General features: G+C 72.3%; 103 protein-coding genes, 3 tRNA genes and 1 riboswitch. Of the genes, 53 read left to right on the top strand and 53 right to left on the bottom strand.

What is annotated here, in order from left to right; translation table 11 throughout:
• Positions 1-81 precede the first annotated feature (81 nt).
• Entirely contained in the window at positions 82-828 is a 747-nt protein-coding gene (locus ACGGAQ_RS10975) for an SDR family NAD(P)-dependent oxidoreductase (RefSeq protein WP_393047101.1), read from the top strand.
• A 19-nt stretch (positions 829-847) separates the two neighbouring features.
• On the opposite strand, the gene ACGGAQ_RS10970 is transcribed toward ACGGAQ_RS10975, so the two are convergent.
• On the bottom strand, positions 848-1396 hold the full coding sequence (locus ACGGAQ_RS10970; protein WP_393047099.1) for a hypothetical protein: 549 nt from the start codon (positions 1394-1396) through the stop codon (positions 848-850).
• 103 nt (positions 1397-1499) lie between these two features.
• Between ACGGAQ_RS10970 and ACGGAQ_RS10965 the strand changes: the two genes are divergently transcribed.
• The 3 genes from ACGGAQ_RS10965 to ACGGAQ_RS10955 all read left to right on the top strand — a co-directional run bounded on the left by ACGGAQ_RS10965 (position 1500) and on the right by ACGGAQ_RS10955 (position 5053).
• Complete coding sequence (locus ACGGAQ_RS10965) at positions 1500-2258, top strand: hypothetical protein (RefSeq protein ID WP_393047097.1); 759 nt, start codon at positions 1500-1502, stop codon at positions 2256-2258.
• A 331-nt stretch (positions 2259-2589) separates the two neighbouring features.
• Positions 2590-3462 (top strand): class I SAM-dependent methyltransferase, encoded by an 873-nt coding sequence (locus tag ACGGAQ_RS10960; RefSeq protein WP_393047094.1) that lies wholly within the window; start codon positions 2590-2592, stop codon positions 3460-3462.
• A 172-nt stretch (positions 3463-3634) separates the two neighbouring features.
• Positions 3635-5053 carry an RICIN domain-containing protein gene (locus tag ACGGAQ_RS10955; protein WP_393047857.1) on the top strand — a complete coding sequence of 473 codons (1419 nt, stop codon included), beginning with the start codon at positions 3635-3637 and terminating at the stop codon, positions 5051-5053.
• A gap of 13 nt (positions 5054-5066) precedes the next feature.
• Here ACGGAQ_RS10955 and ACGGAQ_RS10950 read toward each other — a convergent pair.
• From ACGGAQ_RS10950 to ACGGAQ_RS10925, 6 genes are all read right to left on the bottom strand, one after another.
• Positions 5067-5138, bottom strand: a tRNA-Val gene (locus tag ACGGAQ_RS10950).
• Between the two features lie 75 nt (positions 5139-5213).
• Positions 5214-5681, bottom strand: a complete 468-nt coding sequence (locus ACGGAQ_RS10945) for a peroxiredoxin (protein ID WP_393047091.1) — start codon at positions 5679-5681, stop codon at positions 5214-5216.
• Between the two features lie 86 nt (positions 5682-5767).
• Positions 5768-6205: a DUF3052 domain-containing protein gene (locus ACGGAQ_RS10940; protein ID WP_030330240.1), complete on the bottom strand. Its 438-nt coding sequence runs from the start codon at positions 6203-6205 to the stop codon at positions 5768-5770.
• A gap of 111 nt (positions 6206-6316) precedes the next feature.
• Positions 6317-8815, bottom strand: coding sequence for a thiamine pyrophosphate-dependent enzyme (locus tag ACGGAQ_RS10935; protein WP_393047087.1), 2499 nt, complete (start codon positions 8813-8815; stop codon positions 6317-6319).
• A 51-nt stretch (positions 8816-8866) separates the two neighbouring features.
• Positions 8867-9322, bottom strand: coding sequence for a MarR family winged helix-turn-helix transcriptional regulator (locus ACGGAQ_RS10930; protein WP_393047854.1), 456 nt, complete (start codon positions 9320-9322; stop codon positions 8867-8869).
• Positions 9323-9399: 77 nt separating this feature from the next.
• The gene (locus ACGGAQ_RS10925) at positions 9400-10356 is read right to left on the bottom strand and encodes an EamA family transporter (protein ID WP_355064229.1); all 957 of its coding nucleotides are present in this window, start codon (positions 10354-10356) and stop codon (positions 9400-9402) included.
• 72 nt (positions 10357-10428) lie between these two features.
• Here ACGGAQ_RS10925 and ACGGAQ_RS10920 point away from each other — a divergent pair, with 72 nt between their 5' ends.
• The gene (locus tag ACGGAQ_RS10920; RefSeq protein ID WP_393047083.1) at positions 10429-11373 is read left to right on the top strand and encodes a LysR family transcriptional regulator; all 945 of its coding nucleotides are present in this window, start codon (positions 10429-10431) and stop codon (positions 11371-11373) included.
• A 23-nt stretch (positions 11374-11396) separates the two neighbouring features.
• On the opposite strand, the gene ACGGAQ_RS10915 is transcribed toward ACGGAQ_RS10920, so the two are convergent.
• Complete coding sequence (locus tag ACGGAQ_RS10915) at positions 11397-11801, bottom strand: YjbQ family protein (protein WP_393047081.1); 405 nt, start codon at positions 11799-11801, stop codon at positions 11397-11399.
• 185 nt (positions 11802-11986) lie between these two features.
• Between ACGGAQ_RS10915 and aceE the strand changes: the two genes are divergently transcribed.
• A complete protein-coding gene (gene aceE, locus ACGGAQ_RS10910) occupies positions 11987-14725 on the top strand; it encodes a pyruvate dehydrogenase (acetyl-transferring), homodimeric type (protein ID WP_393047078.1) in 2739 nt (912 codons plus the stop codon).
• Between the two features lie 188 nt (positions 14726-14913).
• Here the strand turns inward: aceE and ACGGAQ_RS10905 are convergent, their stop codons facing one another.
• Entirely contained in the window at positions 14914-15360 is a 447-nt protein-coding gene (locus ACGGAQ_RS10905; protein ID WP_234589259.1) for an SRPBCC domain-containing protein, read from the bottom strand.
• Positions 15361-15548: 188 nt separating this feature from the next.
• On the opposite strand from ACGGAQ_RS10905, the gene ACGGAQ_RS10900 reads away from it, so the two are divergent.
• Genes ACGGAQ_RS10900 through gltX form a run of 3 tightly spaced genes read left to right on the top strand, consistent with a single transcriptional unit; the run spans position 15549 to position 19633 of the window.
• Entirely contained in the window at positions 15549-16898 is a 1350-nt protein-coding gene (locus tag ACGGAQ_RS10900; RefSeq protein ID WP_393047073.1) for a GH1 family beta-glucosidase, read from the top strand.
• Entirely contained in the window at positions 16895-18172 is a 1278-nt protein-coding gene (locus ACGGAQ_RS10895; RefSeq protein WP_393047069.1) for an MFS transporter, read from the top strand. The genes ACGGAQ_RS10900 and ACGGAQ_RS10895 overlap by 4 nt, the downstream gene beginning before the upstream one ends.
• Positions 18173-18223: 51 nt before the next feature.
• Positions 18224-19633 carry a glutamate--tRNA ligase gene (gene gltX / locus ACGGAQ_RS10890; RefSeq protein WP_393047067.1) on the top strand — a complete coding sequence of 470 codons (1410 nt, stop codon included), beginning with the start codon at positions 18224-18226 and terminating at the stop codon, positions 19631-19633.
• 172 nt (positions 19634-19805) lie between these two features.
• Here the strand turns inward: gltX and ACGGAQ_RS10885 are convergent, their stop codons facing one another.
• Positions 19806-20444: a copper resistance CopC family protein gene (locus ACGGAQ_RS10885; protein WP_393047064.1), complete on the bottom strand. Its 639-nt coding sequence runs from the start codon at positions 20442-20444 to the stop codon at positions 19806-19808.
• A 242-nt stretch (positions 20445-20686) separates the two neighbouring features.
• Here ACGGAQ_RS10885 and ACGGAQ_RS10880 point away from each other — a divergent pair, with 242 nt between their 5' ends.
• Positions 20687-21337, top strand: coding sequence for a hypothetical protein (locus ACGGAQ_RS10880; protein WP_354859478.1), 651 nt, complete (start codon positions 20687-20689; stop codon positions 21335-21337).
• A gap of 34 nt (positions 21338-21371) precedes the next feature.
• On the opposite strand, the gene ACGGAQ_RS10875 is transcribed toward ACGGAQ_RS10880, so the two are convergent.
• A complete protein-coding gene (locus ACGGAQ_RS10875) occupies positions 21372-21695 on the bottom strand; it encodes a hypothetical protein (protein ID WP_393047060.1) in 324 nt (107 codons plus the stop codon).
• Between the two features lie 105 nt (positions 21696-21800).
• A complete protein-coding gene (locus ACGGAQ_RS10870; RefSeq protein WP_393047057.1) occupies positions 21801-22340 on the bottom strand; it encodes a hypothetical protein in 540 nt (179 codons plus the stop codon).
• A 203-nt stretch (positions 22341-22543) separates the two neighbouring features.
• Here ACGGAQ_RS10870 and ACGGAQ_RS10865 point away from each other — a divergent pair, with 203 nt between their 5' ends.
• The 7 genes from ACGGAQ_RS10865 to fabF all read left to right on the top strand — a co-directional run bounded on the left by ACGGAQ_RS10865 (position 22544) and on the right by fabF (position 29303).
• Positions 22544-23746 carry a sensor histidine kinase gene (locus ACGGAQ_RS10865; RefSeq protein ID WP_393047054.1) on the top strand — a complete coding sequence of 401 codons (1203 nt, stop codon included), beginning with the start codon at positions 22544-22546 and terminating at the stop codon, positions 23744-23746.
• Positions 23743-24426, top strand: coding sequence for a response regulator (locus tag ACGGAQ_RS10860; protein WP_393047051.1), 684 nt, complete (start codon positions 23743-23745; stop codon positions 24424-24426). Before ACGGAQ_RS10865 ends, ACGGAQ_RS10860 begins: the two co-directional genes overlap by 4 nt.
• A gap of 45 nt (positions 24427-24471) precedes the next feature.
• Positions 24472-25773 (top strand): PucR family transcriptional regulator, encoded by a 1302-nt coding sequence (locus ACGGAQ_RS10855; RefSeq protein WP_393047049.1) that lies wholly within the window; start codon positions 24472-24474, stop codon positions 25771-25773.
• A gap of 78 nt (positions 25774-25851) precedes the next feature.
• Entirely contained in the window at positions 25852-26808 is a 957-nt protein-coding gene (locus tag ACGGAQ_RS10850) for an ACP S-malonyltransferase (protein ID WP_393047046.1), read from the top strand.
• Positions 26805-27749 (top strand): beta-ketoacyl-ACP synthase III, encoded by a 945-nt coding sequence (locus ACGGAQ_RS10845; protein WP_393047043.1) that lies wholly within the window; start codon positions 26805-26807, stop codon positions 27747-27749. The genes ACGGAQ_RS10850 and ACGGAQ_RS10845 overlap by 4 nt, the downstream gene beginning before the upstream one ends.
• A gap of 85 nt (positions 27750-27834) precedes the next feature.
• A complete protein-coding gene (locus ACGGAQ_RS10840; protein WP_007463517.1) occupies positions 27835-28074 on the top strand; it encodes an acyl carrier protein in 240 nt (79 codons plus the stop codon).
• A 2-nt stretch (positions 28075-28076) separates the two neighbouring features.
• Positions 28077-29303 carry a beta-ketoacyl-ACP synthase II gene (gene fabF, locus ACGGAQ_RS10835; RefSeq protein WP_354859462.1) on the top strand — a complete coding sequence of 409 codons (1227 nt, stop codon included), beginning with the start codon at positions 28077-28079 and terminating at the stop codon, positions 29301-29303.
• Positions 29304-29377: 74 nt separating this feature from the next.
• On the opposite strand, the gene ACGGAQ_RS10830 is transcribed toward fabF, so the two are convergent.
• From ACGGAQ_RS10830 to ACGGAQ_RS10820, 3 genes are all read right to left on the bottom strand, one after another.
• Positions 29378-29596 (bottom strand): hypothetical protein, encoded by a 219-nt coding sequence (locus ACGGAQ_RS10830; RefSeq protein ID WP_393047038.1) that lies wholly within the window; start codon positions 29594-29596, stop codon positions 29378-29380.
• A gap of 67 nt (positions 29597-29663) precedes the next feature.
• Positions 29664-31388: a glycoside hydrolase family 3 protein gene (locus tag ACGGAQ_RS10825; protein ID WP_393047036.1), complete on the bottom strand. Its 1725-nt coding sequence runs from the start codon at positions 31386-31388 to the stop codon at positions 29664-29666.
• 94 nt (positions 31389-31482) lie between these two features.
• Positions 31483-31974, bottom strand: a complete 492-nt coding sequence (locus ACGGAQ_RS10820; RefSeq protein WP_393047033.1) for a DUF3145 domain-containing protein — start codon at positions 31972-31974, stop codon at positions 31483-31485.
• A 307-nt stretch (positions 31975-32281) separates the two neighbouring features.
• On the opposite strand from ACGGAQ_RS10820, the gene ACGGAQ_RS10815 reads away from it, so the two are divergent.
• Positions 32282-32611 (top strand): hypothetical protein, encoded by a 330-nt coding sequence (locus ACGGAQ_RS10815; RefSeq protein WP_007463527.1) that lies wholly within the window; start codon positions 32282-32284, stop codon positions 32609-32611.
• A gap of 70 nt (positions 32612-32681) precedes the next feature.
• Here ACGGAQ_RS10815 and ACGGAQ_RS10810 read toward each other — a convergent pair whose 3' ends face one another.
• The gene (locus tag ACGGAQ_RS10810; protein WP_393047030.1) at positions 32682-33305 is read right to left on the bottom strand and encodes a carbonic anhydrase; all 624 of its coding nucleotides are present in this window, start codon (positions 33303-33305) and stop codon (positions 32682-32684) included.
• A 148-nt stretch (positions 33306-33453) separates the two neighbouring features.
• Here ACGGAQ_RS10810 and ACGGAQ_RS10805 point away from each other — a divergent pair, with 148 nt between their 5' ends.
• From ACGGAQ_RS10805 to ACGGAQ_RS10785, 5 genes are all read left to right on the top strand, one after another.
• On the top strand, positions 33454-34398 hold the full coding sequence (locus ACGGAQ_RS10805) for an alpha/beta fold hydrolase (RefSeq protein WP_393047027.1): 945 nt from the start codon (positions 33454-33456) through the stop codon (positions 34396-34398).
• A gap of 107 nt (positions 34399-34505) precedes the next feature.
• Positions 34506-36623 (top strand): HelD family protein, encoded by a 2118-nt coding sequence (locus ACGGAQ_RS10800; protein WP_393047024.1) that lies wholly within the window; start codon positions 34506-34508, stop codon positions 36621-36623.
• A gap of 106 nt (positions 36624-36729) precedes the next feature.
• Positions 36730-37647 carry a cation diffusion facilitator family transporter gene (locus tag ACGGAQ_RS10795; RefSeq protein WP_393047021.1) on the top strand — a complete coding sequence of 306 codons (918 nt, stop codon included), beginning with the start codon at positions 36730-36732 and terminating at the stop codon, positions 37645-37647.
• A 141-nt stretch (positions 37648-37788) separates the two neighbouring features.
• A riboswitch (cyclic di-AMP (ydaO/yuaA leader) is annotated at positions 37789-37920 on the top strand.
• Positions 37921-37925: 5 nt separating this feature from the next.
• Positions 37926-38993: a coiled-coil domain-containing protein gene (locus tag ACGGAQ_RS10790; RefSeq protein ID WP_393047019.1), complete on the top strand. Its 1068-nt coding sequence runs from the start codon at positions 37926-37928 to the stop codon at positions 38991-38993.
• Positions 38994-39114: 121 nt separating this feature from the next.
• The gene (locus ACGGAQ_RS10785) at positions 39115-39630 is read left to right on the top strand and encodes a hypothetical protein (RefSeq protein WP_393047016.1); all 516 of its coding nucleotides are present in this window, start codon (positions 39115-39117) and stop codon (positions 39628-39630) included.
• A 47-nt stretch (positions 39631-39677) separates the two neighbouring features.
• Here ACGGAQ_RS10785 and ACGGAQ_RS10780 read toward each other — a convergent pair whose 3' ends face one another.
• Complete coding sequence (locus ACGGAQ_RS10780) at positions 39678-40145, bottom strand: SRPBCC family protein (protein WP_393047013.1); 468 nt, start codon at positions 40143-40145, stop codon at positions 39678-39680.
• Between the two features lie 173 nt (positions 40146-40318).
• On the opposite strand from ACGGAQ_RS10780, the gene ACGGAQ_RS10775 reads away from it, so the two are divergent.
• The gene (locus ACGGAQ_RS10775; RefSeq protein ID WP_393047010.1) at positions 40319-41296 is read left to right on the top strand and encodes a PfkB family carbohydrate kinase; all 978 of its coding nucleotides are present in this window, start codon (positions 40319-40321) and stop codon (positions 41294-41296) included.
• A complete protein-coding gene (surE, locus tag ACGGAQ_RS10770) occupies positions 41293-42120 on the top strand; it encodes a 5'/3'-nucleotidase SurE (RefSeq protein ID WP_393047007.1) in 828 nt (275 codons plus the stop codon). Before ACGGAQ_RS10775 ends, surE begins: the two co-directional genes overlap by 4 nt.
• A gap of 19 nt (positions 42121-42139) precedes the next feature.
• Here surE and ACGGAQ_RS10765 read toward each other — a convergent pair whose 3' ends face one another.
• Positions 42140-42502 carry an STAS domain-containing protein gene (locus ACGGAQ_RS10765; protein ID WP_007463546.1) on the bottom strand — a complete coding sequence of 121 codons (363 nt, stop codon included), beginning with the start codon at positions 42500-42502 and terminating at the stop codon, positions 42140-42142.
• 401 nt (positions 42503-42903) lie between these two features.
• Between ACGGAQ_RS10765 and ACGGAQ_RS10760 the strand changes: the two genes are divergently transcribed.
• Both ACGGAQ_RS10760 and ACGGAQ_RS10755 read left to right on the top strand, forming a co-directional pair.
• Positions 42904-43044 (top strand): hypothetical protein, encoded by a 141-nt coding sequence (locus ACGGAQ_RS10760; RefSeq protein ID WP_234589220.1) that lies wholly within the window; start codon positions 42904-42906, stop codon positions 43042-43044.
• Between the two features lie 140 nt (positions 43045-43184).
• Complete coding sequence (locus ACGGAQ_RS10755; RefSeq protein ID WP_234589221.1) at positions 43185-43592, top strand: hypothetical protein; 408 nt, start codon at positions 43185-43187, stop codon at positions 43590-43592.
• A 177-nt stretch (positions 43593-43769) separates the two neighbouring features.
• On the opposite strand, the gene ACGGAQ_RS10750 is transcribed toward ACGGAQ_RS10755, so the two are convergent.
• Complete coding sequence (locus ACGGAQ_RS10750) at positions 43770-46505, bottom strand: cellulose binding domain-containing protein (RefSeq protein WP_393047003.1); 2736 nt, start codon at positions 46503-46505, stop codon at positions 43770-43772.
• Between the two features lie 363 nt (positions 46506-46868).
• On the opposite strand from ACGGAQ_RS10750, the gene ACGGAQ_RS10745 reads away from it, so the two are divergent.
• Genes ACGGAQ_RS10745 through ACGGAQ_RS10735 form a run of 3 tightly spaced genes read left to right on the top strand, consistent with a single transcriptional unit; the run spans position 46869 to position 48658 of the window.
• A complete protein-coding gene (locus ACGGAQ_RS10745; protein ID WP_393047000.1) occupies positions 46869-47555 on the top strand; it encodes a BON domain-containing protein in 687 nt (228 codons plus the stop codon).
• A 60-nt stretch (positions 47556-47615) separates the two neighbouring features.
• Positions 47616-48113, top strand: coding sequence for a redoxin domain-containing protein (locus ACGGAQ_RS10740; RefSeq protein WP_393046997.1), 498 nt, complete (start codon positions 47616-47618; stop codon positions 48111-48113).
• Complete coding sequence (locus tag ACGGAQ_RS10735; RefSeq protein WP_393046994.1) at positions 48110-48658, top strand: DsbA family protein; 549 nt, start codon at positions 48110-48112, stop codon at positions 48656-48658. Before ACGGAQ_RS10740 ends, ACGGAQ_RS10735 begins: the two co-directional genes overlap by 4 nt.
• 13 nt (positions 48659-48671) lie before the next feature.
• On the opposite strand, the gene ACGGAQ_RS10730 is transcribed toward ACGGAQ_RS10735, so the two are convergent.
• The gene (locus ACGGAQ_RS10730) at positions 48672-51578 is read right to left on the bottom strand and encodes a LuxR C-terminal-related transcriptional regulator (protein ID WP_393046991.1); all 2907 of its coding nucleotides are present in this window, start codon (positions 51576-51578) and stop codon (positions 48672-48674) included.
• Between the two features lie 135 nt (positions 51579-51713).
• On the opposite strand from ACGGAQ_RS10730, the gene ACGGAQ_RS10725 reads away from it, so the two are divergent.
• The 5 genes from ACGGAQ_RS10725 (at position 51714) to serS (ending at position 57093) form a co-directional block, all read left to right on the top strand.
• On the top strand, positions 51714-52163 hold the full coding sequence (locus tag ACGGAQ_RS10725) for a hypothetical protein (RefSeq protein ID WP_393046989.1): 450 nt from the start codon (positions 51714-51716) through the stop codon (positions 52161-52163).
• Positions 52160-53308 carry an alcohol dehydrogenase catalytic domain-containing protein gene (locus tag ACGGAQ_RS10720; RefSeq protein WP_393046987.1) on the top strand — a complete coding sequence of 383 codons (1149 nt, stop codon included), beginning with the start codon at positions 52160-52162 and terminating at the stop codon, positions 53306-53308. The genes ACGGAQ_RS10725 and ACGGAQ_RS10720 overlap by 4 nt, the downstream gene beginning before the upstream one ends.
• Positions 53309-53357: 49 nt before the next feature.
• Entirely contained in the window at positions 53358-54578 is a 1221-nt protein-coding gene (locus tag ACGGAQ_RS10715) for a saccharopine dehydrogenase family protein (protein WP_393046984.1), read from the top strand.
• Positions 54579-54603: 25 nt separating this feature from the next.
• Positions 54604-55713, top strand: a complete 1110-nt coding sequence (locus ACGGAQ_RS10710) for a MerR family transcriptional regulator (RefSeq protein WP_393046981.1) — start codon at positions 54604-54606, stop codon at positions 55711-55713.
• Between the two features lie 96 nt (positions 55714-55809).
• Entirely contained in the window at positions 55810-57093 is a 1284-nt protein-coding gene (gene serS / locus ACGGAQ_RS10705; protein ID WP_393046978.1) for a serine--tRNA ligase, read from the top strand.
• Positions 57094-57120: 27 nt separating this feature from the next.
• On the opposite strand, the gene ACGGAQ_RS10700 is transcribed toward serS, so the two are convergent.
• Genes ACGGAQ_RS10700 through ACGGAQ_RS10685 form a run of 4 tightly spaced genes read right to left on the bottom strand, consistent with a single transcriptional unit; the run spans position 57121 to position 61818 of the window.
• The gene (locus ACGGAQ_RS10700; RefSeq protein ID WP_393046975.1) at positions 57121-58002 is read right to left on the bottom strand and encodes a cytochrome c biogenesis CcdA family protein; all 882 of its coding nucleotides are present in this window, start codon (positions 58000-58002) and stop codon (positions 57121-57123) included.
• Positions 57999-58628 (bottom strand): thioredoxin-like domain-containing protein, encoded by a 630-nt coding sequence (locus tag ACGGAQ_RS10695; RefSeq protein ID WP_393046973.1) that lies wholly within the window; start codon positions 58626-58628, stop codon positions 57999-58001. Before ACGGAQ_RS10695 ends, ACGGAQ_RS10700 begins: the two co-directional genes overlap by 4 nt.
• A gap of 41 nt (positions 58629-58669) precedes the next feature.
• Positions 58670-60136: an NADH-ubiquinone oxidoreductase-F iron-sulfur binding region domain-containing protein gene (locus ACGGAQ_RS10690; protein ID WP_393046971.1), complete on the bottom strand. Its 1467-nt coding sequence runs from the start codon at positions 60134-60136 to the stop codon at positions 58670-58672.
• The gene (locus ACGGAQ_RS10685) at positions 60133-61818 is read right to left on the bottom strand and encodes a hypothetical protein (RefSeq protein WP_393046968.1); all 1686 of its coding nucleotides are present in this window, start codon (positions 61816-61818) and stop codon (positions 60133-60135) included. The genes ACGGAQ_RS10690 and ACGGAQ_RS10685 overlap by 4 nt, the downstream gene beginning before the upstream one ends.
• A 268-nt stretch (positions 61819-62086) precedes the next feature.
• On the opposite strand from ACGGAQ_RS10685, the gene ACGGAQ_RS10680 reads away from it, so the two are divergent.
• Positions 62087-63532, top strand: a complete 1446-nt coding sequence (locus ACGGAQ_RS10680) for an alpha-amylase family protein (RefSeq protein ID WP_355064176.1) — start codon at positions 62087-62089, stop codon at positions 63530-63532.
• A gap of 76 nt (positions 63533-63608) precedes the next feature.
• Positions 63609-64520 (top strand): L,D-transpeptidase, encoded by a 912-nt coding sequence (locus ACGGAQ_RS10675; RefSeq protein ID WP_393046965.1) that lies wholly within the window; start codon positions 63609-63611, stop codon positions 64518-64520.
• Between the two features lie 10 nt (positions 64521-64530).
• Here ACGGAQ_RS10675 and ACGGAQ_RS10670 read toward each other — a convergent pair whose 3' ends face one another.
• The 4 genes from ACGGAQ_RS10670 to ACGGAQ_RS10655 are packed head-to-tail and all read right to left on the bottom strand — an operon-like array spanning position 64531 to position 68039.
• Entirely contained in the window at positions 64531-65163 is a 633-nt protein-coding gene (locus tag ACGGAQ_RS10670) for a response regulator transcription factor (RefSeq protein ID WP_354856249.1), read from the bottom strand.
• A complete protein-coding gene (locus ACGGAQ_RS10665) occupies positions 65160-66299 on the bottom strand; it encodes a sensor histidine kinase (RefSeq protein ID WP_393046962.1) in 1140 nt (379 codons plus the stop codon). Before ACGGAQ_RS10665 ends, ACGGAQ_RS10670 begins: the two co-directional genes overlap by 4 nt.
• A 26-nt stretch (positions 66300-66325) precedes the next feature.
• A complete protein-coding gene (locus ACGGAQ_RS10660; protein WP_393046959.1) occupies positions 66326-67138 on the bottom strand; it encodes an ABC transporter permease in 813 nt (270 codons plus the stop codon).
• Between the two features lies 1 nt (position 67139).
• Positions 67140-68039: an ABC transporter ATP-binding protein gene (locus tag ACGGAQ_RS10655; protein WP_393046956.1), complete on the bottom strand. Its 900-nt coding sequence runs from the start codon at positions 68037-68039 to the stop codon at positions 67140-67142.
• 169 nt (positions 68040-68208) lie between these two features.
• On the opposite strand from ACGGAQ_RS10655, the gene ACGGAQ_RS10650 reads away from it, so the two are divergent.
• Positions 68209-69063 carry an alpha/beta hydrolase gene (locus ACGGAQ_RS10650; protein ID WP_393046953.1) on the top strand — a complete coding sequence of 285 codons (855 nt, stop codon included), beginning with the start codon at positions 68209-68211 and terminating at the stop codon, positions 69061-69063.
• A 63-nt stretch (positions 69064-69126) separates the two neighbouring features.
• A complete protein-coding gene (locus ACGGAQ_RS10645) occupies positions 69127-70266 on the top strand; it encodes a site-2 protease family protein (RefSeq protein ID WP_393046950.1) in 1140 nt (379 codons plus the stop codon).
• A gap of 92 nt (positions 70267-70358) precedes the next feature.
• Here the strand turns inward: ACGGAQ_RS10645 and ACGGAQ_RS10640 are convergent, their stop codons facing one another.
• Both ACGGAQ_RS10640 and ACGGAQ_RS10635 read right to left on the bottom strand, forming a co-directional pair.
• A complete protein-coding gene (locus ACGGAQ_RS10640) occupies positions 70359-71636 on the bottom strand; it encodes an FAD-binding protein (protein WP_393046947.1) in 1278 nt (425 codons plus the stop codon).
• Positions 71633-72403: a hypothetical protein gene (locus ACGGAQ_RS10635; RefSeq protein WP_393046945.1), complete on the bottom strand. Its 771-nt coding sequence runs from the start codon at positions 72401-72403 to the stop codon at positions 71633-71635. Before ACGGAQ_RS10635 ends, ACGGAQ_RS10640 begins: the two co-directional genes overlap by 4 nt.
• A gap of 101 nt (positions 72404-72504) precedes the next feature.
• On the opposite strand from ACGGAQ_RS10635, the gene ACGGAQ_RS10630 reads away from it, so the two are divergent.
• Entirely contained in the window at positions 72505-72927 is a 423-nt protein-coding gene (locus ACGGAQ_RS10630; protein ID WP_393046942.1) for a hypothetical protein, read from the top strand.
• 15 nt (positions 72928-72942) lie between these two features.
• Here the strand turns inward: ACGGAQ_RS10630 and ACGGAQ_RS10625 are convergent, their stop codons facing one another.
• On the bottom strand, positions 72943-73872 hold the full coding sequence (locus ACGGAQ_RS10625; RefSeq protein WP_393046939.1) for an LLM class F420-dependent oxidoreductase: 930 nt from the start codon (positions 73870-73872) through the stop codon (positions 72943-72945).
• A gap of 87 nt (positions 73873-73959) precedes the next feature.
• Here ACGGAQ_RS10625 and ACGGAQ_RS10620 point away from each other — a divergent pair, with 87 nt between their 5' ends.
• Both ACGGAQ_RS10620 and ACGGAQ_RS10615 read left to right on the top strand, forming a co-directional pair.
• Positions 73960-74271 carry a helix-turn-helix transcriptional regulator gene (locus tag ACGGAQ_RS10620; RefSeq protein ID WP_007463609.1) on the top strand — a complete coding sequence of 104 codons (312 nt, stop codon included), beginning with the start codon at positions 73960-73962 and terminating at the stop codon, positions 74269-74271.
• The gene (locus ACGGAQ_RS10615) at positions 74272-74802 is read left to right on the top strand and encodes an SRPBCC family protein (protein WP_393046935.1); all 531 of its coding nucleotides are present in this window, start codon (positions 74272-74274) and stop codon (positions 74800-74802) included. It abuts the gene before it with no gap.
• A 13-nt stretch (positions 74803-74815) separates the two neighbouring features.
• Here ACGGAQ_RS10615 and ACGGAQ_RS10610 read toward each other — a convergent pair whose 3' ends face one another.
• The 3 genes from ACGGAQ_RS10610 to ACGGAQ_RS10600 all read right to left on the bottom strand — a co-directional run bounded on the left by ACGGAQ_RS10610 (position 74816) and on the right by ACGGAQ_RS10600 (position 77451).
• Entirely contained in the window at positions 74816-75853 is a 1038-nt protein-coding gene (locus ACGGAQ_RS10610) for a hypothetical protein (RefSeq protein ID WP_393046932.1), read from the bottom strand.
• Positions 75853-76122, bottom strand: a complete 270-nt coding sequence (locus ACGGAQ_RS10605; protein ID WP_393046929.1) for a hypothetical protein — start codon at positions 76120-76122, stop codon at positions 75853-75855. The genes ACGGAQ_RS10610 and ACGGAQ_RS10605 overlap by 1 nt, the downstream gene beginning before the upstream one ends.
• Before the next feature lie 537 nt (positions 76123-76659).
• Entirely contained in the window at positions 76660-77451 is a 792-nt protein-coding gene (locus ACGGAQ_RS10600; protein WP_393046926.1) for a class I SAM-dependent methyltransferase, read from the bottom strand.
• A gap of 49 nt (positions 77452-77500) precedes the next feature.
• Between ACGGAQ_RS10600 and ACGGAQ_RS10595 the strand changes: the two genes are divergently transcribed.
• The 3 genes from ACGGAQ_RS10595 (at position 77501) to ACGGAQ_RS10585 (ending at position 80273) form a co-directional block, all read left to right on the top strand.
• A complete protein-coding gene (locus ACGGAQ_RS10595; protein WP_393046923.1) occupies positions 77501-78448 on the top strand; it encodes an RNA polymerase sigma-70 factor in 948 nt (315 codons plus the stop codon).
• Between the two features lie 82 nt (positions 78449-78530).
• Positions 78531-79718 carry an NAD(P)/FAD-dependent oxidoreductase gene (locus ACGGAQ_RS10590; RefSeq protein ID WP_393046920.1) on the top strand — a complete coding sequence of 396 codons (1188 nt, stop codon included), beginning with the start codon at positions 78531-78533 and terminating at the stop codon, positions 79716-79718.
• Between the two features lie 102 nt (positions 79719-79820).
• Positions 79821-80273: a hypothetical protein gene (locus ACGGAQ_RS10585; RefSeq protein WP_393046917.1), complete on the top strand. Its 453-nt coding sequence runs from the start codon at positions 79821-79823 to the stop codon at positions 80271-80273.
• Positions 80274-80290: 17 nt separating this feature from the next.
• On the opposite strand, the gene ACGGAQ_RS10580 is transcribed toward ACGGAQ_RS10585, so the two are convergent.
• The 4 genes from ACGGAQ_RS10580 to ACGGAQ_RS10565 form a co-directional block, all read right to left on the bottom strand.
• A complete protein-coding gene (locus tag ACGGAQ_RS10580; RefSeq protein ID WP_393046914.1) occupies positions 80291-80785 on the bottom strand; it encodes a hypothetical protein in 495 nt (164 codons plus the stop codon).
• 161 nt (positions 80786-80946) lie between these two features.
• Positions 80947-82140 carry a serine hydrolase domain-containing protein gene (locus ACGGAQ_RS10575; protein WP_393046911.1) on the bottom strand — a complete coding sequence of 398 codons (1194 nt, stop codon included), beginning with the start codon at positions 82138-82140 and terminating at the stop codon, positions 80947-80949.
• Between the two features lie 126 nt (positions 82141-82266).
• Positions 82267-82791, bottom strand: a complete 525-nt coding sequence (pyrE, locus tag ACGGAQ_RS10570; RefSeq protein WP_393046909.1) for an orotate phosphoribosyltransferase — start codon at positions 82789-82791, stop codon at positions 82267-82269.
• 31 nt (positions 82792-82822) lie between these two features.
• Positions 82823-83830, bottom strand: coding sequence for an aldo/keto reductase (locus ACGGAQ_RS10565; RefSeq protein ID WP_393046906.1), 1008 nt, complete (start codon positions 83828-83830; stop codon positions 82823-82825).
• 159 nt (positions 83831-83989) lie between these two features.
• Here ACGGAQ_RS10565 and ACGGAQ_RS10560 point away from each other — a divergent pair, with 159 nt between their 5' ends.
• A complete protein-coding gene (locus ACGGAQ_RS10560; RefSeq protein WP_393046904.1) occupies positions 83990-84871 on the top strand; it encodes an AraC family transcriptional regulator N-terminal domain-containing protein in 882 nt (293 codons plus the stop codon).
• 102 nt (positions 84872-84973) lie between these two features.
• Here the strand turns inward: ACGGAQ_RS10560 and ACGGAQ_RS10555 are convergent, their stop codons facing one another.
• From ACGGAQ_RS10555 to ACGGAQ_RS10540, 4 genes are all read right to left on the bottom strand, one after another.
• Positions 84974-85855 carry a hypothetical protein gene (locus ACGGAQ_RS10555; RefSeq protein ID WP_393046901.1) on the bottom strand — a complete coding sequence of 294 codons (882 nt, stop codon included), beginning with the start codon at positions 85853-85855 and terminating at the stop codon, positions 84974-84976.
• Positions 85856-85898: 43 nt separating this feature from the next.
• Positions 85899-86621: a hypothetical protein gene (locus ACGGAQ_RS10550; protein WP_393046898.1), complete on the bottom strand. Its 723-nt coding sequence runs from the start codon at positions 86619-86621 to the stop codon at positions 85899-85901.
• A 92-nt stretch (positions 86622-86713) separates the two neighbouring features.
• Positions 86714-89494 (bottom strand): BTAD domain-containing putative transcriptional regulator, encoded by a 2781-nt coding sequence (locus ACGGAQ_RS10545; RefSeq protein WP_393047851.1) that lies wholly within the window; start codon positions 89492-89494, stop codon positions 86714-86716.
• Between the two features lie 82 nt (positions 89495-89576).
• Positions 89577-89954 (bottom strand): YciI family protein, encoded by a 378-nt coding sequence (locus ACGGAQ_RS10540; RefSeq protein ID WP_393046896.1) that lies wholly within the window; start codon positions 89952-89954, stop codon positions 89577-89579.
• Positions 89955-90205: 251 nt separating this feature from the next.
• Between ACGGAQ_RS10540 and ACGGAQ_RS10535 the strand changes: the two genes are divergently transcribed.
• From ACGGAQ_RS10535 to ACGGAQ_RS10520, 4 genes are all read left to right on the top strand, one after another.
• On the top strand, positions 90206-91081 hold the full coding sequence (locus ACGGAQ_RS10535; protein WP_393046894.1) for a PhzF family phenazine biosynthesis protein: 876 nt from the start codon (positions 90206-90208) through the stop codon (positions 91079-91081).
• Complete coding sequence (locus tag ACGGAQ_RS10530; RefSeq protein WP_393046891.1) at positions 91081-91413, top strand: SUKH-3 domain-containing protein; 333 nt, start codon at positions 91081-91083, stop codon at positions 91411-91413. The genes ACGGAQ_RS10535 and ACGGAQ_RS10530 overlap by 1 nt, the downstream gene beginning before the upstream one ends.
• 32 nt (positions 91414-91445) lie before the next feature.
• A complete protein-coding gene (locus ACGGAQ_RS10525) occupies positions 91446-91757 on the top strand; it encodes a hypothetical protein (RefSeq protein WP_393046888.1) in 312 nt (103 codons plus the stop codon).
• Between the two features lie 477 nt (positions 91758-92234).
• Entirely contained in the window at positions 92235-93074 is an 840-nt protein-coding gene (locus ACGGAQ_RS10520) for a hypothetical protein (protein ID WP_393046886.1), read from the top strand.
• On the opposite strand, the gene ACGGAQ_RS10515 is transcribed toward ACGGAQ_RS10520, so the two are convergent.
• From ACGGAQ_RS10515 to ACGGAQ_RS10485, 7 genes are all read right to left on the bottom strand, one after another.
• A complete protein-coding gene (locus ACGGAQ_RS10515) occupies positions 93040-93519 on the bottom strand; it encodes a DUF488 family protein (protein ID WP_393046883.1) in 480 nt (159 codons plus the stop codon). The two genes, ACGGAQ_RS10520 and ACGGAQ_RS10515, sit on opposite strands and share 35 nt — an antisense overlap.
• Positions 93520-93625: 106 nt before the next feature.
• Positions 93626-93702, bottom strand: a tRNA-Ile gene (locus ACGGAQ_RS10510).
• A 61-nt stretch (positions 93703-93763) separates the two neighbouring features.
• Positions 93764-95452 (bottom strand): insulinase family protein, encoded by a 1689-nt coding sequence (locus ACGGAQ_RS10505; RefSeq protein ID WP_393046881.1) that lies wholly within the window; start codon positions 95450-95452, stop codon positions 93764-93766.
• Positions 95449-96396, bottom strand: a complete 948-nt coding sequence (locus tag ACGGAQ_RS10500; protein ID WP_393046878.1) for a hypothetical protein — start codon at positions 96394-96396, stop codon at positions 95449-95451. Before ACGGAQ_RS10500 ends, ACGGAQ_RS10505 begins: the two co-directional genes overlap by 4 nt.
• Before the next feature lie 53 nt (positions 96397-96449).
• A complete protein-coding gene (locus ACGGAQ_RS10495; RefSeq protein ID WP_393046875.1) occupies positions 96450-97688 on the bottom strand; it encodes an FAD-dependent oxidoreductase in 1239 nt (412 codons plus the stop codon).
• A complete protein-coding gene (locus tag ACGGAQ_RS10490) occupies positions 97678-99801 on the bottom strand; it encodes an MMPL family transporter (protein WP_393046872.1) in 2124 nt (707 codons plus the stop codon). The genes ACGGAQ_RS10495 and ACGGAQ_RS10490 overlap by 11 nt, the downstream gene beginning before the upstream one ends.
• Positions 99802-100098: 297 nt before the next feature.
• A tRNA-Asn gene (locus tag ACGGAQ_RS10485) sits at positions 100099-100171 on the bottom strand.
• Between the two features lie 292 nt (positions 100172-100463).
• Between ACGGAQ_RS10485 and ACGGAQ_RS10480 the strand changes: the two genes are divergently transcribed.
• Complete coding sequence (locus tag ACGGAQ_RS10480) at positions 100464-100877, top strand: hypothetical protein (protein ID WP_393046869.1); 414 nt, start codon at positions 100464-100466, stop codon at positions 100875-100877.
• Positions 100878-100956: 79 nt separating this feature from the next.
• On the opposite strand, the gene ACGGAQ_RS10475 is transcribed toward ACGGAQ_RS10480, so the two are convergent.
• The 4 genes from ACGGAQ_RS10475 to ACGGAQ_RS10460 form a co-directional block, all read right to left on the bottom strand.
• Complete coding sequence (locus ACGGAQ_RS10475; protein ID WP_354854580.1) at positions 100957-101964, bottom strand: sugar phosphate isomerase/epimerase family protein; 1008 nt, start codon at positions 101962-101964, stop codon at positions 100957-100959.
• A 213-nt stretch (positions 101965-102177) separates the two neighbouring features.
• Positions 102178-102681, bottom strand: coding sequence for a sensor histidine kinase (locus ACGGAQ_RS10470; RefSeq protein ID WP_393046866.1), 504 nt, complete (start codon positions 102679-102681; stop codon positions 102178-102180).
• A 340-nt stretch (positions 102682-103021) separates the two neighbouring features.
• On the bottom strand, positions 103022-105130 hold the full coding sequence (locus ACGGAQ_RS10465) for a ThuA domain-containing protein (RefSeq protein WP_393046863.1): 2109 nt from the start codon (positions 105128-105130) through the stop codon (positions 103022-103024).
• Positions 105131-105192: 62 nt separating this feature from the next.
• A complete protein-coding gene (locus tag ACGGAQ_RS10460; protein ID WP_393046861.1) occupies positions 105193-108048 on the bottom strand; it encodes a PQQ-dependent sugar dehydrogenase in 2856 nt (951 codons plus the stop codon).
• A 332-nt stretch (positions 108049-108380) separates the two neighbouring features.
• Here ACGGAQ_RS10460 and ACGGAQ_RS10455 point away from each other — a divergent pair, with 332 nt between their 5' ends.
• On the top strand, positions 108381-108920 hold the full coding sequence (locus ACGGAQ_RS10455) for a hypothetical protein (protein ID WP_393046858.1): 540 nt from the start codon (positions 108381-108383) through the stop codon (positions 108918-108920).
• A gap of 177 nt (positions 108921-109097) precedes the next feature.
• Positions 109098-113147, top strand: a complete 4050-nt coding sequence (locus tag ACGGAQ_RS10450) for a hypothetical protein (RefSeq protein WP_393046855.1) — start codon at positions 109098-109100, stop codon at positions 113145-113147.
• Positions 113148-113280 lie beyond the last annotated feature (133 nt).

The raw sequence follows: 113280 nt of genomic DNA, 5'->3' as shown, positions 1-113280 counted from the left end.
GCGGAAAACGGACCCGGCGCTGGGAACGAGTGGTCCGATGGCCGCCAGACTCGACGACGCGCCGTCGACATGATCGTTTGTATGACGACGACGACACTTGGTGGCAAGGCCGCCCTGGTGACCGGGGGCTCCCGCGGCATCGGGGCCGGTATCGCACTGCGCCTGGCACAGGATGGGGCCGACGTGGCGCTGACCTACCGGCAGGACGCCGGGCAGGCGGCAACAGTGGTGAAGCAGATCGAGGCGCTGGGCCGGCGGGCCCTGATGATCCAGGCCGACAGCGCCGACCCGACGGCCGTCCGGGACGCCGTCGACCGGACGGCCGCCGAGCTGGGCCGGCTGGACATCCTGGTCAACAACGCGGCGGTGTTCCTGGTCGGCGCCGCGCAGGATCTCGGCACAGCGGAGCTGGAGCAGACGATCGCCGTGAACGTGCGGGCGCCGTACCTCGCCGTGCGGGCGGCGCTGCGGTACCTGGGCGACGGTGGACGGATCATCAGCATCGGTAGCAACGTCGGGGAACGGGCCGTCTTCCCCGGCTTGGCTCTCTACTCGATGAGCAAGACCGCTCTGGTCGGGTTGACCCGGGGTCTGGCCCGCGAGCTGGGCCCCCGGGGCATCACCGTCAACCTGGTCAACCCGGGGCCCACGGACACCGACGCGAACCCGGCGGACGGGCCGAACGCGGCGACCATCGCCGGATTCACCGCCGTCGGCCGCTACGCGCGCCCCGCCGACATCGCGGCGACCGTCGCGCACCTGGCCAGCCCCGAGGCGGGCTACGTGACCGGGGCGGTGGTCAACGTGGACGGGGGTTTCACCAGCTGAGATAGCCCCCTCAGCTGCGTCACTCCTCCCGGCCCGACACGGAACGCACGACGTCGACGAAGGCGACGCGCCGGTTGGTCCGTACCTCGATGGCCGCGAGCCAGCGCTCCCGGTGCCGGTCGCGAAGCGGCACCGCCGCGTCGCCCGGCTCGTCGGCGAGGCGGCGCTGCTCGGCGTACTCCGTCGTGAGGCTGGCCAGCACCGACCGGCCCGCCGCCGCGACGTCCGCCGGGCCTTCCAACAACACCAGGTTGTACGCCTCGTCCACGGCGCGCATCGCCGCGTACGTCTCGTCGTAGCCGGGCGTGGCCCTGTCCACGCCCGGCTCGACCCACCGCCGGTCCAGCCGCCGGTACGCCGCGTCACAGGCGCTGAGGAACCCGACGTACGCGTCGCGCCGCAGCTCGTCACGCCGGGTCGCCCACCGGTCGGCGCTCTCCTGCCGGGCGACGGTGAGCTGGTGGGCGAGTTGCCGGCGGGTGCTGAGCGCACCGATCAGCCCGGTCAGGGCGGCGGCGGCCAGCGTGGACAGTGAGGTGATCAGCGCGACGGCGACGGTGTCCTGCACGCGCCCATCATGACGTTCCCGAAACATGAGCCATCGCCGGCACCCGCCGGCCGGGGCGGCGCCGATGGCCCGAGCGTTTGCCCCAGCCGCCTACGGTGCCGTCATGCCCCTTCGCGCGGCTCGTCTGCTGATCTGGCCCATCGCCGTGGCCGCGTTCGCCCTACGCATCTGCGCCGAACTCTGGATAGAGCCGGTGACCTGGCGGATCGATCCGCGCGGCGTCGCCCTCCTGGTCTGGATAGCCGCCCAGGCGGCCTGTTTCCTGGTGCCGTGGGCCGCATATGCCCTGCTCACCAGGTCGGTCCGGCAGCGACCCGCGACCTGGGAGGTGGACGCCGGCCGGCGCTGCTTCATCGCACCGGCCAGCCCACGCTGGATCGGCCCGTGGTCGATCCTCCTCGGCTGGCTGGCCGGCGGCTTCGTGCCGACGGAACGGGTGCCGGGTGAGGACCGCCTGCGGCTCGCCGACATTCCAGGCACCGTGGCGCTGGGCATCGGTATCCCGGTCCTTGTCCTGGGAGGCATAGCGGCCGTCCTGCTGATGAACCGGCCATTGCTGGCGCTGGACCGCGACGGCATCACCATGCAGGGCATCATCCGGCGCAGCTTCCTCCCCTGGAACCGCCTGCTCGCGGGCGGACCGATGCCTCCAGCCCGGGGTGCGGCCAATCTCACCCTGATGCGGCTTCCGGCGACGCCGGGCGGCAGAGCACCCGTCGGGTATCCGCTGCCGATCGCGCGCCTGCACGTCGACCCGGCCTTCCTCGCGCACACGATCCGCCACTATGTCGAGCACCCCGAGCACCGACCGGCGATCGGCGCGGCGGACGAGCGGGAACGGCTCCGCGCCGCCCAGAGCTGAGCCCGGACCACGGCGTGTAGAGCTGCTCGGGGGTGTGCTCCGCGCCGGAGCGCCACTCCCAGCCGGGGGCCGCGCGTCGCGCCGACTCAGCGCCGGGTGCGGTTGCGGCGTACGGCCCAGACTCCACCGACGATGGCCACAGCCGCCGGCAGCAGACAACAGATGCTGAGGACCGCGAGGTGCCACGGTTTGATCGCGCCCATAGCCGCGAAGGCTATCCGGTGCGGTCAAGTGATGATCGTGCTGACCGAGGCCAGCGGGCCGACCGGCTTCGGCGACGGTACCGTCGGCACGCAGAGCCGGTGCCGCGACACGGACAGGAGCGCGAGCTATGCCGACGACGCCATCCGCGAGCCGTACGGCGGTGCTCGTCTGCCAGGGCCGAGCGGCGGCGGACGGCCTGATCGCTCCCGGCCGCTTCGCGGACCCGACGGCCATGCGCCTGCTCCGCGCCGACGAGCGGGAGCCCGTCGATTGGGTACGCGCCGCTTCCGCGCCCAAGCCGTGGCGGCAACGGGTCGACTACGAGACCGTACGGGCCTGCGCCGAGATGATGGTGCCCCGCACGGTCGCGATCGACGACGCCGTACGTGACCACCACAGCTCACAGGTGGTGATCCTGGGGGCAGGGCTGGACGGTCGCGCCTGGCGGATGCCGGAACTCGCCGACAGGACGGTCTTCGAGGTCGACCAGCCAAGCAGCCAGCGCGACAAGCGCGAACGCGCCGAGGGCCTGCCCGGCACTTCACCGACGTTCGTGGCGGTGGACTTCGGCCGTGACCGGCTCGCCGAGGCGCTGGCAGCCGCCGGGCATCGCTCCGGCGAGCCGACGACGTGGATCTGGGAGGGGGTCGTGCCGTATCTGACCAGGGCCGAGGTGTCCACGACGGTCGCTGCGGTCGCCACCTGCTCGGCACCGCACAGCCGCCTCGTCGTCAACTTCCAGCTCCCCGGGAAATCCCTGACGCTGGGCCGGCTCGTCGCACGGCTGCTGATGGCGTCCACCGGCCGGCGCAGTTTCTGGGCGACCGAGCCATGGCGCTCGACCTGGACGCCCGCCGCCATGACCGCCCTGCTGGCCCGGCACGGCTTCACCGTCACCGGCGACCACGACCTGCTCGACACGGCTCGGGCACTCGCCCTGCCGATCCGCAGTGCCACGTCACTCGCCCACAGCCGGGTGATGGTCGCGGATCGCGCCTGACCCCGGTGGGACTCACTGGCTCCCACAACGGCACCAGCCGGCGGATGAGGTCGTCGACGACAATAGATGTACATTGATGAATGGATTGGCGGTGGCGCCGTCGTCCGCAGTCGGCGGCGGGTCGCCGCCCGCCCACGGAAGGACGAACGTAGTGCGACGACGACTTCTATCCCTGGTGGCAGCGCTCACCCTGGTCGGAACGGCGATCGTGGCGGTCACCACCCTGGCCGCCGCCCCGGCCCAGGCCGCGCCGGTCACGATCACTAACGGCACGCAGTTCACCGACACGGCCGGCAACGTGCTGCACGCGCACGGCGGTGGGGTACTCAAGGTCGGCGACTACTACTACTGGTTCGGTGAGAACCGCAACGCCAACAACACGTTCCGGGCCGTCTCCGTCTACCGCTCCACCAACCTGCGCGACTGGGAGTTCCGCAACAACGTGCTGACCCAGTCGTCGGCGGCGGAGCTGCAGTCGGCCAACATCGAGCGGCCGAAGGTCATCTACAACGCCAGCACCGGCCGGTACGTGATGTGGATGCACAAGGAGAACGGCAGCGACTACGGCGAGGCCAGGGCCGCCGTCGCCTCCTCGGCCACCGTGGACGGCACCTACACGTACCACGGCAGCTTCCGGCCGCTGGGCAACATGTCGCGGGACATCACGCTCTACAACGACGGCGGTACCGCCTACATGGCCTCCGCCGGCGACGAGAACCGCGACCTGCTCATCTATCGCCTCACCGCCGACTATCTCTCCGTGGCCACGCTTGTCGGCAACTTCTGGAACGACGGCAACCGTGAGGCGCCGGCTCTGTTCAAGCGCGGTAGCACCTACTTCATGCTCACCTCGGGCCTGACCGGTTGGAGCCCGAACCAGGCCAGGTACGCCACGGCGTCCAGCATTTCCGGCCCGTGGACCGGCATGACCAACGTCGGGGACTCGACCACTTTCCGCTCCCAGTCGGCCTTCGTGCTCCCCATCCAGGGCACGTCGTCTACGAGCTACCTCTACCTCGGCGACCGCTGGGCCGGCGCCTGGGGCGGGCCGGTCAACGATTCCCAGTACGTCTGGTTGCCGATCGCCTTCCCCTCCGCCACGACCATGAGCCTGACCTGGTATCCGACCGTCACCATCGACGCCGCCGCGGGCACCGTAACCGGAGAGGCGCCGCTCTACTACCGCATCACCAACCGCAACAGCGGCAAGGTGGTCGACGTGCTGGACCAGGCCGTCACCGACAACGCCGAAGTCAAACAATGGTCCTGGAACGGGGGCGCGAACCAGAAGTGGGAGTTCCGCGACGCCGGCAGCGGCTACTTCCGGATCGTCAACCAGAACAGCGGCAAATGCCTCGACGTCGCCGACGCCTCCACCGCGAACAACGCCAACGTCATCCAGTACAGCTGTGGCGGGGGCACCAACCAGCAGTGGCAGTGGGTGGCCACCGGCAACTACTACCAGCTGCGCGCCCGACACAGCGGCAAGTGCCTGGACGTGGTGAGCAGCGGCACGGCAGACGGCACCGACATCACCCAGTACACCTGCGGAAGCGGCACCAACCAGCAGTGGACCCGCACCCAGTCCTGACATCGGTTAAGGGTGGGCGCGGCAGGTTTCGAACCTGCGACCCCCCGCTTGTAAGGCGGGTGCTCTCCCACTGAGCTACGCGCCCGGATCGCCCGTGTGCGGCGGGCCGGTGGCTGGCAAGCCTACCTGCTCGCCGCCGACCCGGCCGCACGGCGTACCCCTATCCGGCGGTCGCGTCGGCGATGGCCTTGCGCCAGCCCTGCTGGTCGCGGGCCTCGCCGGGGCCGTTCATCTCGGCGAAGCGGACCACGCCGGCCTTGTCGATGACGAAGGTGCCCCGGTTGGCGAAGCCGGCCACGTCGTTGAAGACCCCGTACGCCTGGGCGACGCCACCGTGCGGCCAGAAGTCGGCGAGCAACGGGAACTGGTAGCCCTCCCGGTCGGCCCAGATCTTGTGGCTGTAGGCCGAGTCGACGCTGACCGTCAGCACCTGGACGTCGTCGTTGGCGTACTCGTCGAGGTTGTCCCGCACCTCGGCCAGCTCGCCCTGGCAGGTGCCGGTGAACGCCAACGGGTAGAAGACCAGCAGCACCGTGCGCCGGCCCCGGAAGTCCGAGAGCCGGACCTCCTGGTTGTTCTGGTCCTTCAGCACGAAGTCCGGCGCCTCGGCGCCAACCTCGATCGGCATGCGGACTCCTCGGGTCGAGTCGGGGGACGACGCCAGCCTGCCACACCCGGCGGTGCGGACCGCCGGGCGCGAGAAAGCGATGACGGCTACTTCTTGGCCTTGGCCCCACGGCGCAGCACCAGGCGGGCGCCGCTCCAGTCCCGGCCGGCGTTGACGGTCGAGGTCTGCTGGAGGCCGGCGGTGGGCGCGGACTCCGCGACCTCACTCGGCTCAACGTGCCCCTCGCGCCCCGCCTTCGGGGTGAGCAGCCACACGACCCCGTTGTCGGCCAGCGGGCCGAGGGCGTCGACGAGCAGCTCGAAGAGGTCACCGTCGCCGTCGCGGTACCACACCAGCACCGCGTCGACCACCTCGTCGGTGTCCTCGTCGACCAGATCTCCACAGCGGTCGGTCAGGGCGTCGCGGAGATCCTGGTCGACGTCGTCGTCGTACCCCATCTCCATGACGACCATCCCCGGTTCGATGCCGAACCGGTCCGCCAGGCTGCGTACCCCGTCGGCGGCCTGACCAGCGGTCGCGCTCACTGTCGCGTGCCTCCTCATTTCGTCCTGCTCGCGGCGTCGGACCGACGCCGTCAGGCAAAGTCCACACAGTTGTGCCTCTGCGCGCAAGTGGCGCACCGGGTGGAACGGAATTTACCGTGCCAGCAGCGTACGGGCACCGTCGGTAATGGCTTCCGGGGAGACCAGAACATGACGGGCTGCCGGACCTAATGGTACAAAAGAGTCAACCCCGGCTACTCGCCGCGCGGCACCCACATATCCGGCGTCGACCAGCGCGGCGATCACCCCCTCGCCGACCCCGCCGGAGCGGCGAGTCTCGTCCACCACCAGCACCCGGCCGGTCGCCGAGGACTCCCGGATGATGTCGGCCACCGGCAGCGGCGCCAGCCAGCGCAGATCCACCACGCGGGTGCCCACCCCCTCCTCGGCGAGGACGGCCGCGGCCCGCAGTGACATCCGTACCCCGTTACCGAAGGTGATGATCGTCAGGTCGTCGGCCGAGCCGACTCGGTAGACCCGGGCCCGGCCCACCGGCACGTGCCCGGCCACCCACGAGCCGGGCTCCGGATAGCCGGCCAGCCACTCCCCGTCGCCCTCGGCGTACAGGTCACGGGTGTGGTAGAGCGCGATGGGCTCCAGGAAGACGCAGACGCTGCCGTCCACCGCCGCGCTCGCCAGGCAGGTCCGCAGCATGGGCGCGGCGTCGTCCGGCCGCGCCGGCACCGCGATCACCAGACCCGGCACATCCCGGAGTACGGCCACCGAGTTGTCGTTGTGGAAGTGCCCGCCGAACCCTTCCTGGTACGCCAGCCCGGCCACCCGCACGACCATCGGGTTACGGAAGGCGCCCCGCGAGAAGAACTGCATGGTCGCCGCCTCGCCGCGCAGCTGGTCCTCGGCGTTGTGCAGGTACGCCAGGTACTGGATCTCCGGCACCGGCAGCATCCCGGCCAGCCCGGCGCCGAGGCCCAGCCCGAGCACCGACGTCTCGTCGAGCAGGGTGTCGAAGACCCGGGCCGCGCCGAACCGGTCCCGCAGTCCCTTCGTCACCCCGTACACGCCACCCTTGGCGGCCACGTCCTCGCCGAACACGGCCATCTGGGGGTGGTCGAGCAGCCCGTCGGCGAGCGCCGCGTTGATGCTCTGCGCCAGGGTGAGCGGGCCGGCCAGCTCCGGCGGTTTGCCCCCGAACGCCTCCTCCCGCGCCGCCGAGCCCGGCCCGCTGGCCCGTGCCGCCGCGTCGGCCACGGCCCGCGCCACCCGCACCGGGCGGCGGGGCGCCAGCGCCGACACCACGTCGGCGGCGGAGGCCAGCTTCGGCTCACCCAGCACCTCCTCGGCCAACCGGCGGACCTGCCAGCCGGTCTCGTCGTACCGGGCCAGCAGTTCGTCGGCGGTCGCCACACCGGCGTCGACGAGCAGCCGGGCGGTGGCGGCCACCGGATCCCGCTGGAGGTCCTCGGCCAGCTCGGCGGGGCTGCGGTACGCCGACTCCGCGTCCGCCCCGGCGTGGCCCATCAGCCGGACCGTGCGCAGGTGCAGTACGGCCGGCCGCCGGTGCCGGCGTACCCAGGCCGCGGCCTCCTGCGCCACCTCGTACGCCCGTACCGGGTCGGCGCCGTCGGCGCTGAAGTAGTGGATGCCCGGTTTGGCGCGCAGCGTCGCTTCCACCCAGCCCTCCGGCGAGCGGACGCTGATGCCCAGCCCGTTGTCCTCGCAGACGAAGAGCACCGGGATGCGCAGCCCGGCGTGGTCGTACCAGCCGGCGGTGTTGAAGGCGGCGGTGGCGCTGGCGTGGTTGACCGACGCGTCGCCGAACGAGCAGACCACGATGGCGTCCGGCGGCCAGGGAGCGTGCGTCGCGCCGGCGCCGCTGCCGACCCGCACGCCGGCCCCGGCACGCCGCCCGACGGTGTCCAGCCGGCGCAGCCGCTCCACGGCCAGCCCCATCCCGACCGCGCGGGGCAGGTGCGAGGCGATGGTGGAGGTGGTCGGCACGATCGCCAGGTCGGCGCGGCCGAACACCTTGTGCCGGCCACCGGCGATCGGCTCCTCGCTGGAGGCGACCATGCCGCGCAGCACGTCCCGGGCCGCCTCGGCGTACGCCGCGAACCCGCCGGTGGGCGGCTCGGACCTTTCCGGCTCGCGCTCGGCGGCCGGCTCCGGGTCGGCGGCAGACTCCCGCGTGGTGGCCGACTCCCGGTCGCTGGCCCGCTTCGGGTCGACGGCCGGCTCCCGGTCGGTGGCCGATTCGGCGTCGGCGGTGTCGGTCGGCGCCGTGGCGTCGGCGACCTGGGCCGCCCGCACGCAGTAGAACGCCCCGGAGCGGTAGTGCAGCAACGCCGGGTCGGTGGGGCGCAGCGCGGCGGCGACCACCGCGTTGGCCTCGTGCCCGGCTGAGCCGATCGTGTAGAAGCCCTCCCCGAAACTGCGCAGCCAACGACCGGCGAGGTCGAGCTGGCGGCTGGTCACCTGCGCGTCGAACAGGTCCAGCAGCTGCGCGCCGGTCAGCGAGGTGTCGTCAGCGACCGGGGCGGCGGGGTCACGCCTTTGCTGCGCGGCAGACAGCGCCGCCAGCGTCTCCCGGAACCGGTCGTCGAGATCTTGCGGGGTGGTCACGTCCGACAGCATTACCGACGCGGGCCATGCTCGCCCAGTGGGACACGGCCGGCGCGGGTCGGCTCACGCCGGGTCGCACGGCTCCGGGCAGCCGCCGTCGGACACCTTCCACACCAGGTCACGCAGGGTGGACAGCTCCTGGTCACTCAGCCCGGCCAGGAGTCGGGAGTCGGACATCACCTCGGTCACCCGGTCCCGCACACCCCGGCCGTCACCGGTCACCACGAGCGTCTTCTGCCGGCGGTCGGTCGGGTCGGTACGACGCTCGACCAGGCCGGCCTGCTCCAGCCGGTCGACCAGCGCCGTCACGTTGGACCGGTCACAGCCCAGCCGATCGGCGAGATCCCGGGCGGGCAACGGATGGTCCGGGTCCAGCTCGTGCAACGCCCGGGCCGTGGCCGGGGTGAGCCCCAACTCGGCGAACGCGGTGCCCTGCCGGTGTCGCAGCGAGGCGGTCAGGTGTGCCATCCGGCGCACCACGTCGGCCGCGAGGCCGACCCGATCCACCGGCCCCGCCATCGGGGAAAAGGCCTCCTGTGCCACAGCCATATCGTACGCACCGCGCCGGCCGCCTTCGCGCCAAGATCCGCGCGACGTCAGCGCTGTTGCTGCTTGAACGCGCGTCGAGGCAGCGGTTTCTCCGACGTTGTGCGGATCATGGTGCTGGCTGGTCGCGCCTGGTCGGCCGGCTCAGCCGACGGACGTGAGCCGCTGACCACGAGCGCGAGCCCGACCAGCACGATCAGGGCCGCCAGCACCTCGCCGCCGGTCATCCGCTCGTGCAGGAGGAGCCACGACGCGGTGAGCCCGAAGACGGGCACGAGCAGGCTGAACGGCGCGACCCGGGCGACCGAGTAGCGGCCGATGAGATGGTTCCAGAGGCCGAACCCGACCAGGGTCGAGACGTAGGCGACGTACCCGACCGCCGCCAGGGCGCGCCAGGAGAGGCCGAGCAGCGAGTCGAGCACCACCTGCGGGCCGTTGACGACGGCGGCCAGCCCGAACAGCGGCAGCGGCGGCACCAGACTGGACCAGACGAGCAGGGAGATCGGTCGGGTTTCGCCGCTGGCGCGCACCACGACGTTCGCGACGGCCCAACTCCCGGCGGCGAAGAGGGTGAACGCGAAGCCGATCGCAGTGGTGTGCCCGCCGCCGGAGACCGCGAGCACGCCGATGCCGACCGAGCCGACCAGCACACCGGCGATCTGCCGCCGGGCAGGGCGCTCCCGCAACAGCAGCGCGGCGAGCACCACCGACGCCAGGGCCTGCGCTTGCAGCACCAGGGAGGCGAGGCCGGCGCCCATGCCCAGGGCCATCGCGCTGAACAGCACCCCGAACTTCAGCACCCCGAGGATCAGGCCGTAGGCGACGACGTAGATCGCCCGAGCGGTCGGCCGGGGCACGAGGAAGACCAGCGGTACGGCGACGACGACGAACCGCAGCGCGGTAAGCACCAGCGGCGGCAGATCCCGCAGGCCGATGTCGATGACCACGAAGTTGACGCCCCAGATGGCGGCGACCAGGACCGCCTGGAGCCGGTGCGACATTCTCATGAGATCGACTCTGCGAGACGTTACCTATTAGCACAATTTCCTAGTTCTTCAGCGATTCTGTAGCCTTGCTTAATGGACCTCGACGTCCGACGGCTCCGCGTGCTGTACGAGGTGGCCCTGCGCGGCGGGGTCACCGCAGCGGCCGCAGCCCTGCACGTGACCCCCTCCGCGGTCTCCCAGCAGCTCGGTCAGCTCGCCCGCGAGGCCGGCTGCGAGCTGGTCGAACGTTCCGGCCGAGGGGTCGTGCTCACCCCGGCCGGCTACGTGCTCGCCGACCATGCGAAGCAGATCATCAGCGCGGTCGAGCAGGCCGGGGCGGGGCTCGCGGCGCTGCGGCGCGACGTCAGCGGGGCCGTACGGGTGGGAGCCTTCCCCTCGGCGGCCGGAGCCCTGGTCGCGCCGGCCGCCGCACGGGCGATCGCCCGACATCCGGACCTGGACGTGCGCGTCTTCGAGGCGGAGGACCAGCAGAGCCAACTCGACCTCCGCTCGGGCAAGCTCGATGTGATCGTGCTCCAGGAGTACGACCACGTCCCGACGCCGCTCCCACCCGACCTGGATCGACACCCGATCGCCAGTGACCCGATGCACCTGATCACGCCGGCCGGCTGGGGCAGCCGGTCGGGCCGGCTCGACGACCTGCGTGAGGCGCGATGGGTGGCCAGCGCCGAGGGCACTCCTTGCCTGCACTCCACGCTGCACGCCTGTCGGCTGGCCGGATTCGAGCCGGACATCCGCCACCGGGCCATCGACTTCGCACTGACGCTCGACCTCGTCGGCGCGGGCCTCGGCGCGGCACTCGTACCGGAGATGGCGCTGCGCGGGGTGCCGCCAGCCGTGCACGTCGAGCCGCTTACCGACCCGGTGACCGAGCGGCGGATCTTCGCGGTGACCCGGGGCCGGGGCACGGGACCGCTGCGCCCGGCGATGGAGGCGTTCCTCGCCGAACTCGCCGCGTCCGCCTCGGCACCGGCCCGCGTGGCAGTCGACGACGCCCCCGCCGGTAGGCCCGGCTGAGCCCGACCCGCGGGCGGGAGCGGTCAGGCGGGGAGGAAGGAGAAGCGGACCTGGCGGGTGGGATTGTCGCCGTTGGTGTCGACCAGGCAGATGGACTGCCAGGTGCCCAGGGCGAGCCGTCCGCCGAGCACCGGCAGCGTCGCGTACGGCGGAACGAAGGCCGGCAGCACGTGGTCCCGGCCGTGGCCGGGCGAGCCGTGCCGGTGCCGCCAGCGGTTGTCGGTGGGCAGCAGCGCGTCGATGGCGGTGAGCAGGTCGTCGTCGGAGCCCGATCCGGTCTCGATGATCGCCAGCCCGGCGGTGGCGTGCGGCACGAAGACGTGCAGCAGGCCGTCTCCCTCGCCGGAGACGAAGTTCTGGGCCTCGGCGGTGATGTCCCGGACGGCCGGCCGGGACCCGGTCTGGACGGTGATCACGTCACTGCGCATACGTCGCATTCTGCCGCAGCGGGCCGGGCGCCCCGGCGCATGGGGAAAGAAGGACCGTCGCGCTAAGTTACCGACGGGTACCTGTGTTCAGCATCGCGTCGGGGGCACCTAGACGTGACGACGGGTGCCACCAGGGGGCAGGATGGCGCTAGAGACCTATCCCACACACAACCGAGGGAACGCCTGTGGCTACGGAACGCAAGCGCCCGGTGATCAGCGACGGCCTACCGAGCCAGCTTCCGGACATCGACCCTGAAGAGACCAGCGAATGGGTCGAGTCGCTTGACGGTGTCATCGACGAGCGCGGCGCCAAACGCGCCCGCTACGTCATGCTGCGCCTGCTGGAGCGGGCCCGTGAGCGCCAGGTCGGGGTTCCGCCCCTGACCACCACCGACTACATCAACACCATCCCGCCGGAGCAGGAACCCTGGTTCCCGGGTGACGAGCACGTCGAGCGGCGCATCCGGGCGTACGTCCGGTGGAACGCCGCCATGCTGGTGCACCGGGCGCAGCGCCCGGAGATCGGCGTCGGCGGGCACATCTCCACCTTCGCCAGCTCGGCGTCGCTCTACGAGGTGGGCTTCAACCACTTCTTCCGGGGCAAGAACCACCCGGGCGGCGGCGACCAGATCTACTACCAGGGTCACGCCTCCCCCGGCATGTACGCGCGCGCGTTCCTGGAGGGGCGACTCAGCGAGCACCAGCTCGACGGGTTCCGCCAGGAGCTGTCGCATCCGGGCGGCGGGCTGCCGTCGTACCCGCACCCGCGGCTGATGCCGGACTTCTGGGAGTTCCCCACCGTCTCGATGGGCCTCGGCGGTCTGAACGCGATCTACCAGGCCCGGTTCAACCGGTACCTGCAGCACCGCGGCATCAAGGACACCTCGCAGCAGCACGTGTGGGCGTTCCTCGGCGACGGCGAGATGGACGAGCCGGAGACGCTGGGCGCGATCGGTGTGGCCGCCCGCGAGGAGCTGGACAACCTCACCTTCGTGATCAACTGCAACCTCCAGCGGCTGGACGGCCCGGTCCGGGGCAACGGCAAGGTCATGCAGGAGCTGGAGGCGTTCTTCCGGGGCGCCGGCTGGAACGTGATCAAGGTGGTCTGGGGCCGTGAGTGGGACCCGCTGCTCGCCGCGGACACCGACGGCGCGCTGGTCAACCTGATGAACACCACGACCGACGGCGACTACCAGACCTACAAGGCCGAGTCCGGCGCGTACGTGCGGGAGCACTTCTTCGGCCGGGACGCCCGGACCCGCAAGATGGTCGATCCGCTGAGCGACGACGAGATCTGGAACCTCAAGCGGGGTGGGCACGACTACCGCAAGCTCTACGCGGCCTACAAGGCGGCCACCGAGCACACCGGTCAGCCGACGGTCATCCTGGCGAAGACGATCAAGGGCTGGACGCTCGGCTCGCACTTCGAGGGCCGCAACGCGACCCACCAGATGAAGAAGCTGACGCTGGAGGACTTGAAGACCTTCCGCGACCGGCTCTACCTGGACATCCCGGACAAGGCGCTGGAGGACAACCCCTACCTGCCGCCGTACTACCACCCGGGTGAGAAGTCCGAGGAGCTGGCCTACCTGAAGGAACGCCGCGAGCAGCTCGGCGGCTACCTGCCGTCGCGGCGGACCAGCACCAAGCGGCTGACCATCCCCGGTCCGGAGCGGTTCGCCGACGTCAAGCGCGGCTCGGGCAAGCAGAAGGTGGCCACCACGATGGCCTTCGTCCGCCTGCTCAAGGACATCATGAAGGACAAGGAGTTCGGCAAGCGCTGGGTGCCGATCATCCCGGACGAGGCCCGCACCTTCGGCCTCGACTCGATCTTCCCGACCGCGAAGATCTACTCGCCGCACGGCCAGCGCTACACCTCTGTCGACCGGGAGCTGTTCCTGTCGTACAAGGAGTCGACGACCGGGCAGATCCTGCACGAGGGCATCAACGAGGCCGGTTCGGTCGCCTCGTTCACCGCCGCAGGCTCGGCGTACGCCACCCACGACGAGCCGATGATCCCGATGTACATCTTCTACTCGATGTTCGGGTTCCAGCGGACCGCCGACGGGCTGTGGGCGGCGGCCGACCAGATGGCGCGGGGCTTCCTGCTCGGCGCCACCGCCGGTCGGACGACGCTCAACGGTGAGGGCCTGCAGCACGAGGACGGCCACTCGCTGCTGATCGCCGCCACCAACCCGGCGGTGGTCGCGTACGACCCGGCGTTCTCCTTCGAGATCGCGCACATCATGGAAGCCGGCCTGCACCGGATGTACGGGGACGCGCAGGAGAACGTCTTCTACTACCTGACGGTCTACAACGAGCCGATCCTGCAGCCGGCCGAGCCGGCCGGGGTGGACGTGGAGGGCCTGCTCAAGGGCATCTACCGCTATTCCCCGGCACCGCAGGTCGACGGCCCGAAGGCCAACGTGCTCGCCTCCGGCACCGGCATGCAGTGGGCGCTCAAGGCCCAGCAGCTGCTCGCCCAGGACTGGGGGGTGGCCGCCGACGTCTGGTCGGTGACCTCCTGGACCGAGCTGCGTCGCGACGCGGTGGAGACCGAGGAGTACAACCTGCTCAACCCGGGCGCCGAGGCCAAGGTGCCGTACATCGCACAGAAGCTGGCCGACGCGGACGGGCCGAAGGTCGCGGTCAGCGACTGGATGCGCGCCGTACCGGACCTGATCGCCCGCTGGGTAACCGGCGACTACACGTCGCTCGGCACCGACGGCTTCGGGATGTCGGACACCCGGCACGCGCTGCGCCGGCACTTCCACGTCGACGCCGAGTCGATCGTGGTCGCCACGCTGCGGCAGCTCGCCCGCAGCGGCGCGGTGCCGGCCACCGTGCCGGCCGAGGCGGCCAAGAAGTACGCGATCGACGACGTCAACGCCGCCCCGGTCGGGGAGACCGGCGGCGACAGCTGATCCAGCACGATCGAGAAAGGGCCCGGCGCACCCGCGCCGGGCCCTTCTTGGTGCACCCGCACCCTCGCTCCCGGCCCCGACCGACCGGGCGGACGGCGGGTGAGTGGGGAGCGGCGGCGGTCCGGGGCCCCTGGCGGGGGCCCGGGGCCACCGCCGGGGGCGGGTGACGCCGGGAGCGGACGCGCTCGTCAGCCGACGGCGGCCAGGTCGGTGAGCCGGGCGAGCGAGTCCTCCAGGTCGGCGCCGACCCGGCGCAGGCCCAGGCGCAGCAGGGCCGCCTTGACCGGGCCGGCCGGCCAGCGGACGACGATGAGCCGCACGATCGTCCCGCCCTCCTCCTCGTCCTCGGTGAGCTGGACGTAGATCTCGGTGCGCGCCTCCGCACGAGCACCGGCACCCTTGGCCCGTTCCCGCCAGCCGATCAGTGTCGGCTCCTGATAGGCGATCACCTCGGCCTCATGCGCCGAACCGCGCCCCGCCTGGACCAGTTGCCGCCGCCCGAAGCCCTCTCCGGAGAGCACTTCGGCCGCGCGGACCCCCGCCAGCCAGGCCGGTAACTGCTCGGCCCGCTGTACGACGTCCCAGACCACTTCCACCGGCGCCGCCACGTGCGCACTGCGTTCCACGAGGATCATTTCCGTCTTTCCTCCAGTGAGGACATCCCACGATATCGGCACTCTATGCGCTAAATCGGACTTACGTGGACGGGTTAGGAAAAAGACACGCCGATCAACCATTGCGGATTGCGCCAACCCGGCCTATGGCGCATTCATCGACAGCGCCCTAGAGTCCCGAACACGTTTCACGTTGACCGGGAGGGCGCATGCCGACCGCACCGATGCCCGAGTTCCCCGCCGGCTTCCGCTGGGGCGTCTCCACGTCCGCCCACCAGATCGAGGGCGCCACCACGGCCGGCGGACGCGGAGCGTCCATCTGGGACACCTTCGCGCGCTCCCCCGGCCGGATCAGCGACGGCAGCAGCGGCGAGATCGCCTGCGACCACTACCACCGGTACGCCGAGGACGTGGCGCTGCTGGCCGGTCTGGGCGTCTCGGCGTACCGGTTCTCGATCGCCTGGCCCCGGGTGCAGCCCAGCGGCAGCGGCGCGGCCAACGCCGCCGGCCTGGACTTCTACGACCGCCTGGTCGACGAGTTGCTGGCCGCCGGCGTCGACCCGGTGGCCACCCTGTACCACTGGGACCTGCCCCAACCCCTGCAGGACGCCGGTGGCTGGCTCAACCGCGACACCGCTGCCCGCTTCGCCGACTACGCCGAGCGGACCGCCGCCCGTCTCGGTGACCGCGTCCGGCTCTGGATCACCCTCAACGAGCCGTTCATCCACATGAGCCTCGGCTACGGCATGGGTGTGCACGCCCCCGGCGAGATGCTGCTCTTCGACGCCTTCGGAGTCGCCCACCACCAACTGCTCGGGCACGGGCTCGCGGTCGCCGCGCTGCGTGCCACCAGCGCCAGCCCGGTGGCGATCGCCAACAACTACTCCCCGGTGCGGGTGCTCGGCGACCGCGACGCCGACCGGGCCGCCGGGGCCGCGTACGAGGCGCTGCACAACCGGCTCTTCACCGATCCGCTGCTCGGCCGCGGCTACCCGGAGCTGCCCGGCTTCGACCCGGGCATCGTCCGCCCCGGCGACCTGGACACCATCGCGGCGCCCATCGACGTGCTGGGGGTCAACTACTACAACCCCACCGGCGTACGGGCGCCCGAGGAGGGCTCGCCGCTGCCGTTCGACCTGGTGCCGCTGGACGGCTACCCGCGTACCGCCTTCGACTGGCCGGTCGCCCCCGACGGGCTGCGCGAGCTGCTCGGCTGGCTGCGTGACACGTACGGCGAGGCGCTGCCACCCATCGAGATCACCGAGAGCGGCTGCGCGTACGACGACGCACCCGACGCGGACGGGCAGGTGCCGGACCCGGAGCGCATCGCGTACCTCGACGGGCACCTGCGGGCGGTCCGGGCCGCCATCGACGACGGCGTGGACGTCCGCGGGTACTTCGTCTGGTCGCTGCTGGACAACTGGGAGTGGGCCGAGGGGTTCACCAAGCGCTTCGGGCTGGTGCACGTCGACTACGCCGACCAGAGGCGTACGCCAAAGTCGTCGTACGCCTGGTTGCGGGATGTGATCGGGGCCTTTCGGGACGGTTCGGCGCGGTGACCACCCTCGACCCCGCACCGGCGTCGCTGCCGGCGGCGCTCGCCGAACCGACCGTGCCGGTGCGACGCGGCTGGATCGGTCTGGTCTTCGCGGCCAACCTCGGCGTGTGGATGGCGTTCTTCACCCCGATCCAGGTGCTGCTGCCTCAGCAGATCGAGCGGATCGCGCCCGCCGACAAGGAGACCATGCTGGCCGTGGTCACCGGCCTGGGCGCGTTGGCCGCGGTGCTGGCCAACCCCCTGGCGGGCGCGTTGTCCGATCGGACCTGCCTGCGGATCGGAGGCCGGGAGTTCGGTCGTCGGCACGTCTGGACCGCGGGCGGCGCGGTGCTCGGCGCGGCGGCGCTGGCGCTGCTGGCCCAGCAGCGGACCATCCTCGGGGTCGCCGTCGGTTGGGTCGCCGCCCAGGTCTGCTTCAACGCGATGCTGGCCAGCCTCACGGCCGCCATCCCGGACCGGGTTCCGGTGGCGCAGCGCGGCGCGGTCTCCGGCTGGGTGGGTATCCCGCAGGCGCTCGGGTTGGTGCTCGGCGCGGTGCTGGTCACCGCCGTCGTCACCGGCAACGCCGCCGGCTACCTGGCCATCGCGGTGGCCATTCTGGTGCTGTCGCTGCCGTTCGCGCTGCTCACCCCCGACGACCGACTGCCTCGCGCGCACCGCCCGGCACTGCGGGCCCGGGCGCTGTTCGCCTCGATGTGGATCAGCCCGCGCCGGCACCCGGACTTCGCCTGGGCGTGGATAACCCGGTTCCTGGTCCAGCTCGGCAACGCGCTGGGCACCCTCTACCTGCTGTACTTCCTCACCGACGGGGTGCGTTATCCGGACCCCGAGGGCGGTCTGCTGGTGCTGATCCTGCTCTACACGCTCGGCATGATGCTGACCGCGGTGGTCGCCGGCCGGCTGTCGGACCGCTCCGGACGGCGCAAGGTCTACGTGATCGTCTCCGGCCTGATCATGGCGGTCGCGGCGCTGCTGCTCGCCGTCGCGCCGGTCTGGCCGATGGCGATCGTCGCCGCCCTGCTGCTCGGCGCCGGCTACGGCGTCTACCTCTCGGTGGACGCCGCCCTGATCACCCAGGTGCTGCCCCGGGCCACCGACCGCGCCAAGGACCTGGGCGTGATCAACATTGCCAACTCCGCGCCGCAGGTGCTCGGCCCGGCGCTCTCCGCCCCACTCGTCGTCCACCTGGGCGGGTACCCGACGCTCTACGCGGTCACCGCCGCGGTCACCCTGGTGGGCAGCGCCCTGGTCGTCAAGATCCGCTCAGTCCCCTGAGTCGGGGGGCCGTGGCCAAAAGCGGTCGCCGGCCGCCGTAGGCTGGAGGACGTGACGGTACGTGTGCGCTTCGCCCCCTCCCCGACCGGTATGTTCCACGTCGGCGGCGCCCGCTCGGCGCTGCAGAACTGGATCTACGCCAAGCAGCAGGGCGGGGTGTTCGTGCTGCGCATCGAGGACACCGACGCGGCCCGAAACAAGCCCGAGTGGACCGAGGGCATCCTCTCCGCGCTGGACTGGATCGGCATCTCCCGGGGCAGCTACGAGGGGCCCTACTTCCAGTCGGCGAACGCCGGCGAGCACCGGGCCGCCGCCACCCGGCTCTACGAGTCGGGTCGGGCCTACTACTGCGACTGCACGCGCGAGGACGTGCAGGCCCGTACCGGCTCGCAGTACCAGGGCTACGACGGCTACCACCGCGACCTCGGCCTCGGCCCGGGGCCCGGGCACGCGCTGCGCTTCCGTACGCCCGACGAGGGCACCACCGTGGTCGTCGACCTGATCCGTGGTGAGCCCACCTTCGAGAACAAGCTCATCGAGGACTTCGTCATCGCCCGCGGCGACGGCTCGCCGGTCTTCCTGCTCGCCAACGTCGTCGACGACATGACCATGGGGATCACCCACGTGATCCGGGCCGAGGAGCACCTGCCCAACACCCCCAAGCAGCAGCTGCTCTGGGACGCCCTCGGCGTCAAGCCGCCGGTCTGGGCACACGTGCCGGTGGTGGTCAACGAGAAGCGGCAGAAGCTCTCCAAGCGCCGCGACAAGGTCGCCCTGGAGGCGTACCGCGACGAGGGCTACCTCGCCGGCGCGATGCGCAACTACCTGATGCTGCTCGGCTGGGCGCCCTCGGGCGACCGGGAGATCGTGCCCTGGTCGGTCATCGAGAACGAGTTCCGGCTGGAGGAGGTCAACCCCTCCCCCGCGTTCTTCGACGAGAAGAAGCTGCGCGCCTTCAACGGCGAGTACATTCGCGCGCTGCCGGTGCCCGAGTTCATCGACGCCTGCCAGCCGTGGCTGACCGGCACCGGGACCATCGCGCCGCCGCCGTGGCAGCCGGAGGAGTTCGACGCCGACGCCTTCGCCGCCGTCGCACCGCTGGCACAGACCCGGATCGCCGTGCTCAGCGAGATCGTGCCGAACGTCGACTTCCTCTTCCTGGCCTCGCCGCTGATCGACGAGGCGGCCTGGACCAAGACCATGAAGGACGGCTCGGGCGACCTGCTGGACGCCGCCGTCGCGGCCTTCGAGGCGCTGGAGTCCTGGGACGCCGAGTCGCTGAAGTCGACGCTGGAGGCGGTCGGCGCCGAGCGCGGCCTCAAGCTCGGCAAGACGCAGGCGCCCGTCCGGGTCGCGGTCACCGGCCGCACCGTCGGCCTGCCGCTGTTCGAGTCGCTGGAGGTGCTCGGTCGCGAGCGCACCCTGACCCGGATGCGCGCCGCCCGGCTCCGCCTGCCCTGACAGTCCGACCGGCAGCGGGCCGGCGTCGTACCTACGCGTCGCCCCCTTTGCTCTGCTTCAACCCACGCAACACCCGGTGTCCGAATATCGGACGCGAAGTGTTGCCTCCGCTGAAGCAGAGCAAAGGGGGACGCGGACACCCCGTCCTACCAGGCTTGCGGCGATCGTGTGATCAGTGCGCCCGGTTCCTGCGACGGAACACCAGGCCGGCGGCGAGAGCAGCGAGCAGCACCAGGCCGCCGAGCGCCCAGAGCCACCAGCGGCCACCGGAGTCGGACCGCTCCGAGGCCGCTGGCACAGCGGACGCCGTTGAGCTGCCCGTCGGCGCCGATGGCGGCCCGCCCGAGGACCTGTCGACTCCCGAGGGCCCGGCCGAGGGCGAGCCGGTCGGCGCTGCCGCCGGGCCGGTGCCGGCGGCCGAGGGGCTGGCGGACGGGTCGGCGGCCGTGCCGGTGGTGAGGGTGAACCGCACCTCGCCCTTGATCGGGTGACCGTCGCTGGAGGCGAGCTGGTAACCGACGATGTAGAGCCCGGCCGCGCCGGGCTTGAACGGCACGCGTACCCGGCTGCCGTCGAAGGTCGGCTGCCCGCCGGCGACCACATTGTCCGGTCCGGTTATTGTGATCTTCGTCGTAGCGGGGGCCGGCTTGGCCAGGAACCGAAGCTCGACCCGGGCGGGCGCGGTGGCCACCCTGGCGCCGTCGCGCGGATCGCTGCCGGTCAGCGAGTTGTGCGCGGCGGCCGGTGTCGCCGGGGCCAGCAACGACACACCGAACGCCACGCCGAACACCACTGGCACGACCCGCGCCATTCGTGTAACCCTGCCCCCCATGAACCCCTCCGTAAGGGTACGATCCGCCCGCTGATCAAAACAGCTCCTCATTAGTCGAGCAGAGATCGCAGATAGTTCCAATTACTGTTCCACAAGCTGCAATTCATCGACGTTCTGCGGAGTCTGTGAGAGTGGGCCCGACCGCTCGGTCGGTGTTGTCACCGGCCGACCGACCCGGACGTCACAACGAAGCCATCCATCGAACGGGGCGAGGAGGCGGGATGGTCCGACAGATGAGGCGCTGGGTCGCCGTGCTGGCGGGCACGCTGGCGGCGGCACTGCTGGCGCTCGGCACCGCCGGCCCGGCCAGCGCGGCGCCCAAGCCGGCACCCGCCGGTGTGGACATCACCGGCGAAGGGCTCACCGAGCCGCTGCGGCTCCGGTCGGACACCCAGCCCACGCACGTGGTGGCGGTCATCGACCAGGTCAACTTCTTCGGTCGTACCGGCATGCCGACCGGGCCGAAGGCAGCCAACCTCGGTCCGAAGTACACGGTCGTGGTGCTCGCCGGTGAGACGCCGAAGCAGACGTTCGACCTCTACCCCAAGGCGGCCGGCGGCCCGCGCGTCTACCGACCGGCCAAGCAGCCGGACGGCCGCAAGACCAGCGCCGGCTGGTTCCTCGGGCGGCTCAGCATGTCCGAGACGCTGCGCACCGCCGGGGTGCCGCTGGAGCGGCAGTTCGACACGGTCAGCGGCGGCGTGGGCGGCGGCGAGCGGGTGCTCCCGGAGGACACGATGGACCCGGCCCGGGACATCGACGAAGCACTCGGCGAGTTGCAGCGGCTGCTGCTGCTCAACGTCGCGGTCATGCTGACCATCACGGTCGGTCTCGCCGGAATCGCCCTGCTGATCCGCCGCCGGACCCGCTGACCTCGGGCGGCGGGTCAGACCAGCCGTCGCGCGGTCAGCACCAGCGGCGCGGCGGGCGCTCCCGTCGGGTGGCCCGCTGACGCGGCCGGACCGGGCCGTGCCGGTGGGCACCCGCCCAGCCGGGAAGTTCACTGAGGCAACCAGCGGCGGCGTCGGGCTCCGACTCGCCCAGGGTCACCGGCTCGCCGGCCCGCTGGCGCGGGATGTCCTCGTCGGGCCGCCCGGCGGGCAGGTCCGTCGGGTGCGGCGACGCCCCGCCGACCGGCCGGCGGGGCTTGCCAGCCGCCTGCGGGTCGTGGTGCCCCAGCCGGCAGGGCTCGCCCTGGGCGCAGCCGTGCTCGGCCTCCCCGTGCGCCATCCCCGGTCTCCTCACGCTCGCACTCACGCGCGGGGGCGCTCCCCCCGACGTGCCCTGTCACCGTACTGGCCGGGACCGACGGCCTGTGCACGGCGTACCCCGGGGTCAGCGCTTCGGGCGGCGAGGGAACAGGGTTTCCCAGACCGGGAAGGCGACCAGCCAGATCAGGATCACGACGGTGAGGCTGCGGATCCAGTTGCCCAGTTCACGGGTTCGTTCCGCGTCGTTAACCCAGAGGATCGCCGCACCGAGCAGGGCGCACGCGACAGCCCAGCCGAGGAGCGCCTTGGCCCACTCCCGCCACTCGTGGCGGGTGCGGGCCCAGCCGTAGCGAGGAGGCCGCACCGGCGGCGGACCACCGGCGAACCGGTGGGCGAAGCGCTGGTCCGCCCAGCGCACCATCGAGTGCCCGAAGGCCACCGAGAAGCCGAGGTAGGCGGCGGCAAGACCGTGACTGACGCCTGCGGTCGCGCCGCGGCGCAGGTCGATCACCGACGCGGCGAGCAGTGCCAGATCGACAAGCGGTACGCAGAGCAGCAGCGCCGCGCCGAGTCGTGGCCGGCGCAGCGGATAGCGGGCCACCAGCCCGGCGCCGAGCAGCACCCAGAACGCGATCTCACAACCGATGATCACCGCGACCACCATGGCGACCTCCCCCCGTCGTCGGCACCCAGCGTCGCCGATCCGCGGGGCCCGGGCCTCGACGCCGGAGACGAGATCGGGGTCCTCCCTTCGACGGACCAACCGTCCGGGCTGCGCTCGACGTACCCCTTTCGGCGCATGTCGGAGCCGGCAGGCTCCTTCCCTGGTCGGAGTCGGAGGGTCGACGGTTGTGGTGGGATCGGGGCATGCGACCGCCACCGTGGCTCGGCTCCGGCACTGCCGGCCGGGATCTCACGCTGGCCGGCGCGTCGCTAATCGGTGGCCTGGTGCTGTACGGCCTGGGCATGCAGCCGCAGATCGTCCCGCACCCGGACGTGCCGCCCGAACTGTTCCTGGTGCCGCTGCTGGCGGTGTGCGTGGCCGTCGGTCTGCGTCGGGTCGCGCCACGCGCCAGCCTGGCGGTGGGGACCGGGGCGCTCGTAGTGGACACCGCGCTGGGCAACTCGCTGGGCACGGTCGTGATCTACACGCAGGTGCTCTACGACGCCTGCGTGTACGGCCCGCCCCGGCTGTGGCGGTGGCTGCTGGGAATCACGGCGACGCTGAGCGCGATCGGCGTGGTGGCCGGCGTGCTCGGCTTCGGGCAGTGGCGCGGGGCCGCCGTCGGGGTGCCGGTGGTGCTCGCCGGGCTGCTGCCGGTGCTGACCGGGATCAGCGTGCGGCAGTACCGCGACCAGGCCGCCGCCGAGCGAGCCCGGGCCGAGCAGACCGCCCGGCTGGTCGAGCTGGACCGCCGGCAGGCGGTCAGCGCCGAACGAGCGCGGATGGCCCGGGAACTGCACGATGTGGTCGCCAACCACCTGAGCGCGGTGGCCATCCACGCCACCGCCGTGCTGTCCGTACCGGGGCTGGAGCGGGGCCAGGTGGAGTCGGCGTTGCGGGTGATCCGGGAGAGCAGCGTGCAGGGTCTGGCCGAGATGCGGCAGATGATCGAGCTGCTGCGCGAGCCGGACGCGGGTGAGCGGGGCACGGCGGGCGTGGTCGGCGCGGTGCCGGAGGCGGTCACGGCGCGGCTCGCCGAGGCGGACGGGTTGGTCGAGCGGATCCGGGCGGCCGGCCTCGCGGTACGGGTGCAGACCGACGGCACCCCGGGTCCGCTGCCGGTGGGGGTCGACCTCGCCGCGTACCGGATCGTGCAGGAGTCGCTGACCAACGCGCTCAAGCACGGCACGGGCGAGGCGGAGCTGACCATCGCGTACCGGCCGGCGGAGGTGGTGCTGACGGTGGTGAATCCGGTGCGCCCGGACGGGTCGGGGCTGCCGGGCGCCGGGGCCGGGCTGATCGGGATGCGGGAGCGCGCCGCGCTGCTGGCCGGCCGGTTCACCGCCGGGCCGCACGACGGCCGCTGGCAGGTCCGGGCCGCGCTGCCCACCGGGGAGGGCGGGTGACCGCGCCGGGCTCGGGCGACGCCGCGCCGGTACGGGTGGTGCTCGCGGACGACCAGCCTGCGGTACGGGCGGGTCTGGCCCTGATCCTGGGCGGCTCGCCGGGCATCGAGGTGGTCGGCCAGGCGGCCGACGGCGACGAGGCGATCCGGCTGTGCCGGCAGGTGCGCCCCGACGTGGCGGTGCTGGACGTGCGGATGCCACGCCTCGACGGGATCGCCGCGACCAGGGCGATCGTCGCCGACCGGCTCGCCGACGTGCTGGTGCTGACGACCTTCGACCTGGACGAGTACGTCTTCGGCGCGCTGCGCGCCGGGGCGTCCGGGTTCCTGCTCAAGGACACCGACGCGGCGGGACTGGTCGCGGCGGTGCACACCGTGGCGCGCGGTGAGGGGTTCATCGCCCCCACGGTGACCCGTCGCCTGATCGCCGCCTTCGCGGCCACCGCGCCCGGCGCGTCGGCGGCCGCCCGGGCCGCGCTGGACACCCTGACCCCGCGCGAACGCGACGTGCTGGCCTGCCTCGGCCTGGGCCTGTCCAACCAGCAGATCGCCGACCGGCTGGCGCTGGCGGAGAGCACCACCAAGACACACGTGAGCCGGATCCTCGCGAAGCTGGACCTGCGCAGCCGGGTGCAGGCCGCGATCCTGGCCCAGGAGCTGGGCCTGCTCGCGCCACCGTGACCCTGCGCCGGGCCGGCCGACCCGGGCCCGCTGACCGGTGCCGGCGTGGGTGGCCTGCTCACGACGTGTCAGGCTAGGGCGGTGAGTACGCCCGACGGTGGGGAGTTGGCGGCCACGCTGCGCCGAATCGAGCGTTCGGCGGGAGCGCTGGCCACCTCCAGCGTGGCCCGGATGGACGAGACGCTGCCGTGGTTCCGCGCCCTTCCGGCCGACCAGCGCTCCTGGGTGATGCTGGTGGCCCAGGCGGGCGCCCGGTCGCTGGTGCAGTGGCTGCGCGACGGCGGCGGCACGGCGGACAGCACCCAGGAGGTCTCCGACGAGGTGTTCGCCGCGGCACCGCAGGCGCTGGCCCGGTCGATCACCCTCCAGCAGACCGTGGCACTGATCAAGGTGACCATCGACGTCGTCGAGGAGCAGGTGTCGCAGCTGGCCGCCGAGGGTGAGGAGCAGCTGCTGCGCGAGGCGGTGCTGCGCTTCTCCCGGGAGATCGCGTTCGCCGCCGCCCGGGTGTACGCGCGGGCCGCCGAGTCGCGCGGCGCGTGGGACGCCCGGTTGCAGGCCCTGCTGGTCGACGCCCTGCTGCGCGGTGACTCGCCGGACGTCCTGGCGAGCCGGGCCGCCGCGCTGGGCTGGGCGGACGCGCCGCCGGTCGCGGTGGCGGTCGGCCGCTCCCCCGGCGGTGAGGTCTCCGCCGTGCTGCACGTGGTGTACCGGCAGGCGCGGCGGATCGGCGTCGAGGTGATCGGCGGGGTGCACGGCGACCGGTTGGTGATCGTGCTGGGCGGCGCGGCGGATCCGCTGAGCGCCACCGGCAAGCTGCTGGGCGCGTTCGGTGACGGCCCGGTGGTGGTCGGTCCGGCCGTACCCAGTCTGGATGAGGCGACGGAGTCGGCGCGGGCCGCGCTGTCCGGTTTCCGGGCGGCGCCGGCATGGCCGACCGCCCCCCGGCCGGTGCCGGCCGCGGACCTGTTGCCGGAGCGGGCCCTCGCCGGCGACGCGGAGGCGCGGCGCCGGTTGCGCCACGACGTGTACGCGACGCTGGTGCGCGCCGGTGGCGAGTTGCTGGAGACCCTGGACGCCTTCCTGGCCGCCGGTGGCACCTTGGAGAGCGCGGCGCGGGCGCTGTTCGTGCACCCGAACACGGTGCGGTACCGGTTGCGCCGCATCGCCGAGGTGACCGGCTTCTCGCCGCTGTCGCCCCGGGACGCGTTCGCCCTCCAGGTGGCGTTGACTGTCGGTCGACTGGATCCGGTGGTCCCGGTGGTCACGGCGGTCCCGACCCAGACATTGACCCCGGCCGCCCGGAAATCCGCCCAAAGCAGTGATGATCCTCGCCGATCTTTGTGAGAAACCTCCAAAGGTTCTAGTGCGGTTTGGTGGGCCTCGGCACAGCGCTACCCACGCGTATCCGGGAGAGTCATAGGCGTGCTCGCCGTACTTAGTCCCGGCCAGGGTTCCCAGAAACCCGGCTTCCTGACCCCCTGGCTCGACCTGACCGGCACCGAGGCGCGACTGCGCTGGTGGTCGGCGCTGGCCGGGGTGGACCTGGTGCATCTGGGCACCGCCGCCGACGCCGACGAGATCAAGGACACCGCCCGCACCCAGCCGCTGCTCGTCGCGGCGGCGCTGCTCGCCGCCGAGCACCTGCCGCTGGACGGCGTGACGCTCACCGCCGGCCACAGCGTCGGCGAGCTGGGCGCCGCGGCGGTCGCCGGGGTGCTCTCGGCCGAAGCCGCGCTCACCCTCGCCGGTATCCGGGGCCGGGAGATGGCCGCCGCGTGCGCGCTGGAGCCGACCGGGATGGCGGCCGTGCTCGGTGGCGACCCGGACGAGGTGCTCGCCGCGATCGCCGCGCACGGGCTGCACCCGGCCAACCGCAACGGCGCCGGCCAGATCGTCGCCGCTGGCGCGCTGGACGGGCTGGACAAGTTCGCCGCCGACCCGCCGGCGAAGACCCGCGTCATCCGACTCCAGGTGGCCGGCGCGTTCCACACGCCGTACATGGCCCCGGCCGAGACCGCGCTCGCCGCGGTCGCCGCCGGGATCGCCCCCGCCGATCCGGCCCGGATCCTGTTGTCGAACCTCGACGGCACCGCAGTCACCGACGGGCCCGAGCTGGTGCGCCGGCTGGTCCGCCAGGTCACCGCCCCGGTGCGCTGGGACCTGTGCATGCGCACGCTGGCCGAGCGCGGCGTGACCGGCGTGATCGAGCTGCCCCCCGCCGGCACCCTCGCCGGTCTGGTCAAGCGGGAACTCAAGGGCGCGGGCGCCCCGGAGATCGTCACCCTGAACACCCCGGACGACCTGCCGGCCGCACGGGACCTGATCGCCCGCCACGGCACGCCGGGCCAACCGCTCGCCCCCATCGGAGGACACTCATGACCGGCAGTCGCATCGTCTCCATGGGGCACTACCAGCCCTCCCGGGTGGTGACCAACGACGACATCGCCCAGCTCGTGGACACCAACGACGAGTGGATCCGCGACCGGGTGGGCATCGTCACCCGGCGGATCGCCGACGGTGAGACGGTGGCCGACATGGCCGCCGCGGCCGCCGACAAGGCGCTGGCCAACTCGGGGCTCACCGCGGCCGACATCGACCTGGTCGTGGTCGCCACCTGCTCCTCGATCGACCGCAGCCCCAACGTGGCCTGCCGGGTCGCCGCCAAGCTGGGCATCGCCGCGCCGGGCGCGTTCGACGTCAACACCGCCTGCTCGGGCTTCGCGTACGCCCTGGGCACCGTGGATCACGCCATCCGGGCCGGGGCGTCGCGCAACGCGATCGTCATCGGCGCCGAGAAGCTGTCCGACTTCACCGACTGGACCGACCGCTCCACCTGCATCATCTTCGGTGACGGCGCGGGCGCCGCGGTGGTCACCGCCACGGCCGAGGACGAGCCGGCCGGCATCGGCCCGGTGGTCTGGGGCTCCGTGCCGGAGAAGAGCGACGCGGTCCGCATCGAGGGCTGGCGCCCGTACATCCAGCAGGAGGGGCAGGCGGTGTTCCGCTGGGCCACCACAGCGCTCGCGCCGCTGGCCCTGCAGGCGTGCGAGCGGGCCGGGGTCGACCCGTCGGAGCTGGCCGCCTTCGTGCCGCACCAGGCCAACGCCCGGATCATCGACGGCATCGCCAAGCGGCTCAACATCCCCAACGCGATCATCGCGAAGGACATCGTCGAGTCCGGCAACACCTCGGCGGCGAGCGTGCCGCTGGCCCTGTCGAAGCTGGTCGAGCGTCGGGAGGTGCCGTCGGGCGCCCCGGTGCTGCTGTTCGGCTTCGGCGGTGGCCTGACCTACGCCGGTCAGGTCGTCCGCTGCCCCTGAAACCGCCTCGGGCGCGTACGCGTCGAGGAGTGGCGGTCGGCGACGCCGGCCGCCGGAGACCCCCCTATGAGAGGAACCAACCGCAATGACCCGTGACGAGATCACCACCGGCCTCGCCGAGATCCTCGAAGAGGTTGCCGGGGTGAACCCGGACGACGTGGCCGAGGGGAAGTCCTTCACCGACGACCTCGATGTCGACTCGCTCTCCATGGTGGAGGTCGTGGTGGCCGCCGAGGAGAAGTTCGGCGTCAAGATCCCGGACAACGAGGTGCAGAACCTCAAGACCGTCGGGGACGCCGTCAGCTTCATCGAGGCGCAGTCCTGATCATGAGTCGTCCTGACGTCGTCGTCACCGGGCTCGGCGCGACGACCCCGCTTGGCGGGGACGTCGCGTCGACCTGGGACGCCATGCTCGCCGGCCGCTCCGGGGTGAGTGCCCTCACCCAGGAGTGGGCCGCGCAACTGCCGGTCCGGATCGCCGCCCAGCTGGCCGTGGAGCCGTCCGAGGTGCTGGACCGGGTCCGACTGCGCCGGCTCGACCGCTCCGAGGCGATCGCGATCATCGCGGCGCAGCAGGCCTGGGCGGACGCCGGCCTCGCCGACTCCGGCCTCGACGGGGAGCGGCTGGCCGTCAGCGTCGGCTCCGGCATCGGCGGTGCCACCACCCTGCTCGCCCAGGACGACATCCTGGAGGCGTCCGGGCCGCGGCGGGTTTCCCCGCACACGATCCCGATGCTGATGCCGAACGGTCCGGCCGCCTGGGTCGGGTTGGAGCTGGGCGCCAAGGCCGGCGTGCACACCGTGGCCAGCGCCTGCGCCACCGGCGCGGAGGCGATCGCGCTCGGTCTGGACATCATTCGCGCCGGCCGGGCCGACGTGGTGGTGGCCGGCGGCACCGAGGCGGTCATCCACCCGCTGCCGATCGCCGGCTTCAGCTCGATGCGGGCCATGTCGACCCGCAACGACGACCCGGAGCGGGCCTCCCGCCCGTGGGACACCGGCCGCGACGGCTTCGTCCTCGGTGAGGGCGCGGGCATCGTGGTGCTGGAGCGCGCCGACCACGCCGCAGCCCGCGGCGCTCGGGTGTACGCGCGCCTCGCCGGCGCCGGCATCACCTCCGACGCGTACGACATCGTGCAGCCGCACGCCGAGGGTGAGGGCGCCATCCGGGCCATCGCCCGGGCGATCGCGGACGCGGACATCGCCAAGCAGGACATCGTGCACGTCAACGCGCACGCCACGTCGACCCCGGTCGGCGACATGCTGGAGATCGGCGCGCTGCACAAGGCGCTCGGCGACCACCCGGTGCTGGCCGCGACGAAGTCGATGACCGGTCACCTGCTCGGTGCGGCCGGAGCGCTGGAGTCGATCGCCACGATCCTGGCCATCCGCGACGGCGTCGTCCCTCCGACGATCAACCTCGACGACCCGGAGCCGGGCCTCAGCCTGGAGGTCGCCGCGCACAAGGCACGCCACATGGAGATCCCCGCCGCGCTGAACAACGCGTTCGGCTTCGGCGGCCACAACGTGGCGCTCGTCTTCGCACGACCGTGAGACAGCGGCCGTGAGACGGCCGATCTGCGGGTTCACCGAAGGGCCCCCTCAGCAGAGGGGGCCCTTCGGCACGTTCAGCCCCGGTTGCGGGGATGCTGCTTGGCGGTGCGTTCGTTGCCGTGGCGGTAGTTGCCGGTCCAGCGGGCCATCACCAGTTGCGGGTCGTCGTCGACCTCGGCGAGGAACTCCGCCGCCCGGGCGCCGCGCAGCGTGCCCGCCACCCGGCCGTGATGAGTGATCACCACCGTGCCGTCGGCACGCTTGTCGTACCGGAAGCCCTGTGCGGTTGCCATGCGACGAGGCTGCCAGGTCGACGCCCTGTCCGGCGACGCGATTTCCGACCTGCGGGCCCCGGCGGAATCAGGCGCCGCAGGTGGTGGCGGGCAGGCCGGGCACGGCCACCGGGGACCGACCACCCGGGCGGGCCTTGCCGGCCAGCACGGCGGCCAGGGCGGTCATCGAGGACCGACTGGAGGAGTACGTCGCCAGCAGCGTCGGCGATGTGGCCTTGGCCAGCACGTACGGGGTGTCCATGGCGACGGTGACCGCCGCGTCGGCGCGCAGGTCGCTGTCGCCGTCGCCGTAGCCGACCAGGTGCACCACGGTCCCGCCGCTCGGCTTCACGGTCACGCCGGCCTTGGTCAACGCGGCGGTGAGCGCCGCCCGGGTGCCGTCGCGGCCGTCGGAGGAGGTGACGGTGACGGGCCCCTGCACCGCTTTGCCGCAGGCGCCCCGCAGCACGGTGACCGCGCCGGCGGCCAGCGCGTCCGCCGCCGCCCGGTGCGCCGGGGTGTTGAGCGTGGACATCGGCTCGGTGGGGGCCGTCGCCAGCCGGAACTTCATGGTCAGCACCCGGGTGACCGCGTCGACCAGCCGGGCCCGGGGCAGCGAGCCTCCGCGCAGGGCGGCGAGCAGCCCGTCGTACGCCTGGCCGACGTTCGGGGTCATGAGGATCAGGTCGTTGCCGGCGTTCAGCGCCCGGACGGCGGCCTCGCCGGGCGGCCAGCGCTTCGCCGGCGGCATGTTCATCCCGTCGGTGATCACCACGCCCTGGAAGCCGAGCTGGCCGCGCAGCACGTCGGTGAGCAGCTTGTGGGAGAAGGTCGCCGGGGTGCCCGGGTCGATGGCCTGCGCGTCCAGGTGGCCGGACATCACGGCCATCGCGCCGGCCTCGAACCCGGCGGTGAACGGCGGCCACGCGCCGCTCTGCAGCTCCGCCGCGGACTGGGTGAGCACCGGCAGGTCCTTGTGCGAGTCGTCAGCGCTGTGGCCGTGCCCCGGGAAGTGCTTCAGGGTGGCCGCGACGCCGCTGGCCTGCAGGCCCCGGACCGCGCCGCCGACCTGCGCGGCGGCGAGCTTCGGGTCGGCTCCGAACGACCGCGAGCCGATCACCGTGCTGCGGGTGGCCAGCACGTCGGCCACCGGGGCGAAGTCGATGTTGATGCCCAGCGCGGCGAGTTCGGCGCCGGCGGCCCGCCAGGCGGCCTCGGTCAGCTTCGGGTCGCCCGCCGCACCGGCGGCGAGGGCGGTGGGCAGGATGGTGACCCCGTCGGTGACCCGGGTGACCACGCCGTACTCCTGGTCGGTGCCGATCAGGAAGGGCGCCGGGCCGGCGGCCAGCCGCCCGGCGGCGCCCCGCAGCCCGGTGGTCAGCTCGTGGACCTGCTTCGGGTTGTCGACGTTTGTGGTCTCCTGGTTGCCCTTGGTCGGGTCGTCGGCGCTGAAGCCGACCAGGATCAACCCGCCGAGCCGGTACTTCGCGATCATCTCGGCGGGGGTGTCGACGCCGGCGAGGGCCTGGTTGCCGGCCGCGGAGCCGGGCGAGACCTTCGTGGCCGAGTCGCCGTACGCGTACGGCATCAGCACCTGCCCGACCAGGTCCTCGTCGGAGAGCGTCGCGACGAGGGCGGCGGCCCGCGCGGCCGGGTCGTCGGCCGGGGTGGCGGCGGGAGCGCTCGGGGCCGCCGAGACGCCGGTCGGACCGGGCGTCGGGTCGGGCCTGTCCGGGGCGCCGGAGCAGCCGGAGACGAGCAGGGCGGTCAGGGCGGCGACGGCGACACCGGCGTGTCGCGGGCGAATCGGCACCCGCCCATCCCACCAGGCTCCCCCTTATCGGGGCAACTTGACCTTACCGGTCGCAGCGCCCGAGAGCGTCTGGCCAGCGGGGCGGTGGCGGAGGTCAGCCGACCCGGGTGAGCAACGTCACCGGTGCCCCGTCCCCGGCGTACCGGTAGGGCTCCAGGTCAGCGTCCCACGCGGTGCCGAGCGCCTTGTCGAGGGCGTGCGACAGCGCCTCCGGGGCCCGGGCGGAGGCCATCAGCGTCCGCAGCCGGTCCTCGCCGAGTTGGATGTCGCCGGCCGCCCCGACCGTGGCCCGGAAGAGGCCACGGGCGGGCACGTACATGAAGCGCTCACCGTCGGCGCCGGGACTCGGCTCCTCGGTGACCTCGAAACGGATCATGGGCCACTGCCGGAGGGCAGCAGCCAGCTCGGCGCCCGTCCCCGGACGGCCGGTCCACCCGCACTCGGCCCGGCGGGCGCCGGGATCGACGGGCTGAGCCGTCCACTGCAGGTTGACCGGCGCGGCTAGGACGCGCGCGATCGCCCACTCGACGTGCGAGCACACGGCGAGCGGGGTCGAGTGGACGTATACGACGCCACGCGTTGGCACGGTGACCTCCCGGAGAGCGAGGTGCGTCTTCCCCTACGACCTCGTCCACCGGAGTGGTTGCTGCAACACATGATGACTCCTGTGACGGATGGTGCGCCAGGGAATCGGAAAAAACGCCTGGCGGAATAGCCGGACGGGTGGTCTCCGTTGCCTCTCAGGACACCGCGACGACCAGCCTGATGTCGTGGTCCTGTACAGTTCCATCGGCGGCTTCTGCCGCGTTACACCTTCGCGGGCCGACTCAGTGTCACCCGCACACAGCCCCCGGACGTCCAGTCCTCCCGTACGTCTTGCAAGGAGTACCTCCGTGGCGAGCAACACCTCTAAGACCGCGCGCGCGTCCGTCCGGGCCGGCCAGGCTGGCCAGGGTGGCGCCCTCAGCGTGCTGGGCGAGTTCAAGTACCTCATCCCGCTCAACGGCGGCAAGCACGCTTACGTGCGCAACCTGACCAACGGCAAGACCGCGCACCTGCGCACCGACTCCGACGCCTTCGTCGAGGAGATCCGGGTGCTGGCCGCCGCCGGCCACGCCGCCAAGATCCGGGCGGAGATCAACAACCTGGCTGCCGTTCACCCGAACGACGGCTGGGAGGCCACCGAGAAGCGCCTGGTCGCGGCCGGCGTCTTCGAGGGCTGAGCCCTCCCCCACCGCAGCAACAGCAAACCGCCCGCCGGGAGTTCCCGGCGGGCGGTTTCGCGTCCGGTGTTCAGGTCGGGTCGAGCAGGGCAACCTCGCCGGTGCTCAGGTCGTAGATGCCGCCCACCACCGCCACGCGACCAGCCGCGACCGGGCCGGCCAGCAGGTCGTCCGCGCGCAGCGCGTGGACCGTACGCCGGACGTGCCGGCGGATCGCCAGGGGATGCACCGCCGGGTCGTCGAGCCCGGCCTCGGTGACCGCCGGGGCGATCTCGTCGACCAGGTAGGCGAGCGAGCCACCCGGCCGATCCCCCGACCGCAGCGCGTCCACCGTCGCTCCCACCGCCCCGCACCGCTCGTGTCCGAGCACCAGCACCAGCGGCACGCCGAGCTGACCGACCACGTACTCGATGGAGCCGCGCACCGCGCGGTCGAGCACGTGCCCACCGGTACGGATCACGCAGATCGCACCGAAGGTCTGGTCGAAGATCGCCTCCAGCGGCACCCGCGAGTCGATGCAGCCGAGCACCACCGCGTACGGCTGCTGGTCCCCGGAGGCGGCCGCCGCCGCGGCGGTGACGTCGTGGCCGTGCACGGGTTGGCCGCTGACGAACCGCCGGTTGCCGGCGAGCAGATCGGCGAGCGCGGCGCGAGGCGTACCCCCGGCCTGCCGCCCCTGTCCCGCCGCCTCCATGCCGTTCAGCTTGGCTCGCCGGCGACGGTCACGGGCGGGGTCGGGAATGTTCGCCCGGCGCGATTGGCGGGGCGTCCCGGCGGGTAGCCGGTGTTACCGCCGGGTATCCCGGTGACTGGTGAGGCCGGGGCGGCCCGGGGAGGTGGCGATGCCGGAGGGCTTCGAGGTCGGTATGCCCGACGGCGTACGACTGCACGTGGAGGTCACGGGGCCTGCGGACGCCCCGGTCACGGCCGTCCTGCTGCACGGCTGGACGCTGGACGGGCGCAGCTGGCACCGGCAGGTGGACGCGCTCACCGCCTCGGCCGGCGGCGCGGTGCGGGTGGTCACCTACGACGCGCGCGGCCACGGCCGGTCCAGCTGCATGGCGTTGCCCACGGCCACCCTGGCCCAGCTCGGCGACGATCTGGCCGCCGTCCTCGACGCGATCGCGCCGACCGGTCGGGTGGTCCTGGTCGGGCACTCGATGGGCGGAATGACGATCATGGAGTACGCGCACCGCCACCCCGGCCACTTCGCCGCCCGTACGGCCGGCCTGGTCTTCGTCTCGACCACCGCTGAGGGGCACACGCACACCGTCTACGGGCTCTCGCCGCGCATCGCCCGGCTGATCCGGCTCGCCGAGACGACGGGCGCAGGTGTCCTGGCCCGGTGCGGCTCGTGGCGACCGCCCCGGGCGCTGCTGAACGCGTTGCAGCCGAGCATCCGGTGGATGCTCTTCGGCGACCGCTGCGATCCCTCCGACATCCGGTTGGTGACCTCGGCGGTGGCCCGCGCCTCGCTGCGCTCGATCGGCGGCTTCCGCGCCTCGTTCGGCGCCCAGCACCGGCTGGACAGCCTCACCGCGCTGGCCCACCTGCCGGCCGCCGCCCTGGTCGGTGACCGGGACCGGCTGACCCCACCGCCGTGCGCCGAGTCGATCGCCGCCGCCCTCCCGGCCACCGAGCTGACCGTCTGTCCGGGTGCCGGACACATGCTGATGATGGAACGCCCGGACGAGGTGAACGCCGCGCTGACCGGCGTACTGGGTCGGGTGCTCGCCGCGCCGGCGGGCGACGGGCACGACGCGAGCGCGGCCGGGACGGGTCGCTGAGCACGTTCCCGCACCTCGGGCGCGAAGCGCCGGGCCCGGGGCCGTACCCTTCTGCGGTTGGCCCGCGCGGTTCGCGCCGCTTGCCGGCGACATCGAAGGAGCGTGCGTTGACCGACCAGACCGCCCTGGAGCAGGAGATCGCCGTCGAGCAGCGGCACCTCGACCGGGTGTACGCCCGACTGGCCGAGCTGCGCCAGTTAGCGGTTCGGGCCGAACGGGACGGCTACCGGATGGCCCGGGTCGGCACGTTCGGCGCGCTTGTCGAGCGCGACGCGATGGTCTTCCACGCCGCGCAGCGGCGGCACACCCTCGACGCCGAGCACGAGGGGCTGGTCTTCGGCCGTCTGGACCTGCGCGACCGGCAGGTGCTGCACGTCGGGCGGCTCGGCATCCGCGACGAGGACGCCACCACGCTTGTCGTCGACTGGCGCGCGCCGGCCGCGTCGGCGTTCTACCAGGCCACGCCCGCGCAGCCGCTGGGCGTGGTGCGCCGCCGTACGATCCAGTCCCAGCGGGAGCGGGTCACCCGCATCGAGGACGACCTGCTCGATCCGGACGCCGCCCCGGAGGGGATGACGGTGGTCGGTGACGGCGCGCTGCTGGCCACCCTCTCCCGCGCCACCGGTCGGGGCATGCGCGACATCGTGGCGACGATCCAGCGGGAGCAGGACGAGGCCATCCGGTCGCCCGGTTCCGGGGTGACGATCGTCGCGGGCGGCCCGGGCACCGGCAAGACGGCGGTCGCCCTGCACCGGGCGGCCTTCCTGCTCTACTCCGACCGCAGCCGGTACGCCGGCGGGGGCATCCTGGTGGTCGGGCCGTCAAGCGTCTTCGTCGAGTACATCGCCTCGGTGCTGCCCTCGCTCGGTGAGGACACGGCGACCCTGCACTCGCTGGGCACCCTCTTTCCGGGAATGACCGCCACCCGTACCGACCCGCCAGAGGTGGCGGCGGTGAAGGGCTCGCTGCGGATGCGCCGGGTGCTGGAGCGCGCGGCCCGCGACGCGGTGCCGGGCGGCCCGGGTGAGCTGCGGCTGCTCTACCGGGGCACGCTGCTGCGGCTGGACCGGGCCGAGCTGGACCGGATCCGGGACCGCGCGCTGCACCGTGGCGCCCGGCGCAACGAGGTACGCCGGGCCGGCTTCGACGGGGTGTTCGCCGCGCTCTGGGCGCAGGCCCGGGCGGTGGGCATCACCCGGCTGCCGGAGCAGCGGGCCTTCGAGGGCGAGATCGCCGAACGGCCGGAGTTCCGGGAGTTCCTCAAGGCGTGGTGGCCGCGCCTGCACCCCCGACACGTGCTCGGCTGGCTGGCTCGCCCGGATCGGCTGCGTCGGTACGCCGGCGGGATCCTGTCCGGCGCGGAGATCAGGCTGCTCACCGCCGCGTACCAGAATCTGGACACCGCGGGTCTGACCATCGCTGACGTGGCGTTGCTGGACGAGTTGGACGCGCTGCTCGGCAAGCCGATGCAGCCGGCGCGGGCCCGCCGCGACCCGTTCCAACTCGCCGGCGGCGTGCGCGAGCTGAGCACCGCCAGCGACCGGCAGCGGGCCGCTCGCGCGGCGGCCCGGGAGCGTCCGGAGGACTACCGGGAGTACGCGCATGTGGTGGTGGACGAGGCGCAGGACGTCTCGCCGATGCAGTGGCGGATGGTCGGACGGCGTGGCCGCCTCGCCTCCTGGACCGTCGTGGGCGACCCGGCGCAGACCGCGTGGACCGGTGATCCCCAGGAGCTGACCCTCGCTCGGGACCAGGCGCTGGGCCGGCGCAAGCGGCACGATTTCACGCTCACCACCAACTACCGCAACTCGGCGGAGATCTTCGCGGTGGCGGCGGCGGAGATCCGTCGGCTCTACCCGGACCTGTCGCTGCCGACCGCCGTCCGCTCCACCGGGATCGACCCCGTCGAGCTGGTGGTGCCGCCCGCCGGGCTGGAGACCGCGGTCGTGGAGGCGGCCAGCGGCCTGCTGGCCGAGGTGGACGGCACGGTCGGGGTGATCACGCCGGTCACCCGCCGCGACGAGGTCGCCGGTTGGCTCGGCTCACTCGGCGCGGCGCGGTTGCAGGTGGTGACCAGCCTGGAGGCGAAGGGCATGGAGTACGACGGGGTGGTGCTGGTCGCCCCGAGCGAGATCCGGGCCGATCCGGGCTCCGGCGTACGCACGCTCTACGTGGCGCTCTCCCGGGCCACCCAGCGGCTCACCACCATCGACCCGACCGGCTGACCTGCGGGTTGCGGTGTCGCAGGGTTGGCCGGCCCGTACACTTGCATACATAGCGATGTGAGCATACATTTGACCAGGTCCCGGGTGGCGACGGAGGGTGGATCTCGTGGGAGCAGGTCATGACCACCACCACGGGTCGGTCACCAACGCCGCCCACCAGCACCGGGGCCGACTCTGGGCCGCGTTCGGGCTGCTCGCGACCCTGATGGTGGTCGAGGGTGTGGCCGCCTTCCACACCGGCTCGCTCGCCCTGCTCTCCGACGCCGGGCACATGTTCACCGACGTGCTGGGCATCGGGATGGCGCTCGCCGCGATCACCGCCACCCGGCGGGCCACCGGCGACCCGCAGCGCACCTTCGGGCTCTACCGCCTCGAGGTGCTCGCCGCCCTGGCCAACGCCGTCCTGCTCTCCGGCGTGGCGGTCTACGTGGTGATCGAGGCGATCGGCCGGTTCGGCGACCCGCACGAGGTGCTGACCGGCCCGATGCTCGCGGTGGCCGTTCTCGGCCTGCTCGCGAACGTGATCGCGTTCGCGCTGCTGCGCACCGGCGCCCGGGAGAGCATCAACCTCCAGGGCGCCTACCTGGAGGTGCTCGGCGACCTGCTCGGCTCGCTCGGCGTGATCGGCGCGGCGGTGCTCATCGCGGTCACCGAGTGGTGGTGGGCCGACCCGTTGGTCGCGGTCGCCATCGGCGTGTTCATCCTGCCGCGCACCTGGCGGCTGGGGCGCGCGGCCGTCCGCATCCTGGTGCAGGCCGCCCCGGAACACCTCCAGGTCACCGCCGTGCACGACCGACTGGCCGCGGTGCCCGGCGTGGTCGAGGTGCACGACCTGCACGTCTGGACGCTCACCTCGGGCATGGAGGTGGCCTCCGCACACCTGATCATGGCGCCCGGCGGGGAGGTCGGCACGGTGCTCACCGCGGCGCGTACCGCCCTGCGGGAGGACTTCCGCATCGAGCACGCCACGCTGCAGATCGAGCCCGGGTCCGCCACGGGCGCCTGCGGTTCGATCGAATGGTGATCACTTATCTGGCGGAAAGACCGTTTCGCCGTCATCTTCGGTGGTGGCGCAGACACCTTCCGTCACATCGACTGCACACGTCCCACCTGCCCCGGTAGGCTCGTCCCCGGCCACCACCCGGCGGCGCCCTCCCGGCGCCGGTGGCGGCCGCCGCCTAATCACCCGAGAGGGCGAACCGGGGAACCACGTTCCTGGGGTGCATCCGCGTCAGCGGTAGGGATCTTCCGTCCCGAACCCGTCAGCTAACCCGGTCGGCGGCTGACGGAAGGACATGCGTAGTGGCACCAGCACGACCACCCGCCGCCCGACTCGCGGCACTGATCGTCATGATGGTCACCCTCGGCGTCGCCCTACCGGTGGGCGCCGCCACCGCCGCTCCCCCCGGCGGCCTGCGGGCCGCCGCGGCGCCCGACGGCGACGAGGAGGGCGGCACCCCCGCGCTGCGGGCCCAACTGGAGGCCGCCAGCAAGGGCTACCTGGACGCGAAGCGCGCCCTGGACACCTCCGTCCAGCGCCAGCAGCAACTCGCGGCCAAGCTGAAGACCACCGAGGCCGAGATGACCGTGCGCAACGGCAAGGTCGGCGAGATCGCCGGCGTGGCGTACCGCACCGGCCGGCTCAGCACCGTCTCGGCGTTGCTCAACACCAACAGCCCCGAGGGCTTCATGGACCGGGCGGCCGCGCTGGACGTGGTGGCCGCCAACGAGGACCGGGTGCTGCGCGACCTGCACACCACCCGGGACGAGGCCAACCGCACCCGCACCGCGCTGGACGGCGAGATCCGCGAGCAGCGCAAGCAGGTCGAGGTGATGGCCAAGCGCAAGGAACAGGCCGAACGGGCCCTGGCGGTCGCCACCAGCAAGCCGCGCACCACCGCTGCCGACACCAGTTCCAACCGGGGCACCTCCACCGCCAACGCGCAGCCCGCGCCGCGCAACTCCGACGGCTCCTGGCCGTCCGAGTCGTGCAGCATCAACGACCCCACCCCGGCCAGCGGCTGCATCACCCCCCGCACCCTGCACGCCCTCAACCAGGCGAAGGCCGCCGGCTTCACCCGGTACGTCTCCTGTCACCGCTCGGGCGGCTCCGGCGAACACCCGAAGGGTCGGGCCTGCGACTTCGCCGCCCAGAAGGGCGGCTTCGGCGGGGACGCCACCGGCGGCGACAAGACGTACGGCAACAACCTGGCCGCGTACTTCATCCGCAACTCCGACCGGCTCGCCGTGCTCTACGTGATCTGGTACCGGCAGATCTGGCTGCCCAGCAGCGGGTGGAAGGCGTACAGCGGGGGGAACGGCGACCCCTCCAGCGACCACACCAACCACGTACACCTGTCGGTGTACTGACCCCACCGATGGCCGGCGCACCGTCGAGCGGTGCGCCGGCCCCGGGTACGTCAGCGGACGTACCCCGGACGTCGCCGGTGATCGGACGACCCGGCCGGGCCGGGCCGGCAGCATGTCGGGTATGCCGCGAATCTCGCCCACCACCCGCAAGGCGCTGCTCACCCTGCACATCATCACCTCGGTCGGTTGGCTCGGGGCCGACCTGGTGCTGCTCACCCTCGGCATCGCGGCACAGCGCGGCGCCGACCCGGCCGTGGTCTATCCGGTCGCCGGGCTCGTCGGCACGGTGCTGTTCGCGCCGCTGAGCGTGCTCGTCTGGCTCGTCGGCGTCGCCAGCGCGCTGCTCACCCCCTGGGGCCTGGTGCGCTACCGGTGGGTGCTGGTCAAGCTCGTGATCACCACGGTGATGGTCGGGCTGGTGCTGTTCCTGCTCACCCCGAACCTGCGGCACGCGAGCGCGCTGGGCGCCGCCCTCCCCGCCCGGGATCGCGCCGACCTGGTGATCGCGCCCGCGGTGTCGACCAGCCTCATGATCATCGCGACCGTGCTCTCCACGTACAAGCCCTGGGGCCGCCGACCCGCCCGGCCGACCGGCGCGCGGAGCGTGGCGCGCGAGCGCGCCACCACGAGGACGTAGCGGCCACCGGGAGGCCACATGACGCGAGGCCGCAGGCGTGGGGTGGGTCAGGCCGGGGGTTGTTCGTCGTGGGTGGCCTCCAGGGCCGCACCGAGGCGGGTGGCCAGGGCGAGGTGGGCGGCGCGGGCCTGTTGGAAGGCGTACCGGAACAGGGGCGTCGGCGCGCGCAGGGTGATGTCGACGTCGATCCGGACCAGGCCGTCCGGCTCGGTGCGCAACCGGGTGTGGTTCCGGACGGTGGTGGCCGGCCACTGGCGGGCCACCGTGACGATCTCGTCAGGTTCGCTGATCAGCACGTCCGCCTGGTAGGTGGTGCGGAAGCGCAACGGCCCCACCGCCAGCCTGTCGTTGATCGTGTAGCTGGCTCGGGCCCCCGGACGGGGCGGCACCCGGCGGACCCGGACGATCAGGGGGTGCAGTTCGCCCTGGCGGGTCAGGTCGCTCAACAACGCCGCCGCCTCGGCGAGTGAGCAGCGGGCCTGGACGGTGTAGCTGAAGCTGTCGCTGCTGAGCACACCGTCTCCCGACGTCGCTGGTCGCACGATCGTCCCGTACCCGGCCCACGCTGGCAACGCCCGGACGGACACCGTCCGTTGTCCCGGTATTCGCGCGCCGTTCCCATTACGGTCGGCTGATGGGAAATCACCGGTTGTGACGAAGGGTGGACACGCATGTTCGGTGACGACCGGTGAGCGGGCACGTGATGGTCTTCGCGCCGACCCCGCAGCTGACGGTGACCGTGGACCAGCCGAACGACCAGCCCGAACTGCACCTGCACCCCGGCGGCCAGGGCGTCTGGCAGGCCCGCATGGTGCTGTCGCTCGGCGTCGACGTGGTGCTCTGCGCCGCGCTCGGTGGCGAGATCGGTCAGGTGCTGGAGCCGCTGCTGGTCAGCGAGGGGGTGGAGCTGAAGGTGGTGGTGCGCGACTCCGGCAGCGGCGGGTACGTGCACGACCGGCGGGGCGGGTCCCGACAGGAGGTCGTGGACGTTCCCGGGGAGCGACTGAGCCGCCACGAGCTGGACGAGTTGTACAACCTGGCGCTCGGCGAGGGACTGCGCGCCGACGTGAGCGTCCTCAGTGGCCCGAACGCGCCGTGGCTCGTCCCGGCCGACCTGTACCGGCGCTTCGCCGCCGACCTCGGCGCCAACGGCAGCCGGGTGGTGGCCGATCTGTCCGGTGATCACCTGGGCGCCGTACTGGACGGCGGTGTGTTCTTTCTGAAGGTGAGTCACGAGGAGCTGATCCGGGACGGTCGCGCCCGCAGTGGGGACGGCCTCGAGCTGACCCGGGCGATGTACGACCTGCACGCCGCGGGCGCCGAGACGGTGGTGGTGAGCCGAGCCGACCAGCCGGCGCTGGCGCTCATCGACGGGGAGCTCTTCGAGGTGCAGATGCCCCGGCTGGAGGCCGCCGATCCGCGCGGCGCGGGCGACTCGATGACCGCCGGCGTGGCGGCCGTGATCGCCCGTGGTGGCGACATCCGGACGGCCATCCGCACCGGCGCCGCGGCCGGCGCGCTGAACGTGACCCGGCACGGGCTGGGCACCGGACGGTTGGACTCGATCACCGGGCTGGTGGAGCGGGTCCGGCTGGTCCCGGCGGACAGTCGGCAACAGGAGCGCACCACCCCCGACGAGCTGGCCGACCGGGTGGTCGAGCGATGACGCTGCGGGTGCTCGTGACCAACGACGACGGGATCGCCGCGCCGGGCATCCAGGCGTTGGCCGTGGCCGCCGCCCAGCGGGGCTTGGACGTGGTGGTCGCGGCGCCGATGGAGGAGGCCAGCGGCACCAGCGCCGCGATGAGCGCGGTGGAACGGGACGGGCGGGTGGTGGTGCACGACCACCCGCTGCCCGACCTGGCGGGTGTGCCGGCGTACGGGGTCGCCGGCTCGCCCGGTTTCATCACGCTGATCGCGCTACACGGCGCGTTCGGCCCGCCGCCGTCCGTGGTGCTGTCGGGCATCAACCGGGGAGCCAACGCCGGCCGCGCGGTGCTGCACTCCGGCACGGTGGGCGCCGCCTTCACCGCCGCCTCGAACGGGTGCCGGGCCATGGCCGTCTCACTGGACGTGCTCTCCGCGGGCGAGGCGACGGCCGGCAGCGGCGGGGCCGCGGTGGACGCCGCAGCCCGGGTACGCGACGCCGAACGGCACTGGGACACCGCCGCGCGCGTCGCCCTGGACCTGCTCCCCCGGCTGACCGCCGCGCCGCCGGAGAGCGTACTCAACGTCAACGCCCCCGACCTGCCGCACGGACGGCTGCGCGGGGTGCGTCGCGGCGCCCTGGCCAGCTTCGGTCAGGTGCAGATGACGGTGGCCGAGTCGGGGCACGGCTTCGTGCGTACCGCGCTGGAGGAGCCCGGCCAGGCCGCGCAGCCCGGCACGGACCTGGCGTTGCTGGCCGCCGGGTACGCGTCGGTGACGGCCATCCGAGCGGTCACCGAGGTGACCGACGTGGACCTGACCGGTCTGGACGAGCAGCCCTGACGGGAGGGGCGGCGGGCGCTCAGGCGCCCGGAAGCACCTCGGGGGTGGCGGCCCCAGCGAAGTAGGGCTCCGGTGCGCCGAAGAGACCGAGCAGACCGGTCACCCAGAGCTGACGGTGGACGAACCGGCTCGGCTCGGTGACCACCAGCTTGACGCCGCTGACCTCGGCGGTCTGGAAGCCGGCGACCATGGCGCTGATGCCGACCGAGTCAATGAAGGTGACCAGCCTCATGTTCAGCTCGATGCGGAGCGGGCGGCTCTTGGCCAGCACCTCCGCAATCGCCTCACGCACCTCGTACGCTGTGTCGACATCGATCTCGCCCCGGGGGGCGATCTCCACGACACCACCGGACAGGACCGACTTCACGATCGACAGGCTCACGCGAGCACCTCCACCCGCCCGTCCCCCGGGCGTCTCATCAGTACGCGGGCCGCGACCGAGAGTATTCCTCCGACGGCCTCGGTCGCCACCCCTCGGGATGAGCAATTCACGGATCCGGGCGAACAAAGTCGCCCATATCCCCACTTTTCGGTATCTGATCAACCAATACTTTTCGTTATCTGACCACTCCGCGATCGGTCGGAACCGACGCATCGCCGGACCAGGGTAACGGGCGTGAACCGACACGCCCGACAACCAACCCATCCCGTACGCCGGCCCCGCTTGGGACCGGCGTGTCGCACCACGGTCGCCCGAACGCGTCCGGTCCGGTCCGGCCGGTCGGTTGCCGACGCCACCTAGCATCAGCCCCGGGACACCCACCGTGACGGAGAGGACCTTCGATGATCAAGCGACTGGCCGGGCTGGCCGGAGTCGGCGTGCTGCTCGCCCTCGTACTGGCCTGCGGTTTCGGCGGCGGGGACGACGATGACGACGACGATGACGACTTCGCCCGCGGTGCGGCCGTGGTGGCGGTGCGCTGAGGGAGCCGGTGAGCCGCGGCCGACCGGGTTTGCGGCCGACCGGCCCGGGGCACTGCGAAATCAGCGAAACCGTGCCGCGCTGGACAGACGCCGAAGTCCGAAGTGGCCGGCGGCTTCGGCACCCCGAGGAGGTAACCACGATGTTCGGAACCAACCTGCTGGACCGGCGCAGCAAGCCGGAGCGGATCGCGGACCAGGCGTGGGAGCACCTGCTCTCCGCCGTCAGCTCCGCAGGCGACAGTGTCCGGGACACCGCCCGTTCGGCCCGTCGCAGCAGCGGCGATCTCGCCGACGGGGCGGGTGACCTGGTCGGCTCCGCGGCGGAGGAGGCCCGGCGTCGGGCCTCGCGCGCCTTTGACGCGCTCGCCGGGCGCCAGCCGGCGCTGCCGTGGACGCTCCTGATCGGGGCCGCGCTGGTCGGCGCGGCGGTCGGCTGGGCCGTCGGCTCCGCTGCCCGTGCCGCCGGCAGCCGGGACGACCGCGCGGTGGACGACGTCGAGTTCGTCGACGTCGACCGCCCCAACTCCCCCGTCGGCCTGGACGACTAGCTTCCCGACACACCGAGCGGGCCCCGCCGACCAACTGGTCGACGGGGTCCGTTCGCGTTGCTCGGTGGGTGGCTCGAGCATCGGGATATGGGGCCGGTCCGCCGGGGTGCCGGACCCCTCAGGCAGCCCCGGCGGACCGGTGTTCTCGGGCGGCCCGGACGACGCCGGGCCACCGGGTCAGCGACTCGTGCAGCTCACGGTGGTCGGCGGCGCGTTGCTGCCGGTCCAGGAAGCGAGGAAGCCGATCGTGGTGCTGGCACCGGCGCCGAGCGCGCCGTTCCAGCCGCTGTCCACGACCGAGACGACCGCCCCGGTCTGGGTGTGGGTGCCGCCCCAGAGCTGAGTGATCCGCTGGCCGTTGGGGAAGGTCCAGCCCAGCGTCCAACCGGCGATGGGCCGGGTGCCCGGGTTGCTGACCACCACTTCGGCCTGGAAGCCGCCCGACCAGGAGCCGGTCACCCGGTAGGCCGCCACACATCCACCAGCCGGGGGCGGCGTGGTCGGAGGCGGGGTGGTGGGAGGTGGCGTGGTCGGGGGCGGCGTGGTCGGGGGCGGCGTGGTCGGGGGCGGCGTCGTCGGAGGTGGGGTGGTCGGAGGCGGGGTGGTCGGTGTGCCGCCGGTGCGGTCGGCGACCAGGATGCCGCGACCGTTGGTGCCGAGGTAGACGCGTCCGTAGACACGCGGGTCGCCGGTCAGTGCCTCGGTCGGGTTGCCGTACTGGTGGCGGTCGTCGTTGATGCGTACCCAGGTCGTTCCGCCGTCGTCGGAGCGGTGTACGCCGGCCTGACCGCCCACCGTGCCGTAGAGGAAGACGGCGGGGTTGGTCCGGCCGGGCGCCGCCTTGCCGAAGCCGACGTTGCCGGAGGCGCTGACGCCGCCCAGTTTGGTGAAGCTGGCACCGGAGTCGGTGGAGCGCCACAGCCCTCCCGGCCCGGCCAGCCACAGCTCACCCGACTGCCCGGGCAGCGCCTTGAACCGGACGTCGGAGGTGGGCAGACCGGTCGCCGCCGTGGCGGTGAAGGTCGCGCCGCCGTTGGTGCTCAGATAGACCCGCCCGGCGCTGAAGCCGTAGAACCGGTTGGGGTCGACCCGGTCCGACTCGATGATCGCGTTGGCCGGGATGCCGGCGGACGGCGCCCACGAGTTGCCGAAGCCGACTGCGTAGACGACGCGTTGGCCGGCGTCGCCGGGCGCCCAGACGAACCGGCTGCCGTCGGCCGCGGCGGCGACCGTGCCACCGGTGTTGACCCCGGACGGCTCGGTGCCCTGGAACCAGGTCGCGCCGCCGTCGGTGGAGAAGGCGACGTGGCTGTCGTTGGGCCGGTCGGCGTCGGTGAAGTTGCCAGCGCGTACCAGCACGGCCGGCTTGCTCTCGGCGTAGTCCAGGCTGGTGGTGCTCGTGAAGACCGGCTGGGTGAAGAGCATCGACGGAATGGTGTCGAGGTCGGTGTGCCGGAAGCCGCCGACGTCGCCGAGCGCGCTGATCAGTGGCGCCCCACTGGGCGGGCTGATCAGGTCGAGGACGGCGGTCTCCTCCAGACCACGGACCATCGGCCGGAGGGTGAGCTGGCCGCCGGTGTCCCACTTGGTGAGGTCCGTGGTGCCGTAGATGGTCGCGCCGGTGCCGTACATCATCCGGTTGGAGTCGTGCGGGTCGATCTCCACCGACTCGTTCATCCAGCCGAGCTTGGGCGTCTCCTCCGGAGGCGCCGGGTTGGTGCCGAAGGTCAGCCAGGGCACCGAGCTGATGTCCATGGTGTAGCGCTTGGACCGCTGCGGGTAGCTGGTGAAGTCCCAGATCCGGGTCCAGCTCGCCCCGCCGTCCGTGCTGCGGAAGAAGATCGCGTCCGGCCACCAGGAGACCTGGGTGGCCACCATCAGCGTGTTCGGGTGCTGCCGGTCGATGGTCAGACCGCTGTAGCCGAAGTAGTCGTCGGCGCTGGTGGAGGGCACCGGGCTGATCCGCGTCCAGGCCCCGGTCGAGCGGGTGAACTTCCAGACGTCGCCCTTGCCGCCGTCGTACGGGCCGCCGGTGTCGCTGGTGGCGATGTAGAGGTGACCGCCGACCGGGTCGACGACACCCTTGTGCGCCAGGTAGCCGGTGGGCTGCCCCGGGATGCGCGTCCAGGTGACACCGCCGTCGGTGCTGCGGTAGACCGGATTCTCCTTGTCCGCCACGCCCACGTAGATCGTCTGGGTGGTGGACCCGGCGGTGCCGGTGCTCTTGTCGAAGGTGACCCAGGTGAGGCCCTGGTTCTGCCCGTTGTAGCCGTTCGGGTCACTGGGGTCGGCACGGTAGTTGCCGGCGTTGGGGAAGGCGGTGACCCGGGCCCAGGTCGCCCCGTAGTCGGTGCTGCGCCACAGCCCGTTGCCGCCCTCGGCGCCGTAGTAGACGATGTTGTTCCGGTTGGGGTCGACGGCCAGCCGCTCACCCATGCCCCGGCCCGGCATGTTGCCACCGTTCTTGAACGGCAACTCGGTGACCTGCCAGGTGGCGCCCTTGTCGGAAGAGCGCAGGATCGCGCCGTTGTTCGGGTCCCAGCCGTTGGTGTACATGCCGACCGCCGCGTACACCCGGTTCGTCTGCACCGGGTCGGTGGCGATGCTGACCACGCCGTTGTAGCCCCAGCGGTCCGCGCCGACCCAGTCGAGCAGCGGCGTCCACGACTGGCTGGACTGCTCCCAGCGGTAGGCCCCGCCGATGTCCGTCCGCGCGTAGATCAGGTTTTTCTCGGTGGGGTTGAAGACGATGCCGGGCACGAAGCCGCCGCCGCCGACCGGCACGTTGCGCCAGGTGTACGCCTCGGCGGCGGCCGGCGCCGGCGCCGAGCCAGCGGCGGTGATGGGGACCGCCACGACGGCCGTGGCGACGGCCAACGCCGACACCAGAGCGCCGGTCAGTGATCTGGGCATCTGTGGTTCCTCTCGGGGGTGCAGACCCGGGAGACGGGATCGACCAGGGGTGGCGTCGCAGCCCGGGGGACGGACGACGACGCGGGGAACGGATCGGAGCTTGCCCTGGCTCCAACCACCCGACGCGAGGCTCCCGCGATCGAGGAACGCACTCACCCTAACCGATTCGACGCCGCTATGGAAGCGCTCCCACCATCGACGGCGGGCCCCGTCGACGCGCGGCGCGGGCAGGTCGGATGGGTCCGTCGTCCGGATCGGGTGAGGTCCGCTCACCCCGGTGGCCGACACCATCGGAGCCGGCGGGCCAGCCGGCCACTCGCGTCAACTGGTCCGCCAGCCAGCGCACGCAGCGAGGGAGGGCCGATGGCCATCGCGACGATCACGCGCACCGACCAGGACATCCAGTCCGCCGTACTCGATGAGTTGACCTGGGAACCCCGGGTGCAGCCGCACGAGATCGGCGTGACCGTCGCCGAGGGCGTCGTCACGTTGACCGGGCGGGTGGACAGCTACGCGAAGAAGTGGGCCGCCGAACGGGCCGCGCACCGCGTCGTCGGAGTCCGGGCGGTCGCCAACGATCTGACCGTGCAGCTGCCCGGCAGCGACGAGCGCGCCGACCCGGACGTGGCCGCCGCGGCGGGCCACGCGCTGGAGTGGGACGCGTTCGTGCCCATCGAGAAGCTCCAGGTCACCGTCTCGGCCGGCTGGGTGACGCTGCACGGCGAGGTCGAGTGGGAGTACCAGCGCCGGGCCGCCGAACGGGCGGTCTCCCGGCTGACCGGCGTGCGGGGTGTCAGCAACGGCATCACCGTGCGGCCGAGCGCGCCGCCGGACGGCGCGAACGTGGCCGACCGGATCGTGGACGCGCTGGCCCGGGCCGGCGCCACCGAAGCCGAACGGATCACCGTCCGGGTGCACGGCGACACGGCGGTGCTCGCCGGACTGGTGAACTCCATGCCCGAACGCGCCGAGGTGGAGCAGGTGGCCTGGTCCGCACCGGGCATCCGGGAGGTCCAGAACCACATCGCGGTCGCACCGGGCCTGCGCTGAGCGCGCAACCACCCGGGGCGGGTGAGCCGGCCTCACCCGCCCCGGAGGCAGGCTGGCTGCATGAGTGATCCGAACGGGCTGATCCAACCCGGGCGCCCCGCGCCCGGCTTCACCCTGGCGAGCACTCCGGACGGGCGCCAGACCGGCCCCGAGCAGTTCCGGGGTCGCCCGGTCGTGCTCGTCTTCTACCCCGCCGACTGGAGCCCGGTCTGCGGGGACCAGATGTCGCTCTACCAGGCGGCGGCACCGGTGTTCGACCAGTACCAGGCGATGGTGCTGGGCATCTCGGTGGACAGCATCTGGTCGCACCGGGCGTTCGCCGAGAGCCGGGGCATCACCTTCCCGCTGCTGTCCGACTTCGAGCCCAAGGGCGAGGTGGCCCGCCGGTACGGCGCGTACACCCCGCGGGGCGAGGCGGCCCGCGCGCTGGTGGTGCTCGACCAGGCCGGGACGGTGGCGTGGAGCTACCTGTCGGCTCCCGACGTCAACCCGGGCGCGGACGGGATCTTCGACGCGCTGGACAACCTCGTCCGCGATCGGAAGGTGATGGCCGGATGACCACCCCACTTCAGGTCACCGCCCGGCTCCGGGAGCCGGTGACCATCGAGGACCACGTCCGCGGGCCGTCCAACGCCCCGGTGACCATCATCGAGTACGGCGACTTCCAGTGCCGGTTCTGCGGTGCCGCGTACGCGAATTTGCACGAGTTGCTGCGCCAGCGCGCCGACACGGTACGGCTGGTCTACCGGTACTTCCCGATCGCCAACGTCCACCCGTACGCCGAACGGGCCGCGGAGACGGCGGAGGCCGCCGCGGCGCGGGGCAAGTTCTGGGAGATGCACGACTGGCTGTACGAGCACCAGGACCAGCTGGACCCCGTGCACCTCTCGCTCGGCGTCGAGCAGCTCGGGCTGCCGCCGGACGAGCTGAACGCCGAGGTGGAGAGCCACAAGTTCGCCGACCGGGTACGCCGGGACTTCGTCGGCGGGATCCGCAGCGGGGTCAACGGCACGCCGACGCTCTTCGTCAACGACGTCCGGCACGACGGCGGGTACGACCTGCCCGACCTGCTGGCCGCCGTGGACGCGGCGGCGAACGCCTGACCGGGCCGGCTGCTCAGATCAGCCGCAGCTCGCGCGCCCGCCGGACCGCCTCGCGCCGGCGGGTCGCGCCGAGCTTGCGGTAGATGTTGCGTACGTGGGTCTTCACCGTGTTGATCGACAATGACAGCTCGGCGGCGATCTCCACGTTGGACAGGATGCTCTGCAGGTAGCGCAGGATGGTCAGCTCCCGCTCGGTGAGCGGCTCGTCGAGCAGGCCGCCCGGCTCGACCGCCGGCCGGGGCGCGCTCTCCTCGACGCCCCGGACCAGATCGCTGACCAGCGAGAAGTGCGCGGTGCCCGCATCCAGGTGGGTGGCCAGCAGGTCCCGCACCGACGGTTGGGCCCGGGTGAACGCCCGGCGGCAGCCCTGCGGGCCGGCCAGGTCCAGCACCTGCTCCAGAATGCGCCCGGCCCGGCGTACGTCCCCGGCCCGCTCGGCGAGCACCGCCTCCAGCAGGCCGGCGTCCAGGCGTACCGGAAGGGGCCAGGCCGCGGCCGGCGGCGCCTGCCAGTCCGGCAGCGCCCGCCCGGCGGCGCCGAGGTCGCCCGCCCGCAGCTCCACCCGGGCCAGGGCCACGTCGAGCGCCGGGGTGGCCGCGTCGCCGGTCACACCGGCCAGCAGGTCGCGGGCGCTGTCCAGGTCACCCCGCTCGGCCCGGGTCTCGACCTCGGCCGCCCGGAGCAGGCCCGACAGTTCGGCGGCGGCCGGCTCGTCGGGCAGAGCCTCCCGGGCGCGGGCGAGCAGCCGCTGGGCGGCAGCCGGGTCGCCGGCGTCCCGGTCCAGCCCCGCACGACACCACGCGAAGATCGCCGCCGCCACCGGCTCCGCGCTCGACCCGTCGGAGGGACCCGCGTCGGCGAGGCTGACCCCACCGCCCGGACCCGCCGAACCAGGCGTGCCGGACGAGCCGACTGCGCCGGCCGGGCCGACCGCGAAGGCCGCGCCGGTTGCCGGGGCGGCGAGCGCGAGGTTCGCGGCAGCCTCCTCCGGTTGGTCGCGGTGCAGGGCCACCACCGCCAACGCCAGGTACGCGTAGCCGCAGTCGAGCCGGGAGGAACAGCCCCGACAGGGCGACATGCCCAGCGCGTCGCGGGCCGCCGCCTCGGCCGCGCGCAGGTCACCGCGGACGGCGAGCAGGAGCGCGGAGCGGCTGGCGGCGACCAGCTCTGTGCGCGGCCGACCCGCCTCCCGGGCCGCCGCCCGGGCGCGGACGAACCGCCCGTCGGGCAGCGCGCCAGCCGACAGCTCGACGAGACCCAGCGCGGTGCCCGTGAAGGCCCGCAGGTCGGCGTCGTCGGCGTCCGACGGGCGGGCCGACAGGGGCTCGGGCACCCGAGCCGCCTGGCCAACCGGCGACCCGGCGGCGCTGCTATCCGCCACCCCGGCCCCTGGCTTGTCGGTCGGGCGGGTGCGCAGCAGCCGGGCGGCGGCGGCACGCGCCTGCGGCAGGTCACCGGCGAGCCGGGCCAGGGTCAGCTCCAGCGCGGTGGCCAACCGCAGGAACCGGTCGCGCCGCGGCACGGGCAGCGCGTCGGCGTGCCCGGCGGCCGTGCGCAGATGGCCGGCGGCGGCGGGCAGGTCACCGGCGTACGCGCGCTCGGCGGCACAGGCCAGAGCCACCTCCGGGTCGGCGTGCACCACCTCCGGCGGCGGGGAGGGCGGGGACGACGACAGCGGCCCGCCGACCGGGTCGCGGTCGTAGCGGGTCAGCTCCGGCCAGTGCGCGACGAACAGGTCGCCGGCCAGGCCCCACCGGCCGCCGGCGAGGGCGTGCCGCAGCCCGTCGGCCGGGCGGCCGGCGCTGGCGTACCAGTCGGCCGCTCGCGCGTGCAGCTCCCGCACCTCGTCGGCGGGCATCCGGGCCAGCTCGGCGCGGAGCAGGTCGGCGAGCAGCGGGTCGCAGCGGTACCAGGGCGGGCGGGTCTCCTCCCGGTGCAGCAGGCCGCCGGCCCCGGCCAGGTCGGCCAGCGCCTGCTCGGCGTCCACGCGACCGGTCAACGCCTCGGCCAGATCGGCGCAGACGGTTTCGGCGAGGGCCGTACGGCGCAGCAGGTCCTCATCGGCCGGGTCGATGGCGGCCAGCACCTCCTCGTGCAGATAGCCGGCGACCTCCGGTTGGTCGCCGCCAAACTGCCCCACCCAGCGCTCGGGGTCGGGCTGCCCGCGCAAGGCCAGCGCGGCGATCCGAAGCGCGGCCGGCCAACCCCCGGTGCGCTCGCGCAGCCGGCGCACCGCAGCGGCCGGCAGCGGTGCGGCGTGCGCGGTCAGCAGGTCGGCCACCTCGTCGTCGGTGAAGGCCAACTCGTCCGGGCCGATCTCGGTGAGCTCGCCGGCGAGGCGCAGCCGGTGCAGGGCCAGCGGCAGCCCGGCCCGCGCACCGACCACCAGGCGCAGCCGCTGCTCGGAGTGCCGCAGCAGGAACTCCAGCCCGGTCAGCGCCGCCGGGTCGGTGATCCGGTGCAGGTCGTCCAGGACCAGGAGCACGGGCTGCTCCGCGGCGGCGAGCCCGGCCGCCAGCAGTTCCAGCTGGTCCGGGCGCGGCGGGCCGGTGGGCAGCGGCGTCACCAGGTCGTCGTCCGCCGCTCCGGTGGCCGTGCGCAGCGCCGCCGCCAGGTACGCCCAGAGCCGGTCGCCGTCGTCGCCGGCCTCCACCGACACCCAGGCCGGCCCGGACGTCGCCCCGGGCTCGGTCAGCCGGACCCAGGAGGCGAGCAGGGTGGTCTTGCCCCAGCCGGCCGGCGCGGCGACCAGGGTGACCGGCCCGGCGCCGCCCTCGTCGAGCCGGCGCAGCAGGCGAGGCCGGGCCACCACCGGCTCGGGCGGCACGGTCGGGGTCAGCCGCGACGCCAGCAGCGGCGGCGGCTCCCCCCGGCGTCGCGGCGCCGTGCCGACTCGCGCGTGATCCTGCTGTTCCGGCACCCGGCCCCACCCCCACGACGCGTTCCACCCCCGGTCGGCGAGCGGTTACCCGGCCCGAACCTGTTCACCCCTTTCGGGCGAGTCCGCTTCACCCCGGCGCGACCGACGATCGGGAGACGTGGACCGGGAGGACGGATGGGACCGATCAGACGGCTGGCGCGGGCGAGATCCGCCCTCGGCACAGGTGCGCGGGCCGGGGCGGGGCGGCTGCTGCGCGTACCCCGGCGGCGCGGCCGGCCGGGCGCGCACCGCGACCGGACCACGGCGGCCGCGTGGGAGGTCGTGACTGTCGACCGACCCCCGGATGAGGTCCTTCCCGGCGGCCGGTGGCCGGAGCCGTTGCGCGACCTGGACGGCACGGTCGAGGTGCGGGTGCGGCCGGCTCCGGGTGACCGGGGCACCGAGTTGGCCGCCCGCCCGCTGGCCGGCGCCGTCGCGGCGCCCGGCCTCGCCGCGCATCTGGTCGGTGACGACCCGCAGCTGCTGGTCCGCCGGACACTGCGCCAGGTCAAGCAGCGCGTGGAGGCCGGCGAGGTGCTGCGCGCGGACCGCTCGGCGCTGGACCGCCGGACGGCCCGCGGGTGAGGGCGCTGTGCTGGGTGGCCGCCGACGAGCTGGCGGTACGCGAGGTGCCCGACCCGGAGCTGCGCAACGAGCGGGACGTCATCGTCCGCGTCCGCCGCAGCGCCACCAGCGGTGCCGACCTGCCGCTGCTGGCCGGTCGCGACCCGCTGCTGCGTGCCGGTGACGTGCTGGGGACGGAGTTCCTCGGCGAGGTGGTCGAGGCCGGTCCGGCGGTCCGGCGACACCGGATCGGCGACCGGGTGGTGGTCGGCGCGAGTGTCGCGTGCGGCGGCTGCTGGTACTGCCGCCGGGGCCGGCACTCCTGCTGCGACAACGGCGGCGCCAACGTGGCGAGCGTCGATCCGGACCGGTGGCGTTCGGACGCCGGCTGCTTCGGACGGCCGCGGGCGGCGGGTGGCTTCGCGGGTGGCCACGCCGAGTACGTCCGGGTGCCGTACGCCGACGTGGGCGCGTTCCGGGTGCCGGACGCGGTCGGCGACGACCGGGCGCTGTTCGCCGCCGACGCGGCGCCGACCGGCTGGCTGGCGGCCGAGCTGGGCGAGGTGCGATCCGGCGACGTGGTGGCGGTGTGGGGCGCCGGGGCGGTGGGTCAGTTGACCGCTCGCGCCGCGACGCTGCGCGGCGCCGCCCGGGTGCTCGTCGTCGACAGGCACGAGGAGCGGCTGCGGATGGCCGAGCGGCACGCCGGGGCGGAGCCGCTGGACTACCGCCGTACCGACGTCGCGGCGGAGCTGCGGGAGCGCAGCGGTGGACGCGGCCCGGACGTGTGCGTGGTCGCGGTGGGCGTGCCGCCGACGCGATCGGTGGTCGATCGGTTGGCCGGCCGGGACGTCGACCGCCCGGACGCGGTGCGCGAGGCGGTGCACGCCTGCCGCAAGGACGGCGTGGTGGTGGTGCTCGGCGGGGCCCCGGGGCCCGTGGACGCGTTCGCACTCGGCGCGGTGACCGACAAGCGGCTCACGGTGCGGGGGGCACGCCGGCCGGACCTGCGCGATGTGCCGATGCTGCTGCACCGGATGGCCCGCGACGAGCTGCGTACCGAGCACCTGGCCACCCACCGGCTGCCCCTGGAGGACGGCCCCCGCGGGTACGCGCTGTTCGCCGACCGCGCCGACGGCTGCGTCCGGGCCGTGTTCACGCCGTGACCGCGCCTGCCGATCGGCGCTGGGCGATGGCGGGTGGCAGACTCGGGGGATGGCTGGGGAGCGGGCGTACGACGTGGTGCTGTTCGGGGCGACCGGCTTCACCGGGGGGCTGACGGCCGAATACCTGGCCCGGCACGCGCCGCCGGGATTGCGGTGGGCGCTGGCCGGGCGCAACGCCGACCGCCTCGCCGCCGTGCGCGGCCGGCTCGCCGCGATCGACCCCACGCTCGTCGACCTGCCGCTGCTCACCGCCGACGTGACCGATGCCGGGTCGCTGCGCGCCGTGGCCGAGAGCGCCCGGGTGGTCGCCAGCACCGTCGGCCCGTACGTCCACCACGGGGAGCCACTGGTCGCGGCCTGCGCCCGAGCCGGCACCGACTACCTGGACATCACCGGTGAGTCGGAGTTCGTCGACCTGATGTACGTCCGCCACCACGCCGAGGCGACCGCCAGCGGCGCCCGGCTGGTGCACGCCTGCGGGTTCGACTCCATCCCCCACGACCTGGGCGTCTGGTTCACCGTCAAGCAGCTGCCCGAAGGCGTCCCGATCACCGTGGACGGCTACGTCCGCGCCGGTGGCCGGTTCTCCGCCGGGACGTACCATTCCGCGCTCACCGCGTTCGCCCGGACCGGCGAGGCCAGCCGGGCCGCCCGGGCCCGCCGGGCGGTCGAGCCGCGCCCCACCGACCGGCGGGTCCGGGCGGTGCCCGGCCGGCTGGCCCGCTCGGCGGAGCTGGGCATCTGGACCGTGCCGCTGCCCACCATCGACCCGCAGGTGATCCGCCGAACGGCTGCCAGCCGCCCGGAGTACGGCCCGGACTTCCGCTACCGGCACTTCGCCGCCGTGAAGCGGCTGCCGACCGTGCTGGTCAGCGCGGTGGGGCTCGGCGCGCTGGTCGGCCTGGTGAAGGTGCCGCCCACCCGGCGTTGGCTGCTCGGGCGGCTCGCCTCCGGGCAGGGCCCGACCCCACAGCAGCGGGCGTCGTCCTGGTTCCGGGTCCGGTTCGTCGGCACCGGCGGCGGAAAGAGCGTGGTCACCGAGGTCGCGGGGGGCGACCCGGGCTACGACGAGACGGCGAAGATGCTCGCCGAGTCGGCGCTGTGCCTGGCGTTCGACGACCTGCCGCCGACCGCCGGCCAGCTCACCCCGGTCGCGGCGATGGGTGACGCGCTGCTGGACCGGCTGGTCCGGGCCGGGCTCACCTTCCGGGTGCTCAAGCGGGACGATGCCACGCCGGCGGCGCAGCGGGACGCGGAGCCGGCGGCTTGACCCTCGACCAGGTCGAGGGGGCAGGATGCCCGGCGTGGTGAGCGACCTGCACAGCATCGGCGAGTTGGCCCGGGCCAGCGGCCTGACCGTCAGCGCGTTGCGCTTCTACGACTCGGCGGGCGTGCTGGCGCCGGCCCTGGTCGATCCGGTGACGGGCTACCGCTGGTACACCGACGAGCAGATCGGCCCGGCCCGACTGGTCGCGGGCCTGCGCCGGGTCGGCATGCCGGTGCCCGAGATCGCCGCCGCCGTCCGCGCCGAGCCGGCCGAGGTGCACCGGCTGCTCGACGCGCACCTGCGCCGGCTGGCCGACGGGCTGGCCGACGCCCGCCGCGAGATCGTCCGGCTCCGGGCCCTGGTCGACCCGGCGCCCACGACGGTGACCACGCTGCTGCTCTCCCCCGCCGAGCTGGCCGCCGCGCTCGACGCGGTGCGCTTCGCCGTCGGCGTCGACCCGGAGCTGCCGGCGCTGTCCGGGGTGCTGCTCGACGTGGCGCCGGACGGTGTGCGCCTGGTCGCCACCGACCGGCACCGCCTCGCGGTGGCCCGGGCCGCGGCGGGTGTCGACGGACCGCCCGCGCGGGTGCTCGTGCCGGTGGATCTCGTCGACCGGCTGCGCCGGCTGCTCGCCACCGCCGACGCCCGGGAGGTGCGGCTGACCGTGGCCGGCGTGGACCTGCGGGTGACGGTGGCCGGTCGGACGCTGACCGGCGCCGCCCTGCCGTACGACTTCCCGGACTACCGCCGGCTGCTGCGCGAGGCGGTCGGCGCTCGGCCGGCCGCGTACCGCATCCCGGTGGACGTGGTGGCGCTGCGTGCGGCACTGCGCGACCCGGCCGCCCCCACGCTGGCCCGCGAGTACGCCGGCACGCCGCTGGCGGTCTCCGTCCTCGGCCTCGACGACTCCGGCGGCCTGCGCCTGCTGCACCCCGCCGAGCTGGCCACAGCCGATCCGGCGCCCGATCCGACGAGCGGGCTGCGGTTCGGGGTCAACGGCGGGTACCTGCTCGACGCGCTGGACGCGGCCGGCGGCCCGCAACTGGTGCTGGAGCTGGACGGGCCGATCGCCCCGCTGGCCGTGCGCCGCCCGAACGACGAGGACACCTTCTCCGTCCTGATGCCGATCCGGCTGTAAAAACCCGTCGCGCTCCCCGTAGTCGGGTGGAAACGTGCGCGACGGTAGCATCTGATGGTTCACCAGTGAACCCCGGACGGAGGCGTACGGAGCAGCATGCTCGACATGGAGTTGATCCGGAAGGATCGCGAGGCGGTGGCGACCGCGCTGGCGAAGCGTCTGGATCCCGCCGAGGTCGATCGGGCCCTGGACGAGATCCAGCGGCTCGACCAGGAACGGCGCGCCCTGATCACGGAGATCGACGCCGAGCGGCAGCGCCGCAAGGCCGAGGCCCGTGCGTACGCGCAGGCGAAGCGCGCCGGCACCGAGCCGCAGGTCACCGCGCCGGAGTCCGAGCGCAAGCAGCTCGCCGACCTGGAGTCCCAGTTGGACGAGGTGCAGGCCCGGCTGCGCGACGCGATGAGCGAGCTGCCGAACCTGCCCAGCGACGACGTCCTGCCCGGCGGCAAGGAGGCGAACCGGGTCGTCAAGACCTTCGGCGAGCCGCCGGTGATCGAGAAGGTCCGCGACCACGTGGAGCTGTCCCGCGCGCTGGGTCTGGTCGACTACGAGCGCGGCGTCAAGCTCGGCGGCTCCGGCTTCTGGATCTACACGGGGATCGGCGCGCGGCTGGAGTGGGCGCTGCTCAACTACTTCGTCGACCAGCACATCAAGGCCGGCTACGAGTTCCTGCTCCCGCCGCACCTGCTGCTCGACTCGGCCGGTTTCGCCGCCGGCCAGTTCCCCAAGTTCTACGACGACGTCTACCACCTGGACGCCGACTCCGCGCCGCGCGGGCAGTTCCTGCTGCCCACGTCGGAGACGGCGATCCTGGGCGCGTACCAGGACGAGATCCTGGAGACCACGAAGCTGCCGCTGAAGGCGTTCGCGTACACGCCCTGCTACCGGCGGGAGTCGGCCGGGTCGCACTCGGACGAGCGCGGCACGGTGCGCGGGCACCAGTTCAACAAGGTGGAGATCTTCCAGTTCACCCTGCCCGAGCAGGCGGACGCGGCACTGGAGGAGATGCTCGCCCACGCCGAGAGCCTGGTCGAGGGGCTGGGTCTGCACTACCAGCGGACGCTGCTCTCGGCGGGCGACGCGAGCGCCTCGATGAAGAAGACCCTCGACATCGAGGTGTGGATGCCGAGCACCGGCAAGTACAAGGAGGTGTCGTCGGTCTCCTGGGCCGGCGACTACCAGGCCCGCCGGGCGGCCATCCGCTATCGCGAGCCGGGTGCCAAGCAGACCCGCTTCGTGCACACCCTCAACGGCTCCGCGCTGGCCACCAGCCGGCTCTTCCCGGCCATCCTGGAGCAGTACCAGCAGGCCGACGGCTCAGTCCTGGTCCCCAAGGTCCTCCAGGACCGCCTGGGCACAGACCGCCTGTCCCCGCGCTGACCCCGCCTCCCGCTGTCGATCATGAAGTTATTGCCCGCCGCCTCGGCGTGTCGCGGCAACAACTTCATGATCGACGCTGGGAGGGCGGAGGCGCCTGAGCAGGAGGGCCGCCAGGAGGAGCGCTGCGAGGGCGGCCAGGAGTGGTGCCGGGCCTAGCGTGTCGACGGTGTTGGCCAGGGTTTGCTGGAACTGTGTTGCCGCTTGGATGACCGGATCGTCCAGGGCGTCGCGGCGGCCGGCGGCCAGCCGCAGCTCGTACCAGCCGTACCAGGCGACGTACCCGCCCGCGAGCAGCAGCACCAGGCCACTGAGCCGGGGCACCAGCGCGCCGGCGACGCGCAGCCGGGCCACCAGCCCGTCGCGCAGCAGCGCCACACCGAGCGCGGCGACCGCGACCACCAGACCCATCCCGAGGGCGTACGCGCCGAACAGAGCCAGCCCGCGGCCGGTCGAGCCGGCCTGGAGGCTGGTCACCACGATGGCGAGAAACGGTGCGATGGCGCAGCCGAGCGACGCCAGCGCGTACACCGCGCCGAACAGCGCCATCGACGGCCAGGACCTGGTCAGCCGGGGCGCCCGCGCGGTCCACCCGGGCGCGGGCAGCCGTCGACCGGCGAGCAGCCAGCAACCGGCCAGCACCAGCAGCAGCCCGAGCGCCACGGTCAGCCACGGCAGCCGGGGACGCAGCCAGCCGGCCAGCGGCGCGAGCGCCAGGCCGAAGGCGCCGAAGACCACCACGTACCCCAGGGTGAGCCCGGCCGCCGCGGTGAGCGCGCGGCCGACCGCGCCGCGGGCGTCCGACGCTCCGGCGACCAACAGCGAGAGGTACGCGGGCAGCAACGCGAAGCCGCACGGGTTGACCGCGCCGAGCATGCCGGCGGTCAGCGCGAGCAGCAGCGGGGCCGTCACGCCCCGGCCAGGGCGGCAACCCGGGCGCTGAGCGCCTCACCGTCCAGGAAGCCCTGGTGGACGACCTTGCCGTCCCGGTCGATGATCACGAAGATGCTCTGCTCGGTCACCGTGAACCGCTTCCAGAGCGTGCCCTTGCGGTCGTCGATCTGCGGCATGTCGCCGAGGTCGAACTCCTTGACGAAGTTCTTCATGTCCCGCTGCTCGCCGAGCCCGGCGACGCCGACGATCGGCACGGTGTCCCGGTACTTCGGCGCGATCTCGGCCACCGTCCACGCCTGGCTGGCGCAGGTGGCGCACCACGGCGCCCAGAACCAGAGCACCACCGGCCGGCCGGCCAGTCGCGTCGCGTCGAACGCGCTGCCGGTGAGGGTGGTCCCGCTGAAGCGCAGAACGTCCGGGACCTTGACCGGGACCGAGGCCGGCGCGGCCGACGGCGAGCCGGTCGCGGAGGCAGCCGGGGTGGCCGGGGAGCTGGCCGGGGCCGGCGTGGTCCCGGCGGCGGCAGCGTCGGGCGGCACCGTGCCGGTGCAGGACGCCGTGGCGAGCAGGGTGGCGACGAGCGCCCCCACGATGGCGGCGCGGGGCGGGTACGCCGCCGCTGTCCGCCCGATCGGCTTGCGCATCCGCAGCTCCGTTCGACAGGTGTGGTGGTCAGTGCCTTTCCCTACTCGGCCTTGGCGAGGCGCAGGGCGAGTTCCGGGCAGACCTTGACGGCCTTCAGGGCGCCCTCGCGCAGCCAGGTCGGCACGGGGGTGGTCGGGAACGCCGGATAGCCGTTGCCGTCCAGCCGGATGAAGTCCGGCACCACGTGCGCGCACAGGCCGTGCCCGTCGCAGCGGGACCAGTCCAGGGTGAGCTTCTGCGGGTTGGGGTCGGGTGCGCCGGGCAGCCCCATGACGCCCTTGACCCGCCGGCCGCAGCCGTCGCCGGTGCTGTGCAGCCGCAAATCCTCGGCGAAGACCTCGATCGCGGAGAGGGCGAACCGTGCCGTGCCGTCCGGGTGGCTGCACGCGCCGCGGCCCTTGACCTCGCCGGCGGCGGCCCGCACCACGTCGGCCGGTTGGCTGCCGGCCACGGCCAGGTCGACCGCGCGCGCCAGGTCCGGCAGGCCCATCTTGCACGGGCCGCACTGGCCGGCGGACTCCCCGGCCAGGTAGCGCACCACCTGGGCGGCCTCGCCGAGCGGGCAGGTGTCCACGCCGATCGGGATGATGATGCCGGCGCCGAGGGTGCCGCCTACTGCGGCCAGGCCCTTGCGGGAGACCTCGGCCTTCTCCGCCGCCTCCGGGGTGATCCACTTGCCGTGGTAGCCGCCCATCAGGATGCCCTGGACGTCCGGGACCTCACACAGGTCGAGAACGTCGCGCAGCGGCATGCCGGCCGTGCACTCCACCACCGCCGGCCGGCCCGCCGCGCCGGTCACGGTGAGCAGCACGGTGCCCGGCTCGTCGTCGGTGCCGAGCGCCGCGTACTCGTACGGGCCGAGTCGCGCGCCGACGGCGAGTTGGGCGTACGTCTCGGCGTTGGACAGCAGGGTGGGCAGGCCGCCGACGCCGGAGTCGCTGGAGCGCTTCTTGGTGCCCGGAGGGATGTGCGGCAGCCCGTTGATGCCGTTGACCAGCGCGCCGCCCTCGCCGGAGATGAACCGGTGCGGCACGGTGACGATGGTGGTCCGCACCGGCATCCGGCGCTCTGCGAGAGCCTCCATCAGCGAGTCCCGCCCGACCCCGTCGTCGGCCACGCCGAGAACGATCTCCTCGGCGTCCAGCGCGTACGCGGCCAGCGCCGCGCCGTCGAGGATCAGGTGCGGGGCGCGGGTGAGCAGCACCTTGTCCTTCCAGCTGGCCGGCTCCCCCTCGCTGGCGTTGACGACCACCACCGCGGCGAGGTCCTGCCGCTCGCAGGACTCCAGCACCGCGCGCAGCTTGCGGGCGAACGGGAAGCCCGCCCCGCCCTTGCCCTTGAGCTGCATGCCCTCGACGAGCCGGAGCAACTGCGCCGGCTCCATCGGGCCGATCGGCCCGTGCACCTCCTCGTGCGCGGCCAGGTCGAGCCGGCCGAACTCGGCGAAGCCGGCGGTCAGCCGAGGCTCACCGACGCAGGCCACCGGCGGCACGGTCGTGCGCATCACTTCGCCTCACCCCGCAGCCCGGCCCAGTACGCCCCGTCCACGGCGTCCGCGCTGGCCTTGCGGCGCTTGGCGGACCGGCCGTCGCCGGCGGCCCGCCGGGCTCGCCGTGACGCCAGGTCGACAAGGGTCGGGGTGTCGTCGACGGGCGGCGGCACGTCCTCGGGCACGTACCGCGCCGGCGGCCGCCAGTAGTCCGGCTCCTCCGGCAGGTCGTCCTCAACGCTGTGCCGGCCGCTGCCGCTGCGCGGCGCCGCCGAGATCGGGCCACCCGAGATCGGGCCGGCCGAGATCGGCTCGGCGGAGACCGGGCCGGCAGAGATCGGGCCGGCGGAGATCGGCTCGGCGGCCTGCCAGCGGCGCGGGCTGTCCCACGGCTCCTCCGGCTCCTCGACGGCCCGTCGGGGCGGCGCCGAGTACCGGGTGCCCTCGTCCTCGGAGCGGGACCGGCGGCTGCTCCGCTCGGCGGCCGGCTCCTCGGCGCGACGGCGTCGGGTCGGGGCGGTCTCCTCGTCCCGGTCACGGGTGCGCGACGCGCGCCGCCGGGTCACCGGCTCCAACTCCTCCTCGTCGCGAAGACGGGTGCCGGTCTCCTCGACGCTGCGCCGGCTCGACCGGCGGGTCGTGGTCTCCGCCTCGTCGCGCCGTCCACGCGTCGGCCGGTCGGCGTCCTGCCGAGCCGCCGGTGCCTCGTCCCGGCGCCGTCGACTGGGCCGGGCCGGCTCGGCGAGCGAGCCGGGCTCGGGCACCACCGGAACGGTGAACCGCTCGGGGTCGCGCCGCCGTGGGCCGGGCGGCGCCGTCCAGGTGGCGGTGGTCGCCTCCGCCCAGGCCGGGCGCTTGTCCTCGCTGGTGTCGCGGCGACGGCTCAGGCCGGCCAGCAGTGACCGGCCGCGGCCCTCCTCGGTGGCCCGCCCGGCCAGCACCGCGTTGCGCACGGCGGCCTGGTGCTGCTCCCGGCTGCGCCGGCCGATGGTGACCGAGAGCCGAACCAGCAGCGCCAGCACGACGAACAGGACGCAGGCGAGGTAGCTGAGCACGACCCAGGACGCGGCGGCCCGACCGGCGTTGAGGCCGTGCAGGATCGAGAAGGGCCAGGCGAGGTAGGCGGCGGAGTGCAGGGCTCGCCACAGCCACTTCGGACCGACGCCGGCGAAGCGGGCCCGGATGATGCCGGTCCAGATCACGCTGACCATGAGCAGGGCCGCCACCGTGCCGAGGCCGACGTAGAGGCCCCGGCCACCGACGAACGGCACCAGCGAGTCGGTCACCGCCGCGCGACCGGTAGCGATCTTGGTGAGGACGTGAAAGAACAGCCCGGCGATGCCCAGGACGCCGGTGGCGCGGTGCGCCGACTGCATCAGCACCCGGTGCGAGATGCTCAGCACCAGCCGGTCGGTGGCGAGCAGGCCCAGCATCACGGTGAGACTCAACGACACCAGGGCGATCACCCCGGCGAAGAACTCGGTGAAGAAGAAGCCGTACGCGTACGCCGTCTGGCCGGCGCCGGTCAGCATGGTCGCCGCCCAGAGCGCGGCCAGCACGGACGCGATCAGCAACGTCGTCGCCGAACGCGACCGGGTCCGCACCCCCCGACTGCTGGTGCTGGTCCGGACCTCGGTGGCCTTCTGGTTCTGCTTTGCCCGGGCCATCTGCTCCTCGATCGTCTCGCGGCGGCGCACCACCGGCCGACCCCTGCTCCCCCATCCAGTACGGACCGGCGGGGCGAGCGGATCACCCGGGGACGGAAATTTCTGGGCCGGATCGAACCGACCGACGCCGGGACGCGTGTAGCGGCCACCGTGGACAGTGATCGACATCCATACGTTGACAGTCGTTGCAACACGCTTGTAACCTTTCGGCAAATTTCAGCATGGGTTGCAAGATTCGAGCAGCCGATGCGATCCCCCGCCGCACCACCACCCCCACCCCCCGCTCCCGTCAGGAGTCCCGATGCACCGACGTCGACGCGGCTCGGCGATCCTCGCCCTCGGCCTGGTCGCCAGCCTGCTCGTCCCCCTCACCGCGGCGGCACCCCCGGCCGCCGCCAGCCCGTCCGGCGCCAAGAAGGTCATCGTCCAGCTCTTCGAGTGGAACTGGCCGTCGGTGGCCAGCGAGTGCCAGAGCACGCTCGGCCCGAAGGGCTACGGCTACGTCCAGGTCTCGCCCCCGCAGGAGCACGTGCGGGGCAACCAGTGGTGGCTGGCGTACCAGCCGGTCAGCTACCGGATCGAGTCCCGCAAGGGCACCCGGGCCCAGTTCCAGTCGATGGTGAACACCTGCCACGCGGCCGGCGTCAAGGTGCTCGTCGACGCCGTGATCAACCACATGTCCGGCCAGGACAACGGCGGCACCGGCTGGGCCGGCTCGTCGTACTCGCACTACGACTATCCGGGCATCTACCAGACCCAGGACTTTCACCACTGCGGGCGCAACGGCGGCGACGACATCGCCAACTACAACGACCGGTACGAGGTGCAGAACTGCGAGCTGGTCAACCTGTCGGACCTGAAGACCGAGTCGGACTACGTCCGGACGAAGATCGCGTCGTACCTCAACGACCTGCTCTCCCTCGGCGTCGACGGGTTCCGGATGGACGCCAGCAAGCACATGCCGGCCGCCGACATCGCCGCGATCAAGAGCAAACTGTCCCGCTCGGTGTACATCGTGCAGGAGGTCATCTACGGCGCGGGCGAGCCGGTCCAGCCGACCGAGTACACCGGCAACGGTGACGTGCACGAGTTCCGCTACGGCAAGGACCTGGCCCGGGTCTTCCGCTCGGAGAAGCTGGCGTACCTGAGCAACTTCGGCGAGGGCTGGGGTCACCTGCCCACCGGGTCGGCCGCGGTGTTCGTGGACAACCACGACACCCAGCGGGACAACAGCGGGGTGCTGACCTACCGCGACCGGGGGATCTACGCCCTCGCCAACGCCTTCATGCTGGCCTGGCCGTACGGCTCGCCGACCGTCATGTCCAGCTACACCTTCAGCAACCGCGACGCCGGCCCGCCCTCGGACGGCAACAACAAGACGCTGAACACCGCCTGCTACTCCGGCTGGGAGTGCGAGCACCGCTGGCCGGTGATCGCCAACATGGTCGGCTTCCGCAACGCCACCGAGGGCGCGGGCGTGGCCAACTGGTACGACAACGGCAACAACCACATCGCGTTCAGCCGCAGCGGCAAGGGCTTCGTCACCCTCAACGACGAGGACTCCGCCGTGAACGGCCGCTCGTACTACACCGGGCTGCCCGCCGGCCGGTACTGCGACGTCATCCACGGCACGTACGCGGGCGGCACGTGCAGCGGACCGGTGATCACCGTGGACGGTAACGGCTGGTTCGCTGCGAACGTGCCGGCGCACGACGCGGTGGCCATCCACATCGGCGCGCGGGTCTGACCGACCCCGGGGCCTCCGGCCGGCGCGTATCGCCGAACCGGGGGCCCCGGACCGTCCACCGCCATAAAGTGGTTTGGTGCCGTTTGACCGAATGTCCCCGTACCGCCGCCGTGCCGGCTGGATCGCCGCCGGCATCGCCGTACCCGTGCTGCTGGCCGCCGCGCTGCTGGTCGGCCAGGCTCTCACCCCACGCTCGACGGCCCCCGACAGGCGGAACGTGGCCGCAGCCGACCCGACGCCGAGCAGCGTCGAGCAGAGCCCGGAGGAGTCGGTCCCGCCGGCCGCGCCCGCACCGGCCAGTCTGCCGGTGCTCGACTACGACCCCGCGCCCAAGGGTTTTCCCCCCGACCCGGCCACGATGGACGTCACGCCCCTGACCGAGGGCGTGCACCCGACCCGGCGGATCGCCGCGTACGACGCGCCCGGCGGACGGCCACGGGCCTTCCTCGAACCGACGCTCGCCGGTGTCGAGCTGACCGTGCCGATCGCCGAACGGCGGGTCGGCTGGACGGCCGTTCTGCTGCCCTCGGCCAACCGGCGTCTCGCCTGGCTGGCGCCCGGCGGGTTCGACACCGTGGCGCTGCGCGACCAGATCGTGGTGGAGCGCAAGGCGCACCGGCTCACCTGGTACCGGTCCGGCAAGGCGGTGCGCTCCTGGGAGACGAGTCTCGGCCAGTCCGGGCAGGAGACGCCGCTCGGGCGGACCTTCGTCCTGGGCCGCACCCCACCGCCCGGGGAGGTCTACGGCGGGGTGGACATCTACGCCCTCGGCTCGGTGCCCGACGACCCGGAGGCGGTGCCCACCGGGCTGCGCGGCGCGCACATCGGCCTGCACACCTGGTACAACGACGATGAACTGGGCGAGAACACCACCAACGGCTGCATCCGGGTCAACCGCAGCGGCCAGCGGGAACTGCTCGCCGAGGTCCGACCCGGCAGCAGCCTGGTGGTGGTCGACCAGCTCGCCACCCCGCCGGCGACCGCCTGAGCGGGGCCGCTCAGTCGCCGAGCAGCCAGCCGTTCTGCTCGGCGATGCGCACGGCCGCGGCCCGGTTGCGGGCGCCGGTCTTGCCGATCGCCGCGGAGAGGTGGTTGCGCACCGTCCCCTCGGACAGGTGCAGCGCCTTCGCCAGCTCGGCGACCGCGCCACCGGCCCGGGCCGCCCGCAGCACCTCGGTCTCCCGCTCGGTCAGCGGGCTCGCCCCGGTGGCCAGGGTCTCCGCGGCCAGCGTCGGGTCCACCACCCGCAGGCCGGCGTGCACGCGGCGGACCGCGTCGGCGAGCTGTCGGGCCGGGGTGTCCTTGACCACGAAGCCGTTCGCGCCGGCCTCCATGGCGCGACGCAGGTAGCCGGGTCGACCGAACGTGGTCACCACCAGCACCCGGCAGGCCGGCAGCGCCGCCCGCAGCGCTGCGGTGGCGGCGATCCCGTCCAGGCCGGGCATCTCCACGTCCAGCAGGGCCACGTCGGGCGTGTGCCGGAGGGCCTCGGGCACCACCTCGTCGCCCCGGCCCACCTCGGCCACGACGGTCAGGTCCGGTTCCAGCGAGAGCAGCGCGGCCAACGCACCACGGACGAGCGCCTGGTCGTCGGCGAGCAGTAGCCGGATTGGCGTACCCGCCGCGCTCACCGGGCCGCCGCCGGGGCGTGCACGCGCAGCAGGAAGCCGGTGCCGTCGTCCCGGCCGCGGCCCACGGTCACCACGGCGTCCAGCCGGCGGGCGCGTTCGCGCAGGCCGACCAGCCCGTACCCGGCGGCGCCGGCGTCCGGCGTGGACGGCCCCCGGCCGTCGTCGCTCACCTCGACACCGTCCGGGCGCACCCGGATCGTGCAACACCGCGCGCCGCTGTGCCGGACCACATTGGTCACCCCTTCGCGTACCGTCCACCCGAACAGCCGGTCCCACTCCCCCGGCAACTCCGGCACCTCGGTCGGCAACTCCGCCGCGATGCCCGCCGCGGCGAGCGCGGACCGCGCGCCGGCCAGCTCCCCGGCGAGGGTGACCTCCCGGTACGCCCCGACGGTCTGCCGCACGTCGGCCAGCGCCGCCCGCGCCAACCTCTCCACCTCGGCGATCTCGGCGGCCGCCCGGACGGTGTCGACCTCGATCAGCCGCCCGGCCAGCTCAGCCTTGATCGCCACCACGGTCAGCGAGTGCCCGAGGATGTCGTGCAGGTCGCGCGCGGCGCGGGCCCGCTCCTCGGCGACCGCGAGCCGGCCGATCTCCTGCTGGGCGGCCTGAAGCTCGCTGTTGCGCTGGGCCAACCGGGACACGCCGAACATGGCGAACGAGGCGAGCAGCACCGCGAAGACGATGCCGTGCTCCGCCTCCCAGCCCGGCACCAACCAGGAAGCCAGCGCGGGAGTCACGGCGCAGAGCGCCACGGTGAGCAACGCCTCCCACGGCGGCAACAGGAACACCCCGGCCGCGGCCACGTAGACCAGGGTCGCCAGCCAGTCGCCGCCGGCGCCCGGGATGCTGACCAGGCCCACCGCGAGCAGCACCAGCAGGCCCACCCGCGCCCGCCCCGCCGGGATCGGCAGCAGCAGCTGGCGCAGCCGGCGGGCCCACTGGAACAGCAGCACGTAGCCCAGACCGAAGACGACAAGGGCGGTCACGCCGACGACCCGCCGCCACGGCTCCGGCTGCTGCAACGCGGTGGAGATCGGCACGTTGAGGAAGAACAGCCACACGGCGGCCAGCAGCCAGCCGATGTACCGCCACTGGCGGTTCATCGGCTGGGGCTGCCCCGTCGGGAGGTCCATCGGCTCCACGCTAGCGGTCGCGGCGGTCAGACCCGAGCGGTGTCCCGGCGGAACAGCCGGGCCGCGCCGACGCCGAAGGCCACGGTCCAGAAGACCATGTTGGCCACTCCGGCCATGCTCACCCCGTCGCCGGTCAGCGGGGCGCGGGCCAGCTCACCCATGCCGTACACCGGGGTGAACTTCGCGGCCTGCTGGAGCACGTGCGGCAGCACCTCGACCGGCACGAACAGCCCGCCGAACATGGCCAGCACGGCCAGGATCGGCCCGATGAACTGCATGACGTTCTCGGCCGGCACCAGGTAGCCGATGAACAGACCGAACGCGGCGAAGACCAGCGAGCCGAGCCACGCGGCGAGCCCGGACAGCAGCCAGACGTCCAGCGGGAGGCGGACGCCGGCCGCGGCGCCCACCACGAACTCGATGACGACCGCGATCAGGCCGAGGGTCATCGCGGTGGCCACCTTCGTCGCCACGTAGGCGGTCGGGCGCAGCGGGGTGAGCCGCAGCTGCCGGCTCCAGCCCAACGCCCGCTCGGTGGCCACCGCGCCGCCCGCGCTGGTGGTCGCCACCATCGCCGCGTACACGGCGAGGCTGATCATGACGTACGCCGTCACGGGTCGGCCGTTGTCCAGTGTCTGCCCCCGCTGCGGCAGGCCGAAGATGAGGAAGAAGACAGCCGGCATGATCAGCGTGAAGGCGAGGGTGCGGCGGTTGCGCAGCACCCGCCGCAGTTCGATGCCGAGGACGGCCGGGGCGAAGCCACCCATCGCGGGCAGCCGGCGGTCGGGCTGGGTGGATCGGTCGGGTCGGTCGGTGCGGGTGGCCGGCAGGGTGGACATCTCAGGCTCCGATGCGCTCGGTGGTCAGGGCGAGGAAGGCGTCCTCGAGGTTGCGGGAGGTGATCTCCACGTCCCGGGCGGCGGTCCGGGTGAGCAGGTGACGGGCGATCGCGTCCGAGTCGCCGGTACGCACCAGCACGCTGTCGCCGCGTACCTCCACGGCGTCCACACCGGGCAGCGCGGCGAGCGCCGCCTGGTCCGCGCCGGGCAGGGTGGCCCGCACCGTACGGCCGGCGGCCAGGTTCTTGATCTGCGCGGTGGTGCCGTCGGCGACGATCCGTCCCTGCCGGACCAGCACGATCCGGTCGGCGTACGCGTCCGCCTCGTCCAGGTAGTGGGTAGCGAAGATGACCGTCCTGCCGTCGCGGGCGTCGCGGCGCAGGGCCTGCCAGAAGTCCCGGCGGCCCTCGACGTCCATCCCCGTGGTCGGCTCGTCGAGCACCATCAGGTCCGGGTCCGGCAGCAGGGCCAGCGCGAAACGCAGTCGCTGCTGCTGACCGCCCGAGCACCGGCCCACGATCCGGTCGGCGATGTCGGCGATGCCGGCGCGCTCCAGCACCTCGGCGGCCGGGCGGGTGTGCCGGTAGAAGTGGGCGGTCATCCGCACGGTCTCGCCGACGGTGAGGTCCTTGAGCAGCCCGCCGGTCTGGAGTACGGCGGCGACCCGACCCCGGGCCACCGCGTCGTCGGCGGTGCCGCCCAGGACGCGGACCGTGCCCGCGTCCGGGCGGGCCAGGCCGAGCAGCATGTCGATGGTGGTGGTCTTGCCCGCCCCGTTGGGGCCGAGGAACGCCACCACCTCGCCGGGCTGCACCCGCAGGCTCAGCCCGTCGACTGCGGTGACCGTACCGAAGGTCTTGGTGAGGCCGTTCAGCTCGACGGCCGGATGCGTACTGGTCATGGCACAGATGCTCCGGCGTCGCGGACGTCGGCTCCCGGAGCGGCCGTCACGTTCCGGCCGTGACATTTGTCAGGGGCCATGCGCCGCCGTCACGCGCCGCAGCGGGAGGAATTCCCGGCGCGGCAGCGGGTAAGCGCGCGGCCGGACGCCGCGACACCGGGAGGACGCGATGGGTGCCACGCCGCAGGGCCGGGTCGACACGGTCGTGCTGATCCACGGACTCTGGATGACCCCGCGCAGCTGGGAGGGGTGGGTCGAGCGGTTCACCGAGCGCGGCATGCACGTCATCGCCCCCGCCTGGCCCGGGATGGACCGGTCCGTGGAGCAGCTGCGCGACGACCCCAGCCCGATCGCCGAGCAGAGCATGGCCACGATCGTCGCCCACTACGACCGGATCATCCGAGGGCTCCCCCGACCGCCGATCATCATGGGGCACTCGTTCGGAGGTCTGTTCGCCCAGGTCCTCGCCGACCGGGGCCTTGGCGCGGCGGTGGTGGGGGTGCATCCGGCAGCGGTGAAGGGCGTGCTCAAGGTGCCGCTGAGCCAGTTGCGCTCCGGCTTCCCCATCCTGCGCAGCCCCGCCAACCGGAGCAGGGCCGTCCCGTTCACCCCGGACGACTTCGCCTACACGTTCGGCAACACGCTCAGCCGCGAGGAGTCCGACCGGGCCTGGCAGCGCTACGCCGTCCCCGGGGCCGGTCGGGTGTTCTTCGAGGGCGCGTTCGCCAACCTCGACCCGCGCTCACCCGCCCGCGTCGACACCGGACGCGACGACCGCGCGCCGCTGCTGCTGATGGCCGGCGGAGAGGACCACGTGGTGCCGGCGTCGGTGGTCCGTTCCAACGCGGGGCTCTACCAGAAGTCCCGGGCGCTCACCGCGTACGAGGAGTTCCCCGGCCGGTCGCACTTCACGGTCGGGGCGCCCGGCTGGGAGCCGGTCGCCGACTACGCGCTGGACTGGGCGCTGCGCGCGGCGGCGCTGCCCCGGGAGGCGACGATCGCCAGCGAGGCCCCCCGCCGCTGACCGCCGACAGGCGTCCCAGGGGCTGTGGCGCATGGGCCGGCCGCCCGGGGGTATGAGCCCGGGATGAGGGCAAGTTTCCGGCTCGGACGGATCGCGGGGGTGCCGGTCGGGGTCAACTGGAGCGTTCTGGTCATCTTCGCGCTGATCGCGTGGGGGCTGGCCGCGAACCAGTTCCCCCGCTCGTACCCGGACCGCTCGCCGGTGGCGTACACCCTCGCCGGCCTGGCCGCGGCGGTGGTCTTCTTCGTCGGCCTGCTCGCCCACGAGGTCTCGCACGCCGTGGTCGCCAAGCGCAACGGCCTGACCGTCGACGGCATCACGCTCTGGCTGTTCGGCGGGGTGGCCGAGCTGAAGGGCGAGCCGCGCGACCCCGGCGCGGAGCTGCGGATCGCCGGCGTCGGTCCGCTGGTCAGCTTGCTGCTCGGGGCGTTCTTCGGTCTCATCGCGTTGCTGTTCGCGCTGGCCGGCCACGGTGGGCTGCTCTTCGGCGCGATCGCGTGGCTGACCGGCATCAACGTGCTCCTGGCGGTCTTCAACGTGCTGCCGGCCGCACCGCTGGACGGTGGCCGGCTGCTGCGCGCCGCCGTGTGGAAGGCCACCGGCGACCGGAGTCGGGCCTCGGTGGTGGCCGCCCGGGCCGGCTGGGTGCTCGGCGCGCTGCTCATCGGGCTCGGGCTGTGGCAGTTCCTGTCCGGTGTCGGCTTCGGTGGGCTCTGGCTGGCGTTGATCGGCTGGTTCCTGATTGGCGCTGCCGGGGTGGAGGAGCGGCAGGCCCGCGCCGGAAGCGCGCTGCGCGGAATCCGGGTCGCCGACGTGATGACGCCGCAGCCGCAGACCGCCTCGGCGGACATGACGGTCGCCGACTTCGTGGACCACTACCTCTTCGCGTACCGGCACTCGGCGCTGCCGCTGACCGAGGAGGGCAGACCGACCGGCCTCGTCACTTTGGACCGGGTGCGGGGCGTACCGGCCGACCGACGGACGTCGACCACGCTGGCCGAGGTGGCCTGCCGGGCCGACGACCTGGTGCTCGCCCAGCCGGGTGAACAGCTCAACGACCTGCTTCCCCGGCTCAGCGAGTGCGCCGACGGCCGCGCCCTGGTGGTGAGCGAAGACGGCCGCCTCACCGGCATCGTCTCCCCCAGCGACATCAGCCGGGCCGTCCAGCGCGGCAGCCTGCGCACCCCGGCCTCGTCCCGCTGATCATGAAGTTATTGCGCCGACACGCCGCGTCGAGGGGCAATAACTTCATGATCAGCGGGGTGGGCGGGGTGGGGCGACGAGGCCCGCACCGGTCAGCGGGGGAAGTAGCGGTCCAGCAGGTCGGTCTGGAACTTGGCCTTTGGGTCCAGGCGGGTCAGCAGGGCGGCGAAGTCGGCGTGGCGGGGGTAGCGGGCGGCCAGCTCGGTCGGGGCGGTGACGAAGACCTTGCCCCAGTGCGGGCGGGGCGCGAACGGCGCGAGGCGGTCCTCCACCTCGGCCAGCACCGGCAGCACCGCGTCGGCGTCGTCGACCCAGGTGAAGTGGACCACGAAGCTGTCCCGCCTGTGGTTCGGGCTGAGCCACAGCTCGTCGGCCGCCACGGTCCGCAGCTCGCACACCTGCAGGACCGGGGCGATCAGGTGCGCCACCTCGGCCAGCGCGGCGAGGGCCTCGGCCGCCGCCGTTCGCGGCAGGTGGTACTCGGACTGGAGTTCGTCACCGCTGCTCGGGGTGAAGCCGAGCTTGAAGTGCGGCAACCGCTCGTGCCACGGGCCCGGCACGCCGAGCTGCGGGGTGCAGTTCTCCGCCGGCATGCCGAGCACCGGGTGTCGCGGCTGGTCGGCGGCCGTGGTGCCGAGCCAGTCCGCCTCCGGCGGCGGCTGGTCCGCGAGCTGCTTGCGCCACACCTCCCGCAGGCGGGGTGTACGCCAGTCGGTGAACACGCTCACGCTGTACGCCGAGTCCAACGCCTCGTCCAGCGCCTCGACGGGCAGGTCGAGGCGCACGTACTGGCGCAGTTCGAACGCCGGCACCAGGTCCAGGGTGACCCGGGTGACCAGGCCGAGGGCGCCGAGCCCGACCACCATGCCGGCGAACGTGTCGCCGTCGGTGTCGCGGTCCACGTGCGTGAGGTCCCCGTCGGCGGTGACCAGCTCCAGGGCGGCGACCGATGTGGCCAGGTTGCCGTGGGTGGGGCCGGAGCCGTGGGTGGCGGTGGCCACCGCGCCGGCCACCGAGATGTGCGGCAGCGAGGCGAGGTTGGCCAGCGCGTACCCCTGGCTGTGCAGGTGCCGGGCGACGTCGCCGTAGCGCAGCGCGCCTGCGACGGTGACCCGCCGGCGCTCGCGGTCGACCTCGATCGTCGGGGGCAGGCCGGCGAGCGAGACCAGGTCCCCGGTGGTGTCGCCGAGGCGGTTGAAGGAGTGTCCGGTGCCCACCGCGCGGATCCGGGAGCTGCCGGCGACCAGCCGGCGCACCTCGTCGACTGTGGTGGGGGCGTGGAACTCGCGCGCGGCATAGCGCACGTTGCCGGCCCAGTTGTGGCGTGGCACGTCGGTGCTCGACGTCAGGTGCTGTCCCTGCGCGGTCATGGGGCGCTCTCCCGATCGGTGGACTGGTGGTCGGCCAACGCGGCGACGAGGGCGTCCAGAACCGCATCCGCCTGGTATGTGTTGTAGCCGCGTTGGGCGATCGGCAACCCGGCTGCGGTGGCGCGTTCGATCTCGCCCCGCGCCGCCTGCCGGGTCGCCGCGTCCCCGGACATCAGGGCGTCCTGGCCGCGCCGGATCAACCGGTCGACCCGATCCATCTGGTAGCCACGCAGGCCGACCGAGAGGTCCGGGACGGCGAAGGCGGCGCGACGCAGCGCGAGCAGGTCGAGGAAACGGTCCCCGGCGTGGCGGGTGAGCGCGGCGGCCACCTGCTCGGGCTGCTCGCGGACCTGGTCGAGGACGAGCAGCTCGATGGCCGGACGGCCGTCGATCGGGTGCCGGGCGGTCACCAACTCACGCGGCACACTCTGCACAGGAACCAGCAACAGTCGCGGCGGTGTCGCGTAGCCGTCGCGGCGGGGCGGCTCGTCGAGGACCAGCGTGTCGACCTCGGCCCACCGGATCTCCCGGCGCAGGCCGGGCCGCCGGATGCTGAGTCCATCCGCGTGGATCCCGAACCGGAACGGACGCATCGCGCTGACCAGCGCCACCGCACCGAGCGCGATCGCACCCACCGCGACGATCGTCCGTAGCAGGGCGCGATCGCTGGGATAGACCAACAAGAGCACCCCACCGAGTACGCACGCCAGGGCGAGCACCCGGGCCCCCCGGCTCCGGCGCAGCTCCACGCTCGGACCCCCGTTCATGACCGTGGCGTCGGTCCCCGCATCCTCTGACAGACCGGGCGCCACGGACACCGGACGATCGGGCACGGTTGTTCTCGCCATCGTCGGGGAACCCTACGCCCATGAGCAGCTACCGTGATCCGGCCCCACGGGGCGACGTGTTCCCGTCGGAGGAGGAGCTGGACCCGACCGGCAGCGCGGTCGAGCCGGCCAGCGCCCCGCCGGGCGCCTGGTTGTCGAGCCACCCGTCGCCCACGCCGGGCCCCCGTCCGACACCCGCCCCCGCGCCCGCGCCGACGCCCGTACCGTCGCCCGGTCCGCCGCCGCGCGAGCCCGGCGGCGGGTCACGGTCGATCGTGACGCGCCACCTGGACGGGTCGGTCGAGGTGGTCACCGACCTCGACGGCGACGGCCTCGCCGACGTCGTCCAGATCGACGTGGACGGCGACGGCGTACCGGACATCACCTATGTGGACAGCGACCGCGACGGCCGGCTGGACACCGTGCTGCGCGATCCGGGCCGCCAGGCCCACCACCGCGCCTGACGCGACGGCCAGGGCTCAGAGGTTGGCCATCACCTCGCTGGCGACCAGGTCGAGGTGGTCCAGGTCGGTCAGGTCGAGCACCTGGAGATAGAGCCGCTGGCTGCCGATCTTCGCGTACCGGCCGATGGTGTCCAGGACCTCGTCGGGCGTGCCGGCGAGACCGTTGGCCCGCAGCTCGTCCGGCTCGCGGCCGATGGCGGCGGCCCGGCGGGCCACCTCGGCGTCGTTGCGCCCGCAACAGAGCACCAGGGCGTTGGACCAGACCAGCTCGCCCGGGTCCCGACCGATCTCGGCGCACGCCGCGCGGACCCGCTCGAACTGCGCCGCCGAGTCCGCCGGCGAGGCGAACGGCAGGTTGAACTCGTCGGCGTAGCGGGCGGCCAGCCGGGGCGTGCGCTTCGGTCCCATCCCGCCGAGCAGGATCGGCGGGCGGGGCTGCTGCACCGGCTTGGGCAGAGCGGGTGAGTCGCTGACCGGGTAGTACCGGCCGGCGTGGCTGAACCGCTGCCCGGCCGGGGTGGACCACAGCCCGGTGATGACCGCGAGCTGCTCCTCGAGCCTGTCGAACCGCTCACCCAGGGCCGGGAACGGAATGCCGTACGCGGTGTGCTCGTCGGCGTACCAGCCGGTGCCGATGCCCAGCTCCACCCGGCCGCCGCTCATCTGGTCGACCTGCGCCACGGTGATCGCCAGCGGGCCGGGCAGCCGGAAGGTCGCGGCGGTCATCAGCGTGCCGAGCCGGATGCGGCTGGTGTCGCGGGCCAGGCCGGCGAGCGTGGTCCACGCGTCGGTGGGGCCGGGATCGCCGCTCACCGCGCCCATCCGGAGGTAGTGGTCGGACCGGAAGAACGCGCCGAAGCCGTCGTCCTCGGCGCGGCGGGCCACCGCGAGCAACTGGTCGTAGGTGGCGCCCTGCTGGGGCTCGGTGAAGATCCGCAGTTCCATGGTCCGAGCATAGGTAGCCGCACCGGGCACCGCCCGGCCTCGTCATATACTTTGACAGACATATAACGGAGAAGGCATATTGAGTAGGTGTCCACCGACGCCTTCACCGTCCTCGCCGAGCCCACCCGACGCCGGATCCTCGACGCGCTCCGCGACGCCGACCGCAGTGTGGGCGAGCTGGTCGACGGGCTCGGGGTCAGCCAGCCGGCCGTCTCCAAACACCTGCGGGTGCTCCGCGAGGCCGGCTTCGTCTCCTGCCGGACCGCGGCCCGGCAGCGGATCTACCGCCTTGAGCCGGGCCCGCTGCGAGCGGTGGACGGCTGGCTCGATCCGTACCGCCGGCTCTGGACCCGGCACCTGGACGCCCTGCAACGGCACCTCGACAGTCAGGAGCAGTGAATGAACCGCGACGCATTTCGCCCGAGCCCACCGGCCCAGGTGCGCGCCGAGCCCACCGACGGCGGCGCCACCCTGGTCTTCGTCCGTGACCTGCGGCAACCGCCGGCCACCGTGTGGGCGGCGCTGACCGACCCGACCCAACTCGCCCAGTGGGCCCCCTTCCTCGCCGACCGGAACCTCGGTGACCCCGGCGCCGCCGTGCTCACCCTCGTCGACGGCGAGGCCACCCAGGAGCAACCGGCGACGGTACGACGGGCCGAGCCGCCCCACCTGCTGGAGTACACCTGGGGCGACGACCTGCTGTGCTGGGAGCTGACCCCACTGGGTGCCGGCACCCGGCTCACCCTGCGACACAGCGTCGCCGACCCGGGCCTGCTCCCGATGGTCGCCGCCGGCTGGCACCTCTGCCTCGACGTGGCCGACCGGCTGCTCGACGGCGACCCGGTCGGCCCGATCCGGGGCACCGAGGCCAAGGACTTCGGCTGGGCCGAGCTGCGCGACACGTACGCCGAGCGGTTCCAAGCCGAGTGACCGAGGACCCGGGTCAGACGTACGGCCGGGTGGCGTACGCGGTGCGCAGCGCGGCCAACCCGGCCGACTTCGGCGACAGGGTGCCCCACCCGGAGTTGAAGTAGTTGGTCCGCGCGATGCGGGGCCCACGCTCGGCGTTGAGCTGGGCGATCGCCGCGGGAACTGTCGCGATCCAGGCCGCCTGGTCCGGGATCTCGGCCGACCGCACCCCGTACTCCGCGATGATCACCGGCCGGGACAGCGCCACCGGGCCGAGATCCGCCACCGCCCAGTCCTTCGTCCGGCGAAAGCGGGCCAGCGCGGTCTGGCCGACGGCTGTCGCGTACGCGTTCCACTGCAGGTAGTCCAGCCGCGACATCAGCGACTCCGGGTGGGTGCGCTGGAAACACGCCCGGTCGAAGCCGCCCAACCCGACCGAGAAGGTCGTCCCGGCGGGCAGTGCGCGGGCCTTGAACCAGGTGACGATGTAGGTCATGGCCTGCACCGCCCGCGAGTCGGACTCGGCCCAGGTGTACGCCTTGCCCGCCTCGGTCGTGCCGAACTCGTGGTCCGTGTCCAACTCGGACGCGAGTTGGATGTTCACCCCGAAGCCGAGCGTCCGGTACTGGGACAGGGCACGCGCGAACAACCCGTCGCACTGGCCGTTGAGCACCTGGGTGTACCCGTACGCCTTCGGCCAGGTGGTGCCGGGGCGCTGCTGGATGGTCATCGACGGCGCCGGCACGGTGTAGGTGACGCCGTCCACGGTGAAGGTCTGCGGCCCGGCGTCCGGAGCGCCGTAGTGCTTCAGCTCCAGGACCATGTTGATCTGCACCCCGGCCTTGCCCAGGTTGATGAGCCACGGCCGGTTGTAGCCGGGAAAGATGTACCCGTCGGCGAAGCTGCGGTACTGGGTCAGCGAGCGGAAGTTGCCGCCGGCCATGTCGGCCGTCGGGTCGGCGCCGCCGGACAGGTAGTAGCCCCCGAGGACCGGTTGACGCAGGCTGTAGTCGACGCCGGCCGTCGCGGTGTTGCCGGCCGCGTCGCGAACCTGGACGGTGACCCGGGGCATCACGCCACCGCCCGGTACACGGCGACCGAGCCGTTGTCGGAGACCCGGGACCAGGTACGCCCGGAGTTGTCGGTGACGGTCACCGTCAGCGGGTCGATGACCGCAGTGACCTTGACCGGCGCGCTGCTGTTGCCCTGCGCGTCGGTGACCACGATGGTGACGGTCAGCGGTTTGGTGTCGGCGTCGGAGTACGTGACGGTCAGCAGCATCTGGTCACCCGGCGCGAAGACGGACGCGTTCAGGGCTGCGGTCGCGGTAGGAGCCGCCATGTCAGGGCCTCTCTCTGATGAGGTCGCCGGGGCGGACGCGCGGGTGAGCGACGCCGGACCAGGCGGAATCCACGATGCGTGAAGGCTGGTGGAGCAGGGAGCGACGGCGTGGCCGGTGGGCGGCGTCGCCAAGGGTGGGCGATGGCCACCGCCGCTGGCGCCCGCAGCGGTGTGGGCGGCCGAGCCGTACGTGTGGTCGGGCCGGCGGCTGTGCCGTGCCCGCCGTGGCGGGGCCGGGCTGGGCGAGGGCGGCACCGACGCGGACGATGCTGTCCGCGGTGGGCCGGAGGACTGGGATGTGGCCCGACATCCGTCCGCCTTCTCGCCTGCCCTAAGCGTGCTCTACCAGGGGCTTTACCGTCTTGTCCGGTTAGCGACATACGCCCTGGTGTCGGGCCGCGCCGGGCGCGGGACAGCCGATCGAAAGCTCGCCGACAGCGCGCTGTGCTGGACTACCGGCGTGCCGCGAGCCGACGACAGGTGGTGTCCATCGCGCCTATCGCGCCGGCCTCATGCAGCCGGCCTGACCCGTCCCCGTCACGGCGCCGTGCCCGCCACGGCCCAGGCCCGCGCGGTGAGCCGGATCGAGCCGTCCGGCTCGATCGGCAGCTGGGCGGCCAACAGGTCCCGCAACGCCGCCCGTTGTGGCTCGCCCAGCGAGGTGACGTACGACGGGGCGCTGCCCTGCCCGCCGAGGAACGGCCGCCAGTAGTCGTCGAAGTCGGCGAAGACCGTCGGCACGTCCACCGGCCGGACCGACACGTCCCGCAGGCCGGCGTCCACCCACAGCTCCCGCAATGGGTCGGGCCGGCACACGCTGAAGCGACTCGCCTCGTCCCGCCCCGCCGCGGCCGGGTCGAGGTGGGCGACGGCGGCCCAGAAGTGCCGCATCATCGCCATGCCCTCCGTGTAGTCCCACACGTAGGCGGACACCACCCCCGCCGGCCGGACGACCCGGGCGAACTCGGCCACCGCCCGCGCCGGCTCGGGCACGAAGTTGAGCGTCAGCCCACTGACGACCACGTCGACGGCGCGGTCGGCCACCGGCAGAGCGCGGGCGTCACCGACGTGGAAGCTCGCGCGCGCATCCTGGACGCGGGCGCGCGCCTGGGCGATGAAGCCCGCCGAGGGGTCGATGCCGGTGATCCGGGCGGGATCGGCCTCGGCGAGGACCGTCGAGGTCAACGCGCCGGTGCCGCAGCCCACGTCCAGCCAGTGCCGCCCGGGTGCCACGGCCAGTCCGCGTACGAAATCGCCCGCGACCAGGCGGCTCCACCGACCCACGTACGCCTCGTACGCGTCGGCGTCCGCCCACACCGGGTGTGTCATGTCCGCACGATACGACAGGCCACGCGACGGACGCGGCTACTGTCGAGCCATGCCGCTGCGTCCCGATGAGGTCGAGGTGTTTGAGCGCTCCAGGGGCCGCCTGGAGGCGATCGCCTACCGGCTGCTGGGCTCGGCCAGCGACGCCGAGGACGCGGTCCAGGACACGTTCCTGCGCTGGCAGGCCGCCGACCGGGAGCACGTCGAGACGCCCGAGGCGTGGCTGACGAGGGTGCTCACCAACCTGTGCCTCAACCAGCTCACCTCGGCGCGCGCCCGGCGGGAGACCTACGTGGGCACGTGGCTTCCCGAGCCGGTCCTCGCCGGGGACCGGATGCTCGGCCCGGTCGACACCGTCGAGCAGCGCGAATCGGTCTCGATGGCGGTGCTCACCCTCATGGAGCGGCTGTCGCCCAACGAGCGCGCGGTGTACGTGCTGCGCGAGGCGTTCGGCTACCCGCACGGCGAGATCGCCGAGATCCTCGGCGTCAGCGAGGCGAACTGCCAGCAGATCTACCGGCGTGCCAAGCAGCACGTCACCGTCGAGCGGGCGCGCGCCGACGTCGACGACGCCGCCGCGCGAAGGATCGTCACGGAGTTCCTCACGGCGGCCAACAGCGGCGAGGTCCAGCGGCTGGTGGAGTTGCTGACCGGGGACGTGACCAGCGTCGGCGACGGCGGCGGCAAGATCCCGGCCCGCACGACCCCGGTCGTCGGCGCGCTGGCGGTGGCGAAGTTCCTGCGCGGCCTGTTCCGGCCCAGCGACGTCAAGCGGAACCTGGTGGGCGGCAGCAGCCCCGCCCTCTACGCCGAGGTCGTCAACGGCGGCCCCGCGGTGGTGGTCGTGACCGGCCAGCAGGTCGTCGGCGTCATGTCCCTGGAGGTGACACCCCAGGGGGTCGCAGCGATCCGCGTCCAGGTCAACCCCGACAAGCTCGAACGCGTCACCCGCCAGTGGTCCGTCACCGCACACTCCGAACCACTCCTGCACGTCTGGTGACCCAGGTCATAGCCGCCTCCTGTCAGCAATCTCGTCGCCGTCCGGTTCAGGTAGCGACCATCGCCGAGACAGGAGTGCCGCCATGAAGCACCGCATCGTCGTCCTCGGAGCCGGCTACGCCGGAGCGATCGCCGCCGGCCGCCTCGCCCGCCGGTTGCACCCGGACGACATCGAGATCACCGTCGTCAACGCCGAGGCCGACTTCGTCGAGCGGGTCCGCATGCACCAGCTCGCCACCGGCCAGAACCTCAAGCGCCACGAGCTGAGCCAGGTGTATGCGGGCACCGGCGTGCGGGTGCGACGGGCCCGGGTCACCGCCGTCGACGTCGACCGCAGGACCGTCGCGCTTACCGACGAGCGCGGCGCCGACGAGATCGCGTACGACACGCTCGTCTACGCCCTCGGCAGCGCCGCCGCCGACCACGGCGTGCCCGGTGTCGCCGAGCACGCGTACGACATCGCCGGCCGGCCGTCGGCGCTGCGGCTGCGTGACCGCCTCGCCCACCTCGCGGCCGGCGCGACAGTGCTCGTCGTCGGCGGGGGCCTCACCGGCCTCGAAGCGGCCACCGAGATCGCCGAGGCCCGGCCCGACCTCGACGTCGCGCTCGCCACCCGCGGCGGCCTCGGCGACTGGCTCACCGGGAAGGCGCGACAGCACCTGCGGGGCGTCGCGGCCCGGCTCGGCATCACCGTCCACGAGCACACCGACATCGCCCGGGTGGAGGCGACCGGCGTCGTCACCGGCGACGGTCGGACGATCCCGGCGCAGGTGACCGTGTGGACCGCCGGCTTCGCCGTCCACCCGATCGCCGCCGCCACGACCCTGACGGTCGCGGCCACCGGGCAGATCGTCGTCGACGACACCATGCGCTCCGTCTCGCACCCCGAGGTGTACGCCGTCGGCGACGCCGGGCTCGCCGACGGGCCGGGCGGCAAGCCGCTGCGGATGTCCTGCGCCTCGGGAGCCCCGATGGCCTGGCAGGCGGCCGACGCCATCGCCGCGCGCCTGACCGGTCAGGTGAAGATCCCCAAGGCCCCGCTGCGCTACTTCAACCAGTGCATCAGCCTCGGCCGCCGCGACGGCATCATCCAGTACGTGACCGCCGACGACCGGGCCAAGCCGTCCCTGCTCACCGGACGGTTGGCGGCCCGCTACAAGGAGGTCGTGTGCAGGGGCGCCGCCTGGAGCATTTCCCACCCGATCCCGTACCCGGTGCGCCGCCGCCGCGTCACCACCACCCGGACGGAGGCCGCCGCGACGGTGTCGTGACCGGCCAGCGCGGCCGCTCGCGGGTGAGCCCTGCAGTCCACGCTTGACCCGATCGTCATGCTGGAACGTGAACACACGTCCCGCGCCACCCGAGGAGAGCTCGTGCGCAAGCCAGTCAGGACCGCGGCCGTCCTCGTCGGGCTCGGCGTCGGCGCCGCGGCCGGCCCGTCCCTCGGGCCGGCCGCCGTCTGGTCCGGTGTCGCGATCTCCGCCCTCGGCGTGGCGCTCTCCCTGGTCGGCACCACGGAGCCGAGTCTCGTCGAGGACGGCCTGGTCGACAGCACCGGTGGCAGCGAGTCAGCCGGCGAGGCGGCGGCCGGCGCAACGGCCGGCGCCGCGCAACGGCGGCAGAGGCGACAGACGCCGACCCTCAGCGGCCTGGGTACCCGGGTGGAGCAGATCCTCGACCTCGCCGAGAAGCAGGCCGACGACCACCGCGCCGTCGCGCGGCTTGAAGCGGAGGGCATCGTGACCGCCGCACGACGGGAGGCGGAGGCGATTCTGAACCGGGCCCACGGGCAGGCCGCCGGAATCGCCGGCAGCGAGCCGAGCTAGGCGGCGACGCAAGCGCCTCACGGGCTGGCCGAGCGAGCGGTCCGCCGGAGATACCGCGCCAGTGGCCGCTGACCCAACTTGAGCGCTGCGTTCGTGACCGCCTGGTCGCGTTGTTCGGACAGCTCGGCGAACCGGGCCCGCACATCGGGCAGCGGTTGGTGTGGCGCCCAGATGGTCCGAAAGGCCCTTGCCGAGTCGGCCAGAGCCTGGTTGGTCGCAGCGGAGACGAACGCCACCTCGCTGCGGTGGGCGGCTCCGGAACTGCTGGCGATCGAGGCCAGGCCCGCGGCCACCAGGGCGGCCAGCGCGGCTACCGTACCCAGCTCGGCGGAGGCCAGTCCGGCGACTCCGGACGCACCCGCGAGTACCGCCGACGAGACAGTGGTCAGGGTGTTCCACCGTTGCCACCATGCGGCCTGCTTCCGTTGCAGCACGGCCCAGGCGTCGTGCCGCTGTTCCAGCAACTCGGCTTCAGCAATGAAGACGGCACGCTCCCGCTGCTCTCCATCCACATGCGACATTCTGTCAGCGTCCGGCACCGGTAGGACGGTGTCCCATAGTGTCGATCTACGGACATTGACCGGGGTTTATGGTCTGCCGGGCAGCGCCCCGCGCCCGCAGACCGGCGAGATCCGGTCCACGGGGCGCGGTTGGAGCATTCTGTGCCGCCGCCTCAGTGGACGGTGGCACACAGCGCCGTGTCGACGCTCTCATTCACCTCGGCGAGCATCTGCTCACCGGTCGGCAGACCGGTCACCGCGACGACGGCGCTGCGGCCGTCCTCGGTGACGAGGTTGCGGGTCTCGAAGCCCTGGATGTCGCCGCCGTGACCCCAGCCGTCGCCGCCGCAGGGCAGCTCGTGCCGGGCGATGCCCAGCCCGTACCCGTACTCGCCGGTCGGCTCGAAGCCGGGCGCGGGCACTGTCGTCATCATGGCCGCCTGCTGCGCGGGCTTGAGCAGCCTGCCACCGACGAGCGCCTCGAAGAAGGTCCGCAACTCGTCCGGGGTCGAGACCAGTTGGCCGGCGGCCCAGCCCAGGGACGGGTCCATGTCGGTGACGTCCACCCACGCAGCGCCCGGGGCCACCGCGACGTAGCCGTGTGGGTGCGTCCCCCGAAGGCGCTGCTCCCCGACGCCCGGCCAGTACGTGTCGCGCAGTCCGAGCGGCCTGATGACGCGGTCGGTGATCTCCTCGCCGATGGGGCGTTCGGTGACCTGCTCGACGATGAGCCCGGCGAGGACGTAGTTGGTGTTGCTGTACTCCCACTTCGCCCCGGGTGCGAAGTGCGGGGCGTTCGTGAGCGCGGCGTCCACCAACCGGCGCGGCTGGTAGTACGAGTGACTCTTGTCGACGAGGTCCTGCGGCTGGGTGAACAGCACGTCGTCGTAGTCGGGCAGGCCGCTCGTCTGCTGGAGCAGCTGGCGTACGGTGATCGCGCCGCCGTCGTTGCCGTTGCCCCGCACGACGCCGGGCAGGTAGTGCTCGACCGTGGCGTCCAGGTCGATGCGGCCCTCCCCCACCAACTGCAGGACGACCACGGCGGTGAAGGTCTTGGTGTTGCTGCCGATGCGGACCTGGCCGTCGCGGGGAACCGGGCCGTGCGAGCGGAGGTCGCCAACGCCGGCGGTGTAGTCGCGGACGCGTCCGTCGGTCCCCCGCACCGAGGCGAGCACGCCGGGAAACCCCTCCTCGCTGACCAGGCGGTCCAGTTGGCGCTGCACGGCGTCGCGTGGGCCGGCGGGCCGACCGGAGTCGGCGGCGGCGAACGCCGGAGGGCCGGTCAGGACGGCGACGGCGGCCAGCGTCCCGGCGGCCGCCCGCAGGGTCCGGCGGCGGCGGGTGGACGTGCGCTCTTGCAGGGGCATGACGGCTCCTCGGTATCGAACTCGCTTGACGCCATCAATGGTTCAAGGATTCCGATGCCGGGACGATCCCTCCTGCTGCCCTCCCGCGGTACAGGCTGCGCTACCCCGTTGCGAAGCGGAAGGCGGTCAGGCCGACGCGGAAGACTCCAGGTCGCGGCGGCTGAGGGCGGCGCGCAATCCCAGCCCCTCGGCGGCGAGGTTCTCCCGCCCGCCCTGCTCACGGTCGATCGCGCACACCACGGTTTCGATCACCGCGCCGCTGGCGCGCAGTTGCCGGCACGACGCCAGTAGCGCCCCGCCCGTCGTGACCACGTCCTCGATCACCACGACGCGCCGGCCGTCCACCGAGCCGCCCTCGGCCGCCTTGCGGGTGCCGTACTCCTTGGCCTGCTTGCGAACGAAGACCGTCGGCAGCCCGGTCAGCTGTGACATGACGGTGGCGATCGGTATGCCGCCCATCTCCATCCCGGCCAGCACGTCGCACTCCGGCAGCAGGGCGACCATCGCCTGGGCCACGTCGCGCAACAGATCGGGCTGCCCCTCGAACAGATACTTGTCGAAGTACTCGGGGCTCACCTGACCGGATCGCAGCCGGAACGACCCGGTCAGGTGACAGGCTTCGTACACGCGACGCGCGAGGGGGGACGACACGCCCCTCAGCCTCGCATCCCAGCCGACGCGGTCAGTACCTGACCCCGTTGACGAGGAAGGGTGACGCGGGGCTCGGGCGGCCGTCGACCGTCGCGCCGGCGAAGGCGAGCCTCGGCGCCAGAAAGCGGTTGTTGTCGGCCGGGAAGTTCAGCGCCGGAGCCGACACCTCGTCGAGCCGTGCGGTCTGCTCCGGCGACAACCGCACGTCCACGGCGGCCAGGTTCGCCTTGAGTTGATCGAGACGCCGCGCCCCGATCAGCACCGAGGACACACCCGGTCGGGCGCCGACCCAGGCCAGCGCCGCGGCCGCCGGTGTCACCTCGGCGTCGGCCGCGACCTCGTGCAACACGTCGATCACCTGCCAGTCGCGCTCGGCTGGGCCGCCCACCAGGGCGGCACGGGTCGTGTCGACGTCGCTGTTGCCGCGCACGAACTTGCCGGAGAGCCAGCCGCTCTTGAGGGGACTCCACGGCAGGACGCCGAGACCGTGCTCGCCCGCCATCGGGATCAGCTCCCCCTCGACCGTCCGTTCGAGCAACGAGTACTCCAGCTGCATCGCGATCGCCGGCGTCCAGCCGCGGAAGTGCGCGACGACCTGCGCCTCGGCGGCCTTCCACGCGGGCAGGTCGGACAGGCCCACGTAGCGGATCTTGCCGGCCGTGACGAGGTCGTCGAGGGCGCGCAGCGTCTCCTCGACCGGGACGCCGCGATCCCAGTTGTGCAGCCAGTAGATGTCCAGGTAGTCGGTGCGCAGCCGGCGCAGCGACTCCTCGGCCTGGGCGACCACCGCCTTGCGACCGGCGCCACCGCCGTTGGGGTCGCCGGGGAACAGGTTGCCGAAGAACTTCGAGCCGAGAATGATCCGGTCGCGCAGGCCCGGCCGGGCGGCCAGAAAGTCACCGATGATCTTCTCGGAGTGGCCGTTGGTGTAGATGTTGGCGGTGTCGATGGAGTTGCCGCCACGTTCCAGGTACTCGCTGATCATCGCCTCGGACTCGTCGACCGAGGCGCCCCAGCCGTGGTCCTCGCCGAAGGTCATGGCACCCAGGGTGTACGGGCTGATGCGCAGGCCAGAGCGGCCCAGCGTGACAAAGTGATCGAGTGGCATGCGCCCAGTACACACCCGCAAGCCGCCGGCCCCGTAGGTCGATACTGCCACCGCATTGCCTGATCCTGCCAAAGTCGGCAGGATGGGCTCATGACCGCTCTGCCGGAGATCCGGGACCTGGTGCTGCGCCACGCCGGCCGGCCCACGCCGGCCGGCCTCGTCCTGCACCGCACCGACACGCCCACCGAGCCGATGCCGGCCCAGACCGCACCGGTCTTCGCGCTTGTCGCGCAGGGCGCGAAGTACGCGATGCTGGGCGACGGTGTCTTCTCGTACGGCGCCGGGCAGTTCGTCGTCGCCTCCATGGAGCTGCCGATGATCAGCCACGTCAGCCAGGCCAGTCGCACCGAGCCGTACCTGGTGCTGGGCCTCGCGCTGCGGCCGCCGCTGATCGCGGACCTGCTGTTGGACGCGCCTCCGACCACCGGCGAGCCGGCGGCGGGCATCGCGGTGAGCACCGCCGACGACGACCTGCTCGACGCGGTGGTGCGGCTGCTGCGGCTGCTCGATCGCCCCGATGACCAGCGCGTGCTCTGGGCGGGTGTGGAGCGCGAACTCGTCTGGCGGTTGCTGACCAGCGAGCAGGGCGGCACGGTCCGCCAGATCGGGGTGGGCGACGGCAACATCGTGCAGATCGAGCGGGCGATCCGCTGGATCCGCGAGCACCACGCCGACCTGTTCCGCGTCGAGGACGTGGCGCGCGTGGCCGGGATGAGCGTGACCTCGCTGCACCGCCACTTCCGGGCGATCACGACGATGACGCCGATCCAGTTCCAGAAGGTGGTGCGCCTGCAGGAGGCGCGGGCCCGGCTGCTGGCCGATCCCGGTGACGTAGCGGCCGTCGGGTTCGCGGTCGGCTACGAGAGCGCGTCGCAGTTCAGCCGCGAGTACCGACGACTGTTCGGCCTGCCGCCGGGCCGGGACGCGGCCCGCCTCGCCCGGCTCGACCCGGCGCGGCTGGCCACGGTGTGAGACCTCGAATTAGGTGGCACGATCCGGCAGCCGGGTGTTCCCTCGGGCCGGTCCCGCTCCGCCTCGACCTGGCCGGTCGACGCGGAGCGGCTTCATCGACCGCTAGAACCCACCCCACGGGCGGGCCGAGCACTTCCAGGTCTTTCCGTCGTTGTGCGAGACGCAGACCACGACGACCTTCCCGAGGACGGGCAGCCCGAGGGTGAAGATGTGGATCCTCGTCTTCAGGTAGGGCACGCCCGACTTCTCGGCGACGTCGCCCAGCGCCCACCCGGCGTCCGGCCCCGCCACGCTCGCCACCCGGCGCAGCGAGTCGACGTCCTTGCCGTCGAGCAGCGTCTCGATCTCCTGCGCCGAGGGCTCGACGTCGCCGGTCAACGTGTCCACGGCGTACGGTCCCTCGGCGGCGACGCCGTTGGCCTTCTCAAAGGCCGCCTTCATCCCGCCCACCGTGGTGTCGCCGCCAAGGTCGAGGGTGAAGGTCTGGTCGCCCCGGCGCGACTGGATGCACTCCCAGTAGGACTTGCCCGAGGCCATGCACATGGTCAGGCACCATTCCCGGCCCCCCGGCACCGACGAGGCGAACAGCAGGGCTGTCGCTGTCCCGCTGTCACCCCTGCCGTCGTACACGCCGTCGGCCAGGTCGGCCATCGTCGTGCCGAGGATCTCCCGGCCGCCCGGCATCGCGCCCACGACCGTGACGCCGTCGACCTTCCCGCCGGCGACGAGCGCCGCGAGCTGGTCGGCGCTGAGATCCCGGCCTCCGGCGTCGACGGCCAGCACCGTGTCCAGTTCGCCGACGGGCTGACCGGTCAGGTCCTCGAACTGCCGCAACATGATCCCCGGAGCACCGGGCTGGTCGGTGACCGTCGTCCGGGCCGTGTCCTCGGCGGCCTGCGACGGCGCGTACGAGGCCACCAGCCCGACGACGAGTGCCGCGGTGACGACGGTGGCACGCTTGGCGATGTCCCGCAGAGCTCTCATGACGTCCTCATCTCGGTGACCGCTGTCGGCGGAGTCCTACGGGCTACCAGCCACACGTGATCACCACACCCAGGCCGGTGGGAGAGGGCCCCAAGCTGCAGTGCTCTTCCATCCACTCACCGATGTCGTGGATCGTGTCCGCGACCCACGCGAGCGCGGACTTGATCGCGCCCAAGATGCTGAAATAGACGACGGTGGTCTCGGGTGTGCCGCCGGCCTCGTCGATGATGTCCTTCGTCGACTTGGCGGGATCCGGCTTGTCGATGGTGCCCAGCACCCGTACGCCTGTGGTGTCCTTGCCGGCGAGCAGCGCCTGGACCTGCTCCGGGGTCCGCTCCTTGCCGTCGTCGACCGCCACGATCGCGCGGTCGATCAGCACCTTCCCGCTGCCGGTGACGGCCTGGGTGATGGCGGCGATCTCGCCCAGTGTGAGGTCGTTGCCGAGCGCGGGACCGGTGAACTGCCGGGCCGTGACAGCGCCGGACGGGTCGATCCAGATCTCGTCGGCCATGATCATGTCGTCCGCCCCGAACGGGTCCCAGGCGAACGTCCACTGCCCGGCGACGCAGCGGAACTGACCGTGCTCCCGACCCTCCGGTTCGGTATCGGTGCGGACGATCCCGCCGCGGTCGTCGAGGTACTGGACCACACAGTCGGTGCCTCTGGTCGGCGGCTTGTCGGTCTGGGCCACGGCTGCGGAGGACGTGGCCAGCGCCATCGCGCCGACCACCCCCACCACCGCGAGGTTGTGTGCCAAGCGACTCATCGAATGCTCCATTCCTGGCGAGGGAAACTGGTGCCCGAAGAGTGCCGGGCCGGGCTGAAACGGCCCGGAAACGGCGCTGAAAGCGCGGGGCGTCAGGACAGCCGGGTGCCGTCGAGCTGTTCGAGGTCGGCGCGCAGCGAGTCGGCGTCGGCATCGCCGAGGTCGTCGAGGATGCGCAGGGCGCGGCGCCACGCGGCACGGGCGGCACCCAGGTCGGCGAGCGCCCGGTGGCTGCCGCCCAGATTGACGTACGTGCTCGCCACCGCGTACCGGTCGTGGACCTGCGCGAAGAGTTCGAGGGCGTGCTCGTAGCAGGCGACCGCCCGCCGGTCGTCTCCGAGCTGGTGATGGGCGTGGCCGAGGCTGTCCCACGTGTCGGCTTGTCCCTGCACGTCGTCCACCTCCTGCAACATCCGCAGCGCCTCGCCGCACGACGTGAGGGCACTGTCGTAGTTGCCGAGCAGCCCTTCCTGCCAACCGACCGCGTTGAGGGTGTACCCCTGCCCGGCCCGGTTCCCGGCCCGCCGGAACAGCGTCAGCGCCCGCCGGGAGTGGCTGAGCGCCTGGTGGTGCTGCCCCTGCCGCTCGGCCAGCTGACCGAGGTTGAGGCAGGTGTGTGCCCGCCCGGCGTCGTCGCCAACCTCGGTGAACAGGTCGAGCGCGCGCCGCAGGTGGTCGTCCGCCTCGTCGTACCGCCGGAGCCGGGAACAGGCGAGACCGAGGCTGCGGTGGGCATGGGCCTGCCCGGCCTGGTCGCCGACGCGGGACGCGGCGGCGAGAGCGATCCGCTGCGTGCCGAGCCAGTCCTGCCAGTGCCCCTGCCGGTGCAGGAAGCCGGCCATGGCCCAGGCGAGTCGCCAGGCGTGTCCCTCGAACCCGGACCGCGCCGCGAGCGGTACGGCGGCGAGCAGAACGGGGATCTCGGCGGTGAACCACGCGGTGGCGGCGGACTTGTTCCTGGGGTTCTCCGGCGTCACGCCGGGCCGGGGCGGCGGGAGGCTGATCTCGCTGAAATGCGGGTGCAGTGCGAGGTCCGCGGCGTGTGCCGCGCGCAGGCAGTGGTCGAGCGACCGGTGCACGGCGTCCTGCCGGTCGGCCGGTGACTCCGCGTCGTCGGCGAGACTGGCCGCGTACGCGCGCAGCAGGTCGTGGAACGCGTACCGCCCGTGGGTGTGCTCGGTGAGGAGGTTCGCCCGGGTCAGCTCGGTGAGCAGCGGACCGGTCGCCGCCGGGGTGCCGCCGGCGAGGCTCGCCACGGCCGGGGCGGACACGTCCGGGCCGGGATGCAGGCTCAGCAGCCGGAACAGCCGGACCGCGGGCGGGCTGAGCGTTCGGCACGACCAGGAGAACACCGACCGGACGTCGGTCGCCTCGTCGCCTCCGTGGAAGGCGTTCAGGTCGCTCAGCTCACCGGCGACCGCGGCCAGTGAGAGGCGCCGGTTGGTGGCGGCTCGGGCCGCGACGATGGCCAGCGCGAGGGGCAGCCGCGCGCAGCGGTCGGCGATGTCGTCGGCCGCTGCGGGTTCGGCGGCGACCTGGTGCGCCCCGAGCCGGCGGACCAGCAGGTGGCGGGCTTCGTCGGGGTTCAGCAGATCCAGCATCACCGGTTGGGCGCTCTCGGTGACGACCAGCGGGGTGAGCTGGTCCCGGCTGGTGATGATGGCGAGGCAGTCGGGTGAGCCGGGCAGCAGCGGTCGGACCTGGTCCGCGTCGCGCGCGTTGTCCAACAGCACCAGCAGACGCTTGCCGGCCACCGCCGTGCGGTACAAGCTCACCATCAGGTCCGGTTCGCTGGGCATCCGCGCCGCCGCAACGCCGAGCGCCTCCAGGAATCCGTGCAGCGCTCGCGCCGGTTCGGTCGGTGTGGCCGCCGGGTCGAAGCCGCGCAGGTTGACGTAGAGCTGGCCGTCCGGGAAGCGCCCGGCCGCGCGGTGCGCCCAGTGCACGGCGAGCGCGGTCTTGCCGACGCCCGCGGTGCCGGACACCACCACGGCGCCGCCCCGGCCGACGAGCGCGTCCAGGGCGGCGAGTTCCGCCTCGCGCCCGGTGAACGTCGGTACGGGGGGAGGCAGTTGCGCCGCCACCGCCACCGGCCGTGCCGTCGGCGCCGGAGCGGGCGCGGCGATCGCGGTGTCCTGGCGCAGGATGGCGCGCTCCAGGTCCCGTAGCCGCGGACTGGGGTCGATGCCGAGGTTGTCCCGCAGGGCGTCGCGCAACCGCCGGTACGTGGTGACCGCTTCGCCCTGTCGGCCGTCCCGATACAGGGCGAGCATCAGCTGAGCGTGCAGGTGCTCGTCGAACGGATGCTGCCGGACGAGCCGTTCCAACCCGGGGACGAGCCGAGCATGCTCGCCGACCGACAGCCGGGCCTCGGCGAGCGCTCGTTCGGCCTCCAACCGCAGGCGTGCCAGGTGTTCCGCCTGCTCCTCGAGCCAGGCGGACCCGGCCACGTCGGCCAGCGGCGGTCCACGCCACAGTGCCACCGCCTCCGTCAGGTGGGTCACCTGCTCGGCCCGGTCCGTCGCGCGGCGGGCCAGTTCCAGGAGGTGCTCGGCGACCTGGACGTCCGTGGACTCCGGCCCGGTGTTGAGCACATAACCGGGCCGACGCGCCACGATCGATCCGGGCTCGCCGAGCACCCCGCGCAGGTAGGAGACGTGGCGCTGGAGTGTGTTCTCCGCGGTCGCCGGCAGGCGCTCGCCCCAGACCACGTCGATCAGCCGGTCGACGCTCACGACCCGGCCCGCGTGCAGCGCCAACGTCGCCAGTACCGCCTTGCGGCGCAACCCGTTCACCGCCTGCGGGCCGTCGGGGGCAACCACCTCCACCGGGCCGAGCAGCCGGACGCGTACGCCCGCGCCAGCCATCGACATCACCGAATCAGGCTAAATGCGCAGCCCGCAGGCTCGATCCGTTCGTCGCGCAATGGACACGACGCCGGGTCTGCCGGTGTCGTCAGCGCCCCCGACCGGCGGCATGGCGGATCATCGCGTCCGTCTCGGGATCGGGCATGAGCTCACGGACCTCCTGCGCGCAACGGCACGCGGCCGCGGTCTTGGCAGCCCACGCCAGCGCGTCCTCGCGGGTGGCCACGTCGACGACCGAGAAACCGCCGACGACCTCCCTGGTCTCCGGGTAGGGACCGTCGGTGACCGTCCCGTCCGTGGCCACAATGCTCGCCTGCTGCCTCTCCAGTCCGCCGCCGAACACCCACACGCCGGCGGTCACGGCCTCCTCGACCACCGCGTGCGCGGCCTTGCCCACGTCGGGCCAGTCCTCGGCGGGGATGTGGTCCATCGCGCCCTCGTTGAACGAGATCAGGTACCGCGGCATAACACGACTCCCTCGTCCTGGCGGTCTCCTCCGACCGCCTCCTGCCTGTACTACGAACGGCTCGCCACGAATTCGACGCTACGCCGCACGGCCGGTTCGAGGGATCCCACCGGGGCCGCTCCCGATGGTCGTGCCCGGCGCTGTCACGGCGCGGGTTACGGTGTCGAATCGAAGAATCGAGAGGCCACTGCTGGCCGCCCTCGACCTGTTCGGGCGCCGCTGGAACCTCCGGACCATCTGGGAGTTGCGCCATGGGGTTGATCGTGGTGGATGCCTGTACTCGCGATGGACGAGGCGGTAGCCCGACCGCTGTCGTGATCGACGGCGATGCCGACCGCACCGACGACGAACGGCGCGCTGTCGCATCGACGGTCGGCACCTCCCACACCGCATTCGTCGACAGCAGCGGTGTGGCCCTGCCCCGCGTACGGTTCTTCACCACCGCGGGAGAACTCCAGAACTGCGGCCACGGCACCATCGCCGCGCAGGCCGTCCTGCTGCACCGCGACGGCCGCACCCAGCACCACGGCCACCAGAGCACCGGCAACCGAACCGTCGCCGTGAACGCCACCCGCCGGCGCGACGGCATCGAAGTCTGGTTCGAACAAGGCGTCATCGCGCTGTCGGACCGCGCCGAAGCGGCCAGCAGTGCCATCATCGCGGCCCTCGGTCTGACGCCGAGCGACATCGTCGCCGACGACCTGCGGGTCGCCTCGCCCGGCACGCCCCGGCTTCTCGTCCGTCTCCGCGAACGCCGGACGCTGTCAGCGATGCGGCCCGATCCGGCCCGGCTGGCAGCCGAGTGTCGGCGGCTCGGCTATCTCGGCTGCTTCGCCTACGTGCTCGCACCGGCCGTGGGACCAGCCACCGCCCGCATGTTCGCCCCCGCGATCGGTGTGGACGAAGACATCGTCAACGCCAACAGCGTCGGCTGCCTCGCCGCCCACCTGCTCGACACATCCCGCGCCAGCGACATCGAAGTTCACCAGGGCGACGCGCTCGGTCGCCCGTCAGCCGTCTTCGCCACCGCGACACAGACCCGAGACGGCATCGTGGCGAGAATCGGCGGCCTGGTTCACCACCCGAGGGCCCAGCGCAACGCGTTCGACCTGAGGGAGGTGCGGTGATGCGGGGAGACGACCGCCCACTGCCGGACCGCGCGGCCCAGACACTCGGGATGGCAGGTTGGACGCCACGCCGCCGGGTGGACGTTGGCGAGCGGAAGCAAGGCCTCGCCCCGGAGGGCTTTGCCATGCACGCTCCGGCTCGTGCCTTCCTGACCGAGTTCCGTCGGCTGGTCGTGCCGGTGAACGGTCCCGGTCGGGACTCCGCCCGCATTGGAGTACGGCTCGCCGTCACGGCACACCTCGCCGGAGGCGGTCCACGTACCGCCCAGCTGATCTCACGGGCTGCGCCACCCGCCTACCCGGCTGTACCGTTTCGCGAGTGGAACGGCTAGCGAACCGGCGCCGGGACCTCGCCGGATGGTTGGTGACGCCGCTGTTCACCCTCGTGGCGGCTCCAGTGTTGGCCGGCATCGTCGGACTGCTGGGAAAACTCGGGGACCACCACGGCCCGCCAGCGGTGTGCGAGAAGGCCGTGGCCGACAACATGTGCGAGGAGACCATCCTCGGGGTGGCCGGCATGCATGTGGCGATCTCGGGCGCCCTGTGGTTGCTGCTCTGGATCATCCCGTGGTGGCGAGGTCTTCGCACCGTGCGCGTTCTCGTCGCCGTCGCCGCGACCGTCGTTCTGGTACTCCTGCCGGTGCGGATGTTCGACTGGTCCATTCCGTACATCTGACAATCTGCGTCGCGTTCCGGAGGAACTGCTGGTACCTCTCGTGCCGCTCGAAACGCGGAGTTTGAGCTGTTGAGCGCAACCGGCAGGCGGGAGACGCCTGACGCCGCTACCGCTAACGTGGCCCTGCTCAGGCGCGTCGGCTGGTGCTGGGTGACCTCGGCGTGCCGACCGGTGCCTTCGCCGGAATGGCTAACCCCGCCGGCACCCACCGCGTCCAGTCTCCGGCCTTGTTGCCATCGACCAACAGCATGAACCCGCGACCGAGGGATTATGAGTGGCCTCGCGGCGGAAACTGCGCCCACTAGCTGCAACTACGGCCACAGTCGGGGCGACTCCACAGCACTGCAACCACTTGAACCGCCCTCGCTTCGCACCAGAGGCGGCACACGCGCTCTATGCCGATCCTTCGATCCCATGAGAACCTGAATCCTCGTGTGATCGCACGACTACCTACGGCTATCTAAGCTGGAGGCGCGCGTGGCCCAGATGTCGCTTTTCGGTCCCAGTGAGGCCGGACCTGACCCGAAGCCTGCCGACGACCGCATCGTTCGGCTACAACTGCTGATCACGGTTAAGGCTGCTCCGAACCCGTCGGAAAGGTACGGGGAAACCGTCTGCGTAGCTGGGCTGCGGACGGACGTGTTGAGGCCTACGTGGGTGCGCCTCTATCCGATCAATTTCCGGCACCTCGACAGCGACGAGGCGTTCAAGAAGTACGACATCATCTCGGTTGACGCCAAGCCGGCACGGCAGGATCAGCGGCGCGAGAGCTGGAAGCCGATCATGGACCGGATTCAGAAGGAGCGGTACCTCGACGGTTGGAGATCCCGACAGCCGTTGCTCGATCCGGCTATCGAGGATTCGATGTGCCGACTCAACCGCGAAGCTCAGGACCGCTCAGACGCAAAATCGTTGGCGCTCGTGCGCCCCAAGGAGGTTCTTGCTCTCAAGGTCACGCCGCACCCTGGCTGGACCGATGACGAGCAGCGCAAGATCGAGGCTTACGCGAGTCAGCCGGACCTCTTCAGCGGCCGGAGCAGAACCCCGCTACAGGCACCCCGGTTCAAAGCCGCGTACCACTACCGCTGTCACGAACACGGGTGCAACGGACACAAGCAACACGTCATCGACTGGGAGCTGGTGGCGCTGCAACGCCGGCTCGCTGGCTACTCGGACACTGCGCTGCGGGACGCTCTGGAGGCCAAGTTTCTGGGAGAGATGTGCGCGCCAAACCGCGACGTGGCGTTCTACGTCGGCAACCAGGCTAAGCGTGTGCGCGTCTTCAGCGTGCTTGGCGTGTACTGGCCGAAACGATAGGCATTCGGTCTTCGAGTGCTCGCATCACCACTTGGCGGTGGCACCGGCTCTCATCTGCCTCGAAGCAGAGCAGCGCTATCATCTCGCGCTGCGCTGTCTCGGCGAGCGCGTCGAGCGCAGCCAGAGACTCACCCTGCCGCAGCCGAGTCGCGTACACCGCACGCGCTGACTCCAACTCCTCCGGCGTCCCACCGAACCCAGGGCGATTCTCCTTCGGGTTGCCGAGTTCACGGCGGTGCTCGTACGCGATGCCCTGCGCGGCGAGCGCTTGCCCGAGGGCTGACTTGCTGAAGCCGCGCTTCCGAGAAATCGGCGTCATCCGGACATCGACCAGTCGCGTGACGCCCACGTCCACAAGGCCGGCCACGAACTCATCGATGGAGCGACCCTCGTAGCCGACACCCAGGATGCCGGCCTGGTGACTCACAGCTAACGTGACGCTCATCGGGACACCCTCTCACGACTTGCGTGTCAAGACCATCGGGACGGGCAATGATGTGCCCCCCCGCTTTGAACGCGAGTGGACTGCAAAGGCACGGGGTGCTTCTAGCTGGTGGGGCGGGCGGGACTCGAACCCGCGACCGAGGGATTATGAGTCCCCTGCTCTAACCGGCTGAGCTACCGCCCCGACACCGCGCGGATCTTATCCCGCTCGGCGGATCATGGGCCAGCACCGGTGTGGCCCCGCCTCATCCCCGCCGCCGTCGCCACAGCAGCACGATGGGCAACGCGAGGATAACAGTGAGCAGCCAGGCCGCTACGACGACGCCCCAGAGCCATTCCTCGCCCGGCTCGGTGCCGGCGGCGACCATGACGTACGTCAGTAGCAGGCTCACCGCGCCCGCCAGCAGGACGGCCACGCCGCTGACCACGATGGCCGCGATCTCCCACCAGGGGCGGTCGGCGGGCGTTGCGGCCGGCTGTTCGGCGGCCGACGGCTGCGGGATGGCGTCCGGTGTGCGGGCCGGCATGGCGATGTGCCGGTCGGCCGGCACCTGGGCGTCGATGACCGGAAGCGCCGCCGGGTGCAGGTTGAACATCGTCGGCTCGATGTGCAGCACGATGGCGTCCGAGCCGATCAGTTGCCGCGCGCCGTCGGGCCAGGCGAGCATCGCGGAGCAGTCGGCGTACCGGACGGTCAGCGGCCCGTCGGTGCCCAGGTAGGTCACCCCGTCCACGCCGATGCGGAGCGCGCCGGCACCCTGCTTCGCCGCGTACGTGGTGCCGTCGACCGTGTCGCTGGAGTGGGTGGGCGCCGCGACGAAGCCGGCCCAGTCGGCGCGGAGCCCGCCCGGCACCATGAGCAGCGCGGACGACGTCACCTCGCCGGCCACCTGGTGCAGGTCGGCGAGGCTGACGGCCTTCAGCTCGGCCCGGTGCTCGTCGATGCTGAAATTCGGCTCGCCGGTCAACACGTTGAGGGCGTACCCCGGCAGTCGCGCGGCGTCGACCTCGGCGGTGCCGAGCACGTCCTCCCGCTTGGCGACGGTGGCGTCCAGGTCGGCCTGCTCGATCCGCCCGACGCGCAGCTTCGCCAGCACGTCGACGAAGCCGCCGAGCACGGCGTCCTGCTTCTCCGCCAGCGCGTCGGCGAGCGCCCGCAGCGTGGCGTACCCGTCGCCGCGCGGCTCGTACCCCGTGGTGGTGGTGTAGGAGAGCCCGGACTCCTGGCGCAGCGAGCGGTACAGCTCCCGCTCCAGCACGCCGGAGAAGACGGCCGCGGCGGTGCTGCGCCGCACCACCGAGTCGAGCACCACGGCGCGGGCGCCGTTGACGAAGTACGCCGGGGTCTGCGGCAGCGCCGACGAGACCGCCGGCACCGGCTGCCGGACCCCGCTGGGCAGCGCCAGGCGTAGCCCGGCGGGCACCCGGTCGCCGGCGATCCAGAGCACCGCGTTCTCCCGGGTGAACGAGCGGGCCGCCCACTCGCGCAGGTGGTCCGCGGTGAGCGCGCCCAGGCCCCACTCCGGGTAGCTGCTCAGCCCGAAGTCCCGCGCGCCGTGTCGCCACAGCGGGATGTCGTCGATCGCGGCGGCGCCCCGGCTGCTCCACTCGGTGCGCAGGATGTCCTTCTCGACGTCCAGCCGCGCCACCGGCAGGTCGGACAGGTGCCCGCAGACGGCGGTCATGAACGCCGCGATGTCCGCCTCGGAGCCCTGGGTGTGGAACATGGTGAACGCCGGGGCGGTCACGCCGTTGACGTGGTAGTCGGCCAGGCCGAGCGGTGCGAGCGCGAGGTGCTCGATGAGGTGGGTGATGCCGGCGCGGCTGAGCGTCTCGTCTGCGGTGCCGACCCGGAAGGTCAGTCCGGCGCGCATCGGCCCGCCGGTGGGGGCGAGCAGCGTGGGCACCCCGTCCACGTCCAGGTGCTGGATCATGACTGGCCACCCTTCGCGTACGCCTTCGCTCGGTACTTCGTGAAGCCCTCGGCGTCGTCGGCGTAGGCCCAGGGGTATTCGGTGCCCAGGTTGCCCAGGGCGGTGAACTGGCTGGCGGCGGCGGGCCACTGTTCGGTGAGGCTGAACATCAGCGCGAACGTCGAGCGGATCCAGACCCAGCCCGGCCGGTCGACGAAGTCCGGGTGCAGCACGGATCGCTGCCCGGCCTGCATCACCTCGTCCACGACGGGCTTGCTGCGCACGTACGCGGTGCGTTCCCGGTCGGTGTCGAAGTCCAGCCAGCGTTCCAGGTGCGCCTCGGCGACCAGCACGGCGTTGGGCGCCCCGGCGGGAGCGGCCTGCGCGCACTCGCGGGCGAAGGCGAAGGCCCGGTCCCAGTCGCCGCTCCACTTCGGGCAGAGCTGCTGGAGCAGGGCCGCCTGTGCGGGGGCGTGGTGAGGGTGGTGCTGGGCGAGTCGGTCGTAGCGGCGGCGTGCCTCGTTCTGGCCCAGTTGCAGACCCCGGGCGATGATGATCCGTTCGGTCCAGGCGGCCGCGTCGTCGGGGTACCGGGCGGTGACGTCGATGAGCACCCGCTCGGCGCGACGCAGGTGCTCATGGAACTGTTCGAACTGCGACCGGCTGACGTGTCGGGCCCGGTAGGAGCTGCGGATCCGCCAGCCGTCGCAGATGAGGTGAGTGCCGTGCAGGGTGCCCGCCAGTCTGTCGGTGGGGTCGTCGTCGTACACGCGCTGCAGGAACGCCGCGGACCCGGCGTGGTCGCCGGCCTCCCTGACGAGCAGTGTGTGAAAGGCGGGGTCCCGGTCGGCGAACACGGCCCGGACGGCGGGCCAGTCGGCGGCGTCGAGCGCCTTGCGCAGGTCGTTGACCTCGGGGTACGCGGCAGCGGCATCGAAGGTGGGCGCCGGGAGGGGGGCGGGCATGGCGGCGATCATAGGTGATCAACTACGGCTGCGTGGCCCTCATTCGAGGCGGCTCAGCCGGCGCGCAACTCCTTCAGCACCGCCCCGGCGGCACGCCAGCCGCTGGCGAGAGCGCCCTGGATCGATGGGCTGTCGCGGTGGTCACCGGCCACGAACAGCCCCTCCCCCATCGACACGGGCTTGCGCAGCCGCCCCTGCGGCGGCGGCGCGGCGGGCAGCGCGTCCGGAACGACCACTGTGGTGAGGTGGGTCCAGTCGGCGGTGGATCGACCGTACAGCCGGGTCAACTCGGCCCGGATGGTCGACTCGGGCGGGGCCGTCGGACCCACCACCGACGTGGCCACGAGGTGCCGTCCGGCGGGCGCGTACGTGCTGACGGCGTTGCTGAACACCACCGTGTTCGCGACGATCTCCCGCCGGTCGCCGTCGACGAGCAGGATCGGCTCGGCGAGCGGCGGCTCGGGCGCGCTGTGGTAGTACGTGGTGTAGCTGTGCATGCGTACCGTCGCCAGGGCCGGCAGCAGCGCGGTCGCGGCGGGCGGGTCGACGGCGACCACGACGGCTCGGCATTTGATGTCGCCGGCCTGGGTGCGGACCCGGCCGGGCGCGACCTGCGCGACAGGGGTGTCCCGGTCGAGCAGGTCGGCGGGGAGCGGGTCGGCGATGGCCCGGGGCAGCGCGGCCATCCCCTCGGCGGGCAGACCGATCCGGCCGCGAGCGAACGAGCGCAGCACCATCGCGAGCACGTGGCTGGAGGTGGCCAGCTCCCGGTCGATGAACACGCCGGACAGGAACGGCCGCAGCAGCTCCTCGATGATCGCGTCGGAGAGACCGGCGCGGCGCAACGCCGTCTCGGCGGTGGTCTCCGGCGCGGAGAGCAGCCGGGACACCGGCAGCGTGGCGCAGCCGGTGGCGAGCGCGGCGAAGCGCAGCCGGTCGAGCAGCGAGCCCACGCCGGCCAGCGCGGTACGCGGCCCGCCGGCCGGCTCGCGCAGTGGGTTGACCAGCCGCAGCAGGTCGTCGCCCCGGCGCACCAGCACCCCGGACGTGAAGTAGCCGAGGTTGAGCCGGTCAGTGTCGAGCAGCGTGCCGAGCCGCGGGTAGGCCGTGTTGAGCACCTGGAAACCGCGGTCGATCAGATAGCCGTCGACGACGTCGGAGGCGACCCGGCCGCCGAGCCGGCCGCCGGCCTCCAGCAGCCGCCAGGGCACGCCGGCGCGGTGCAGCCGGCGGGCGGCGGCGAGGCCGGCCAGGCCCCCGCCGACGACGACCACGTCGGTCTCAGCCAGCATCGCGCGCCTCCCGCTCGCCGTTCGCCCGGGACAAGCGGCCCGGCCACCAGATCTTCGGCCCGATGTCGTACGCGAGCGCGGGCACCAGCAGCGACCGGACGATGATCGTGTCGATCAGTACTCCGATCGCGACGGCGGTACCCAGCTCGACGAGCACCACCAGCGGCAGGACGGCCAGGGCGGAGAAGGTCGCGGCGAGCACGATGCCGGCGGAGGTGATCACCCCGCCGGTGACGGCGAGGCCGGCGAGCACACCGGCGCGGGTGCCCCGCTTGACCGACTCCTCGCGGACCCGGCTCATCAGGAAGATGTTGTAGTCGATCCCGAGGGCCACCAGGAAGACGAACGCGAACAGCGGGAACGACGAGTCCACGCCGGGGAAGTCGAAGACGTGCCGGAACAGCAGCGCGCAGAGCCCGAGGGTCGCCGCGAAGCTGAGCAGCACCGTGCCGATGAGCAGCACCGGAGCGAGGAGGGCCCGCAGCAGCAGGGCCAGGATGACCGCGATGACCACCAGCACCACCGGGATGATGACGTTCTGGTCGCGCTTCGCGGCGTCCGAGGTGTCCACGTTGATCGCGGTGAAGCCGCCCACCACGGCGTCCGCGCCGGGCACCTGGTGTACGGCCACCCGCAGGTCGCGGATGGTCTGCTCGGCGCCGTCGCTGTCGGGCGGGTCGGCGAGCGTCGCCTCCAACTGCACCCGCCCGTCGACGACCTTGGGTGCGGCGTTCCGCTCGGGCGGGCCGGTCTGCGGGCCGCTGGAGAGCGGACGGACGTCGGCGACCCCGCGTACGCCCTGGGCCACCTGCGCCACCTGCCGTGCGCTCTGCTCGGTGGTGAAGATGGTTGCCGGACTGCCGGTGCCGGCCGGGTAGTGCCGGGCGATCACGTCCTGGCCGTCCACCGAGTCGGTGCGCTGGGTGAACAGGTCGGACTGGCCGAGGGTGGTGGCGCCGAGCTGGGTCAGGCCGAGCGTGAGCAGGGCCAGGACGACGGCGGTGCTCAGCCAGATCGGTCGGGCGTGCCGGGCCACGAAACCGGCGATGCGGCTCCAGATGCCGTGCTCGGCCTGCGGGTCGGCCTGGTCGGCACGGGGACGTCGGGGCCAGAACGCCCACCGGCCGCCGAGCACCAGCAACGCCGGCAGGAAGGTGAGCATCACCAGCAGGGTGGCCGCGATGCCGATGGCGGCGACCGGGCCGAGCGCCCGGTTGGAGTTGAGGCTGGACAGCAGCAGGCAGAGCAGGCTGACGATGACCGTGCCGCCGGACGCGATGATGGCCGGCGCGGCGCCCTTCCACGCGGTGCGCATCGCGTCCCACGGGCGGTCGTGCCGGTGCAGCTCCTCGCGGTAGCGGGCGATCATCAGCAGCGCGTAGTCGGTGCCGGCACCGAAGACCAGCACGGTGAGGATGCCCTGTGCCTGGCCGTTGAGCTTGACGATGTCGGCGTCGGCGAGCAGGTAGACGAAGACCGAGGCCAGCGCGTACGACATTCCGGCGGCCAGCAGCGGTAAGATCCACAGGACCGGGCTGCGGTAGACGATCAGCAGGATGATCAGCACCACCACCAGCGTGACGAGCAGCAGTGGCCCGTCGATGGCGGAGAAGACCTCGATCAGGTCGGCGAGCAGGCCGGCCGGGCCGGCGACGTCCACGGTGAGCCCGTCCCGGTCGCCGCCGGCGATGTCGCGCAACTGTTCGACGACCGAGCCGATCTCCTCGCCCTCGGCGTCGTCCACCGGCACGACGACCTGGAGTGCCTGGCCGTCCTCGCTGGGAATCGGCGGGGGCAGCGGGTTGACCACCCCGGGCACCTGGGCGAAGCGGGCGGCGTCGGCGCTCACCCGCTGCCGGTCCGCGTCGGTGATCCCTGCGGACCGCTCGTACACGACCAGCGCCGGCACGGTCTGCCGGTCGACGAACCCGCCGGCGAGATCCTGGGCACGGGTCGCCTCGGCGTCGGTGGGCAGGAAGGCTGCGTTGTCGTTGGTGGCGACCTCGCTGAGACGCCCGGCGTACGGGCCGGCCACACCGCCGATCACCAGCCAGGCCAGTACGACCGCCACCGCGACCAGTGTGGCCCGGCCGAAGCCCCCTCGTCCGGACATTGCGCTCACCCCAAGAATCGACGCATCAATCGACGCAGCTGGAGTCTAGGTCGACATCGACCATCCTGCCGGGCACGCGGCTCACAAGCGGCCCAAACCCCCCATTCCGCCCTGCACCCCGCAGCCCAAGATCGTCACAACTTCGGGGATGTTGCTGCCTCAGGCACGCGGGAAGCAGCAACATCCCCGAAGTTGCTGCCACGATCACGGGGGCCGGGCCCACCGGGGCGGGGGCGCGGGATGGGGGGACAGCAGAAACGCCCGTCGGCATGCTGCCGACGGGCGTTGGTGGAGAAGCTCCCCCGATTGGACTCGAACCAATAACCTGCCGGTTAACAGCCGGCTGCTCTGCCAATTGAGCTACAGGGGATCGTGCACCGCCTGGAACCGGATCTCGCCGGTGCCGTGCGACGGGACAAGAGTACAGGACATCCCCCGGTGGTGGTCCAGTGGGTTGTACCCGCATCCGCCTTGATCCAGATTCGCAGGTCAGCGCCACGGCTGGATCGCAATCGGGGCAAATCGCCATCCCGGCACAAGCAGGCTTGAGCGGGGAGCAGGATGGGTAGTTAGCTGCGGACAGAGGACGCAGGCGCGAATTTGTCGCGTCCGACGGGGCAACCCGCCGGAGCGACGGCGCGTCAGGTACGGAAGGAGCCGCCATGCGCGGAAAGATCATGTTTCTTGGCGGGCTGGCTGCGGGATTCGTCCTGGGCGCCCGTGCCGGCCGGGAGAAGTACGAAGAGCTCGTGGTCCGGGGCCGCAAGGTGCTCGACCACCCGACCGTCCAGGAGGCGGCCGGGGTCGCGCAGGCCCAGGCCAACCGGCTCTACAGCGAGGGCAAGGACAAGCTCGGCCAGACCAAGCTGGGCGAGAAGCTGGGCAACGGCAGCACCGGCAAGCAGGAGCTGACCGCCGCCGACGACGCGTTCGCCGGCACGCCCGCCACGGTGGGCGCCAAGGCGGGCTCCGGCTCGACGGGCAGCAGCACGGTCGGCACGACCTCCGGGTCGCCGTCGGCCACCACCCCCCGCACCAAGCCGTCCGGCTCGGGCACCAACGCCAGCACGCTCTGATCCATCGCACGTAGACCCATCGCACGTCGACGGGCCGGTCGCCGAGAGGCGACCGGCCCGTGGTCTGTCCGCGCTGTGGTCAGTCCTTGCTGCTGAACGCCGCGTCGAAGGCGGCGCTCGGGGCGTCGAAGGCGAGCCGGCGGACGAACTGCAGCGCCTCCGGGGCGCCGACCAGGCGATCCATCCCGGCGTCCTCCCACTCGACGGAGATCGGGCCGGTGTAGCCGATCGCGTTCAACGCCCGGAAGCAGTCCTCCCAGGGCACGTCGCCGTGCCCGGTGGAGACGAAGTCCCAGCCGCGGCGCAGGTCGGCCCAGGGCAGGTGCGAGGCGAGCCGCCCGCGCCGGCCATCGCCGGTACGTACCTTCGCGTCCTTGCAGTCCACGTGGTAGATCCGATCGGCGAAGTCGAAGATGAAGTTCACCGGGTCCAGCTCCTGCCAGACGAAGTGCGACGGGTCCCAGTTGAGCCCGAACGCGGGCCGGTTGCCGATCGCCTCCAGCGTCCGCTTGGTCGTCCAGTAGTCGTACGCGATCTCGCTGGGGTGCACCTCGTGCGCGAACCGCACCCCGACCTCGTCGAACACGTCGAGGATCGGGTTCCACCGATCGGCGAAGTCCTGGTAGCCGCGCTCGATCATGGACGGCGGCACCGGCGGGAACATCGCAAGGGTGTGCCAGATCGACGAGCCGGTGAAACCGACGACGGTCTTCACCCCGAGCTTCGCCGCGGCCCGCGCGGTGTCCTTGATCTCCTCGGCGGCCCGCTGGCGGACCCCCTCGGGCTCCCCGTCGCCCCAGATCCGGGCGGGCAGGATGTCCTGGTGCCGCTCGTCGATCGGATGGTCGCAGACCGCCTGACCGACGAGGTGGTTGGAGATCGTGAAGACCTCGAGGTTGTGCTTCGCGAGCGTCTCCCGCTTGCGGTCGACGTACGAGTCGTCGGCGAGCGCCTTGTCGACCTCGAAGTGGTCGCCCCAGCAGGCGATCTCCAGACCGTCGTAGCCCCACTCGGAGGCGAGCCGGCAGACCTCCTCGAACGGAAGGTCGGCCCACTGGCCGGTGAAGAGCGTGATGGGTCGCGCCATTGTCCTTCTCCCCTGATGTGATGGGGATTCCGTTGTGCGGACCGGGGCGAGGGTGACCGGTCAGACCGGTACGTGGCACCGAGGCGGAACACCGGTGGATGCCGAGCGCACCTGAGCCCGGCGGGTTGCGCCTCCCACCGGGTCACCGGCCACCGTCACGGTCGCCACCTCCACCCTATTTCCGTTGGGCCCCATCGCGAAAGCCCCGGATCGTCACTCGGCCGCTTCTTCGGGCGCGGGCAGGACCGCCCGGACGGTGAACCCGCCGCCGGGATTCGGGCCGGCGGAGAAGGTGCCGCCGACCCGCTCGGTGCGCCCGCGCACTGCGGCCAGCCCCTGCCCGGCGCCCCGGGTCTCCCCGGCCGGCGTCGCGGCATCGGCGCCGTCGTCGCGTACCTCGATGGTGACGCCCTCGGCGTCGTAGCGCAGCCGGACCGCCACCGCCGCGCCGGGGGCGTGTCGGCGCGCGTCGGCCAGCGACTCCTCGATGATCCGGTACGCCGCCACGTCGACCGCGCCGGGCAGCGGCCGGGGTGCCCCTCCGAGGCTCCAGCGCACGGGCTGGCCTGCGGCGAACTCCTCTGCCAGCGCGTCGAGACGGTTCAGGCTGGGAGCCGGCCCGGTCAACGGGTCGGGCTCCTCGGCCCGGTGCAGCGCTGCGCGCAGGCGGTGCCCCTGGGTCCGCGCCATCCGGTGCCATCGCGCGAAACGCCCCATGCTCGTCAAGGTACGGCAGCCTCCTGAGAGTGGGCCCGCGGCGTCCACGCAACGCGCCCAGCGGCACCGGCGGCTTCGGCCATGGATTGTCGAGAGGGGTATACCTGTGAGTCATAAATATGACTCACAGGTATACCCCTCTTCGGTGACATCGGCCTCGGCCAAGGACGCACCCGGTGAGGCGGAGCGCGTCCGGTGTCGCTGTGGTCGACACCAGGATCAGGTGATTCCCGGAACCGGTCGCCCCGGGTCGGGAGCGGGTGGCGCGCAGGGGCCGTCGGCCGTGACCGGCGGCCCCTGCGCGCTCAGTGAGCCCGGTGGGCTCGGTGCGTTCGGCAGGTCAGGGCAGGGTCCACTTCTGGTTGGCCGCGCCGTTGCAGGTCCAGAGGTGGACGACGGTGCTGTCCGCCGAGTTGTTGCCGGAGACGTCCAGGCACTTGCCCGAGGACGTGTTGCGCAGGCTGCCGTCGGACTGGGCCGCCCAGTTCTGCGCGCCGGTGCCGTTGCAGGTCCAGAGCTGGATCTTGGTGCCGTCGGCGGTGCCGCTGCCGGACACGTCGAGGCACTTGCCGAGCGCCTTGATCGTCGAGTTCGGCGTCACGGTCCAGGTCTGCGCGGTACTGCCGTTGCAGGTGTAGATCTGGATCTGCGTGCCGTCGGCCGTGGCGCCGCTGCGTACGTCCAGGCACTTGCCGGCGAGGCCCTTGACCGGGCCGACCCCGGTGCTGCCGCCGGTCCCCTTGACCAGGGTGAAGTCGTCCACGTCGAAGAGCCCGGTGCCGCTACCGCCAAACGTGAGGTAGAGGTTCTGGGTGCCGGACGGGACGTTGGACAGCGTCGTGGTGACGTTGGCGAACGTCGTCCAACTGCCGGTGTTGGGCACCGTGACCGTGCCGAGCACCGGACCGGTGGCCGAGCCGGTGCGGACCTGGATGGTGCCGCCCGCGCCGCCGGAGACGACCCGGGAGGTGAACGAGGTGACGCCGGTCAGGTCCACGCCGTTGTACGCCGCCCAGTCGCCCGGGTCGATGTAGCCGACGGTCTGCCCACCGTTGGCGCCCGCCTTGGTGAACGCGGAGACCCCGTTGGCCGAGCTGAACGACTCGGCCTGGATCGTGCCGGTCGGCGGCGGCGTGGTGCCCAGCTCCTTGATCCGGATGTTGCGGAACGAGGCGTCGTCACCGGTGCCGTGGTTCTGGATGCCGATGTGGCCGGCCAGCGACCGTACCGGATTGGTGTTGGTGAAGTCGTTGATCTTCACCCCGTTGAGGAAGATCTGCAGCCGCTCGCCCTCGACCAGCAGCTCGTAGGTGTTCCACTCCCCCGGCGCGTTGAGTGCGGCGTCGCGGGCCGCGAGGTCGGCGGACTTGAAGGTGTAGACCGAGCCGGTGGTGCGGTCGGCCGCGTCGGTGGCGTCGATCTGGATCTCGTAGCCGTTGTCCACCGCCGACCACGGGTCGCTCGACGGCGGGAAGCCGATGAACACGCCCGAGTTGTCGTCGCCGGCCAGCTTCCAGTCCAGCTTCAGCGAGTAGTTGGTGAACTGCTTGGCGCTGTACCAGTACAGGCCCATGCCGCCCACCGAGGTGAGGGTGGCGTCGGAGTTGGTGAAGTTGCCCGGCCCGGCCTGCGACCAGCCGGTGGTGGAGCCGTTGTAGAGCGGGGTGTAGCCGGTTTCGGGCCGGCAGTCGGCCTTGCTCCGGCCGGCCGCGTACCGGATGCCGCCGAGCAGGTGGGCCCGGAACGCCGGCTCGGCGTACGACGCCTGGGTGTGCCCGCCGCCGGTGTAGAAGGACCGGCCGCCGCTGTAGCTCTTGCACCAGGAGTGCGGGTGGTCGGCGCCCATGCCGCCACCGGAGTACGACGACTCGTCCAGGGTGGCCAGCACGTGTGCGGTGGACCGGGCGTTGGTGCGGTAGTTGTACCACTCATCGGTGCGGGTCCAGGTCTGCGGCAGGTGCCCGGTGGCCGCGTGCCCCCGGTCCTCCACCTTGACGTTGGCCTGCTGGATGGCAGGGTGCGAGGCGAACCACGCGCCGACCAGGTTGCCGTAGAACGGCCAGTCGTACTCGGTGTCGGCGGCGGCGTGCACACCCACGTACCCGCGGCCGGACCCGATGTACGACTCGAAGGCGGTCTGCTGGGTGGCGTTGAGCACGTCGCCGGTGGTGTTGAGGAAGACGACCGCCTCGTACTGGGCCAGGTTGGCGGTGGTGAACGCGGCGGCGTCCTCGGTGGCGGTCACTGTGAAGTTGTTCGCGGCGCCCAGGTCACGGATGGTCTGGATGCCGACCGGGATCGCGTCGTGGCGGAAGCCGGCGGTCTTGGAGAACACCAGCACGTCGTATGGGGCGTCGGCGGCGCTGGCCGGGGTGGCCGGGGTGGTACAGGCGATGACGGCGAGGACGGCGGCGCTCGCGCCGAGGACGTTTCGCAGGAGTCTGCGCATTGTCGCTCTCCTTCGGGACGGTGGGGAGGGGCTCCCGTGCGGTGGGAGCCCCTCCGCTCAGCTCAGGGCAGGGTCCACTTTTGGTTCGCGGCGGCGGTGCAGGTCCAGAGGTTCACCACGGTGCTGTCCGCGGAGTTGCTTCCGGAGACGTCCAGGCACTTTCCGGACGCCACGTTGCGCAGCGTGCCGTCGGCCTGCCCGGCCCAGTTCTGCGCCCCGGTGCCGTTGCAGGTGTAGAGCTGGATCTTGGTGCCGTCGGCGGTGCCGGCACCGGAGACGTCCAGGCACTTGCCCAACGACTTGATTGTGGAGTTCGGCGTGACCGCCCAGGTCTGGGCCGCACTGGCGTTACAGGTGTAGATCTGGATCTGCGTGCCGTCGGCGGTGGCGGCGTTGCGCACGTCCAGGCACTTGCCGCCCAGACCCTTGATCGGACCGGTCCCGCCGGTGGGGGCCGAGCCGGTGGTGAAGGTGAACGCGTCCAGGTCGTAGAGCGCGCCGGTGCCCGTACCCGCGAAGGTCAGGTAGAGCGTGGTGGTGCCGGTCGGCGGGTTGGTGATCGCCCCCGTGACCGTGGTGAAGGTTTCCCAGCCGCCGGTCACCGGGACCGTGGCGGAGCCGAGCACCGTGCCGGTGGCCGAGCCGGCCCGCACCTGGAGGGTGCCGCCGGCGCCCGCCGAGGAGACCCGGGCGGTGAACGAGGTGACGTTGCCGAGCCGGTACGGCTGGAACGCGATCCAGTCGCCGTTGTTGATGTCGCCGACGGTCTTGCCGCCCTCGGCCGGGGTCTTGCTGAACACGTTGATCCCGGACGAGCTGCCGAAGAACTCGGCCTGGCGGTGCCGCGGCGGCAGCGTGTGCTGGGTGTGCGTGGTCAGCCCACCGGCGTCGGTGTACTCGGCGTCGAAGATGGCGAAGATGTTCGCCGCGTCGTCGTGCTCACCGTCGACCGGGATGGTGATCGAGCCGGAGCAGCCGGTCTTCGAGGTGATCTGGTGCCCGTGCTGGTCGTGCCCGAGCACGTAGGTCATCTTGACCTTCGTGCAGTCGATCGTGCCGTCCTCCGGGTCGGTCACCGTGATGCTGTACGGCACGGTGTCACCGAAGCTGAACAACTGCCCGTTGCCGGGGTTGTTGATGGTCACCGTGGGCGCGGTGTTGCCGACGCTGATCTGCACGCTGGCGCTGCCGGTGGCGCCCTGCGGGTCCCGTACGGTCAGCGTGGCGGTGTAGGTGCCGTTCGTGCTGTACGTCTTCGTCGGGTTCGCCGTCGTGGAGGTGGTGCCGTCGCCGAAGTTCCACGAGTAGGTCAACGCCCCGCCCTCGGGGTCGGACGAGCCGGCCGAGGAGAACACCACGGTCAGCGGAGCCGCGCCGGAGGTCTTGTTCGCGCTCGCCGCGGCGCTGGGCGCCCGGTTGCCGCCGCCGACGTAGTCGAAGCGGTAGAGCGCCGAGTTGGCGTCACCGTTGAAGTAGCCGGTGCCGTAGTCGAGCACGTAGTACGAGCCGTCCGGGCCGAAGGCCGAGTCCATCACCTGCTTGCCGACCCATGGGAAGGTGTCGATGGTGCTCCGGGAGCCGTCGGAGTTGACGTGGATGGGCTTGATCCAGCCCCGGCCGAACTCGGTGGCGAAGAACTGGCCGTCGAACGACTGCGGGAACTTCGTGGTGGAGGTCGACGAGGCGTTGTAGCGGTAGACCGGGCCGGCCATCGGCGACTCGGAGCCGCCGCCGAACTCGGTCGGGGTGCCGGCGTCGCCGGCGTACCGGATCCACGCCGGCTGGGCCGGCGGCAGGGTGGTCAGGCCGGTGTTGCGGAACGAGTTGTTGGTCGGCCCGCCGGCGCAGTTGTACTTCGCTCCGCTGGCGTTGGTGGCGAAGTCCCACTCGTTGTACGTCTCGGTGGTGGTGTTCGTGCCGGTGCAGTACGGCCAGCCGAAGTTGCCCGGCGCGGCGACCCGGTTGAACTCGACCTGGCCGGACGGCCCGCGGGTGGAGCTGGTGCTGCCGGCGTCCGGCCCGTAGTCACCGACGTAGACGACGCCGGTGCCCTTGTCCACGCTGATCCGGAACGGGTTGCGGAACCCCATGGCGTAGATCTCCGGCCGCGTCTTCGCGGTGCCGGGCGCGAACAGGTTGCCCGACGGGATGGAGTACGTGCCGTTGGCGTTCACCTTGATCCGCAGGATCTTGCCCCGCAGGTCGTTGGTGTTACCGGCGCTGCGCTGCGCGTCGTACGCCGGGTTGCGGTTGGTCCGCTCGTCCAGCGGCGAGTAGCCGGCGGACTCGAAGGGGTTGGTGTCGTCGCCGGTGGACAGGTAGAGGTTGCCGGCGGCGTCGAAGTCGATGTCCCCGCCGACGTGGCAGCACAGACCGCGGTCGGCCGGTACGTCGAGGACGTCGACCTTGCTCGCCTGGTTGATCGTGAAGTCGCTGTTGAGGGTGAACCGGGAGAGGCGGTTCACTCCCTGCCAGGCCGAGAAGTCGGTGCCGGTCGCGGGCGCGTCACCGGCGGGGGTGGACAGCGGCGGCGCGTAGTAGAGGAAGATCTGCCGGTTGCTGGCGAAGTTCGGGTCGACGCCGACGCCCTGCAACCCCTCTTCGTCGTGGTTGTAGACCGACAGGGTCCCGATCACCGACGTGGTGCCGTTCGCGTCGGTGCGGCGCAGCGTGCCGTTGCGGGCGGTGTGCAGGACCGAACGGTCCGGCAGCACGGCCAGCGACATTGGCTCGCCCATGTCGGACACGCCGCGGGCGAGTTCGACCTGCTGGAAGTCGGTGGCGTTGATCGTGTGCGCCTCGGCCGGTGTTGGGCTGGCCGCGAGGGTGACCGTGCCGGCCGCGGCCACGAGGAGCAGGGCCGATCCGGTGGAGAGCCATCGTCGGGATCGACGAGGGGGTGCGTCCTTGTTGGACATCTGTGCTGTCCCTTCCTGACGATTGAAGCCAGGCCGGGCGCGCGCCGTCGCGCCGGATGCCGTAGCGGTGGTGGGGGTCGATGGGTTACCGCGCCGCCGGTTCACCTCGACGAAACAATGTCGTGTTGGCCCCGACACTAAGTCGCGCGTGTCGATGTGTCCATACCTTCCGACGATCCAGCATCAACTTTCGTCGATTTGATCGAAAGTTGCCGGGTCGGGTGCCGCCATCGATGCTGCCCGGTGGATCATGTTGACAGGTCCGATCGAGCCATGTCACTTTGATGCCTGCCAGATCGCGCTGGTAACCGGTGTGGAAACGGGGATGACTTGTGACACCTGCCAACGGGGGAATCGAATCGGCGGTGGGCCCACCGGGCCGCCGCGCCGCCTCGGCACTGCTGACCGCGACCGTCCTCCTTCCCCTTGGCGCCTGCGGCACCTCCGCCCAGGACGACGCCCGGGATGAACTGAACGAGCACATCGGCCAGGTCGCGGCAGACGCGACCGACTGGGCTGAACACGAGACCGGCGCAGGTGGCCTGCCCGACACCCGCCAGATCCTGGACCGTGTCGTGACCACCGTGGATGCCAACGCCCGGAGTCTCGGCTCGGAGGTCCGGGTCCCCGATCCCGACGGGACGGGCCAGCTCGGTGAGGTGCGCGTTGCCCTTGAGGGCAGCGGTTCGAACTGGCTCTGGTCGCAGGACGAGGCGCTGTACGTCTTCTGCGCGCGGTTCACCGTCAGCCGACAACCGGGGCGTCCGCGGGAGGTGTCGGCGAAACTGTTCGACTGCCCGCCCGACGCCGTCCCCTCCGGCTGGGACCCGACCGGGCCCTCCGTGCCGACCCCCACCGGCATCTCCTCCTGACCGACCCGAACCGCTGATCGTCCGAGGTAACTGGACGATCGCTCGGTCATGCGCCCGGTCAGGCAATCCAGCGCGGGACCGTCCGCGGCACCCACGGACGTCCGCACCCGTCCCGCGAGGATCCCCCACTCCGCGCCAGGTCCCTGGCGCGGTCTACCCCTCAGCAGGGAGAAACGCATGCATCCACGCACACCCCGCCGCGCCGGGCCGGCCCGTGCCGGAGTCACCCGACGGGCGCTGGCCGCGATCACCGCGGCACTGCTCATCGCCAGCGGTCTGACCGCCGTTGCCGCCTCGCCCGCGGTCGCGGCACCGACTCCGGACTCCGCCGCGCTGGGGAAGGATCCGTCGGCGGTCGCCGTGGATCCGGCACCACAACCGGCGCCGGAGATCGCTGCCGTTCCCGCCGAGGACCGCGACAAGCTGTTGCCACGAGGCTGGCGGAGTTCGACCGACCTGGCGTGGACCACGACCGGCGACAGCAACGGCTTCCACCTGTTGGTGGCAGAGGCACGGACGGGCTACACGTGGCGGACCGCCGCCACGCTGGTTGAGCCGACCATCAGCAGCGAGCAGTGGATCGGCAATGCCTGCCTCACCGCCTCCGGCCGGCGGGCTGTCGTCGTCTACCAGCCCCGGCACTTCACCAACCGTAGTCATCTCTTCGACCGTGGGGCATTCGCCGCTGTGGTCGACGTTCCGACGGGTCGGGTGACCAAGCTCGGGCTGAACGTGAGCATCGCCTACCACAACCCCGGCTGCGGCAACGGTGAGACGGTCACCCTGTCGCAGGGCGGCGCGAGCGATCTCGGGCAGACCCGCGTACACCTCATCGACACCACGACCGGACGCGTCATTCGGCGGCACCAGATCGCTGGCCAGGTAACGTCCACCATTCCATTCGGTGACAACATGGCCGCGGCGGAGGACGGCCAGTTGTTCGCCATCGCTTCGGACGGCTCGCGGCGCACCCTCGCCAAGACCGAAGGGGTGGGTGCCTTCCTACGGCCGGACCGGGACGGCGGCATCACCTGGCTGGAGGCCGCAGACGAGAAGACGACAGTGGTCCGGCGGGTACACCGCAACACGGTGCGGGAGCTGGCCCGAGGCCCGCTCACCGCAGTGGGCCTGGCTCGGGGCGCCGAGGGGCGGGTCTTTGTCACCGGCACACCCACGTCAACCGCCGAGCTGCCCGCCGCGGTGACCCGGGTGGCGGTGCCCGTATCGGCTGAACTGTCGACCCTCGGGCAACTCGCGGTGAGCCGGGCACCGGTCAGCAAGGGCACCGCGGCCGCGGTGCCGCCGACCGGAGAGGCGTCCGGGCTGCCGGTGAACCTGCGGGCCGACGTCCTGGCCACGAACAAACGGCTCACCTTCCGGGTGTCCATCGGCGCCCGGGCGAGCGACCTGCTCGACACGGGCCGACGCAGTGACCAGCAACTCAACAAGGTCTACGGTGCCGCGGCCACGGCGAGCGCGGCCGCCGGTTCCCCGAGCGATCCGGTCGACGCCGATCGCTACTGTTCGGTGCCCCGCAACGACCCCGGTACCCAGGTGGAACAGCCGCACTGGCGGCAGGTCGAGTGGGCGGCGAACCTGGCTGTCCAGGGCGCGCTGACCTTCCAGCGCCCGGCCAACTGGCATCAATCCGGACTGCCCGCCTGGTCACCGCAGGGAATCCTGCCACCGCTGGAACTTGCCGGCGGCGGCCGGGTACCGGCCCAGGTCATGCTCGGCATCCTCGCTCAGGAATCGAACCTCTGGCAGTCGTCCTGGCACGCCCTGGAGGGTGTCTCGGGTAACCCTCTGATCGGTAACTACTACGGCATCGAGGAGGAGCAGGGCTGGAACATCAACTGGGCCGACGCCGACTGCGGGTACGGCGTCGGGCAGGTCACCGACGGCATGCGGTTGCAGGGTAAGGGCAAGCCCGGTGAGGTCATCCGGCCAGCAAACGAGCAACGTGCCATTGCCGTCGACTACGCGACGAACATCGCCGCCGGTCTACGGATTCTGCAGGAGAAGTGGAACCAGACTTACAACCTGAACATCCGCATGAACGACGCCGACCCGGCCAACCCGGAGAACTGGTGGGCGGCGATCTGGGCGTACAACAGCGGGTTGAACCCGCAGGCTGTCACCGGCGGAACGGGTTGCTCGCCCGGACCGTCCTGCACGGACGACCGGGGCAACTGGGGCCTCGGCTGGTCGCAGAACATCGCCAACCCCGAGTACCCCTTCAACCGCACTCCCTTCCTCGACGGGGCCGTCGGTGAGGGTTCGCCGAGCGACGCCGCCCACCCCAACCAGTGGTCGTACCCCGAGAAGGTGATCGGATGGGCCGCCTATCCGATTGTCAAGTACGACTTCCGGCAGCCCGACGAGTACGAGGCGGGCTTCCTGCAGTCCTGGTGGACCAGTTCGGTCTACCGCAGCCAGTCCATCAAGCCGCCGCTGAAGACGTTCTGCAGCAGCGCCAACAACTGCTCGGCGACCGTCACCTCCACGTCCTGCGGGTACGCCGACTACCACTGCTGGTGGCACTGGCCGGCCGACTGGAAGCGGGGCTGTGCCACGGAGTGCGGCTATGAGAACCTGCGCTTCAGTCCAGGCTCGGCGGAGCCCGCACGAGGCACGCACTACCCGCCGAAGTGTCAGATCGACGGACTGCCCTCCGGTGCTCTGATCGTGGACGACCAACCGTCCTCGGTGGGCATCGTCCGCTCCGACCTGTGTCCGACACCGCTGACCAACCGGGGCACCTTCGCCATGCAGTTCAGTGGCAACTCGGCAGGCCTCTATCCGTCGAAGATCGATCTGCACCAGAGCGGTGGCGGCCTCAACGGCCACTTCTGGTTCGCGCACGAACAGAATGCCGCGACGGAGGCCACCGACCGGCTGAAGGTGACCGGCACCTGGCGGCTGGGCCAGAGCCTCAATCAGTGGAGCAGGGTCTTCGTGCACATGCCCAGCAATGGTGCGCACACCCAGCAGGCGCACTACACGGTCGACCGAGGCGCGAACATCACCGGTTCGCGATACAAGACCAGGACATTGGGCCAACGCCAGGGCACTGATCGCTGGGTGCCCCTGGGCACGTTCCAGTTCAACGGCGTACCGCAGGTCACGATGAGCAACGTCACCCGCAACGGCGACGTCGGGGTCGACAACGTGGCGTGGGACGCGGTGGCCTTCGTGCCGCTGACGGCAAAGCCGCGCGACTTCGTGGTGTCGCTCGGCGAGTCGTACGCCTCCGGCGAGGGGGCGGCCACCGATGCCTCGGTGGATTATTACCACGACTCCAACCACGACGGTGGCGGGAATCTCGAGTACCGCAACGGCTGCCACCGATCGCGGCACGCCTGGTCCCGCCAGGCGTGGCTGAAGGATGACCCGCAGCAACGTTCGATCGGGGCCCGAGCGGACGTGTTCGATCCCACGATGGATTACCACCTCCTCGCCTGCTCCGGCGCCCGGACACACAATCTGCTGCCCAGCGGGGAAAACCCGATCAGCGGACTCAAGGTCGTTGACCCGACGACCGGCCAGCCGTTCCAGACCGCGTGGGGCACCACGGCTCGACAACAGCGCCGGGAGGTCTCCCAGCTCGACAAGGGATTCCTCGACGAGAACACGACACTGGTCACCCTCTCGATCGGTGGCAACGACGTGGAGTGGTCCGCCGCGCTGCAGAACTGCATCATGTTGCCCATACCGTGCCAGGACGCAGACATCGACGGCCATCGAGCAGCGGACTACGTGCCGCAGCTCATGCAACGCGAGGGCCGGGAGTCCGTCATCACGACACTGCGCGCCATCCGCACCCTGGCGCCCAACGCCCAGATCATGCTGATGGGTTATCCACAACTGTTGTCGGATGACGCCAACTGCGTGGAGTGGCTCGGGTACGGGATCTCCGATTCGGAGGCCGCCTGGATGAACCAGTTGGCCGTCGAGTTGTCCGACGTTCTCCGTGAGGTGGCAGTCGCCGCGAACAGTGCGGGCGGCCGTGTCAAGTTCGCCGACCCGATCCTCAACGGCGACTTCGAGGGCCAGGGCGTCTGCGGGAATCCGGAAACCATCCACGGCATCGTCGTCGCGAAAACCGCCGGTGAGGACCATTCCAAGACCACGAACCCGTCTCAGCAGACGTTCCATCCGAAGATCAGTGGTGCGACCAACTACGCACGAGTGCTGAACCGGGAACTGCGGAACATCGGTCTGTAAGAAAGGGTCAGGGGCGTGGGGGGGGGGGGGGGGGGGCCGCGGCGGGCGCGCGGCGGGGGGGCCCGCCCCCCCCCCCCCCCACACCCGGCACACCACCACAACCCCCCCCCCCCCCCCACCCCCCACCCAAACC

The organism is Micromonospora sp. NPDC047557 (assembly GCF_043205095.1).
Lineage (GTDB): Bacteria > Actinomycetota > Actinomycetes > Mycobacteriales > Micromonosporaceae > Micromonospora.
This window is presented reverse-complemented; position numbering and strand designations above follow the sequence as displayed.

Excerpts from the sequence above, each read along its gene's own strand:
- ACGGAQ_RS10505 (WP_393046881.1), bottom strand. The coding sequence starts at position 95,452 with ATGATCCAGCACCTGGACGTGGACGGGGTGCCCACGCTGCTCGCCCCC.
- ACGGAQ_RS10575 (WP_393046911.1), bottom strand. The coding sequence starts at position 82,140 with ATGCCCCTGCAAGAGCGCACGTCCACCCGCCGCCGCCGGACCCTGCGG.
- ACGGAQ_RS10490 (WP_393046872.1), bottom strand. The coding sequence starts at position 99,801 with ATGTCCGGACGAGGGGGCTTCGGCCGGGCCACACTGGTCGCGGTGGCG.
- fabF (WP_354859462.1), top strand. The coding sequence starts at position 28,077 with ATGAGTCGTCCTGACGTCGTCGTCACCGGGCTCGGCGCGACGACCCCG.
- ACGGAQ_RS10920 (WP_393047083.1), top strand. The coding sequence starts at position 10,429 with ATGGACCTCGACGTCCGACGGCTCCGCGTGCTGTACGAGGTGGCCCTG.
- ACGGAQ_RS10900 (WP_393047073.1), top strand. The coding sequence starts at position 15,549 with ATGCCGACCGCACCGATGCCCGAGTTCCCCGCCGGCTTCCGCTGGGGC.
- ACGGAQ_RS10565 (WP_393046906.1), bottom strand. The coding sequence starts at position 83,830 with ATGACCTTCGGCGAGGACCACGGCTGGGGCGCCTCGGTCGACGAGTCC.
- ACGGAQ_RS10945 (WP_393047091.1), bottom strand. The coding sequence starts at position 5,681 with ATGCCGATCGAGGTTGGCGCCGAGGCGCCGGACTTCGTGCTGAAGGAC.
- ACGGAQ_RS10540 (WP_393046896.1), bottom strand. The coding sequence starts at position 89,954 with ATGCCGCGGTACCTGATCTCGTTCAACGAGGGCGCGATGGACCACATC.
- ACGGAQ_RS10500 (WP_393046878.1), bottom strand. The coding sequence starts at position 96,396 with ATGCCCGCCCCCCTCCCGGCGCCCACCTTCGATGCCGCTGCCGCGTAC.
- ACGGAQ_RS10935 (WP_393047087.1), bottom strand. The coding sequence starts at position 8,815 with ATGCTGTCGGACGTGACCACCCCGCAAGATCTCGACGACCGGTTCCGG.
- ACGGAQ_RS10865 (WP_393047054.1), top strand. The coding sequence starts at position 22,544 with ATGCGACCGCCACCGTGGCTCGGCTCCGGCACTGCCGGCCGGGATCTC.
- ACGGAQ_RS10655 (WP_393046956.1), bottom strand. The coding sequence starts at position 68,039 with ATGACCAGTACGCATCCGGCCGTCGAGCTGAACGGCCTCACCAAGACC.
- ACGGAQ_RS10665 (WP_393046962.1), bottom strand. The coding sequence starts at position 66,299 with ATGGACCTCCCGACGGGGCAGCCCCAGCCGATGAACCGCCAGTGGCGG.
- ACGGAQ_RS10530 (WP_393046891.1), top strand. The coding sequence starts at position 91,081 with ATGCGGGGAGACGACCGCCCACTGCCGGACCGCGCGGCCCAGACACTC.
- ACGGAQ_RS10785 (WP_393047016.1), top strand. The coding sequence starts at position 39,115 with ATGCCGCGAATCTCGCCCACCACCCGCAAGGCGCTGCTCACCCTGCAC.
- ACGGAQ_RS10695 (WP_393046973.1), bottom strand. The coding sequence starts at position 58,628 with ATGCGCAAGCCGATCGGGCGGACAGCGGCGGCGTACCCGCCCCGCGCC.
- ACGGAQ_RS10610 (WP_393046932.1), bottom strand. The coding sequence starts at position 75,853 with ATGCCCCGGGTCACCGTCCAGGTTCGCGACGCGGCCGGCAACACCGCG.
- ACGGAQ_RS10605 (WP_393046929.1), bottom strand. The coding sequence starts at position 76,122 with ATGGCGGCTCCTACCGCGACCGCAGCCCTGAACGCGTCCGTCTTCGCG.
- ACGGAQ_RS10915 (WP_393047081.1), bottom strand. The coding sequence starts at position 11,801 with ATGCGCAGTGACGTGATCACCGTCCAGACCGGGTCCCGGCCGGCCGTC.
- ACGGAQ_RS10640 (WP_393046947.1), bottom strand. The coding sequence starts at position 71,636 with ATGACCGCGCAGGGACAGCACCTGACGTCGAGCACCGACGTGCCACGC.
- ACGGAQ_RS10545 (WP_393047851.1), bottom strand. The coding sequence starts at position 89,494 with ATGTCGATGGCTGGCGCGGGCGTACGCGTCCGGCTGCTCGGCCCGGTG.
- ACGGAQ_RS10555 (WP_393046901.1), bottom strand. The coding sequence starts at position 85,855 with ATGAGAGCTCTGCGGGACATCGCCAAGCGTGCCACCGTCGTCACCGCG.
- serS (WP_393046978.1), top strand. The coding sequence starts at position 55,810 with ATGCTCGACATGGAGTTGATCCGGAAGGATCGCGAGGCGGTGGCGACC.
- ACGGAQ_RS10735 (WP_393046994.1), top strand. The coding sequence starts at position 48,110 with ATGACCACCCCACTTCAGGTCACCGCCCGGCTCCGGGAGCCGGTGACC.
- ACGGAQ_RS10750 (WP_393047003.1), bottom strand. The coding sequence starts at position 46,505 with ATGCCCAGATCACTGACCGGCGCTCTGGTGTCGGCGTTGGCCGTCGCC.
- ACGGAQ_RS10660 (WP_393046959.1), bottom strand. The coding sequence starts at position 67,138 with ATGTCCACCCTGCCGGCCACCCGCACCGACCGACCCGACCGATCCACC.
- ACGGAQ_RS10460 (WP_393046861.1), bottom strand. The coding sequence starts at position 108,048 with ATGTCCAACAAGGACGCACCCCCTCGTCGATCCCGACGATGGCTCTCC.
- ACGGAQ_RS10595 (WP_393046923.1), top strand. The coding sequence starts at position 77,501 with ATGCCGCTGCGTCCCGATGAGGTCGAGGTGTTTGAGCGCTCCAGGGGC.
- ACGGAQ_RS10805 (WP_393047027.1), top strand. The coding sequence starts at position 33,454 with ATGCCGGAGGGCTTCGAGGTCGGTATGCCCGACGGCGTACGACTGCAC.
- ACGGAQ_RS10535 (WP_393046894.1), top strand. The coding sequence starts at position 90,206 with ATGGGGTTGATCGTGGTGGATGCCTGTACTCGCGATGGACGAGGCGGT.
- ACGGAQ_RS10625 (WP_393046939.1), bottom strand. The coding sequence starts at position 73,872 with ATGGAACTGCGGATCTTCACCGAGCCCCAGCAGGGCGCCACCTACGAC.
- ACGGAQ_RS10470 (WP_393046866.1), bottom strand. The coding sequence starts at position 102,681 with ATGGGGCGTTTCGCGCGATGGCACCGGATGGCGCGGACCCAGGGGCAC.
- ACGGAQ_RS10875 (WP_393047060.1), bottom strand. The coding sequence starts at position 21,695 with ATGGCGCACGGGGAGGCCGAGCACGGCTGCGCCCAGGGCGAGCCCTGC.
- ACGGAQ_RS10755 (WP_234589221.1), top strand. The coding sequence starts at position 43,185 with ATGTTCGGAACCAACCTGCTGGACCGGCGCAGCAAGCCGGAGCGGATC.
- ACGGAQ_RS10480 (WP_393046869.1), top strand. The coding sequence starts at position 100,464 with ATGCGCGGAAAGATCATGTTTCTTGGCGGGCTGGCTGCGGGATTCGTC.
- ACGGAQ_RS10515 (WP_393046883.1), bottom strand. The coding sequence starts at position 93,519 with ATGAGCGTCACGTTAGCTGTGAGTCACCAGGCCGGCATCCTGGGTGTC.
- surE (WP_393047007.1), top strand. The coding sequence starts at position 41,293 with ATGACGCTGCGGGTGCTCGTGACCAACGACGACGGGATCGCCGCGCCG.
- ACGGAQ_RS10740 (WP_393046997.1), top strand. The coding sequence starts at position 47,616 with ATGAGTGATCCGAACGGGCTGATCCAACCCGGGCGCCCCGCGCCCGGC.
- ACGGAQ_RS10600 (WP_393046926.1), bottom strand. The coding sequence starts at position 77,451 with ATGACACACCCGGTGTGGGCGGACGCCGACGCGTACGAGGCGTACGTG.
- ACGGAQ_RS10830 (WP_393047038.1), bottom strand. The coding sequence starts at position 29,596 with ATGGCAACCGCACAGGGCTTCCGGTACGACAAGCGTGCCGACGGCACG.
- ACGGAQ_RS10975 (WP_393047101.1), top strand. The coding sequence starts at position 82 with ATGACGACGACGACACTTGGTGGCAAGGCCGCCCTGGTGACCGGGGGC.
- ACGGAQ_RS10965 (WP_393047097.1), top strand. The coding sequence starts at position 1,500 with ATGCCCCTTCGCGCGGCTCGTCTGCTGATCTGGCCCATCGCCGTGGCC.
- ACGGAQ_RS10870 (WP_393047057.1), bottom strand. The coding sequence starts at position 22,340 with ATGGTGGTCGCGGTGATCATCGGTTGTGAGATCGCGTTCTGGGTGCTG.
- ACGGAQ_RS10465 (WP_393046863.1), bottom strand. The coding sequence starts at position 105,130 with ATGCGCAGACTCCTGCGAAACGTCCTCGGCGCGAGCGCCGCCGTCCTC.
- ACGGAQ_RS10615 (WP_393046935.1), top strand. The coding sequence starts at position 74,272 with ATGAACCGCGACGCATTTCGCCCGAGCCCACCGGCCCAGGTGCGCGCC.
- ACGGAQ_RS10845 (WP_393047043.1), top strand. The coding sequence starts at position 26,805 with ATGACCGGCAGTCGCATCGTCTCCATGGGGCACTACCAGCCCTCCCGG.
- ACGGAQ_RS10560 (WP_393046904.1), top strand. The coding sequence starts at position 83,990 with ATGACCGCTCTGCCGGAGATCCGGGACCTGGTGCTGCGCCACGCCGGC.
- ACGGAQ_RS10930 (WP_393047854.1), bottom strand. The coding sequence starts at position 9,322 with ATGGCGGGGCCGGTGGATCGGGTCGGCCTCGCGGCCGACGTGGTGCGC.
- ACGGAQ_RS10725 (WP_393046989.1), top strand. The coding sequence starts at position 51,714 with ATGGGACCGATCAGACGGCTGGCGCGGGCGAGATCCGCCCTCGGCACA.
- ACGGAQ_RS10885 (WP_393047064.1), bottom strand. The coding sequence starts at position 20,444 with ATGGCGCGGGTCGTGCCAGTGGTGTTCGGCGTGGCGTTCGGTGTGTCG.
- ACGGAQ_RS10630 (WP_393046942.1), top strand. The coding sequence starts at position 72,505 with ATGAGCAGCTACCGTGATCCGGCCCCACGGGGCGACGTGTTCCCGTCG.
- ACGGAQ_RS10645 (WP_393046950.1), top strand. The coding sequence starts at position 69,127 with ATGAGGGCAAGTTTCCGGCTCGGACGGATCGCGGGGGTGCCGGTCGGG.
- ACGGAQ_RS10590 (WP_393046920.1), top strand. The coding sequence starts at position 78,531 with ATGAAGCACCGCATCGTCGTCCTCGGAGCCGGCTACGCCGGAGCGATC.
- ACGGAQ_RS10810 (WP_393047030.1), bottom strand. The coding sequence starts at position 33,305 with ATGGAGGCGGCGGGACAGGGGCGGCAGGCCGGGGGTACGCCTCGCGCC.
- ACGGAQ_RS10925 (WP_355064229.1), bottom strand. The coding sequence starts at position 10,356 with ATGAGAATGTCGCACCGGCTCCAGGCGGTCCTGGTCGCCGCCATCTGG.
- ACGGAQ_RS10840 (WP_007463517.1), top strand. The coding sequence starts at position 27,835 with ATGACCCGTGACGAGATCACCACCGGCCTCGCCGAGATCCTCGAAGAG.
- ACGGAQ_RS10760 (WP_234589220.1), top strand. The coding sequence starts at position 42,904 with ATGATCAAGCGACTGGCCGGGCTGGCCGGAGTCGGCGTGCTGCTCGCC.
- ACGGAQ_RS10450 (WP_393046855.1), top strand. The coding sequence starts at position 109,098 with ATGCATCCACGCACACCCCGCCGCGCCGGGCCGGCCCGTGCCGGAGTC.
- ACGGAQ_RS10635 (WP_393046945.1), bottom strand. The coding sequence starts at position 72,403 with ATGAACGGGGGTCCGAGCGTGGAGCTGCGCCGGAGCCGGGGGGCCCGG.
- ACGGAQ_RS10680 (WP_355064176.1), top strand. The coding sequence starts at position 62,087 with ATGCACCGACGTCGACGCGGCTCGGCGATCCTCGCCCTCGGCCTGGTC.
- ACGGAQ_RS10550 (WP_393046898.1), bottom strand. The coding sequence starts at position 86,621 with ATGAGTCGCTTGGCACACAACCTCGCGGTGGTGGGGGTGGTCGGCGCG.
- ACGGAQ_RS10710 (WP_393046981.1), top strand. The coding sequence starts at position 54,604 with ATGCCCGGCGTGGTGAGCGACCTGCACAGCATCGGCGAGTTGGCCCGG.
- ACGGAQ_RS10905 (WP_234589259.1), bottom strand. The coding sequence starts at position 15,360 with ATGATCCTCGTGGAACGCAGTGCGCACGTGGCGGCGCCGGTGGAAGTG.
- ACGGAQ_RS10745 (WP_393047000.1), top strand. The coding sequence starts at position 46,869 with ATGGCCATCGCGACGATCACGCGCACCGACCAGGACATCCAGTCCGCC.
- ACGGAQ_RS10650 (WP_393046953.1), top strand. The coding sequence starts at position 68,209 with ATGGGTGCCACGCCGCAGGGCCGGGTCGACACGGTCGTGCTGATCCAC.
- ACGGAQ_RS10880 (WP_354859478.1), top strand. The coding sequence starts at position 20,687 with ATGGTCCGACAGATGAGGCGCTGGGTCGCCGTGCTGGCGGGCACGCTG.
- ACGGAQ_RS10960 (WP_393047094.1), top strand. The coding sequence starts at position 2,590 with ATGCCGACGACGCCATCCGCGAGCCGTACGGCGGTGCTCGTCTGCCAG.
- ACGGAQ_RS10475 (WP_354854580.1), bottom strand. The coding sequence starts at position 101,964 with ATGGCGCGACCCATCACGCTCTTCACCGGCCAGTGGGCCGACCTTCCG.
- ACGGAQ_RS10715 (WP_393046984.1), top strand. The coding sequence starts at position 53,358 with ATGGCTGGGGAGCGGGCGTACGACGTGGTGCTGTTCGGGGCGACCGGC.
- ACGGAQ_RS10495 (WP_393046875.1), bottom strand. The coding sequence starts at position 97,688 with ATGCTGGCTGAGACCGACGTGGTCGTCGTCGGCGGGGGCCTGGCCGGC.